The following is a 115,343-nucleotide window of genomic DNA, read 5'->3' on the forward strand; positions in this document are numbered from 1 at the left end:
AATACTCATTAACACCAATAATGCTAAAGCACCAAACTTAAACCCAATTTCTTGTACTTCTGTTGGCACCGGCTTTCCTGTTAAAAGCTCTATAAGATAATAGAGTAAGTGCCCGCCATCAAGTACCAGTCACTTGGGTAAAACGTAAAAGGTTACCCCTTTGGACCTTCTAACCCAACACACGGCTAAAGTCGTTAAATAACGCAATACTCATTAACACCAATAATGCTAAAGCACCAAACTTAAACCCAATTTCTTGTACTTCTGTTGGCACCGGCTTTCCTGTTAAAAGCTCTATAAGATAATAGAGTAAGTGCCCGCCATCAAGTACCGGCAACGGTAAAAGGTTAATTATTCCTAAATTAATACTAATTAACGCTAAAAAGCTCAAAAAGTAAACAAAACCATAACCTGCACTGTTCCCTGCGCCCTGGGCAATTGCTATTGGACCACTTAAATTTTTAACAGAGACATCACCCGTAATTAATTTACCAATCATATTAAAACTTAAGGTAACTAAATTCCATGTCCGGTTAACGCTTTCACCAATGGCAGAAAATACGCCATGGCTGATTTCAATTTTATATTCTTCTGGCCAGTTATCTGCCCTAGGCGAAACACCTAAATAGCCAATCAATTCACCATTTTGCTCTACCCCCTCAGGGGTTACCTCAACAACGTGTTGTTGCCCTTCACGCTCAATGGTCAATGCCAATGTTTCGTTTGCATAACGTTTAATTTTTTTTGAAAAATCAAGCCAGCCCGGTTCAATGGGTGCTTGGTTAATAGCAATAAGTTTATCACCAACAAGCAAGCCGCTTTTTTCGGCTGGGCTATTTTTGCCAATAGCGGCCAATTCATTATATACAGCAGGCCGGTATGGGCTTATCCCTAAACTTGTCAACGCTGATGTTTTTTCAGGGGAAAACTGCCAGTTTTTGGTTAACAAAGTATAACTACTGACATATTGGCTTTCGCTACCTTTTGTTTTTATTTCAATAGTATCCGCGCCAATCTCACCGATTAGCGCTAGGTTTACATCTTGCCAATCTTGTATCTTTTTGCCTGATATTTCAATGATTTCTGCGTTATTTGGCAGTTGTGCTTCGGCAGCGATTGAGCCTGCATTAATACTACCAATAACCGGCTTTATGCTCGGCACACCAATTAAAAACATTAGGTAGAAGGCAAATATTGCAAAGGCAAAGTTAGCCAAGGGACCTGCCGCTATAATTGCTATGCGTTGGTAAACGGTTTTCGAATTAAAGGTTTTATCTTTGTCTTGCTCCGCTACATTGTCAACGCGCTCATCTAGCATTTTAACATAGCCACCAAGTGGCAGCATTGCTATAACATATTCAGTACCATCTTTACCCACCTTTCGCCAAAGTGTTTTCCCAAAACCAACGGAAAAACGCTCTACTTTAACACCATTTTTACGCGCAACCCAAAAGTGCCCATATTCATGCACGGTCACCAAAATACCAAGGGCAACCACAAACGAGGCTGCATTCCACATAAACTCAAACATTACTCTTTTTGTTCCTTAATATCCCAGATAAATTGACCACTACCGAACAGACAAAAACCTAATATTGTCTTATGTAGTTTCGTCATACTGTACTAATAATTGTTGAGCGAATTCTCTAGCACGGGTGTCTAAGGAAATAACCTCTTTAATACTGCTTACCTGTTCTGAGACAAATTTATTCACAGAAGTTTCATTTATTTTATAAATATCATTAAATTTTATTTTTTCGGCTAAAAAAGCAGCGACAGCAATTTCGTTGGCAGCATTCAGTGCAGTACAAGCTGCTTGTCCTCTTTTACAGGCATTAATTGCTAACTTTAAGTTTGGGTACTTTTTAAAATCAACCGCTTGAAATTCAAAAGCGGCTGTATTAAAAAAGTCTAATGGTGCAACACCCGACTCTATCCGCTGTGGGTAAGCTAGTGCATGCGCTATCGGGGTACGCATGTCAGGATTACCCATTTGTGCAATCACGGAGCCGTCAACATATTGCACCATTGAATGGATAGTGCTTTGTGGGTGTAATACTACCTGAATATCGTCAGCTGCTATATTAAATAGCCATTTGGCTTCTATAAACTCTAGGCCTTTATTCATCATTGTGGCCGAATCAACCGATATTTTTCTACCCATATCCCAGTTGGGGTGCGCGCAGGCTTGCGCTGGTGTTACTGTTTTAAGCGCATCTACGGTCCAGGTACGAAATGGTCCACCAGAGCCTGTTAATAAGACCTTACTAATTCCGTTGTTATTTAATTGACAATGCCCTACTCGACTTTGCTCTTGCCACGGTAAGCTTTGAAAAATAGCATTGTGCTCGCTGTCTATTGGCAACAATTCTGCCCCAGACTTTTTAACCGCTTCAATGAAAATAGCACCAGAAGTAACCAGCGCTTCTTTATTCGCAAGTAAAACTCGTTTACCGGCTTCTACGGCCGCCAACGTGGGTATTAAGCCAGCAGCGCCCACAATAGCTGCCATTACGGTATTTGTTTCGGGTGAGTTAGCAATATCAGTCAAGGCATCACTACCTGATTTAACGACTATGTCACTTAAGTTTTCTTGCACCAAGCGTTGAGCTAAACATTTTGCATGTGGTGCTGAAACCATAACAACCGTGCGAGGACGAAATTCAAGACACTGTTCAACGATTATATCTACACTAGCGTGTGCTGATAAACTAACGACCTTAAATTTATTGGGGTGCAAACGTACGACATCTAATGTGCTTTTGCCAATAGAGCCTGTAGAACCTAAAATGCATAATTGGCGAACACCTGCATCATTAGATGACTTTCTCTTTATCACTGACATTACCAACCAAATAATACATAGCACAGCGCAAAAATAGGTGCTGTTGCTGTTAAACTATCTATTCTATCTAAAATGCCCCCATGACCGGGTAAAATAGAGCCGCTATCTTTAATGCCTGCTTGGCGTTTAAACATGCTTTCGTTGAGATCTCCCAACACCGAAACAATAGTAATTAGCACAGTTACCAGCAATGCGGTGGTGACTTGCTGCTGATTCCAGCCAAACTGATAGGCTGCAATAGCCACTAAAATACAAGCAGAGGCGATACCACCAAGAAACCCCTCTATGGTTTTACCCGGACTCACATTCGGCATTAATTTATTTTTACCCAGTTTTTTACCAACAAAATATGCTCCTATATCAGCGCTCCATACCATTAACAAGAGAAACATTAGTAATTGCGCACCGTGGTATGTATCTACTTGATACTCATTAGTACGAATAACCATAAAAGCAAGCCAGGTAGGAACCAGTGTCAGCCAACCAAACAAACCGCGGACTGAACGATGTTTAGACCAAAAAAGGCTTATGTTGGGGTAGGAAAACATGAGAAATGCAGAAAATACCCACCAAAATACTGCTAACCACAATACTGCTAATGCAGCATTATGTAACTGCATTGCACTGACCCATAAATTATCAAGAGGAACACTACGCCAAAGAGTGGCAATTAAAACAAGTGTACTAACAGTAAAGCTTATTCTTTTAGCTTTCGTGCTGAAGCCCATTAAAGGCCCCCATTCCCATGCCCCAATTCCTAATATAATGAGCAACAAAGCTGCAAAATACATTAATGGTAAATAAAAAATTGCAGCGATCGCCGCGGGTGCTAAAATTAAAGCAGTAATAATACGTTGTTTAAGCAAGTTATATCCTTTTTATTTTAGTAAGTCGATACCGTTTTTTTTATAGTTTTTACGGGCTTATTACTTTTTATTATTTTCAATTTGTTTAACTTGTTCGCCTGTTTTACCAAAACGGCGTTCTCTTTGTTTAAAAGCATCAAGCGCCTGGGCAAATTGTGCTTCGTTAAAATCTGGCCATAAAGTGTCAGTGAAATACATCTCGGCATAAGCTGCTTGCCACAATAAAAAGTTGCTAATGCGAAAATCACCACCCGTGCGAACTAATAAATCTAGGGCGGGTAAATCCGCTAAACAGGTTTGCGCATGCAATGACTTTTCCGTTATATCTTCAAGGGGCATATGATTATTTTTCACTTGCGCCGCTAGCAATTTTGCTGCGTTAACAATATCCCATCGACCACCATAATTTGCCGCAATTGATAAAGTTAAGCCATCATTTGCTGCGGTTAGTTCCTCTGATTTTTTGATACTTCTTTGTAATTTTTCAGAGAACTGGCTTAAATCGCCAATCACTCTAAAACATATGTTATTTTTATGTAGACGCTTAACTTCTTTTGTTAGCACATACATAAATAAATCCATTAACACAGAAACTTCAGGTGCGGGACGTTGCCAATTTTCACTACTAAAAGCAAATAGTGTTAATGCTTTTACGCCTGTTTTACGTGCGCCTTTAACGACGGCGCGTACTGATTCAACACCGGCTTTATGCCCAGCAACACGGCCTTTTCCTCGAGCTTGTGCCCAACGACCATTACCATCCATTATAATAGCAACATGTGCTGGTATTTTTTTATCTTCGTCTGATGATGCCATGTGCGCAGCCACTCATTATCCTTACATGAGAGAATATACCTGCTCCATTAATGAAGGTGTTTTACTTTGCCCTACTAAAAAGCCAAACACATTATATTTATTTAATCACTTATGAGGCTTATTAAATAAATAACAAAGTTGTTGGTATTTTAATCGGAATATTGGCCACCCAATTAATGCAATTGGTATTATTAATTAAGATACAAAAACGCCAGTCAGCAATCACTACTACCTGGCGTTGTTCCTAAAAATATAGATTAGATTTCCATTAATTCAGCTTCTTTTTTTACCAGCAGTTCATCAACTTGCTTAATAAAAGTATCTGTCACTTTTTGTACGCTGTCTTCTGCTTGGTGGTGCTCGTCTTCACTGATCTCTTTCTCTTTTAACAACCCCTTAAAATCTGAATTAGCATCACGACGAATATTACGAATAGCAATTTTGCCATTTTCAGCTTCACCACGGACAACTTTGACTAAATCTTTACGACGCTCTTCTGTTAATGGCGGCAACGGAATACGAATAAGCGTACCGTTTGACTGTGGGTTTAAACCTAGATCAGACTTCATAATGGCTTTTTCGATTGCAGCCACCATTCCTTTATCAAAAACTGTTATAGACAGGTTACGCGCATCAGGTACTGAAATATTACCCACTTGGTTCAATGGGCTTTCCATCCCATAATAATCAACAGTAATGTTATCGAGTAATGAAGCGTGTGCACGCCCAGTTCTAATCTTATTTAGACTACCCTTAAGAGATTCAATGCTTTTTGCCATGCGCTCTTGCGCATCTTCGATAATTTCGTTTATCACAGTGTTTCTTCCTACAATTAATTAAATAATGTTAAATTCAAAAAAATTATACCATTCGTAAACTAGGTAACTAATACGACTTATTAATGTTGGCGAGCTTACGAGTTTTTAATAACGGTTCCTTCATCATGCCCTAAAATAACCGCTTTAAGCGCACCAGGCTTGTTCATATTAAATACACGAATGGGCATATTGTGGTCACGGGCTAAAGTAAAAGCGGCGAGATCCATTACTTTTAACTCTTTATCTAAGACTTGATCAAAAGTTAGTTTGCTATAAAGTTCGGCTGCCGAATTTTTTTCTGGATCTTCTGAATAAATACCATCCACTTTTGTCGCTTTTAAGACGACGTCAGCTTCAATTTCAATTCCACGTACACAAGCGGCTGAATCTGTGGTAAAAAATGGGTTACCTGTGCCTGCTGAAAATATAACAACACGGCCAGACTTCAATAAACTGATGGCATTAGCCCAATTATAACGCTCACAAACCCCAGCTAAATCAATTGCTGACATCAAACGCGTATTTACAAATGCTCGGTGTAATGCATCGCGCATTGCTAAGCCGTTCATTACTGTTGCTAACATACCCATTTGGTCGCCAACAACACGATTCATACCCGCTTTTGCAAGCCCAGCACCACGAAATAAATTACCGCCACCAATAACGACACCGACTTGAATATCCATTTCAACCAATTCTTTGATTTCTTGCGCCATGCGGTCAAGAATCTTAGGGTCAATACCAAAGCCTTCTTCACCCATAAGCGCTTCACCACTGAGTTTAAGAAGTATACGTCGATAAGAGGGTTTTTGGGTGGTGCTCATGTGATTAAATTCCTATTTGGCTCGGTAAAAAAAGTCTAGGGTCATAAAGACCGAAAACATTTTAATACGTTTAGCTTATCCAAGAAAGCCTTAACTGACAAAACCGCTGTTATTATGCTTATTTTCTGTAAAAATTTAAAAAAATGCATAAAAAAACGTCTAACCTGCTAAATACAAGCTAAACGTTTTTTATTTTACTGGGTTTTGCAGTGTAGCGCTTCTGTAAAACAGAGTGACTATAAAGCTAACACATCAACGATAAAGTGTTGATTATGCTTTAGCTGCAGCGATTTGTGCTTCTACTTCAGCTGCAAAATCTTCTTCTTTACGCTCAATACCTTCACCAACTTCTAAACGAGTAAAAGCGGTAATAGTAATGCCTTTTTCTTTTAATACTTCACCAACGGTTTTCTTAGGCTCCATAATAAAGGCTTGTCCTGTTAACGATACTTCACCAGTAAACTTACGCATACGGCCATTAACCATTTTCTCAGCGATTTCTTGTGGCTTACCTTCGTTCATTGCGATATCAATTTGAATCGCTTTTTCTTTTTCAACAACTTCAGCAGGCACATCTTCAGGAGAAAGGTATTCAGGCTTGCTAGCAGCAACATGCATTGCGATATGCTTAAGTGATTCTTCATCACCTTCACCTGCAACAACAACACCAATAGTTGCACCGTGCTTATATGATGCTAAAGTAGCGCCTTCAACGTAAGCTACACGTCGTACATTGATGTTCTCACCAATTTTAGTCACTAGTGCGATACGTTTTTCTTCAAATTGTGCTTGTAGCTCATCAATTGAAGCTTTTGAAGCAGCAGCAGTTTCAGCAACGTCATTGGCAAATGCTAAGAAACTAGCATCTTTAGCAACGAAATCTGTTTGACAGTTAACTTCAACTAATGCACCACCTTTGATGATGATTTGGCCTTCAGCAGCAATGTTACCTGCTTTCTTAGCCGCTTTTGCTTGACCGCTTTTACGCATGTTTTCAATCGCAAGTTCCATGTCGCCGTCAGCTTCTTGTAACGCTTTTTTACAATCCATCATGCCCGCAGCTGTGCGATCACGAAGTTCTTTAACCATTGCAGCAGTAATTGCCATGAGTTAATTCCTCTGTATTCAGTTATTCCCTATTAGCTTTATCGCACAAGGCGATAAATAATAAAGATAGGGAATAAATAGTAAATTGGGTGCCATAAAAGCAGTAGCTCAATTAAATTGATGTTATGCTTTTATGGATAAACGAAATGTTGTACTTAAAATTACATTACTCTTTTATTCGAAAAAATAGTAATTATTCAGTTTCAACAAAGCCGTCTTTTTCAGCTTGAACAACGATGTTTTTCTCACGGCCAGAAATCACGGCATCAGCAACAGCGTCACAGTATAAAGTCACTGCACGGATTGCATCATCGTTACCAGGAACAATGTAGTCAATGTTATCTGGATTTGAGTTAGTATCAACCACTGAAACTACTGGGATACCAAGGTTGTTTGCTTCTTTAATAGCAATATGTTCGTGATCGGCATCGATGATAAAGATTGCATCAGGTAAACCACCCATGTTCTTAATACCACCTAAGCTTTTATCAAGCTTTTCCATTTCACGTGTACGCATTAACGCTTCTTTCTTAGTAAGTGCTTCAAAAGTACCGTCTGTGCTTTGCGATTCAAGATCTTTTAAACGCTTGATTGACTGACGAACTGTTTTCCAGTTAGTCAACATACCACCTAACCAACGGTGGTTAACGAAGAATTGATCAGATTTAATGGCTGCATCTTTGATAGCATCACTTGCTGCACGTTTAGTACCAACAAATAACACTTTACCTTTCTTAGATGAAACATTATTAATGAAAGCTAATGCTTCATTAAACATAGGAACTGTTTGTTCAAGGTTGATGATATGAACTTTATCGCGAGCACCAAAAATGAAAGGCTTCATTTTTGGGTTCCAGTAACGAGTTTTGTGACCGAAATGAACACCTGCTTTAAGCATATCGCGCATTGAAACGTTTGACATTGTATTTTCCTTTAATGGGGTTAAGCGTTCATACATCCAATACACACGACCCTTATACTGTACGCTTGTTTTAACTTTAACAAAGTAAATACAAGCACTATCACAGTGAGGCACCCCGGTATATCTTTATAGATGTATGTGAATTTATGATATAATCAAGCCGCTTTTCAGCTGACATTGACCTGTTTAATTAGCGCTAAGACTAGGGCTGCTTACTCGCCTATTACCATAGGTTTGTACCATAGGTTTGGTATAAACTTTATATTGAACTTATGATAGACAACATAGCATTGAGCGTGAACTCGCTAAGCACACAACCACTTAAATCTCAGCGCCGCACTTTATACCATAAAGCTCTCTATTTAACCAGAAAAAAATTAACTGGGATAATTGGCGCTATCACGGTAAAATTAGTAATAACTATAGTTACTCACTGTAACCACTATTTTATTATGTACTCAAATAAACAACGTTTAGGTAAACAATGACAACACAGAATGTATCTACACAGCTGTTCTTTTTATACGACAGTCACTGCCCTTGGAGCTATGTAACAACTAAACTGGTAAATGAAATTCACCAGGCGTTTCCTGCTATTACGTTAAATTTATGGCATGCGGCTTTCTTTGATGGTAAATATGATGATGCGCTAAACAACAAAATTAAAGAGCTAAAAACAGTTGAGAAAGTTGCCAATGTAAAATTTTCCGCTGACTATAAAAAGCTACTTGAAGAAAACAAAAATTCTATTTTAGCTGCAAATTTAATGACTTGGGCGCAACATAAAACACCAAACTTAGCATTGCCTTTGTTAAATGCCTTGCAACAAGCCCATTTTGAACAAGGTAACGCCCTAATTGATCAAACAAGCTTGGATAGTATTATTCAGCAATTAAAGTTATCTCCACCTGCTAAAGTATTTAAACGTGAGAAACTCAGCAAAGATGCGTTAATACAATTAGAAGATATATACTCACTGCAAGAGATTATTAACACCCAAGCAATTCCAGCCTTATTATTGGCTATTGATGATCAGTTAATTTTATTAAACCACAATTTTTATTTAACACAACCTAACGCTATTGTTGAAGCCGTACAATTAGAGTTGAATAAACACACCTAAATACAAGAAGTAAAGAGAACTCAATGACCATACAAATTAAAAGCCAAGATGAAATTGCCAAAATGCGTATCGCTGGGCAATTAGCTTGTGATGTATTAGAAATGATAGCCCCGCACGTAAAGGCCGGTATCACAACAGATGAATTAAACACCCTTTGTGCTGATTACACTGAAAATGTGCAACAAGCCATTTCAGCACCGTTAAATTATCATAATTTTCCAAAATCTATTTGCACCTCGGTTAACCATGTGGTTTGCCATGGTATTCCTGACGGTACTGTTTTAAAAGATGGTGACATTATTAATATTGATATTACTGTCATTAAAGACGGTTACCATGGAGACACCAGTAAAATGTTTTTAATTGGTAACGTATCACCTGAAGATGCTCGCCTGTGCCGTATTACGCAAGAGGCATTATATGTTGGCATGAAAAAAGTGAAGCCCGGCGCTACCTTTGGTGAGATAGGCACGGCGATACAAAAATTTATTAAAAGCAAAGGTCGATACTCTATTGTTAAAGATTATTGTGGGCATGGTATTGGTGTAGGGTTTCACGAAGAGCCACAAATTGTTCATTATAAGAATAATGACAAAACTAAAATGCTTGAAGGTATGTGTTTTACCATTGAACCTATGATTAACTTAGGTAAGGCAAATACTGTGTTAGATAAAGAAGATAACTGGACTGTTTATACCAGTGACGGTAAAAAATCTGCCCAATGGGAGCATACCTTGGTGGTAACGAAAACAGGGTGTGAAGTGTTAACACTACGAAAAGAAGAAACAATAAGCCGAATTTTGCATAATTAAACTTTTACATAATTAAACAACGGCAATTGATCAGTCACCTTTAACGATAGATAAATATATGAATAATCATCCGATAAAAAGCCACCTCATACCCACGCATTTTATCGATAGCTTAGCTATTGCACATGAGACGGCAACTGAAGACGCCGTTTCTAGTGTCGATATTTGCCAATTAACCGTTACCTTTAATGATTGGCTGATAGGCGCTTTTGCAGAGCATGATGTTAAAGACCTATTAATTGCCCGCGCTGTATTTGTTGATGCCATACTCGCTAACCTTTGGTGTCAGCATCAGCTTGATAAAGATCAAGTAAGTTTAGTAGCAGTCGGTGGTTATGGGCGCGGTGAACTACACCCTTTTTCAGATATTGATATTCTTATATTAACTCAACCTGATATCGAGCAAGACATAGCTGAAAAGATCTCAAGCTTTATCACACAGCTTTGGGACATTAAACTTGATATAGGTCACAGTGTACGCTCAATTAATGAATGCATTCAACAAGCAGTTAATGACGTTACCATTGCTACCAACTTAATGGAAATACGGCAAATAACAGGGAGTGAGGCACTTACACTACAGTTATTACCTTTATTAAATAGTGATGACTTTTGGACCTCTGAAAATTTTTTTATTGCTAAACGTAAAGAACAGAAAAAAAGGCATTTACAATACCATGGTGCAGCCTACACCTTAGAACCCAACCTAAAGGCGAACCCAGGTGGTTTGCGTGATATCCAAACCATTGCTTGGGTTGCAAAACGTCATTTTCTTGCTGACTCGCTCGAAGAGTTAGAAGAGCATAATTACCTTTATCCTAATGAATTGTCGGAGCTTATTGAAGCACAAGACTATTTATGGCGTATGCGTTTCGCTCTTCACTTTGTCGCTAAACGTAACGAAAACCGCTTGTTATTTGATCACCAAACTGATGTTGCCAAAATGATGGGATTTGGCGATGAAGGTAAGGCACCTGTAGAGCGAATGATGAAGCGCTTTTTTCGGATAATTGCCCGTGTTGGTGAATTAAATACCATTTTATTGCAGCGGTTTAAGCAAGAAATCATTCAAAACCCAAAACACGCTGTTAGTGTAAAAATCAATCAAGATTTTGAGTTAGTTGATACACTGATCAACACCACGAATGACAGAATTTTTATGCGTCCGGTGAAAATGCTTGAAATGTTTTTAATAATTGCCCAAGAGCCAAACATTAAAGGTATTCACTCCCACACATTAAGACTAATGCGTAACGCAAGACGACGCTTAGTTTCAGGGCTAATAGACTACGCCCAATGCCGACAAACTTTTATGGCTATCATCAAACACCCACGTGGTTTAGGTTTAGCATTTAATTTGATGCATCGTCACGGTATTATTGGCTCGTACCTGCCTTTGTGGCGCAATATTGTCGGCCAAATGCAATTTGATTTATTTCATGCCTATTCGGTTGATGAACATAGCTATCGTGTGGTGAAAAACCTATACCAATTTAGCCAAAAAGAGCACAATCACAAATACCCTCTGTGTAGCCAATTAATGCAAAAAATGCAAAAGCCAGAAGTACTGTATTTAGCTGGGATCTTTCATGATATAGCCAAAGGAAGAGGCGGTGACCATGCTAAATTAGGGGCAATAGATGCCTTGATGTTTTGCCAGTCTCACAAAATGAGCAAACATGATAGCAACATGGTGTCTTGGTTAGTAGAAAAACATTTAATCATGTCGATTACCGCCCAACGTCGCGATATCAATGACGAGAATGTGATTCGAACGTTTGCTGAGATAGTGCGCGATGAAGCACGCTTAGACTGTTTATACTGTTTAACCGTGGCAGACATGCGAGCCACGAATGAAAGCCTATGGAACAGCTGGAAAGCCAATCTGTTGCATGATTTATATTTTAATACGTTAAGAGCCCTACGCCATGGTTTGTCTAAACCAGTAGAAACACGGGAAAAAATCCGTGAAAATCAGCAAGAAGCAAAAGATATTTTAGCTAAAAAGCAAATTGATACCAGCCAGCTTAATGCGTTGTGGAGCGAATTTAGAGTGGATTACTTTTTACGGTATTTCCCTGAGCAAATCGCCAGACATTACCAGTGTATTATTGGTCATGACAGAGCTGAGCCTCTTGTCGTTATTAGCCCTAAACCTTATCGTGGTGGTACTGAAGTGTTCGTTTTCACGAAAGAAAAGGTCAATACCTTTGCCAGTATTGTGCAATTTTTAGGGAGTAAGAAACTCTCCATTCATGATGCAAAAATCATCACGACTAAAACAGGTTACACCGTGAATACTTTTGTTGTTTTAGATTCACGTGGCAAAGCCTTGAAAGAAAGTTACCACACCATTGAAATTGCCCAAGGACTTAGCAAAAAACTTAAACAAGATAATGTGGGTGATATTCCACTCCAACCGGCGCGCAGAGAAGTAAAACAGTTTAAATTTCCACTGAAAGCAAGTTTTATTAAAATCAGCTCTAAGAGCAAAACAATGATTGAAATTATCGCTTTAGACAGGCCTGGCTTACTGGGTAATATCGCGCAAATATTTCAACAGCTGCATATTAATATTCATTCAGCAAAAATTACGACCTATGGTGAGAAAGCCGATGATGTTTTTACTATTTCAACGTATGACAACATGCCATTAACGGCTGAACAAAAACAGCAATTAGCCGATACATTAACACAAGAAATAAGCTAGTTGTTTCGAGTGAGAATTTTTTGTGAAAATCACAACAATATAAATTAGTTAAATAACAAATAGCGAGTTACACCCATTCTCTGTTTATGGAGCTTGGTAACTCACTATTTGTTTTTATTTATTCTTACTTACCGTGCTTACTTTGCTTCTTCAGCTTTCGACTGCTCTTCAATTTTTACTTTCCAAATAGCAGGGCCGGTAACATGGGCAGATTCACCATTACTATCAACAGCTACCGTGACTGGCATATCTTCTACTTCAAACTCATAAATCGCTTCCATACCTAACTCTTCAAAAGCTACTACTTTTGCTTTTTTCACCGCTTTAGAAACTAAATACGCAGCGCCACCAACGGCCATTAAGTAAACAGACTTGTGTTGTTTAATGTTTTCAACCGTTGCTGCCCCACGCTCAGATTTACCAATAGAGCCTAAGAGCCCTGTTTGCGCAAGCATCATGTCTGAGAACTTATCCATTCGTGTTGCTGTTGTTGGGCCTGCAGGGCCTACCGCTTCATCACCAACGGCATCAACAGGGCCAACGTAATAAATAAACTTGTTGGTAAAGTCTACCGGCAGCTCTTCTCCCGCCGCTAGCATTTCTTGAATACGTTTATGTGCCGCATCACGCCCCGTTAAAATAGTACCACTAAGCAAGATAGTTTCACCGGTTTGCCATTCGCTAATGTCAGCTTTAGTTAAACTGTCAACATTAACTCGGCGAACATTGTCGCCTACTTCCCAAGTAATATCTGGCCAATCTTCTAATTTAGGGGGAGTTAAATTTGCTGGGCCTGAGCCATCTAAATGAAAATGAACATGACGGGTAGCTGCGCAATTTGGGATCATCACCACAGGTTTAGATGCTGCATGGGTTGGTACCGCATTAATTTTTACGTCAACCACAGTCGTTAAACCGCCTAAACCTTGTGCGCCAATACCTAATTTGTTCACACGTTCAAAAATTTCTAACCGTAATTCTTCTTCAGCATTTTGTGGACCACGGTCAATCAAGTCTTGTATATTGACTGGGTCCATCAAGCTTTCTTTGGCTAATACACCTGCTTTTTCTGCCGTGCCACCAACCCCTATACCCAACATACCCGGTGGACACCAACCTGCCCCCATAGACGGTAATGTTGCCACAACCCAGTCTGCAATAGAGTCTGACGGGTTTAACATCGCCATTTTTGTTTTATTTTCACTGCCACCGCCTTTGGCAGCAATCATCACTTCTACTTCATCACCTTCAACCAAGTCAATGTGCACAACTGATGGCGTGTTATCTTTGGTATTTTTTCGGGCACCGGCTGGATCGGCGACAATAGAGGCACGTAAAGGGTTATCAGGGTTCATATAGGCTCGACGTGTTCCCTCGTCTACCATTTGCTGTACCGTCAGATCTGTTTTATCCCACTGAACAGCCATACCTACTTTAACAAAGCAAGTAACGATACCGGTATCTTGACAAATTGGACGCTTACCTGTTGCTGACATACGTGAATTAATAAGGATTTGAGCAATAGCATCTTTTGCTGCTGTGCTTTGCTCTTTATGATACGCTTTTTCTAACGCTTGAATAAAATCGAGCGGATGATAATAAGAGATATATTGCAGTGCATCTTCAATGCTATCGATTAAGTCTTGTTGCTTGATAATTTTATGGGACATGTTGCTCTCAGCTTTCGTTAAAAGTGTGTATAATATTCCCTAGTATAATACCTTCCTATTGATATCGCTGCCAGTAGCCAATAGTAGATATTTACCTTATAAATTATTAGAGTGACTAGTACCTTGCATTTCAAAAACACATTTTCATTACAACCACTCATTTTATCCGTTGAAAGGTTACAACTAGACAACAATGTTACCCCTGAAGACTTATTTACGCACTTTGCCGATAAGCCTTGGTCTATTTGGTTAGATTCTGGACAAAGCGAGCATATTGATGCTTGTTTTGATATTTTAGCTTGGCACCCAGAAGTAACCTTATCGACTTATGGCGATAACACTGACATTTGTTATACAAACACTGGTAAAACAGTATGTAGTAAAGAAGATCCGCTTTATTTACTCAAAAAAACTCAACAAGAAACCCTATCCGAAGTCAAGCCTGATCAGGAGGGCTTACCTTTTATAGGGGGCGCCTTAGGGTATTTTTCTTATGATTTAGGACGTCGCTTTGAAAAGCTTCCAATACAAGCAGAGCAAGACATAACATTACCTGAAATGGCGGTAGGTATATACAGCCAAGCAGTTATTTATGATCATAAACGTCAGCAGTTCTTTTTAGTATGCCCACCAGAAAAGCGATTGACATTAGAGAAACAATTAAACGAATCTCTTGCTAATAGCAACAATAACAAATTAGGTAAGCAGCCGGACAACTTTACCTTAACCAGTGCGTGGCAAAGTAATATGGATAAAGCCACTTACACTGAAAAATTTGCGCAAGTTCAACGCTATTTATTGTCGGGTGATTGCTATCAAATTAATTTAGCGCAACGCTTTAAAGCGCAATATCAAGGAAATGAGTTCCAAGCTTATTGCGCATTAAAAGCTGAAAACAACGCGCCATTTTCAGCTTTTATACGCTTAGATAATGCCTGTATTTTAAGTGTTTCTCCTGAGCGATTTCTGCAATGCAAACAAGGCAAAGTACAAAGTAAACCCATTAAAGGCACTATGCCAAGAAGTGATGATAAAGGACAAGATCAACACAACGCTAACCTACTTGCTAACTCAACAAAAGACCGTGCTGAAAACCTAATGATTGTTGATTTACTGCGTAATGATCTATCAAAAGTATGCAAACCTGGTACTGTGGTTGTACCTAAACTATTTGATATTGAAAGCTTTCCTGCAGTTCACCACCTTGTTAGCACCGTGGAAGGTCAACTTGGCGGGCAATATAGCGCGAGTGATTTATTACGAGGGGCTTTTCCTGGCGGCTCAATCACTGGCGCGCCTAAAATTCGTGCGATGGAAATTATTGAGCAACTTGAGCCTCAAAGGCGTAGTGTATATTGTGGTAGTATTGGTTATATTTCAAGTTGCGGTACTATGGATACCAATATCACTATTCGAACATTAATATGTGATGCTAAGCGCAATAACCAAAATAAACCACGCAGCGCAACATCTTCTTCCTTAGTTAATACTATTTATTGTTGGGCTGGTGGTGGCTTAGTTGCGGATTCAAAAGCAGCCAGTGAATATCAAGAAACCTTTGATAAAGTAAACCGTATTTTGCCCGTATTAACCAAATTAGGCCAGTAGGAGCATATAAGTAATGGAGAGAGATGAATTCCTTTTTCGCTTTCATCTAAAGCAATATGATGATTCTTGCCATAACTATCAACATAATACAGCGTTAAAGTCAGCCGCAGTGCTAATAGCGTTATTTGATGACAGCCTTACGCACCTAGAAAAAGCGCCGTACGCGCCGAGCCATTTACAGGTATTATTAACCAAGAGAGCTAGTCATTTAAAGCATCATCCGTCACAGGTAAGCTTCCCCGGCGGTAAAGCCGAGTTAACCGATAAAAATTTAGTGCACACGGCTTTACGAGAAGCGCAAGAAGAAGTGGGACTAGATCCCAAAAGTGTTCATGTTATTGGCCAGCTACCGAGCTATGAAATTATCAGTGGTTATCAAGTAACCCCTATTGTCGCGATGATCAATTCAATACAAGCCTACAGAAAAGATGAAAACGAGGTGGATGAAATATTTCATGTACCATTACAGCATTTTTTACAGGATGAAAACCACCACATTATTAATGCTTATCATAATGGTCGCTACCATAATGTACATTTTTACCCTTACAAGCAATACAATATATGGGGGGCAACGGCCTCTATAATGAAAGACTTAGTTAGCAGAATAAAGTAACTCACCCCGCTTAAAAGAATAGTATCACTTTACCTCAGAGAGTAGAAATATAGTCGAATTAGGCTAATTGAGGCAATGTGTTTGCTTAATCTATGTTGCAAACACTGAAAGCTTTCAGTTATGATTACCGTAAAATATTGATCGCGATACTAGCACCTTCATCAAATTATATTCGGAATTTACTTATGATTAGTGTATTTGATATGTTTTCAATTGGTATAGGCCCATCAAGCTCTCATACGGTTGGGCCAATGAAAGCAGCAAAATTGTTTGTTGACGCACTTAAAAAACAAAGCTTACTAACGAAAACAAACCGGGTAAAATGTGAGTTGTTTGGCTCGTTAGGCCAAACGGGGATCGGACACGGGACAGGAAAAGCTGTTATTTTAGGTTTGTCTGGTGAAACTCCAGAAGGTATTCCAGTTGATTCAATAGAGCCTATACTTTTACAAGTCGTTAATAGCCAACAAGTACAACTTGACGGTACCCACTTGGTCGATTTTCCGAAAGATAATGCCATCATTTATCACCATAGAAAAAGTTTGCCTGCACATGCCAACGCCATGACACTTTATGCTTACCAAGACGACACCGTTATTTTATCACAAACCTATTACTCAATTGGCGGTGGTTTTATCGTACAAGATTGTGATTTTGAACGTGAAAAAGATAAAGCGTTATCGCTGCATACAAATATAAATAAACCGTATAAGTTTACTAATGGCGCACAATTACTGGCCCTTGCGCAAGCGCAGGGATTAAGTATTAGCACCATTATGATGGAAAATGAGAAATGCCTAAATAGTGAAAAAGAGATCCGCCGCAGGTTGCTTGAAATTTGGCAAGCAATGCGCAGTAGTGTTGAAAGAGGCATTGCAACCGAAGGTATTTTACCCGGAGGGCTCAAGGTAAACAGACGCGCACCTGCTTTATATCGCACTTTAATGGTTGAAAGCTCAAACGATCCATTAATGGCAATGGACTGGGTTAACTTATTTGCTTTAGCGGTAAATGAAGAAAATGCTGCTGGTAGTCGTGTCGTTACAGCGCCTACTAATGGCGCAGCGGGCATTTTACCCGCGGTACTGTGCTATTACGACAAATTCGTTAAACGTTTGTCGGATGATGACTGTATCCGCTATCTTCTAACCGCCGCTGCCATTGGTATTTTATATAAAACAAACGCCTCTATCTCTGGCGCTGAAGTTGGCTGTCAAGGAGAAGTCGGTGTTGCTTGCTCTATGGCTGCTGGTGCCTTAACAGAAATTATGGGTGGTAGCGCCGCACAAGTAGAAAACGCAGCTGAAATAGGTATGGAACACAATTTAGGTTTAACCTGTGACCCTGTTGGCGGTTTAGTACAAGTACCATGCATTGAACGAAATGCCATGGGCTCAGTGAAAGCGATAAATGCTTCAAGGCTAGCCCTACGCGGCACGGGTACCAATAAAGTTTCCTTAGATAAAGTTATCAAAACCATGTGGGAAACAGGTAATGATATGAAAACAAAATATAAAGAAACCTCGCGCGGCGGCTTAGCGGTTAACATTACTGAATGTTAACTATAGTTTTTGTTGCTGGTAAGTTGGCTTTACTTTATTGGTAACTCTATGTCAGCAAACATCTTGTCAACTTCAGTATTGTTTTTTAATAACATCGCTTGAGTCACCAGATGCTTATTTAAATGTGGCGCAAAACGCTCGATAAAATCAAACATATAGCCTCGTAAAAAGCTCCCTCGCCTAAAGCCTATTTTAGTCGTACTTGCATTGAATAAATGGCTAGCATCAATGGCAACCAGATCGTCGTCAATTTTAGGGTCAATAGCCATCGTTGCGATGACTCCAATACCCACACCTAAGCGAACATAGGTTTTGATCACATCAGCGTCGGTTGCTGTAAAGGCAATTTTAGGAACAGCGCCGACCTTTTCAAAAGCAGCGTCTAAATCAGAGCGCCCCGTAAAGCCAAAAACATACGTAACTAAAGCATACTTAGCAATATCTTGAATTGTTAAATCTTTTTTGCGTGCTAGGGGATGATCTTTCCCAACAATAATGCTTCGATTCCAATGATAACAAGGTAACATCACTAAATCGTTGTATAAGTGCAATGACTCTGTGGCAATCGCAAAATCTGCATCGCCTTTTGCTGCGGCATCACTAATTTGTGCAGGCGTACCTTGCGACATTTGTAATGATACTTTTGAATATTTTTTAATAAACCCTTGTATGACTTCCGGTAAGGCATAGCGCGCTTGCGTATGTGTAGTGGCAATGCGTAATTTTCCTTCATCGGGCTGAGTATGCTCGCGTGCAACCGCCTTGATACCTTCAACCTTTGATAAAATTTGCTGAGAAATATTAATAACTTCCTGGCCCGCTGGCGTTACATGAGTTAAGTGTTTACCACTACGCCCAAAGATTTGAATACCTAATTCATCTTCTAGCATGCGCACTTGCTTAGAAATACCTGGCTGAGAAGTAAAAAGCACTTCTGCCGTTGCAGAGACATTAAGATTATTATTTAGTACTTCAACGATGTAGCGCAATTGTTGCAATTTCATATATATACCAAAGTGACGAGTTTTAAGGGAACCTTATACTAAAATAGTATACTTAATTGAGTATTAATGCCACATCAAAGTGACCATTTGTCTAAAATATAACAGTTTTGGCTCAGGGAAAATTAAACTAAGTAAATTACAGGTTAATAGCAAGACAACTTTCTTAGCTTTTAGAGCCTAACCAATCAGAATAACTGTTACAGAGCCGTTTATTAAGCTATATTTAGGCTAAATATTACAATAAACTGTAACTACCCCTTTGCTAACCACAACAATTTTTGTAGACTGCTAACTATCCGTGTGAAAAATTGTTCACATTATTTAAATTAAGAGCTTTAACATGATCGCTATTATCATAGGTTTACTTATCACATTAGTTGTATTTGTTGTGGTGGTTAGTGCATTTCAACAACATAAAGAAAAACAGGAGGCTGACAGAAGAGTTAAAATGTCAAAGCAAAAGGCGATAATTGACGAAAGCCAAGAGCTCATTATCAATTTGTCAAATATCCCTTCTAGCCCAAATATAGCAAAAATTTTAAATAAAAGGTGCTTAAATGCTGCAAAAATGATGCAAACAATATCACCTGACATAAAAGGCATAAAAGACCAAGTAAGTGAACTACAGTCCCGCTTAGACGCTGCAGAAAGCCTAGCAGCAACCCAAGGCAACGAAGAAACATTTGTATTACCTGACAATGAACAGCAAGTATTAGCCATTTTACAATGCATTAAAAAGTTACGAGTGATATTAAAGTCAGAACAAACTAAAGGCGCTCTTGATCCTCAAACCTTCACAACGGAAGATCAACGCTTAGATGCGATGCAGTTAAAAATTAATATAGAAAGTTTGATCAAACGAGGAGTGCAAGCGCAAAATAAAGAAATGTTCGGCTCGGCGCGCCAATACTTTGAAAAAGCCTTACAAACTCTAGCTAACCACCCAATAAAAACAGAATACGTTAATACTAAAAACATTGAAATTACACAAAAACTAGAAGATATTACTGATTCACTAAAAGTAACTAACGCCTCTGATGCTGCCAAAAAAGCAAAAGACGAAGAAAACGAATTAGATATTTTATTTCAGCCTAAAAAGAAGTGGTAGCCGCTACCGGTTACCTGATATAAACACTTAAGGAGCGTAAAGTGGCTTGGGTATATATCTAACGTGGAAAAAGTCTACTCTATAACACTCAACTCCTTTTTACGCAGAACAATAAAGGCCTACGCTTTAAAAGCGCAAATCAGACAACTGGGTTGTGATTTAAAGCGTATTGGTCGTTCACGTCATTGGGTACTCACCGCAACTTTTGAGCAACTACAAGCTATTATTGCCTTTATCTCATTGTCTAATGAGCCAAGTTGGCAGTGGTTAAGCACCTTATTACGCCGAGAATATCAGTATTTAAGCCATGACGAGCTAGTTAAAATAGCGTTAACACTGGATGAAGTAACTGTCAGTGGCCTAATGGCGAGAAGTGATTGTACTATTACACAGGCAAGACACGTGATAGATGCACTAGAGGGATTTGAGTGATTACCCACCACCCTACTCGGGCGGGGCAAGAATCAGCAATTACCACTATACGCTGCGCGTGTTGAGTGCGCTTAGGCTCGTTAGGTTTAGCTAAAGCACTGGTCTGCTAGACTGGCCAAGCTAGGGTAAGCCGCTATGGCGACTTACCCCTTATATCCCTGCCCAGCTGGGCGAGGTTTACGAGCACATTGCTAAGTTACTTTTTTCTTTGCTGGCGTTTTCTTTTTTGCCACTTTTTTCTTCGGTTTAGGGATTTCTTCAACCCATTTACCATCAATATATTTTGCAGTCCAGCCGGTTGCTTTTGGCTTACCACCTTCGGTTGGGATTTCAGTCATAACATATTGTTCTTTTGTTTTACGACTGTAACGCACTACGGCTAAATTACCTTCATTATCCTCGGTAGGTGCATCTGCTAAATAATAAAACTTAGGCGATATTCTATCCCTAAATTGTTTGAGCTCTGCAACTTTGGGTGCTCTTGTTTCACGTGAGCGAGGGAACGTATTTGCTGCTAAAAATATTCCAGCAGCCCCGTCTCGTAAAACAAAATATGCATCAGACTTCTCACAGGCGAGCTCAGGTAGCTGCACAGGGTCTTCTTTGGGTGGCGCAGCTTCACCGTTTGCTAATAACTTGCGAGTATTTTTACACTCAGCGTTAGTGCAATCAAAATACTTACCAAATCGACCTGATTTTAGCTCCATATCAGCTTCACAACGGTCACACTCTAAAACAGGGCCGTCATAGCCTTTAATTTTAAATGTACCCTGCTCTACTTCAATACCGTCACAAATAGGGTTATTACCACAAACATGCAATTTACGTGTTTCGTCAATAAGATAGCTGTCCATGGCTGTGTTACACTTTTTACAACGATGCATTGCGCGTAACGCTTCGGTTTCTTGATTCTCAGCTAACACGCTGATTGCTTCTTCACCTGGCGTTAAGTTCATTGTTGTTGTGCAACGTTCTTTAGGGGGCAGTGCATAACCTGAACAACCTAAAAACACCCCTGTTGACGCGGTTCTAATGCCCATTTTACGACCACAGGTTGGGCAGTCAATATCAGTTAAGACAGGATCATTGTTTGGCATGCCTCCTTCTTCTGCATCCATATTCGCTAAGGCTAGTTTTTTACTAAAGCTCTGATAAAACTCATCTAGTACAGCTTTCCAGTCAAGCTCACCCGCAGCAATAGCATCAAGCTCTTGTTCCATATTCGCGGTAAAGTCATAACTCATGAGTTTTTCAAAACTAATAGAAAGACTATCCGTTATTATTTCGCCCATTTTTTCAGCATAAAAACGTTTTTTATCTAAACGTACATAACCTCGGTCTTGTATTGTTGAAATAATAGACGCATAGGTTGATGGACGACCAATGGATCGTTTTTCTAACTCTTTTACTAGCGAAGCTTCACCATAACGTGCAGGTGGCTTGGTAAAGTGCTGTGTTGCTTCTAAATTATCAAGTGTTAACACCTCGCCCACCGCTAAGTCTGGTAAGTGCTTATCATCACCTTTGGTGAGTTGAGGATGAACACGGGTCCAACCGTCAAACTGCATGACGCGACCTTTGGCTTTTAAATCAAAATTAGCAGCGCCTATAGTCAGTGTACTCACGGTATAGCGAGCTGCAGTCATTTGACAAGCGACAAATTGACGCCAGATTAGGTCATATAGTTTTTTGGCGTCGGCATCAATGCCTTCCATGAAGGCAGATTCAACCTTGACATTTGACGGGCGAATAGCTTCATGTGCCTCTTGTGCACCGGCTTTTGAACCGTAAACTTTCGGCTTTTCAGGTAAGTAATTTTCACCAAAATTTTTACTAATATAAGTACGACACATTTCAACAGCATCTTTACTTAAGTTAGTTGAGTCGGTACGCATATAAGTAATATGCCCTGCTTCATACAAGCGTTGTGCTAAACCCATGGTGCGCTTTACGCCATAACCTAATTTAGTACTTGCTGCTTGTTGTAATGTCGAAGTAATAAATGGTGCTGAAGGCGTACTTTTAGACGGCTTATCTTCACGTTTACTCACCACGTAATTTGCAGGCTTTAATAAAGTTAATGCTTTGTCTGTATCTGCTTTGTTGGTTGGTTTAAATGCTTTACCATTTTCATGGGTTACATCGAGTGTTAATGCTTCCCCCGTACTTGCATGTGTTTGGGCGGTAACATCCCAAAACTCTTTTGGATCAAAGGCTTTAATTTCACGTTCTTTTTCAACCACTAATTTAACAGCAACCGATTGTACACGCCCTGCAGATAAACCACGCGCGACTTTTTTCCATAGTAAAGGACTCACCATAAAGCCCACAACACGGTCTAGAAAACGGCGAGCTTGTTGTGCATTGACACCGGGCATACTAAGCTCGCCCGGTGTCGAAAACGCTTGTTGAATGGAGCTTTCCGTTATTTCATTGAACACAACACGGCGAAACTTATCATCGTCACCGCCAATAAGCTCTTTTAAATGCCATGCTATCGCTTCTCCCTCGCGATCCAAATCGGTTGCGAGATAAACAGTATCCGCTTTGTCTGCTAGCTTTTGTAATTCTGTTACTACTTTTTCTTTACCGGGAAGTACTTGATAATTAGCGGCCCAATTATTTTCTGGGTCTACTCCCATACGGTTGATCAAGTTTTGCTTATCACGTTTCGCTTTATATTTGGCTTTTTCGGCTGGCGCCATTTTACGTACTTCAGCCGGTGACTTAGTCGCCACCTTTTTCCCCGTACTACTATGTGGTAAATCGCGCACATGACCAACGCTTGATTTAACAATAAAGTCTTTTCCTAGATATTTATTAATCGTTTTCGCTTTGGCTGGCGATTCGACAATAACAAGTGATTTTGCCATAAAAATTCGTAATCCTGCTTATTCGACAGTTTATCTACAGATGAAGATAAATTTAATTTCTGTATTAATATTCATTTGTTATTTAAGTAGCTAAAGGTGCGAGCATGCGCTTTAACTTTACTCAACTAACGCTAAAAACTGTTTTATTAAAAAAATATAATTGCATACCTATTTATACATATATCGATAAATATACAAATTAACAAGCATTTATTTTTTCCGCTTGTTTACTCACCTATACAACTGCATGCTTTTGGCTATAATGTTTTTGTATTTCGTAACAATTCTGTACTTATTTCGCTTACTTGGCTTATTTTGATAAAATGCTTAATGCAATATTCTGCGCAATCATAATCGACTTTGCCCCAAAAAATAAGGGTTAATTCTAAAAAACACAATTTAAGCCTGAGATTAACCCTGATCAAATTCACTCACTGAGATTAATATGTCGCCATTAACAACACCATTTTTGAGCAAACAATTCAAAGAAAAAATAACACACTGTTTATGTCCGCCAGGTAATGGTGTTTTTACAGTCAATACGGCCAAAGAGCGTAAGGCGCAATTACATCAAACTATTTTTGGCCAGACGCATAATGTAGAAGATTTATGGAAGAACTCTTTAAACACGCTTTTTGACGCCCCTAGTGCGGTTATTTTAGGTATAGCATCGGATTGTGGTGGTGGAATATTGCGTGGTGCTAATTGGGGGCCGTTATTTATCCGCAACACTTTGCTAACAAGTTACCCCGAATTAAAGGCATTTGACTTAGGTGATGTACGTGTAATCCCGCACCTGCTCGCTGATAAATACTTAAATGACGCCACACTAGCAAACTGTCGAAAAGCTTTGTACCAAAATACAAAAAGCCAATACTGTGTTAGCCCATTAAGTATTACCGAAGATGTTTTGCACGATTTTTACGCCGCGTTTCCTAATAAAGGTATTTTTGGTTTAGGGGGCGATCACAGCGTAAGCTACCCGCTGACAAAAACTTATTTACAAGCGAAAAAAAAACAAGGTAAACGCGTTAGTATTATTCATTTTGACGCACACACCGACTTACTCACTGAACGCTTAGGAATTGACTTATGTTTTGGCTCATGGTGTACGCATATTTTAGCTGACCTACCTGCTCCTGAGCATTTAATTCAAGTAGGCATTCGCTCTAGTGGTAAGCCTAAAGCGCATTGGGAAAATACCTTTGGGGTAAAGCAACATTGGGCGCATGAAATTAAAGACTTAGGCATAGAAACCGTCATTCATAATATTCTCGCTCAATTAGCCCTGCAAAATGTTGATGAACTTTATGTCAGCTTTGACATTGATGCAATCGACGACAGTTACGCCAGTGCTACCGGCACCCCTGAGCCTGATGGGTTAATGCCCTCTGAAGCAATGCAAATACTGCGTGCTATTGCAACCAAGTACCCGATAACCGCTGCCGATATGATGGAAGTTGCGCCGTTTACTGACAGCTCAGGCTTAGGGATAACAAGCCAAGAGAAAACCTTACAAGTGGCAGGAGAAATTTCTGCATTTTTGCTTGGTGAGATGAATAAAGGTGCTAGTGTAATAGTGTAGAGTACAGCCATTAAAAAATGCCGCTCATCTAAAATGAACGGCATTATTATTAAAAAATAAACTTTTCATTCACTTTATTGGGGATCATCCGCAATATTTTTACTACAATCATTTAGTAAACCAAAAGGGCCTCTAGTACCTATTCCTTGAGTTGGAGGAGTAATATCTTCATCGAGTACATGGTCAGCCAAAACAGGTAAAGTAAAGATTGTTTGTGCTGAGTTTTCTGTTCCGCTAACTTTTACCGATGCAATAAGCTTAATATCAAGCCATTCAGCATAGCTTTGAGAGTAAGTTATTCTGACAACAGCACGACCATCATTATCTGTTGTTATGGAACCTGCTGCTGAGACAACATTCCCCGGTGTTAGCTCATTATCATTATTGAAATCTTCACCTGCATCAAGAATACCATCGAAATTATTATCTTCATTATCACATTGTTGCTTAGGTAAACCTACTGTTCTATCAGGCTCGAGGTCATCTGCTCCTATTGCGCTCCAACTGACAAACTCACCATTAATATCATAAGTTTTTATCCAGAAACCTTTATAATATTTATGAGGAATCGCAGAGATAGTTAACTCTTTGTTGGCAACAGGGTTCGAGTCAGCATCTGTAACGAAAACAGAATACTCCTTAACATAATCCGTAGTGCCAAGCTCCTCAACTTTATTACCCGTGCCCAATGAAATAAACAACTCACGATCAGCAACCGTTAGAGACACAATATCATTTACAGCTGGCGTATCTTTAAGCTTTGCTGTTATCTTAATCCCGTTTTGTGCTGAAGTACTACCAGAAGTGTAAACGGTTGATGCGCTACCATTACTATCGGTTACTGCGCTAGCAGGGAGAATAGTACCTCCATTATTATCAGATAAGCTAAAATCTACCGTTTTATTTTTAACTAAGTTACCATGAGCATCCTTAACTACGACAGATATGACTGAAGTTTTTCCATCAGGTCCGATGGAGTTTGGTGACGCTTGTGCTTTAATCGTTGCGGCTGTATCTGCAAAGAATTCAAACTCTATTTGGTTAGATAATTGAATAGTTTTACCATTAACATTATCAGTACCAACAAAGGTAACGAGTGCCTTACCTGCATCATTTGAGTTAACCTTTGCAGTAACCTCTCCATTAACTGTTGTTGCAGAATTAGTGATTACACCACGTGTGGTAGTGAAATTAACGCTAGTGCCATCTGCAACAGCAACACCAGAACGTAACCAAGTTAACGTAATACTTGCTTCGGTCGGTGCCAGTTTCACATCGGGTAGGTTATTACTTTCAGTAAGATCTACTGTTGTTACACCATTACTAAAGCTAGTAAATAAAAAGGAATCAGCTTGAACTGAAACATCTTGCCTGATACTTGCTCCTAGTGCCGCAGCAATAATGGTATTAGTGCCACCACTTGTGCCTTTGACAGTAACAGTTGCCTGACCGGTGTTATCAGTTACTATTGTTCTAGGTAATGTAATATCAGCGACATCTCCTGTAGGTGTTTCTGTTGACATGCCCGTTAAAGACAATGAAACACTAGTATTAGCAATGCCTACACCATCCGAGTCAAGCAACTTCACTATAAAGTTATTAGTATCATCAATGGCTAAAGAAGAAGAACCTGTTAAGGTGATACTAGTACCGACTACCTGAATTCTAATAGTGTCAGATGCACTACCACTCGTAGCTGTTACCACAATAAAGCGGTTTGCTTTATTAGCTTCCGTTTTTAATTTAACCATCGCTTTACCATCAGCTCCAGTAACCGTATTAACTTTTTCAATATCACCAGAGTTGGCAGAGAAATTTATCTTAACATTTTCAAGCAAATTATTATTAACATCTTTCGCAATCGCAATAAGGTTTATTTTTTGCGTCCCACTTGATGCAAGTTGTTGAGAATTAGTAAATAAAGCTATCTGGGCAACCTTAGGTGAATCATCGGGGTTACCATCACCTGCACTATCAAAAGTTGTTTTAGCTAGCACTTTACCTGCAAGTGACACACTAATTTCACCAGCACCAGCAGTACCACCGGCAGTTAATTTGATAGTTGCAATACCTCGGTCATTCGTACGAGCTGTTCCAGTTTGTGGAGAAAAGCTAGCTAAATCAGTATTACTTAATGCGAAGGTAACAAGTGTGTCATTAACAGGTTCACCATTTTTCATTATAGTGGCTGTAATACTCAGAGGGTTTGCCGCTGAAACAGTTCCATTGGGTGACAGCACTAACTTAGCTGACGCTTCAGCTTCACCATTACTTCCATCGCCAGCACTATCAAAGGTTGTTTTTATAAGCTCTACACCGCCAACCGATACAGTCACTTCACCAGCCCCTGCAACACTTCCGGCGATTAAAGTTATTGTTGCTACACCTTGGTTGTCTGTACGAGCTGTTCCCGTCTTAGGAGAAAAGCTCGCTAAATCACTATCACTTAGGGCAAAAGTAACCAGTGTATCAACACGCGGTTCTCCATTTTCCATAATTTTAGCAGAAATAGTTAACGGGTTATTCTCTGAAACACTTTTACTAGGTGAGAAAACTAACGTTGCAGACATACCAGTTTCACCAACTATTGCATCACCTGCACTATCAAATGTTGTTTTTGCAAGCTCCACGTCTCCAACTGATACGCTAACTTCGCCAGCACCTGCAACACTTCCGGCAATTAAAGTAATTGTTGCTACACCTTTATCGTCCGTACGAGCCGTCCCTGTTTTAGGAGAGAAGCTAGCTAAATTTGTATCGCTCAGAGCAAAAGTAACTAGTGTATCTAGGAGCGGACTTCCGTTTTTCATAACTGTAGCTGAGATAGTTAAAGGGTTATTAACTGAAACTATCTTATTAGGGGAAAGCGCTAATTTAGCGGATATTCCCCCTGTCTCCCCTGTAACTCCATCACCGGCGCTATCAAAAGCTGATTTTGCAAGTTGTACACCATCAACTGAAACGTTAACCTCACCAGCACCCGCGACACTTCCAGCAATTAAAGTGATTGTTGCTACACCTTTGTTGTCTGTGCGAGCTGTTCCTGTTTTAGGGGAAAATCTAGCTAAAGTTAAATCAGTCAAAGCAAAAGTAACCAGTGTATCTGCAAGTGGCTTTCCGTTTTCCATAACTGCAGCAGAAATAGTTAAAGGGTTACTTGCAGAAACAACTTTATCGGGCGAAAGCGTTAATTTAGCGGTTATACCTCCTGTTTCACCACCTACTGCATCACCTGCACTATCAAAAGTGGTTTTAGCAAGTTCTACACCATCAACTGAAACACTAACCTCACCGGCACCTGCAACAGTTCCAGCTGTTAAAATGATAGTTGCTACACCTTTATTGTCTGTACGAGCTGTTCCTGTTTTAGGAGAAAAGTTAGCTAAATCTTTATCTGTCAAAGCAAAAGTAACCAATGTATCTATAAGAGGCTCTCCATTTTCCGTGACTACAGCAGTAACAGTTGGAGGGTTATTTACGGAAACAGTTTTATTGGAAAGTGTTAACTTAGCAGATACCCCCTTTGTATCATCAGTTATTGCATCACCTGCACTATCAAAAGCAATAATGGCTGGGGTGGCAGTACCATGACTTGCTGTAACTTCAACTCCCCCAGCAACTGTTGTAGCTTTGACTTTAATAGTAGCGATACCTTCTGCGTTAGTTACCGCAGTTCCGACTTCAGGAGAAAATATTGCAACAGTATTGTCAGTTAATGAAAAAGTTACTAATTTACCACTTTGAACCTGTCCGTCGTACATGACGGTAGCACTTACATTAATATCATTTTCTGCAGCAAGATCACCATCAGTTTTAGAAAGAGTGATGGTTACAAGTGGCTCTTTATCGCCGCCATTATCGCCTCCTGCACCGCTACCTGTTGTAAATCCTCCTTCGCCACCGCCACATGCTGCTAATGTGGTTAGCATGAGTAATAACAGAGCAAAATTAAAGCGTCTTAGTAACTCCATAAAGGTATCCCTATTTTTTTATAATTGATTAATCATTTAGCATATTAACCGAAAAATAATCATAAAGTACAACTTAATCCCTTAATTTTAATAAAATTTTTAAACGTACTGTAACTTAAGCATAAAATTACTGTTATATCAGAGGAAAATTTGAGAAACTGCTTCTCATCAAACGGTTTATTGTTTATCTACTAAACTTAATAATATTAATAACACATTGGCTACTATGACAACTTCCGCCCCCCCTTCTACCACGCCACCTTCAGTATCTAATAATAAATACAGCCTAACAACACGCATTGTTATTGGCATGATCTCAGGCATTGCGCTAGGCTCTTTTTTACAATGGCTAATGCCTAATGGCAAAGACTTCGTATTAAACCTCTTTATCTTCGAGTTATCACTACAAAGCTTTCTTGTTGATGGCCTCTTAGAAGTGATTGGCCAAATATTTATGGCAAGTTTACGTATGCTCGTCGTGCCATTAGTATTTGTATCACTTGTTTGTGGGGTGTGCTCCTTACAAGACACCACAAAGTTAGGCCGCATTGGCGGTAAAGCGATTGGCTTGTATTTAATTACCACCGCAATCGCCATCAGTTTTGCTATTTTTGTTGCTATTCTTGTTGGTCCAGGTGAAGGGGTTGGTATGACAGCTAATACTAGCTTTACTAGTCGCGAAGCCCCTTCATTAGCACAAGTTATTATTCAAATGTTTCCAACAAATCCATTTGAAGCATTCGCTCAAGGAAAAATGCTTCAGATTATTGTTTTTGCATTGCTGTTTGGTATTGCCATCGCTTTATCTGGTAAAGCAGGTGAGCGTGTCGCACGTTTATTTGAAGATTTAAGTGAAGTGATCATGCGCTTAGTGACAATTTTAATGAATATTGCCCCCTATGGTGTATTTGCATTGCTTGCTACATTATTTACCACAGTATCTATAGAAACATTTGGTAATTTGATCGTTTACTTTTTCGTGGTATTTTTTGTGTTAATGGCTCATGCACTGCTAACTTATCCGTTAATGTTAAAGTTATTCACTGGCCTAAACCCGATTATTTTCTTGAAGAAAATGCGCGACGCTACGATTTTTGCGTTTTCAACAGCAAGCTCAAACGCGACCATTCCGGTAACTTTAGAAACAGCCACCAATAAAATGGGTGTTAAAAACTCCATTGCCTCATTTACAGTTCCTTTAGGCGCTACGATTAACATGGACGGAACGGCGATTATGCAAGGTGTTGCTACCGTCTTTATTGCTCAAGTGTTTATGCAAGATTTAGCCTTAGCAGATTATGTAACTGTGGTGTTAACAGCCACACTTGCCTCTATCGGTACAGCTGGTGTGCCTGGGGTTGGTTTAATCATGCTGGCCATGGTTTTGCAACAGGTGGGCTTACCCGTTGAAGGTATTGCTTTAATTATTGGTGTAGACAGATTGTTAGATATGACACGCACAGCGGTTAATGTTACCGGCGATAGCATGGTTAGCGTGATTGTCGCTAAATCTGAAGGGCAATTTGATCATGAAATGTACTTAGATGACAAAGCGGGAAGCATTATTGAAGATATAGACTTTAATAATTTAAAAGGCTAAACAGTTTGTACAATAAAGCCTGTCGTTAGCAAGACAGGCTTTTGTATTGTGTTTTGTGTCGTACAGCCAAGTGTTAATTCGATGTTCACACCGGTTTACTTAGTGCTAGCGCGCTATTTTTTACAATACTATAACTTGATATTTTTCTTAATTAAAGGGAAGTTCGCGTCAATAACGAACCTATTACAAGTAAATTTAACGATAAAGTCTGGAAAAATAGCTGCTAGATAAGCCTGTATTTTAGCCAAGATCAGGTTATTAACTTAAGGTATTCGGCCTCTGAAATAACTTGCACCCCTTTATCTTTTGCCGCATTGATCTTATTTTCGCCGACTTTATCCCCCGTGACAAGAAAGTCAGTTTTACCTGAAACCGATTTAGCCACTTTTGCCCCTAACTGTTTGGCCTGTTTTTCCATATCACCTCGTGCACCTTGTTCCATAGCCCCAGTGAAAACAATGAGCTTACCCGCGATAGGTGAGTCATTCGGCTGATTATCTGTTAACTTAGGGGTTATCGCCAAATTAAAGCCTAGGTTGTACACTTTAAAAAATTCTTCTCTAATATTAGCTAAACCTTCAACAATAGCCTCTGCACTTAATTGGGCAAAGCCATCTATTTTTACCATTTCTTCTGCTGTTAGCTCAAACAACTCAGCTAGTGTATGGTGCTGCAAAAGCTTTTCACAATTACCACCAGCAAGTCGACTCACACCAAAAGCCGCCAAAAAACGCCAGTCTTCTATTTCAATTTGTTGACTTGCTTTTAATTGTTCAACTAAATTGTTCGCCGTTTTGTCGCCAAAACCAAAACCTAAAAACTTATGGTGTAGCCCTTCATAAATATCATGAATGCGTTTCATTCCCTGCTCGTGCAGTTTCTCAATAACTTTAGGGCCAAAACCATCATTATTCCCAAGCGTTCTAAAAAAGTGCACTAATGTATTTTCAGTTTGGGCTGGACAGTCTGTTTTATTTGGACAAACGAGGTGATCAGACTCCCATATTAAGTGAGTATTACAACTAGGACAATTTTCCGCTAGTTGGGGCGTTACTGCTGTAATCACTTTTTCAATTTTAGGAATTACTAAGCCACTTCGCACCAATTGAACAATAGCACCAGGACCGACCCCATTGGTTTTAACCATATTATAATGATGCACAGTCGCCCGACTAATAGTCGCGCCACTTAACTTTGTTGGCTCTAATTCAGCAACCGGTGACACACGCCCTGTTCTTGAAGTTTGTGGGGTTACATTTAATACTTTTACCTGGGCAGACTCTGCATTGACTTTAAAGGCAATTTGCCAACGGTGGTGATGACGCGTAGCCCCCATATGTGTTTTGAGCGCTTCGTTGGTTACTTCTAAAATAACGCCATCAATATCATAATCGACTGCGTGCCAGATTTTTTCAACTATAGCATCAAAGTCGGCTAGCATATCGCTGTAGTGCCCGGTCCAGTGTTCCAACAATATAAAAGGATAAAACACACAAGCGCCCTCATCTATTGCCTTTTGGATCGATTTATCAACTTTTTTCTCGGCAATAATGGCTGCTTGAATATTACGTGAGTTTTCAAACTGTTGACTAAGTACTGTATCAAAATAGCTTTTTTTAATCACTATTTCCCCAGGGCCTAACCCCCTATCGCCTTTGTTTGCTACTTGTAACCCTCTATCGAAGGCACGGGTTACATCTTGCCCTTTGCTGCCATCACCACGGGTATAAAGTGTGCTGCCATCATCATAGGCGGCATAGCCGTCAAGCTTTGGCGTTACTCTTATGAGTAAATCAGCCGGTGGTAGCCCAATGTCTTTAGCCGCTTTTAATACTCTATCAAGCCATTTTTTGATTTCTTCAAACGAATAAGCTTTGTCGGTTGATAACATTTTTTTAGGTAAAGCGACTGTTTTACTGCCAACCAAAATTTCTGGCTCTATGGTAGAAAGATATGGGTGACTAGGCTCTCTCGCTTTTAACTCGGCAATATAAGCGTCGTAAGTTTTATCATTAAAAATTTCAATACCTGAACGATAAAGTGCATTTGAAATGGTTAACACCGTTAATAAGTCTGCTAATGACAGTTCATTAATAGCACTTGAAAGTATGTTATGAAAAGCGTCTATATTAATATTGGTATCGGTTTTCTCTATAAGTAATAATTGTTCATTACTTAATTTATGTGCTGACATGAAGTGTACCTATTATCTAGCGTATGATTGAATTGACAATTGGGAAATGACGATAATAATCACAAGGGTTATCGTCATTTACATTAATTACAGATAGGGGTATAAACAAGATTATAAAAGCGCTGTTGCTATGAAAATTGCCCTCCAGAACGCAAGTTCGAGGTAAGGTATAACGCAAGCGTGGCAAAACACATTGGGTTATAAAACGCTATTATCAATGGGCTTATCGTCTGCTACTCTGCACTTGCTAAGCGTTGTTGTCTATCAAACTCGCGTATTTTACTAACATAATGCTGCTCTGTTTGTTTCGTCATAACATTGCGTTTATCATCAAGTAGTTGTGCATCAAACTCTGTGGCAAGTTGTTTGGCTGCCGATAACATTTGTTCAAAAGCGGCAAATGGATCACCTGCATTGGGTAATGTCATAAACAAACTAACGCCTTGTGTAACAAAGGTTTCCATTGTTTCTAAGTCAAATGAGCCTGGATTTAGCATATTGGCTAAGCTAAAAGTTACAGGGCCATTCCCCGCATTGTCTTGGTGGCGATGAAAAATATTCATTTCACCGTATTTCATCCCTAAGGTTAATAAGCTAGGTAAAAGTGCAGCCCCCGACATTTGATGATTGGGTGGCATTACCACACTGAGAATAATCACTTGTGGCTCTAGTGTGTCAGTTTGCTGTGTTTTGTTAATTTGGCTTGGTGCTTTCTCGTCAAGCGTAGCTGCTTTTTTACTTGGCATACTTTCAGCTGCTATTGTTTTATCTGCTATCGCCTCATCCGCCACAAAGTCAATTTCCATTTGAGTACGCTTAACCTCTGCTGCTGTAACAGCTTTCACAGGGGCCCTGTTATTTGTAGATTTTGTTGGTTTTATCATTGAAGGCTTTGCTTTAGTAACAGGTTGCTGATACATAGGTTGTTCAAGCGCTACTTTATTATCAACCTCATCAACACTGGGCTTTACAGAAGAAGAACGATGATACTGTGCATCTTGTTGAGCACTTTCTAACTCGCTAATCTCTTCAAGGCTAATATTTTGCTCAAAATCTTTTTCACTATTAACATTTGGCTCGCCCGCTTTTCTCAATACCTTTACTTGCCCAATACCATCTTGATCAAAGCCGCCGGCATCAAACCCTCGAGTGACTGGTTCTACTTTATCTTTGCATGGTTTAAGTTTATAGGGGTTCTTTTGTTTTCTAATGGTCCATAAACCATGAATAAATATTGCCGCGATAATAACACCGCTAAGGATAATTAATGCGTTTCTGAAATTATCTTCCATTGTGATGCCTGTATTTAGATGCTTTTCTAAGAAAAAATGAAATTTTTATTATGGTGCTTTTTTATTTTATCTATATTACCCCAAAATTCATAATGCAGCGAGAATAATGTCATTAGAATATATGTAAAAACTGCAAAAAATCAAGATAAACTCTAACAGAAACAACATGATTTTGTAACAAGTTACCCCCGCAGGTAAAGTTTACCGTCACTATTTTTTCTGATAAAACAACCGAGGATAAACGACTCAGCTCGTAAAAATATAAGCGTTTAACGCTACCAATATATTGTGCCACGCCAAGCATCAACATTACATTATTAAAACACTACTTTGTGCTAAGACTCGCATCTGAATTGGGTTTCAGTATATAATTTGGTAATACACTACAACATGTCACATTCCGCTATGCTCCACTCTACTAAAAATAATTATGCTCGTCCTGACACCCCTATGGCTAAAAGCGGCGCTGGTTATTTATTTAAAGGTTTTGAATTAATTCGTACCAAAGGTATTCGCCGTTTTGTGCTAATACCATTAATCATCAACTTACTTCTGTTTAGTATCGCTTTCTATTTTATATTCAAAGAGCTAGACCATTATATGACGATTGCAATGGCTTGGCTGCCAGCTTGGTTAAATTGGCTCAGTACTATTTTGTGGCCATTGGCGGTATTAACAGTACTGGTGCTGTTTTCTTTTTTATTTAGTACCGCAGCCAATTGGCTGGCTGCGCCTTTTAATGGTTTGTTGTCTGAAAAAATGGAAAAGTTATTAATCGGTGAATCCATGCCCGATGACGGTATAGTAATGATAGTGAAGGATATTCCAAGAACGTTAGGTAGGGAATGGACTAAACTAGCATATTATGTGCCTCGCGCTGTTGGTTTTTTTATCTTAATGTGTATTTTACCTATCATTGGGCAGGTCATTTGGTTTCTATTTATCGCTTGGATGATGGCTGTGCAATATAAAGACTACCCCTTTGATAACCATAAAATTTCTTTTTCAGAAATGAGGCAATTATTAAAACAACACCAAGGGTTAAGTTATGGTTTTGGCATCAGCGTTACCGTATTTGCTATGCTCCCCTTAGTTAATTTGATTATTATGCCAGTCGCAATTTGTGGCGCTACCGCACTTTGGGTTGATCATTATCGTGATAATTTCTACCCTAAATGAACAAAGTTTAAAACCGTTGTTAAACACTAATTTACAGACAAGCTTTCGCCTCGCACTTTTTATAAAAACCGTATATATTAACGTCAGTAGGATTCAAAAAGTTTGATACAAAAATAACAGGAACGGATTACATGACGATAACAACCATCAGCAAGTGTATATTATTAGCAACAAGCATTGTATTTAGTTTTAATGCCGCTGCTGTTGAGGATGAGCAAAACACCAGCAAAGGGGTATCAATTACAATACCTGTGGTAGAAGACGCCCGTGTTTTTGCTAATTTAACCGACAGCACCCCCGCTGTTCTCAATTATTTTACTGCTGCAACCGAGCAAGAGGTTGTTAATTTTTACCAGCAAGCATTTGGTATTGCGATGAGTAATGAAAGAAAGCGTGAGCGTTTAACCTTAGTTTACCAAAAAGCACATCAAACAATTCGAGTGATTATTTCTGAACAAAATAACAAACGCCAAGTAGATATTATGGTGAACAGTAATTAATACAGCCAGACGCGTTGCTAGCTCAATGGTGCTCTGGTAAATGACTCAACTAATATATAAAAGCCCTATAATTCATCACGAATATAGGGCTTAATTTATTTTATTGCATTAATTTATTGCTCTGAAGATGTTGTACATCTAGCGAGTTTATTATTCTGATTGTGCTGTTTTTACTTCCATGTCATCAGCTACTGTAGCATTGCTCAGTATTGCTGAAACGGTCATTACAAATACTGCAAAAATAACCGTAGTCAGCTTTAACCCTTTAGGGGATGACTTACGCATTTTAGTTACCTAATTACCATTTAGTTATTTTTATTTCTTTTATGTTTACGACATTAAAGTGTTTACAGCATTTAATAACCATTTAACGTTATTTGCTTAAAACACTTGATTAAAAACTAAACTATTCCATTTAAAAATTCAAGCTAATTATTGATTTTTTTAATCTTTATTACACTTTTGTTAAACCCTTGCCTTCATTGTAGCAATACGAATAAACATTTATCCTTTAATTACAACTACTTTTTATATTTTTTCGTCACTTTTATTCAGCCGTAATATAGAAATTAAAACTTGTTAGTAGTTGTTTTCATTAGCTTTTTATGAAAAGTAACCTAATACAACCTAAAAAACATTGAATATTGTGTAATTAAATTTGCGATATGCCTAATGGTAGGGGAAAATACGTCTAATTCAATTACACCTTTTCAATAAAAATAGATCTGGAGCTAATATGTCATCGCGTCAAGAACTAGCGAATGCAATTCGTGTTTTAAGCATGGATAGTGTACAAAAAGCAAAATCAGGGCACCCAGGTGCCCCTATGGGAATGGCGGATATCGCTGAAGTTTTATGGCGTGATTTCTTAAAACATAACCCAAACGATCCTAATTGGGCTGATCGTGATCGATTTATATTATCTAACGGTCACGGTTCAATGCTAATTTATTCGCTATTACACTTGTCTGGCTACGATTTATCTATTGATGATTTAAAAAACTTCCGCCAATTACATTCTAAAACGCCAGGCCACCCTGAATATGGTTACACTCCTGGTGTTGAAACAACCACAGGGCCATTAGGTGCTGGTATTTCAAATGCTGTAGGAATGGCTATTGCAGAAAAAACCTTGGCCGCACAATTTAATCGTGATAAACACAATATTGTTGACCATTACACTTATTGTTTTGTTGGTGATGGTTGTTTAATGGAAGGTATTTCGCACGAAGCTTGTTCGTTGGCCGGTACATTAGGGTTAGGCAAGTTAATCACCTTTTGGGATGATAACGGTATTTCAATTGACGGTAATGTTGAAGGTTGGTTCACTGATAACACTCAACAACGCTTTGAATCATACGGTTGGCATGTTATTAGTGTTGACGGTCATGACAGCGAAGCGATTGCCGCTGCCATAGTTGAAGCAAAATCGGTCACCGATAAACCCAGCATTATTTGTTGTAAAACTGTTATTGGTTTTGGTTCACCAAATAAATCAGGAACACATCACTGTCATGGCGCGCCATTAGGGGATGATGAAATAGCGGCAACTCGCGAGTTTTTGAACTGGCCTCATGCACCATTTGAAGTGCCTGAAAATGTTTATGCACAGTGGGACCAAAAAACAAAAGGCGCTGCGAGCCAAGTGAGTTGGAATGAAAAATTCGCTGCGTACCAATCTGCTTACCCTGAGCTAGCAAGTGAATTTGAACGCCGTGTTATTAAAGGTGAATTACCACAAGACTTTGAAGAAAAAGCCAATGCCTTTATTCAACAATGTCATAACGACGGTGAAAATATTGCGTCACGTAAAGCATCACAAAACGCCATAGAAGCTTTTGGCAGTGTTTTGCCTGAAATGCTTGGTGGCTCTGCCGATTTAGCCGGTTCAAATTTAACTCTTTGGTCTGGCTCAAAAGGCATTGAAACCGACCCGGCTGGGAACTATATTTATTACGGTGTACGTGAGTTTGGCATGAGCGGCATTATGAACGGTATTTCGTTACATGGTGGTTTTATCAACTACGGCGCTACTTTCATGATGTTTATGGAGTATGCACGTAATGCGGTGCGTATGTCAGCGTTAATGGGCATTCAAAATATTTTTGTTTATACTCATGACTCGATTGGTCAAGGTGAAGATGGTCCAACGCATCAGCCGATTGAGCAATTAGCAAATTTACGTACGACACCAAACTTAACCACATGGCGCCCATGTGATGCAACAGAATCAGCCGTTGCTTGGAAAGCTGCAGTACAAAACCAAAAGGCACCTTCTGCCTTAGTTTTCTCACGCCAAGGGTTACCTGCTCTGTCACGTAACCAAGCACAAGTCAATGATATTGCTAAAGGTGGGTATATTTTACAAGACTGCGAAGGAACACCTGAAGTGATTTTGATCGCCACTGGTTCTGAAGTTTCATTGGCGGTTGATTCTGCTAAGGCCTTAACCGAGCAAGGTGTGAAAGTACGTGTGGTTTCTATGCCTTCAACTAATGTCTTTGACGCACAAACAAGTGACTACAAAGAGTCTGTTTTACCTGCCAGTGTGAGTAAACGTGTTGCAATTGAAGCAGCACATGTTGACTATTGGGCTAAATATGTTGGTTTAAGTGGTGCAGTTGTTGGTATGACTACTTTTGGTGAGTCAGCACCGGGCAATGTATTGCTAGAGCACTTCGGCTTCACCGTTGCTAACGTGGTTAACACAGTCAATTCACTTTAGTTTAGTGCTATTGATTTTACTTTTTCAGTAAAACAACTTACGTGATAATAAAAAAGTGGGCAGAATATCTGCCCACTTTCATTTTTAGATAATACGGGTACCTCCGTAACGATAATTTTATGATAAACATTGCCATTAATGGTTTTGGTCGCATCGGCCGAAGCATTGTAAGAGCGCTTTATGAAAGCGGCAGAAATAACACTTTTAATATTGTCGCGATAAATGATTTAGCGCCCGCAACAGGTATTGCTCATTTATTGAAATATGACACAACGCATGGCCGGTTTTCATTTTCTGTTGAACAAGAAAATGAAACACTGATTATTTCAAATAGTAACACGCCAAAGAATGAGCAATGGAAAAACGAAATAGCTTTACTGCATTGTGATACGATTGAGCAATTGCCTTGGCACGAACATCACATTGATATTGTGCTCGATTGTACGGGTATTTTTGGTAGCAAAGCAGATGGCTTAGCCCATATAAAACAAGGTGCTAAAAAAGTATTATTTTCGCACCCTTGTACTCAAGATATTGATGCAACTATTATTTATGGGATTAATCATCAATCTTTAACAAGTAGTGATTTGGTCGTGTCTAATGGTTCTTGTACCACTAACTGCATTGTCCCCGTAATAAAAGTACTCGATGATGCTTTTGGTATTGAAAGCGGTACTATTACGACCATTCATTCTTCAATGCATGATCAACAAGTCATTGATGCCTACCACCCTGATCTACGCCGAAGTCGTGCAGCAAGTCAGTCTATCATTCCCGTGGATACTAAATTGGCGCTGGGTGTTGAACGTATATTACCCAAATTTAAAGGCCGGTTTGAAGCGATTGCCGTTCGGGTACCTACCTTGAATGTTACTGCAATGGACTTAAGTGTCACCGTAAATGAAGACGTGAGTATTAGTGCCATTAACCAGGTAATCCAACAAGCTCAAAAAACTGCTTTAAGCGCACAAGGTTTACAAGGTATTCTCGCTTATACTGAAGAGCCGCTTGTTTCTGTAGACTTTAACCATGATATACACTCTTGTATTGTTGACGGCAATCAAACTCGTGTTAGCCATAAGCGTTTGGTTAAGATGCTAGTGTGGAGTGACAATGAATGGGGTTTTGCTAATAGAATGCTCGATACAGCTCAAGAAATGGCTGAGGTTTAGCGTTTGGAACTAAAACGTTAATCACGTCATTTTAAATACTCGCGTATAAGGGGTTTTGTGCCCATCCCCTCGAAATAGACATTAGATTTAAAAAGAAATTATTTGTAGTGGTAAACTCTGTCATGAAAAGTTTACCACTTTGATAATTAAAAATGACTTTTTGGTAAGATTTGAACCTTCGCTGAGGCCCTGTAACAAAATCTGTTACAGGGTCGTTAAATTTCAATCGAGAGATTTACATGCTTAAACTTTAGCGTTAAAGCGAACTCTTGTCTCCATTACAATATCAAGCGCGTTAAGGTGGACTTCCTCTCTGAACATGGATCTTGCATCGTAGGGTTTCATAACAACCTTTTCTTCAGTGATCCTAATTCTTTCAGCTGATCTTTTTTCAGCTTGTTCAATTACGTCCATGACATGAATTCGGCCAACAACGTCTTCTTTGGTATATAATTTATTATTTCCTGGTGCTTGTGTCTGTGTTTTATTAGTCGCTACGGCAACATTTAAAAAATCAGTGGCTTCAATCAATTTATCACTAGCGTTAAGTTTAGCTTTTAAGTAGTTGTATTCTCCTTTTGTTAGCTCATGATCAATGATGTCTATTTCATCGCCCGTGTTGGTAAAATCAAATTTTTTATTAAGTAGGTTGGGTTGCTCTTTTGCCACCTCCGCTAAAATACGCTGAGTTTCAGAGACCATGTCAGCAGCAGAGGTTTCTTTTTTTTGCCAAAAGTCAGCTATTTCTTTAAGATCTTTCTTTAAAGCTACTTTTTCATCAGCAGTAAGTTGATTTGTTTCTACTTTAATAGTTGCGGCACTTTGTTGTGATGATGTTGCTATCGTATCGTTAGAGGTGCGGAGAATACTTTGTGTCTTTGACGGGCTTACTTCCATATTATTTATTTGTTGCGCTTGTGTTGGCGAGTTCATTGAAGTAAGTATTGGAGTTGATGCTGACGTAATAGGTTTCATGTTCTTTTTCTTTTGAGCGTTATTTATAAACTTGGTTTAACAGGTTATCGGTCGTTTTTCTATGAACTTAAGCCATTTATTTTGAGTAAATAAGGAGAAAGTTAATAGAGCCGCCAGTTCCAGACATTAGTTCAGCTACTAATATATATGCTGCTGATGCCAACTTTGCCAACGATAATTTAGCTTTAAAAGCAGGAGTGAATTTTGTTTTACTCCTTTTAGGTATATGTCTTGCACCACCTAATGGAAAGTTAACGGTAATATCGACATTCGATAATTCAATATATGTGTCTGATGACATATCAACGGATGTGTTAACTTGGTCAGGTATTGAGGTAGCAGCAAAAGCTAAGGGAGTTACCAGCGCAGAGGCCAGAGTTGTAAACTTTAACGACTTTATGTCATTTCCTTGTGTATTGAGAGAGTTTAGCTACGAGCGGAAATCGAGAGAGTAAATATCTAAATTTTAGCCTGACTCCTATCAACCCTTGAATACAATATCACGCAGACTAGTAAATTGTATATGTATACATAGTGCGAGTTTCTCATCTCGTCAATGAATGTGGGTGCCACAGAAATAGCTAAAGAATTAGGGATAGGTAGATCTAGCGTTGATTCAATCATCAAAGAGGAACTACAAAAAAAAAAGCAGGCACTTATTAAGTGACTGCTTTTTTTAGCATAGAAAGCTAATAGCGAATATAAATTATAGATAAACTACACTTACACTACTTTGCTTCTTGATAAAACTTCATTAAGCTTGCAGTAGAGCAGTCATGTTTATCAGAGATATTATTACTTTCTAATTCTGCTTGTATTTCAGCCGCTAAACCTTTCCCTAGTTCAACACCCCACTGATCAAAAGAGCATATTTGTAAAATAATACCCTGAACAAATATTTTATGTTCGTAAGCCGCAATTAAACTGCCAAGTGTTCTAGGATCGATGCGTTTTAACAAAATGGTATTGGTTGGTCTATTACCTTTATGTACTTTATGCGGAGCAACCTTCTCTATATAGTCAGCAGTACGGCCTTTTGCTTTAAGATCAGCTCTAACTTGCGCTTCATCAACACCCGCCATTAACGCTTGAGTTTGTGCGAAGAAGTTAGCCATTAATGTTTCATGGTGCCCTCTTACAGGCGTAACACTTTCTACTGAGCCGATAAAGTCAGCCGGCACCACATTATTACTTTGGTGCAGGTATTGATAGAATGCATGCTGGCCATTAATACCCAGTTCACCCCAAATAGAAGGTACTGTAGCATAGCCTACTTCTTCCCCGTCCCATGAAACAGACTTACCGTTACTTTCCATTTCTGCTTGCTGTAAATAGGCAGACAACATATGTAATGTTTGATCATAAGGTAAAATAGCTTGTGAACGCGCGCCTAAGAATGTGGTGTTCCACACACTAATAAGGGCCATTATTGTAGGCATGTTATTTCTTAATGGCGCGTTAATGAAATGTTGGTCCATATCGTTAGCACCATCAAGCAATTCCATAAACTTATCAAACCCTAAATCAAGGGCAATGGCTAGACCAATAGCTGACCATAGTGAAAAACGTCCACCGACCCAATCCCACATACCAAAAATGTTTTGCTCTTCAATACCAAAACTCATCGCGTTTTCTTTATTTGCGGTTACGGCAACAAAATGTTTTGCAATGGCTTTATTATCAAACGAAGCACCGGTTAACCACTTCATCGCTGTTTTGGCGTTGGTCATGGTTTCTGTGGTTGTAAATGTTTTACTCGATACAATAAATAAAACATTCTGCGGCTCTAACGGGCGTAAAACTTCCACAATTTGTGCACCGTCAACATTCGATACATAGTGGACATTGACCGCGCCATCACTATAGTGTTTTAACGCCTCGGTCACCATTTGGGGACCAAGATTAGAGCCACCAACACCAATGTTTACAATGTCGGTTATACGCTTGCCTGAGTAGCCTAACCAGTGGCCTTCGCGTACTTTATTTACAAAGCCCTTCATTTTTTTCAGCTGGTCTTGGACCTGTGCGGTTATATTTTCACCTTCAACAATCAGTGGTTGATCACTTTGACGTCGTAACGCTGTATGCAGTACAGCTCTGTCTTCTGTTTTATTAATTTTATCACCAGAAAACATTTTATTACGCCATTCACACACTTGCGCTTCTTCTGCTAACTCTAACAGACTGTCGAGTGTTTCACAGTCTATAAGGTTTTTAGAGTAATCAAGCAACATGTTGGGTAGCTCAATAGAAAACTTCTCGAAACGTTTGCTATCATTAGCAAACAAGGTATTCATGTGTTGAGATTTTTTATTTAAAGCAAGTTCTTGGAGTTTTTTCCAGCTAGGCAATGTTTGGCGATCTGACATAATGGTTCCTGTAAATTCCTAAATTTTGAGTAATACCAAATTGGTACAACACCAAGTTAGTATTATATCAAATTGATATGATTATTATCATCGTAAACAATAATATTATTAAGCGTATTTATGACAATAATAGTGCTTTGGTAAGAAATATATGTTTTTTTAAATTTTTATGCTACCCTAATAAAAAATGACAACGCTGTCAATGCTTGTTTTGCTTCTTGTTTGTGTTTATATCATTTATAATTGAATTAAATGGAAGCGCATTATAGTGATTACTGCGTAGGTAAGGGAGCACTCCCCTATTGTTTGCTGGTAACCGTTACCTAGATAAAAAATAAGCAATTAAATAAAGGTTAAATTGATAAATGAAAACAACAATTAATGACGTTGCCAAACTTTCCGGTGTATCAATTAAAACCGTCTCAAGGGTGATGAATAACGAGCCGTCTGTACGCCAACTTACCCGTGAAAAAGTACAGGCCGCTGTAAAAGAGCTTAACTATCAACCCAATCTTGCTGCACGTAATTTAGCAGGTACTAAGTCTTTTACTATCGCTTATGTTTATGACAACCCTAATGCCTACTATATTATTGATATGCAAGAAGGTATTTTGTCTGCCTGCCGTCAGCAAGGTTTTGAGCTATTAATTAACCCTTGTGATTCTCAACAAGAAAATATTACGCAAGAAATAGTAAACACTATCAAGCAAGCCCGCGTTGCTGGCTTGGTGTTAACGCCTCCTTTTTCAGAGCAACCAGAGTTTGTTAAACGTATTACCGAACTTGACATAAAAGTAGTGCGTATTATGTCTGGAGATATCGCCCCAGACGAATTAAGCCCTTGTGTTATGGTAAACGATAGAGAAGCAGCTCAAACAATCACGCAACATTTAATTGATTTAGGGCATAAAAAAATAGCCTTTATTGCAGGTGGCGCTGAACATATGTCAACTATTGAACGTTACAAAGGTTATAGGCGCGCATTAAAAGCAAATGATATTCCCTTTAATAAGCACTTATTAATTGAGGGGGAGTATTCTTTTGAGTCAGGGGTTAATGGTGCTAAAACGTTAATGGCTGCTGGTCTTGGTAAAACTAACACCCCCACTGCTATTTTTTCCTGTAACGATGAAATTGCCGCAGGCGCTTTGTTTGCTGCTCGACTAATGAATATTAATATACCAGAGCAGTTATCCATTGCAGGTTTTGAAAACAGCCCATTCTCTCGTCAAACCTGGCCAAAGCTTACTACAGCTAACCAACCTAACAAACAAATAGCACAAGATGCTGCCAATTTATTAATTCGTCAAGTGCGTAAGCAAAACGGTGTTAAAGAATTAAGCCAATATATACCTCAGCTTGTTATTAGGGACTCTACCAGTAGCCCATTAATTTCTAACTAACGTTAGCAAGCCGGTTATTATTTAACAGCTAGAGAAATTAACTATAATTTATTAATTTCTCTAACAACAGTAAACTCTGAAGACGTTACATATTGCTCAATACCCTGGAGCTTTTTTTCAAGTGAGCTAAACTTCTCTTTAATATCATGAAAAGCCTGTTTAGGGGGTTCTCCCGACTGCCAAACACGTGTTTTTACTTTAATTGGTGTGTCTTCATATTCATCCCCCACTGAACCCGTGCTATTGAAGCTATAGGCAGAACTTTCCGTTTGGTGAAATTTTCTATTTGACTTTTTTAATGGTGTTTTGGGCTTGTCGTCTAAAATAAACCAGGCAGCAATATAACCTAAAATTAAAAAAGGGATACCAAATAAAACTCCTGAAACAACTAAAATCCTCACCAACCAAGGTTCCCAGCCGAGGTAGTCAGCAATACCCGCACAAACTCCAGCTATTTTGCCTTGTTTCGAGTTTCGGTAAAGTTCACCTCGTCTGGTCTTCATAGTTTATCTCTCCACTGTGGTGTTTCTACATCTAAAATGGCTTCTAAGGTTTTAATGCGATCAGCCATTTTGTCTGCTGTTTTTGATAACTCTGCTAACTGAATATACTCTTCTTCAGTTAGCCCCTGGTTAACTTGGCCTTTACTCCGGTAATGTAAGACTAACCAAATAGGCGCAACAATAACCAAAAAGATGATGATCGGCGCCATAATAATATCTTCCACTCTACTTCTCCTTAACTGTTCAATAGTTTTTCTGCTTTATCTCGCTGGTCTGTGCATCGTTAAGTAGCGAGCTAACATTGATATAAAAATAGGTAACTTGCGAGCTAAAGCGGCTTTCAATTTAACTTTTTAACGTCCTTTGTTAAAGATTACAATGGTTTTTGTTTCATTTTTTCTTTTAGTAAGGCTAATTCTTCATCAACTTTTTCACTGGTTTCAAGCGCAGAAATCTCATCGGCTAATGATTGGCTACCTAAGTCATAAGACTCTACTTGTGCTTCAATACCATCAATTTTGCTTTCATAACGGTCAAAGCGGCTTAAAGCATCATTAACCTTATTGCTGTTGATATTTTGTTTTACTTTTAAACGAGAGCTCACCGTTTTTTCACGTATAATTATCGCTTTTTGTCGTGCTTTCGCATCAGCTAACTTCTCTTGTAATTGTGAGATTTCATCTTGAAGCTTAGCAATATTGTCTTCAACAAGCACCAACTCTTGTTTAATTGATTGAGCTTTTTCGCTACTCTTTTTCTTTTCTATTAAAGCCGCCCGAGCCAAGTCCTCTCTGTCTTTACTTAACGCTAATTCTGCTTTTTCTTGCCATTGCTCAACTTCAGCGTCAAAACGTGCTATTTGTTTAGTTAACTGTTTTTTATCCGCTAATGTTTTCGCTGAATTAGATCGCACCTCAACTAATGTGTCTTCCATTTCTTGGATAATTAATCTAACCATTTTGGCAGGATCTTCTGCTTTATCTAATAAATTATTAATATTAGAATTAATAATATCGGCAAACCTTGAAAAAATTCCCATTACAACACCCTCTTTTCTTAAATTAAAAATTTCAGTTATACTGCTTAAATATAATAACTATTAATATATCGTTAGTATTATTCATTTTTTACGCCAATATGTCATAATAGATTAACCTTATGTTTTAGAAAGTATTTTTTATAGAGTAAAAAATACTTTTATCTTATGTGTTAATGAAATACACTATTTGTTAGTGAAATTAACTAACATCAAGTCTGGTTGCGCTATTCCTATTAAAGCCAGATGAACAGTTAACACAGCTAAACTTAATATTTTGGGTATCAATCATAGGTCAACGCATGGCACGCTTTAATAAACAAGACAATCTTCTTGGGCAATCTAATAGTTTTTTAGAAGTGTTAGAGCAAATTTCTCACATTGCACCGCTAAGTAAACCCGTATTAATTATTGGTGAGCGCGGCACAGGTAAAGAATTAGTCGCAGCGCGGTTGCATTATTTGTCAAAACGTTGGGAGCAAAGTTATTTAAAGTTAAATTGTGCCGCGCTAAATGATAATTTGCTTGAAACTGAATTATTTGGCTATGACTCAGGCGCATTCACTGGCGCTAACAAACGCCATGAAGGTCGCTTTGAGCGCGCAGATAATGGCACCTTGTTTTTAGATGAAATAGCCAATACCTCCAGCTTAATTCAAGAAAAGTTATTGCGTGTAGTAGAATATGGCGAATTCGAGCGTGTTGGTGGCTCTCGTACCCTAACAACAGATGTACGCTTGGTCGCCGCCACCAATGAAGATTTACCTAGTTTAGCTGCATCGGGGCACTTTAGAGCAGACCTACTTGACCGCCTCGCCTTTGACGTAATTACCCTACCACCACTAAGAGCACGCCGTGATGATATTGTTATGCTAGCTGAGCATTTCGCCATGGCCATGGCACGTGAATTAGAATTTGAATTCTTTAGTGGTTTTACCGAACAGGCTAAAAAGTCTATGCTTGAATACTCTTGGCCTGGTAATATTCGTGAACTAAAAAATGTTATTGAGCGAAGCGTTTATCGCTGTAATAACCCCCACTTACCAGTACATGATTTAGTTATTGACCCCTTTGAATCTCCTTTTAGACCAAGCCAGCGAATAAAAACACCCGACAACCCACTAAACGAAACCATAACAAATAGCTTCTCAACTTCCAAAAATCAGAATAAACAGGACAACACTAGTACCGAGTTTGCTCCAACAAATACCACTAGGGTAGCCCCCCCTAACCACATACCGTTTCCTCAGTCATTAAAGTCATTATCACAAAATTATGAAATTACCTTAATTAAATCGGCATTAGCTCACTGTCAATATAATCAAAAGAAAACCGCACAAGCGCTTGAATTGACCTATCATCAATTAAGAGGTTATTTAAAAAAATATAACTTACTCGATGGTAACGATGCCGATGAATAACATTAAAATTAACCTTGTTTTGTGTTTAAGCTTACTCGCTTTGTTTGGCTGCAATGACAAAGGCCCTGTGTCAATAAATGAGCGAGGCGTTCTATACTGCGCTGAAGGCTCTCCTGAAACTTTTAACCCACAACTGATCACATCAGGCACAACCCTTGATGCCACATCAAACCAGTTATATGACCGCTTACTCAACTATCAGGGGCAAGAAAATACGCTTACACCTGCGCTAGCAAAAGCTTGGCATGTTACCCAAAATGGAAAAAAAGTCACTTTTTATTTACGCAAGGATGTCGCTTTCCATCAAACAGACTACTTTACTCCAACTAGAACACTCAACGCTGATGATGTTATTTTTAGCTTTAACCGTATCCTAAATACTGAGCATCCCTATCATTTAGTCTCTGGTGGAAGCTATCCTTTTTTTCAGAATATAGGTTTTAATCAACTTGTTGAAAAAATAGAAAAAATAAATGAATACACTATCCGTTTTCATTTGTATTATGCCGACAGCTCATTTCTTGCCAATTTAGCCACTGACTACGGGGTTATTTTATCAGCTGAATATGGCGAACAACTCATGCAACAGCAGCTAAAAAATAATATAGATACACATCCAATAGGTACAGGCCCTTTTAAACTAAAAGAATATCGGGTGAGTTCATTTATTCGTTTTTATCGCCATGAACAATATTGGCGTGGACCTGCACAAGTAGAACAGTTAATTTTTGATATTACCACCAGTAATACAAGCAGGCTGACCAAACTATTAGCAAAAGAGTGTGATGTGATGTCCTACCCCATCGCACATAACAAAATAACCCAGAACAAAAATTTAACCTTAGAATCTATTACCGCCCTAAATGTTGGTTATTTGGGTTTTAATGTAACAAAACCGCCTTTTAATAATAAAATAGTTAGGCAAGCTGTGAATTATGCCATTAATAAACCTGTGTTACTTCAAGCTATTTACCAAGGTAAGGCTGAGCCTGCAAGATCCATACTACCTAAAAGCTCTTGGGCGTATGATGACAGTATTCCACTGCAAGACTTTAACCCGACATTAGCAAAAGACTTATTGAATAAGGCAGGCTTTTCTCAAGGTTTTACCATGGACTTATGGGCTATGCCAATACGAAGGCCCTATAACCCCAACGCCATCACTATGGCCAAGCTTATCCAAGCTGATTTAAACGCTATCGGCATTAAAGTGAATATTATCACTTATGAATGGAATACTTTTTTAAACCGCTTAAAACGTGGTGAGCACCAGAGTTTCTTATTAGGTTGGTCTGCCGATCACCCCGATCCAGATAATTTTTTTTCACCCATGCTAAGTTGCTCTGCAGGTGATACGGGTAGCAATACAACTTTTTGGTGTAACCAAGACTACGACGAGGTCATTCACAACGCTTTAAAAACAAATGACTTAAGTCAAAGAAAAAAATATTACACCCAAGCAATGAAAATTATAACAGAAGAAATTCCCCTGATTCCTATTGCTCACTCAAAGCGTTACCAAGCACGTAATACCAAGATAACGGGAGACATACTCACGAGATTTGGTGGTATCAATTTCTACCAAGTAAATAAACATAAGGCGCTAACAACTCATCATAACATTGACAAGCCAGAACGCCCTTTAAATATGGATGAGAATTAATTATGTTCATTTTTACTTTGCGTCGGCTTAGTTTGTTTATTTTCACCATGCTAGTATTAACATTACTGTCTTTTAGTTTAGGATTTTTATTCCCTGGTGATGCAATCATCAATATGTCTGGTGCTGTGAACGCCACCCCGACACAATTAAGCGCAATAGAAAGTGCCTATAGAGCCGACAGCAATATTTTTTGGCAATATATCGCTTACCTACAACATATTACTCAAGGGGACTTTGGCATGTCTATGTCAAGTCAATCTGACATTGGTGCTGAGATGCTCAGCTTATTGCCTGCAACGATTGAATTAAGTTTAGTTGCCTTATGTATTGCGATGTTTATTGGTATTCCTCTGGGGTTTGTTGCCGCGATAAAACATAACAAAGCAGTAGATAACATGATTTTATTTATTTCTATGTTAGGTTACTCAATACCGGTATTTTGGCTAGGGTTATTAGCAATTTTACTCTTTTCAATTAATTTAGGCTGGCTTCCTTCTGCCGGACAAATAAGCTTATTGTACGAAATAAAGTTAATCACCGGTATTCAGTTTGTTGATATTTTACTTAGCGACAACCCTTATAAATGGCAAGCGTTTTTAGATGCTACGGCACATATCATATTACCGGCATGTGTTATTGCTGTTGCCCCTACCACTATATTTATTCGTTTGTCACGAACCTCTATGATTGAAGTACTAGAAACCAGTTATATTAAAGCCGCACATGCCAAAGGCTTAACCTTTCAACAAATGATATTTCGCCACGCTATTAGAAATGCTTTAATTAAAATCATTCGCCATGTGGGGTTACAGTTTGCCAACTTGGTGACTATTGCCATGGTAACAGAAGTTATTTTCAGCTGGCCAGGCATTGGGCGTTGGCTTATTGAAAGCATTTATCAACGAGACTACACCGCTATACAAGGTGGGTTGTTGGTTTTGTCTTGTTTTATTTTTATCGTACATATTTTAACTGATTTTATTTATGCTGCGTTAAACCCACTAGCCCGAGGTAATAAGTATGGCTCGTGATAAAATATATTTAGAGGAAGTTTTTCCGTCACCCTTTATGCAGTTATGGCAAATTTTTAGAAAAACACCGGTGGCAATGGTTGGTTTAAGCTGCTTTATTTTCTTGATTATTCTCGCTGTTTTTGCCCCGCTACTTGCCCCTCATTCACCTATTGACGGCCAACTTGATATACTGCTATTACCGCCAGCATGGCATGAAGAAGGAAACATCAGCTATTTACTTGGCACCGATGAATTAGGACGAGATATGCTTTCTCGTTTAATGTACGGTACCTCATTAACCTTTGGCCTTAGTTTTATCGTTGTTATAATCTCACTTGTTATTGGTGTGGTAATTGGTTCATTATCTGCGTTAACAACAGGGATAAAATCGAGTTTTCTTAATCACTTTCTTGATGTTATATTATCAATTCCCTCACTATTATTAGCGATTATTATTGTTGCTATTTTAGGCCCTGGCATTAGTAATACCTTATGGGCTGTCGTTATTATCCTTATCCCTCAATTTATACATATAACGCGCTATGCCGTAAAAGAAGAGTCACGTAAAGATTATGTGCTTGCCTCTCGACTCGACGGTGCCAGTCCTTTTAGGCTTTTGTATTATTCTATTTTTCCAAACATTGTTGATAGGATCATGAGCCAAGCAACATTAGCGCAATCCGCTGCTATTTTAGATATTGCTACCTTAGGTTTTTTAGGCTTAGGTGCACAAATTCCCCTACCTGAATGGGGAGCAATATTAGCCAACGGTTTAGATTTATTCTACATAGCCCCATGGACGGTTTATTTACCCGGTTTAGCAATTTTATTTGCCGTGATTGCCACCAACCTTGTTGGTGAAGGTATTCGCCATGCACTGAAGTTACGCAAGGATAAATAATGAATTTACTCGACATTAGAAATTTGTCCATTGAATTAATTGGTGACACAACCAATATTTTAGCTGTTGATAAAGTAAGCTTAATCATGAAAGAAGGAGAATTTCGGGGGTTAGTAGGTGAGTCTGGCTCAGGTAAATCACTCTTAGCACAAGCGATTGTAGGGGTTTTAGACGACAAATGGAATGTGCACGCAGATAGGTTTCATTGGCGTGGTATTGATTTATTAAGTTTATCTATAGCTGAGCGCAAGGCATTAATATCCCGTGATATTGCTATGGTTTTCCAAGAGCCTATGGCTTGTTTAGATCCAACAACAACAATAAAAAATCAACTGGCCGAAGCGATTGACACCAGTGCTTTTACTGGTTTTTTTTGGCAAAAAAGAAAGCAACGACACGACGCTGCGATTAATTTGTTACTTAAGGTAGGGATTAAAAATCATAATGCTTGTCTTAAAAGTTATCCGCATCAATTAACCGACGCAATATGTCAGCGTGTGATGATTGCTATCGCTTTAGCAAGAAACCCCGTACTACTTATTGCTGATGAACCTACTGCCGCAATGGAGAATACCAACCAAGGTCAAATATTTAGGCTGTTGGCCAGTTTAAATCAGTTGAAAAACATGTCTATATTGTTGATCAGCCATGACTTAGAAAACATAGCCTATTGGACCCATAAAATAACGGTAATGTACAGCGGCCAGTTTGTTGAGGCAGGCACAACTGAACAAATATTTAAAAGCCCCCTACACCCTTATACCAAAGCATTAGTGGATAGTAGCCCCAGTGCAAATTATCATTTACCGACTAAATCAAGGCTTATGACACTGCCGGGTAGCATCCCTATTCTACAGCACTTACCCATAGGTTGCCGGCTGGGGCCTCGTTGTCCAAGAGCACAGCAAGCCTGTGTACAAGCGCCTAAAATTACTAGTTTTCATGACCACAAAGTCAGTTGTCATTTCCCTTTAACGCAATTAAAATCAAAACGTAAAGCAGTAAAAGGCACAGATTAATATGACTGTATTACTTAAAGTAGACGCATTAAGCAAGTCTTATCTACAGAGGCGGTTTTGGTTTAAAAAAACTGTAAAAACAGTATTAGCGCCAATTTCCTTTTCTATTGAGGCACATAAAACGCTCGCAATTATTGGTGAAACAGGTGCTGGTAAATCTACCCTTGCCAAATTATTAGTTGGTGCAGAGCCTGCAACAAGTGGTGACATATACTTAAATGGCCAAGTACTACTCGACAGTAGTTATAAACAGCGTTGCCAGCATATTCGGATGATATTTCAAGATTCAGGCACAACACTCAACCCTAGTTTAACGATATTACAGTTATTAGACGAACCCTTGAAACTCAATACCCCCTTTAATGAGAAAAAGCGACAAGAATTGATCAGGGCAACGTTACAAAAGGTAGGCTTGCTGGGTGATCATATGAATTTTTATCCTCATATGTTTTCAGGTGGTCAAAAACAGCGTATATCACTTGCTAGAGCAATCATTCTTCAGCCACAGGTTATTATATTAGATGAGTCATTAGCGGCACTTGACCCTTCATTACGCTCACAGATGATTAACCTATTGCTTGATCTACAACAACAAATGGGCTTAGCCTATATTTTAATTTCTCATAATTTAGGGATTATTCGTCATTTTAGCGATGACATTATGGTGTTATCACAAGGCAAGGTAGTTGAATCAGGTAAAACGCTAGACATTATGAATAAACCTCAACACAAAGTAACTCAAAAGTTACTGATGAATCAAAATTTTCAAATGAGACCTAGAAGGCTTTAATTAGCAATTACTGTAAAATAACCTGAATTCGGTTTGAGCAATGTTTCTCTAGTCATTATCTAATGCCATAACGAAAATAGCGAGTGCTATACGCAGGGTATATCACTCGCCATTTGCATTTGTTAGTTACACCTAAGTGCTAATAACTTGCCGACTCAGCGACCGTTTTTCTGGTAATTTTTGCATCTACTTTCAATGAGTCAATATAACTTTGATAAGTCGACTGCGCTAATTGAGAAGTTTGCTGTTGAGAAAGTTGTGGGTCTACTTCGCCCGCTACCAGATCAACGGCTTGCACTTCTACCAAGGCTAAGTCGCCATTGCTAAGTGCAACGGTTGAAGCAGAAATATTGCCTTGCGTTGGGTGTGGCAAAACAAATGCCTCACGAACAATGCTTTGATCAATATCGGCACTATAACGGGTCATTTTTTCTTTGTTAATAAACTCTGCCTGGTTTTCAGCAAGTTTTTCACTAATATCATCACCAGCTTTAAACTGTGCCAATAGTGCTTCAACGGTTTGTTGTGCCTTATCTGTGGCTTTTTGTGCAACTAAAGTTGCCTTAATTTGTGCTTCTACTTCAGCCAGTGGTTTCACATTAGCTTCTTGGTAAGTGTTTAAGCGTAAGACTAAAGCTGAGCTATCATTGATTTCAATAATATCTGAGTTCATATTATCTTGCAGGACCAAATCAGAAAAAGCTGCTTCAAGTACCTGGGGATTATCAAAGGGCGCTTCGTTACCCGCATGCGTTAACCAAGGTGAAGTTTCTACTTTAGCATTCACTTCGTTTGCTGCATCGTCTAAGCTGTCTGGAAACTCAAAACTAATCCGTGCCATTTCTTGAGTTAGTGTGTAGTATTTTTCTTGTGCCATGTCGTTACTAACTTTGATATATAGCTCTTCTTTAACATCGGCTAGACTTTGGATAGTTTCTGCTTTTAACTCAGTTAATTTTATTATGTGGTAACCAAAGCTCGTTTTAACTAAGTCGGTTACTTCGCCAACATTCGTTAAGGCAAAAGCAGCTTCGTCAAAAGCATCACCCATAACACCTGGTTCTATAAAGTCTAAATCACCACCGTTTTCACCACTAAAAGTATCACTAGAAAATGTTTGCGCTAACGTGGCAAAGTCTTCACCTGCAGACAAACGCGCTAGCACTGTTTCAGCTTGCGCTTTGGCTTCTGCTTCACTGGTAGCATCGTCTTCTGTAAAACCAATAAGGATATGAGATACACGGCGTTGCTCAGCTTGTGTATAGCTTGCAATGTTGTCTTGATAATACGCAGCAACATCATCATCAGAAACTTGAATATCTTTAGCGATATCTTCAACACTTAAGTAAATATAGTTTACTTTTACTTGTTCTTTGTTTTCAAAACGATTTTGATTAGCTTGATAATAATTGTTAATTTCAACATCACTTACTTCAATGCCAGCTTCAAATTGCTTCGCAGAAATAGTTGCAAAACGAATATCGCGTGTTTGATTTTGTAAATTTTGTTGTAAAGTTTCTTGGTAAGGTAAGTTAAATTCGGTTGCCACTAATGCTTGAGATAATTGACGACGTGTCATTTCTACGCGTAAATAATCACGAAAGCTTGAAGATTGATAAAAGCCTGCTTGATTAATTAAAGCAAGGTAGCGATTGTTATCAAATACGCCATCAACTTGGAATTCAGGCATGTTTCTAATGGTATCTTTTATACGCTCATCAGATACACGGATTGAAAGGTCTTGCGCGCTTTGGTCAATAAGCTTTTCATTAATTAAATTATCTAACACACCTTGGCGAAAATTTGCCATATAATTACTGTCATTTGCTAAAGTTTCAAACATTTCGCCAAACTGTTGCGCCATGCGGTTACGTTGAGCCTGATAAGCTCTATCAAATGCTTGTTGTGTTATTTTTTCACCGTTAACCGTTGCGACTGAGGTATCAACCGAATTTGTGTAGCTACCAATACCAGCAACAGCGAAGGTTAATATAATAAGGCCAAGGATGATTTTGGCTGTGTAGCCCTGCGAGCTTTCTCTAATATTCTCTAACATTTTTATCTCTTTTCTCTAAAGCTGATTTGTAACCAACCGATTATTAATACTAATAATTAATATCGATTAATAATACCGATACTTAAGCTATAAGTTTTTGTTGCTCGCGATTTTAGCAGATGCAACCCACCGCTTGAAGCGCTAGATGACTTTTATTTGCTTTTATATTTATTGGTGTCAATTAAAAAGCAAAAGACCACCTTGAGGTGGTCTTTAAATAATATAAAAAATAATTACTCAACGTAATTAATTATATTATTAGCCATTACAAGCATCTTTTAATGCTTTACCCGCTTTAAAAGATGGGATTTTAGCTGCAGCGATTTGAATAGTTGCACCCGTTTGTGGGTTACGACCAGTACGTGCAGCACGGTCACGTACAGAGAATGTACCAAAACCAACTAGAGCAACCTGCTCACCACTTTGTAATTCTTCAGTTACAGCGCCAATAAATGAATCTAATGCGCGACCCGCAGCAGCTTTTGAAATGTCAGCGCCTTCAGAAATTTTCTCGATAAGTTGAGATTTATTCACAGTGTATACCCCTTCAATTGTTATTATTGCAACGCTATTTTTACTTGTCTTTAATAAAAGCTTTCATAAAAGTTCGTCCTATAAAAATAAAATTTAGTTTGTTGTTTTATTTTTTTTGAACATCAAGCGCCGAGTTTAAAAAATGCTGTTATGTCTACTCCTTTGTTACGAATACCTACTGGCGGTAACCCTGTTAGGTATACTAAACAAGGGGTCTAGCGACAAAAGCGTAGTTAACTTACCATAGTTTCAGCGTTTGAAAAGCCTTTATTTCACTTTTCTCTTGTTTTTTCGCCTTTTTTTGCTTTTTTTTGTTATTTACCATAAAAAAGCAACTTTAAGTGGCTGAAAATTATTCTACTTGCCACTGCTCTACCGGATGCTCAAGCGCGATTGCCAGCACTTCGTCTATCCATTTTACTGGATGAATTGCTAGATCTGCCTTAACATTTTCAGGGATTTCTTTTAAGTCTCGTGCATTGTCATGAGGGATCACAACCGTTTTTATACCACCACGATGCGCAGCTAACAGTTTTTCTTTTAAACCACCAATGGCTAATACTTCACCACGCAAGGTGATCTCTCCCGTCATAGCAACATCTGCTTTTACAGGGTTTCCGGTTAAGCTAGAAACCAGTGCTGTACACATACCAATACCAGCACTAGGCCCATCTTTTGGTGTTGCTCCTTCAGGCACATGTACGTGAATATCACGCTTTTCGTAAAAATCATCATTAATGCGCAGTTTTTCAGTCCTACTACGTACTACTGTCATCGCTGCCTGAATTGACTCCTGCATAACATCACCTAACGAGCCGGTATAAGTTAGTTTACCTTTCCCTGGTACAGACGCTGTTTCAATAGTCAGAAGTTCACCACCGACTTGTGTCCATGCTAAGCCCGTCACTAAGCCAACTCTGTTTTCTTCATCAGCTTTACCGTAATCAAAACGTTGTACACCGAGGTATTCATCTAAGTTGTCTTGTTTAACCACCACTTTTTTTAGTTTTTTATCTAATAAAATAGCTTTTACCGCTTTACGACATAATTTAGAAATTTCTCGCTCTAGCCCCCGCACACCGGCTTCTCGGGTGTAGTAACGAATAATACCAATAATGGCGCTATCTTCTATTATAATTTCATTGGCTTTTAAACCATTACGTTCTATTTGTTTTTCCACAAGGTGGCTGCGGGCTATATTAAGCTTTTCGTCTTCAGTGTACCCAGACAAACGAATAACTTCCATCCGGTCAAGCAATGGGCCAGGTATATCCATACTATTTGACGTGGCAACAAACATAACATCAGATAAATCATAATCAACTTCTAGGTAATGATCATTAAAGCTTGAATTTTGCTCAGGATCTAACACCTCTAATAATGCTGATGCGGGATCGCCTCGCATATCTGACGCCATTTTATCTATTTCATCCAATAAAAATAGTGGGTTTTTCACCCCAACTTTAGATATTTTTTGGATTAACTTGCCTGGTAAAGAACCTATATAAGTACGACGGTGACCACGGATTTCCGCTTCATCTCTAACACCACCTAACGCCATTCTTACGTATTTACGCCCCGTTGATTTCGCAATAGATTGGCCTAGAGAAGTTTTACCAACCCCTGGAGGGCCAACTAAGCAAAGAATAGGGCCTTTAAGCTGGCTAACACGTTGCTGAACTGCCAAGTACTCGAGTATGCGCTCTTTCACTTTGTCTAAGCCGTAATGGTCTTTGTCTAGCACTTCTTGTGCTAATGCTAGGTTACGTTTTAATTTACTACGCTTTTTCCACGGTACATTTAGCATACAGTCAATGTAACTTCGTACCACCGTTGCCTCAGCAGACATGGGCGACATCATTTTTAGTTTTTGTAGCTCAGCTAAGGTTTTATCTTTCGCTTCTGCCGGCATTTTCGCGTCTTCTATGCGCTGAGCGATTTGCTCTAGTTCATCAACGCCTTCTTCACCTTCGTTTAACTCTTTTTGAATCGCTTTCATTTGCTCATTCAAATAGTAGTCACGTTGGCTTTTTTCCATTTGTTTTTTAACGCGCGTGCGGATTTTTTTCTCAACTTGAAGCAGATCTATTTCGCCTTCCATTAGTGCCATTAAATGCTCTAAGCGCTTCACAATATCATTTATTTCAAGCACTTTTTGCTTTTCAATTAACTTCAATGGCATATGTGCTGCCATGGTATCAGCTAGCTGCTCTGCGTCATCAATACCGGCAACCGAAGAAAGTACTTCAGGTGGTATTTTTTTATTTAGTTTTACGTAACCTTCAAATTGAGAAATAGCTGAGCGAATTAAGATTTCATTATCATCTTCTGCGCTATTTTCGATTGCTAAATAGTCAATGTTGGCACTAAAGTATTCTTCGGTTTCAACAAATTTAACAACTTTAGCACGCTGTACGCCTTCTACTAACACTTTTACAGTGCCATCTGGTAACTTCAACATTTGTAAAATGGTTGCCACCGTGCCGGTTTCATAAACATCGCTCGCTTGAGGATCATCTACTGCTGCGTCTTTTTGTGCCACTAGAAATACCTGCTTGTCATTTTCCATCGCAAGGTCTAAGCAACGAATAGATTTTTCTCGGCCTACAAATAACGGTATAACCATTTGCGGATAAACAACAACATCTCTTAAGGCAAGAACGGGGATTTCAACTACACTCGATAATTCTTCGGTCATGTGTGTCTCTTTGAAAATATTATAATTACTGATAGAAAGTATATGGGGATAGATCGAAAACTTACAAGCACTAGCATCAATAAATAGAAAACAAAAAAGAGCCTAAAAGACTCTTTTTATATGAATACTGTGTTTGTCGCAGTAAAATTTACTCTGACGCAGCTTGCTCTGGCTGGTTGTCGTAAATAACTAAAGGCTTAGATTCACCTTTAATGGTAGTTTCATCAACCACAATCTTACTCACCCCTTTCATTGAAGGTAGATCATACATAGTGTCGAGTAGTACCCCTTCTACAATTGAACGTAAACCACGTGCACCAGTTTTTCTGTCCATAGCTTTTCTAGCAATGGCATTAAGTGCATCTTCCCTAAACTCTAGTTCAACGTTTTCCATATCAAACAAGGCAGCAAATTGCTTAGTTAACGCATTTTTAGGCTCTTGTAAAATTTGAATCAATGCTGATTCATCCAGTTCACGTAAAGTGGCGACCACTGGCAAACGGCCAATAAATTCAGGAATTAATCCATATTTTACTAAATCTTCTGGCTCAACGTCTTCGAGTATTTGGGTCAGGGTTATTTCTTCATCTTTGCCTCGAACTTCGGCGCCAAAGCCAATTCCTGTCCCAGTATGGCTGCGCTGTTCAATCACTTTATCAAGACCTGCAAAGGCACCACCACAAATAAATAAAATTTTAGACGTGTCTACTTGTAAAAATTCTTGCTGAGGGTGTTTACGGCCACCTTGTGGCGGCACAGAAGCAATAGTGCCTTCAATAAGCTTTAAAAGTGCCTGTTGAACCCCTTCACCCGATACATCACGGGTTATTGACGGATTATCTGATTTACGAGAGATTTTATCTATTTCATCAATATATACAATACCACGTTGTGCTTTTTCAACGTCATAGTCACACTTTTGTAAAAGTTTTTGAATAATATTTTCAACATCTTCGCCAACATAACCAGCTTCAGTTAATGTTGTCGCATCTGCCATCGTAAAAGGTACATCAAGTAAACGCGCTAACGTTTGTGCTAATAATGTTTTACCTGAACCTGTTGGGCCAATTAATAAAATATTACTTTTACCTAGCTCTACGCCGTTATGTGTATCACCATTACGCAAACGTTTATAGTGATTATAAACCGCTACTGCCAGTACTTTTTTCGCATGGCTTTGGCCAATCACATAATCATCTAAACTTTCACGTATTTCAACCGGAGAAGGTAGTGCCTCTTTTTCTTCCTTAGGAGAGATTTCTTTTATTTCCTCACGAATAATGTCATTACATAACTCAACACATTCATCACATACAAATACTGACGGGCCAGCAATTAGTTTACGTACTTCATGTTGGCTTTTGCCACAAAATGAACAGTAAAGTAATTTACCATTATCACCGTCACCACTTTTAATATCGGTCATGCCCTACCTCAATTCTTTAATTCCGTTAATAACTACTCTATTTATAGTGACACTATAACATAGCAGCCATTTAATCATTTTTTAAGTATTATTTAATCGTTAAAATTCACTTTACAACGAATGTTAAAAAATAAATTAACTACCTCTTTGTTCTAATATGGAGTCAACTAGGCCATATTCAACTGCGCTCTGTGCACTTAAGAAATTATCACGGTCTGTATCGTGAGAAACTTTCTCGAGCGATTGACCAGTATGCTCTGCCATTAAACGGTTTAACTTTTCTTTAATATATAATATTTCTTTGGCATGAATCTCAATATCAGACGCTTGACCTTGAAAACCACCTAAAGGTTGATGGATCATTACACGAGCATTAGGTAAACAATAACGCTTGCCTTTTTCGCCGCCTGAAAGTAAAAATGCGCCCATACTTGCAGCTTGACCAATACAAACAGTAGAAATATTAGGTTTAATAAATTTCATCGTATCATAAATAGCCATACCAGCCGTAACAGAGCCACCAGGCGAATTAATGTAGAGAAAAATATCTTTATCTGGACTTTCAGACTCTAAGAATAATAATTGAGCAACAATTAAGTTGGCCATGTGATCTTCAACTGGACCACATAAAAATATCACGCGCTCTTTTAGTAATCTTGAGTAAATATCATAAGAACGTTCACCTTTAGCAGTTTGTTCGACTACCATAGGCACTAAGGCATTTTCAGGGCTAGTCGCTGAATTTTGAGAGTTTTCTTGGGAATTGAATTGAGAATTAAACAAGTGAGTTCCGTCCTTAAATATAAAAACTTAATGCGTAATTAAGCCATAATAAATCAAATAAAAATGGCTTGTATGAAAATGTTCATACAAGCCATTAAATTTAAGCGATCGTTAACCTTTTTTCAATGAAAAAAGCGATATTACTTACCTTCTGGGTTCATAATATCTTTAAAACTTGCTTTTTTGTTTTTAACTGCCGCTTTTTCAACTAAAAGCTCAACTGCTTGCTCTTCTAATGCAACATTTTGCATCTGCTGCATTAACTCTTTGTTATTAGCGTAGTATTCAATAACTTCATTTGGATCTTCGTAGGCTGAAGCAGCTGTTGCGATTAATTCATCAACTTTAGCATTATCAACTTTTAGTTCATTAACTTTAATGACTTCACCTAATAATAAACCAATTTTAACACGACGTTCTGCTTGTTCTTTAAACATTTCGCTTGGTAATTCAGGCATGTTTTTAGGGTCCATTTGACCTTGGAAACGTTGCATTGCTTGTTGACGTAGTACATCAATTTCTTGGGCAACTAATGCTGAAGGTAAACCAACTTCATGGCCAGCAAGTAAACCGTCAATCACTTGCTCTTTAACTTTAGCTTTAACCGCTTGGGTTAATTCACGTGACATATTTTTTTTGACTTCTTCACGTAAAGCTTCTACACCGCCTTCTTCAACACCAAAAAGTTTAGCAAATTCTTCATCAACGTCAGGTAATACTGGGCCTTCTGTTTTATGAACAACAATATCAAACTCTGCTTCTTTACCTTTTAGATTTTCTGCATGATAGTCTTCTGGAAAAGTAACTTTGATTGTTTTTTCTTCTCCTACCTTCATGCCTGTTATTTCAGTTTCAAAACCTGGGATCATACGACCAGCGCCAAGCTCAAGTTCAAAACCTTCAGCTTTACCGCCTTCAAATTCTTCACCATCAACACGGCCAGTGAAATCAAGTGTTAACTTGTCACCTTTTTTAGATTTACGCTTATTTTCTTTCCATGTTTGATGTTGTTTTTGCAATGTTTCAAACATTTCATCTAAATCAGCGTCTGTTACTTCAACTTCTGGGCGTTCTACCGCTATTTTATCTAAATCTTTTAATTCAACTTCAGGATAAACTTCAAAAGTTGCTTCAAATTCTAACTCTTTTCCATCTTCATTGCTTTTAGCGACAAACGAAGGACGACCCGCTGGGTTAATTTTTTCAGCGACAATGGCATCAACGAAGCTACGTTGCATGATTTCACCAGCAACTTCTTGACGTACAGATTTACCGTAACGCTTTTGAATAACTGATGGTGGAACTTTACCCGGGCGGAAACCGTTAATACGTTGGGTTTTACTTACTTGACGAAGTCGATTTTTAACTTCTACATCTACTGTTTCGGCTGGAACAGAAATAGTCAAACGACGTTCCAAACCCTGTGTAGTCTCAACTGAAACTTGCATTTATATACCTCAAAACTTAGCGTGTTACGCTTTCTTATTTGCATCGATTTTATCTGCTATTGCTTGACCCGCTAACGACAGTAAAAAGTGCCTTGCTCATACGAACGGTTAAAATTTATGACGCGGAATTATAGCGAGACACAAAAGAAGTTGCAAGAATAAGTTTAATCACAAAAAAGTGAATAAATTAACAGGAAACATTCACTATAGCTGGGCAAGTACTGGGTAATAGGTACTAGGTACTAGGTAATAGGTACTAGGTACTAGGTACTAGGTACTAGGTACTAGGTAATAGGTAATAGGTACTAGGTAATTTTCAATAAGGAATTAAGGAATAAGGAATTGGCTAGTGTTGTAAGGATTTAATGTACAAATGAGCCTTGTGACACCCAAACCAATATTTGGTTAGATATACATCGACTTTTTGAAAAGTTGAAAAGTGGTCGGTGATGCAAGATTCGAACTTGCGACCCCTTGGACCCAAACCAAGTGCGCTACCAAGCTGCGCTAATCACCGATATTCTTAACTTATGTTAAACTTTACTCTGTAGAGAAATATTAAAGTAAAAATGGGGTGGCTAAAGGGACTTGAACCCTCGACAACCGGAATCACAATCCGGGGCTCTACCAACTGAGCTATAGCCACCATTGTCTACATTAATTCATACTTACTATATTGTATATTAAGTATGGCACGCCCTGCAGGATTCGAACCTGCGACCCACGCCTTAGAAGGGCGTTGCTCTATCCAGCTGAGCTAAGGGCGCACATTAACAACCTACAAAGCTTTTCTCTTTAGATTAACTCTTTAGAGAAAACTGGTCGGTGAAACAAAATTCAAACTTACGACTGAACTTGATGACACCCAAACCAACACTTGCCTTGTTAGTACTCTATCAAGCAAGAAAAGTGGTCGGTGATGCAAGATTCAAACTTACGATTGAACTTGATGACACCCAAACCAACACTTGCCTTGTTAGTACTCTATCAAGAAAAGTGGTCGGTGATGCAAGATTCAAACTTACGACTGAACTTGATGACACCCAAACCAACACTTGCCTTGTTAGTACTCTATCAAGAAAAGTGGTCGGTGATGCAAGATTCGAACTTGCGACCCCTTGGACCCAAACCAAGTGCGCTACCAAGCTGCGCTAATCACCGACATTGCTAAAAACAAATTTTTAAATTAGCTGCTTTCAACGGGAGCGGATATTACCGAGTTGCGCTGACCCAGTCAAACGTTTTTTTGAAATAAATACTCGTTCGCTTACTTTTAGCTCAACTTGCTCGTTTTGTATCACAAGCGCTATATTTATTTGCACAATGCAATAAGGGTACTGCAGCCAAATGAAATATTGCTATTTCAGTATTTATCTAAAAAAGTAACAGTCTTAACTATATCTAGCGTAGGCTTTGTGGCAAAATACTCCCAATTTTATAGCTCATTTATTTCATTAATTTATTTAAGGTTACAGTTAAGTATTATGACGGCATCATTGATTGACGGCAAAGCAATTGCCAAGAGTCTTCGCGATTCTATTAAAGAAAAAGTGAATTTGCGTATTAGTAATGGTCAAAGAGCCCCCGGACTTGCAGTAATATTAGTCGGTTGCGACGCTGCTTCTCAAGTTTATGTTGGCAGTAAACGTAAAGCCTGTGAAGAGGTAGGTTTTGTTTCACGTTCTTATGATTTAGCAGCAACAACAACACAAGATGAATTGTACCAATTAATTAGTGAATTAAATAACGACGACACTATTGATGGTATTTTAGTGCAACTCCCCTTACCTGATGGGCTAGATGCCAATTTAATAATTGAACATATACACCCTGAAAAAGATGTTGATGGTTTCCACCCTTTTAATGTTGGTAAGCTTGCTTTACGCCAACCAGGTTTGCGACCTTGTACCCCCAAAGGCATTATGGAGTTAATCGCGTCAACAGGTGTAAAAACGCACGGTTTAGACGCGCTAGTTGTTGGTGCGTCAAATATTGTTGGCCGACCCATGACACTAGAGCTCTTACTTGCAGGTTGTACGGTAACCACCACCCACCGGTTTACTAAAGATCTTGAAAACAAAGTAAGAAACGCTGATTTAATTGTAGTAGCTGTAGGTAAGCCCGCTTTTATCCCAGGGGAGTGGATTAAATACGGTGCTATTGTTATTGATGTGGGTATTAACCGATTAGACTCAGGAAAACTTGTGGGTGATGTAGGGTTTAAAGTTGCTCAAGAAAAAGCAAGCTTTATCACCCCAGTGCCAGGTGGCGTAGGCCCAATGACAGTTGCATGTTTAATTGAAAATACATTTCTTGCTTGTGAGAAGTTTGGTAAATAAAGTTTTCATCACTTTTTTAGTAATAAATAAAAAGGTGATGGGCGATGAAAAATAGCAAAAAATAGCATTAGTTACGAAAGCACCTAGCATGGCTGTTTTCGTAACTAATAAACGCCTCTTCGCTCTTTGTAGCTAAAGATTTAGCTGTTTTTACGCCAAGTAGTTTTGCCCGCACTGTCTTCTAAAACCACATTTAGTGCTTTTAGCTTATCTCGTGCTTCGTCAGCAAGTGCCCAGTCTTTATCTAGGCGCGCTTGATTACGCTGTACAATTAGCGCTTCAATAACAGCCACTTCATCATCCGCAATTTTCCCTTGTAAAAAACTTTCTGGTTTTAATTGTAACAGGCCAATAACACCACCTAAGGTGACTAAGGTAGCCGCTAAACTTTCAGCTTTATCCTTAACTTTTGCATCAAAAGTTTGCTCTTTTACTACATTAAGCTCTTTGGCTAGTTCAAATAAAACGGCTAATGCTTGTGGTGTATTAAAGTCATCGTCCATGGCTTGACAAAATTGCTGTACATAAATAGATGATTTATCTAACACAAAGTTTTCACTAACATTAACTCCCCTTAATGCGGTATAAATACGCTCTAATGAGGCTCTTGCTTGATTTAAGTTATCCGTTGAATAGTTTAACTGGCTACGATAATGTCCGGTTGTTAAGAAAAAACGCACCGTTTCCGCGTCATATTGCGCAAGCACATCTCGGATAGTAAAAAAGTTACCTAAAGATTTAGACATTTTTTCTTGATCAACTTGTACCATACCTGTATGCATCCAGTAATTTACATACGGTGTGTCAAGTGCACAGCAACTTTGTGCTATTTCGTTTTCATGGTGTGGAAATTGTAAATCTGAGCCGCCGCCATGAATATCAAAATGATGGCCTAATTCTTTTGCATTCATTGCTGAACATTCAATATGCCAACCTGGACGCCCTTCCCCCCATGGTGATGGCCAACTAGGCTCACCTGGTTTGGCTGATTTCCATAAAACAAAGTCTAAAGGATTGTTTTTTGATTGATCAACATCAACTCTTGATCCTGATTGCAATTGCGCTAAATTTTGACCACTGAGCTTGCCGTAATCAACATAACTAGCTACGTTGAATAAAACATCCCCCTTACCTGTAGTGCTTTCATCATTGTTAGCACTGGCAACATAAGCATGTTTTTTCTCCACCAAGGTTTCAATCATAGAAACGATTTCATCCATATGCGCAGTGACACGAGGCTCTGAATCAGGACGCGCTATATTTAATGCGTCAAAGTCTTCGTGCATATAAGCAATAGTGCGTTCGGTTAGTGCTTCGGGCGTTTCATTGTTTTGTGCTGCGCGATTAATTATTTTATCTTCAACATCGGTAATGTTACGTACATAATTAACCTCATAACCAGAAAAGCGCAAATAACGCGTAATGTTATCAAAGCTAATATAAGTACGCCCATGCCCAATGTGGCATAAATCGTAAACAGTACAACCACAAACATACAACCCTACTTTACCTGGAGTTATTGGGGTAAAGGCTTCCTTTTTACGAGTTAAAGTATTGTATATCTGCAACATGAGGGTTTACGTCTCCAGTGAATAAAATGTTATTTTTTTACATTAAAAACGGATTGTACCGCAACAATGCCTTTGAATCACCCTAGCTGAAGCACTTTATCTCAATTAATGACTAACAAAGCGGCAGTATTTAAAATATATTACAAACGCTGTTTTTAATTCACTTAGGGATAGCGTACAATTCTGCTAAATTTTTTCTTACAGATGAGTTCCTATGATTATTTTTAAAACAACCCTTGGCGATATAAAAATTGAGTTAAACTTTGATAAAGCCCCTATTACTGCTAAAAACTTCCAACAATATGTTGAAGAAGGTCACTACAATGGCACTATTTTTCATCGTGTAATTAAAGGCTTTATGGCCCAAGGTGGCGGTTTTGGCCCAGGCTTAGCAGAAAAAGAAACGCGTGCTAGCATTCAGAATGAAGCCAATAATGGTTTAGGTAACAAACGTGGCACATTAGCTATGGCCCGTACCCAAGAGCCTCATTCAGCGTCAGCACAATTTTTTATTAATTTAAATGACAATGACTTTTTAGACTTTAAAAATGAGTCTGTGCAGGGTTGGGGTTACTGTGTCTTTGGTGAAGTAGTCGAAGGCATGGACGTAGTTGACAAAATGACGTTAATTGAAACGGGTAACTTACACGGACATGGTGATGTGCCAAAAGACGATATCGTCATTGAGTCTGCTATTGTTGAGTAAGCATTGGCGCCAAGTATAGGCGTAATTATTAAAAGTAAATAGTCGCAATTAACACGCACAATAAGCACTAGAAGCCGTTAACCATGCCAAGTACCAATGAACCCATTACCTATTTTATTGCTGATTTACACTTAGCACAAAACAGACCTGATATTACCACCTGTTTTTTACGCTTTTTGAAAAATGAGGCAACAAAAGCACAAACTCTGTATATCCTTGGCGACTTATTTGAGGTTTGGGTAGGTGACGACGATGACAGTGCTTATTTAGCGACTATCGCCAAAGCTTTAACAACTTTGTCAAACCTTGGCACTACTATCTATTACATTCATGGCAACAGAGACTTTTTATTAGGCGAGCGCTTTGCTAAAAAGTCGGCCATGAACTTATTACCTGAGGTAGATGTAATTGATTTGTATGGGCAAAGCGTTGTTATTATGCACGGTGACACCCTTTGTACGCGTGATATTGCTTATCAAAAGTTTCGTAAAAAATCCCGCGCTTGGTGGTGGCAAACCATGATAAAAAGCTTACCACTTTTTATCCGTAAAAAAATAGCCGCTGACTATCGTAAAAAAAGCGCTGCTGCCACATCAATGAAAGCGCAAGAAATTATGGATGTAACCCTATCAGAAGTAGTAAAATGTCTTGAAACGCACCAAAGCCAGCTATTAATTCATGGTCATACGCACAGACCAGCAGTACATGAATTAACGGCTAACAATATGCCAGCAAAAAGGATTGTTTTAGGCGACTGGTACGAGCAAGGGGCTTGGTTAAAAGTAACCCCTACAAGCATGAAACTGCTAAATTATCCGCTTATAAGCCCCACTGGTAAAGAATAGTTAAATTTAAGAGGGTGTGCCTGAATGGAACTTAAAGTCTGGATCTACTGACTGAATAAGTTCAGCTTCAATATTGCCAAACAAAGTAATTCTATCGGTTATGTCTACAGTAGAAATTTGTTCTGCTAGTGCTAAGTAATCTTGATAATGACGCGCTTCAGAGCGAAGTAACGATAAATAAAATTTACCAATTTTTGCGTCTAAATACGGCGCTATTTTAGCGAATCGTTCACAAGACCTTGCTTCTATATAAGCGCCAATAATTAATTTATCAATTAACGCCTCAGGCTCATAAGTACGCACATTTTTAAGCATCCCCTTTGCGTATCGTGAGGCAGGGATTGGATCGTAAGAGATATTATTTTCTTCAATAATTTCTAATACCTGATAAAAGTGATGTAACTCTTCTCGTATTAATAAAACCATTTTATCGACCATATCTTGCCCATATGAACAATCAGGTTTCGCTTTGATCGACTTAGCTAAAACATTTTTACCCTTGAGTGTTTCAGTATTACCAATGCGTTTATAAGCAAAATCTTCATAAGGCTTTATCAACGCTGTTAGCTGAGTTACGCCCTGCGCTGTTAGCGCATAACGTTTCAGTAAGAACATGGCACTTTGCGCTGCTTTTAATTCACATAACAAATGATCGCGAAGCAGTATCGGTAAATTTTCTGATTTTTTAGCTTTATCAACCCAAGACTCAGGTGTAGTACATTTTAAAAAGGCGCTAATTGGTGCTAATAATTCTTCGTACATACTGCTTACTGTTCTCTTGTTAAGGTGCTAATGTGTTAAAGGTTAAATTAATTTTAACACGAAAACTGCTAAGTGAGACTACTAAGTGCAGCTAAATATAGTATGCTGACATTAAGCCATGCTAAATCAACAATATTGGCTATACTTCGGGAGAAAGTTGAAACAATACTGCTGTAAACTTACTCAATGGCGCTTTACTAACTGGGCTTCAATAATGTTTAAATTTATTTCTGCAAAAATGCTTATATTAGTCATGGGCTATTACTTATCTTCAACAGCCTATGCTCAACCGCTCAATATTAAAATTATTGATAAAAATTCAAGCCTGGCAGATGAACTACTCTTCAAGCAGTATTGTACGTCATGCCATTCCTTAGGCTTAATTACAAAAAGCGCAGGTTATAGCGCGGATGATTGGCGATCATTAACAAAAACCATGCTAGATCTTTCTGCCCGACCTCACGTTGAAAAAAAGCTTATGAGCTATCTTGCCACTCATTACCCACCTAACACACGCCGTACACCGACACTTATCTCGGGCGACATTAAAATATCTTTTACCGAGTGGCAACCCCCGACTCTTGGACAACGACCTCGTGACCCTGTTGAAGCACCTGACGGTTCTATTTGGTGGGCAGGACAACGTAAAAACCTCATTGGTCGAATTGATGTCAAAACAGGGCAAATAGACGAGTATGTATTACCCCAAAACGCCATGCCTCACACGGTTACAACCGATAACTCAGGCAACATTTGGTATACTGGCAATAAAAATGGCACCGTTGGTAAGTTATCTGTTAAGTCTAAAGAAATCAGCGAATATAAAATGCCGAATCGACAAGCGAAAGATCCACACAGCGCTATATTTGATGAGAAAGGCACTCTTTGGTTTACCCTTCAACACAGTAATATGATTGGCCGACTTAACCCTGTGACCAGTGAAATAAAACTCGTCTCGATGAGCAAACCGCGCTCTAAACCTTATGGTATTAAAATAGATGCTGATGGTACGCCTTGGGTTGCCTGCAACGGCCGAAACTGCTTAGTTAAAGTTGATCCAAACACGATGGAACTGACAGAAATAACTCTTCCGGATGAAGCAACTAGAGTACGTCGCCTTGATATTTCAACTGATGGTATGATTTGGTATGTCAATTCGTCACAAGGACGATTAGGCATGTTTAACCCTAAAAGTGGTAAAATTAAAGAATGGCCATCACCCAGTGGTAAACATTCACACCCCTATGCTATCGCCATTATTGATAATATTGTTTGGTATAATGAATCAGGTATGAGACCAGACACCTTAGTGAGGTTTGACCCTAGCACTGAAAAATTTCAAAGCTGGGTTATTCCCTCGGGTAATATCTATGCTGGTATCATTAGACATATGCGCGCAACTCTTAATGGCGATTTATTAATTCATCAAAGTAGCACTAATAAAATTATTCGCGTTAATATTGAATAAATGGCAACGATACGCTCACTCATTTAGCATAAAGGAGTGAGCGCTTTCTTATACTAATTAGTCTTATAACAGCTTATATCATGTATATTACTCGATGTTGTAAGCGCATCTAATTGTAATAGTACTTTAAAAGTCCGCTATCAATTGCGATACTAGCTACCTCAAATGCCACTGACTTTTATCAACCCATGACAAAATTTTCTGAAGATATTTCCCCTACGAATACAGCAGCAAAGCAATTAATTAAACAACATAAAAAGCTGGTTCACACTGAAAATATTAGTGTGGTGTCACATGTGCAGCGCGAAGTTGATGATTGGTTTTTAAACACACTGATGCTGGCAGATCTAAATGTGCCTTTCAAATATAAGCGTAAAAAACTGTATAAATCCTTAAAAGGACAACAAGTGAATATAACCTATTATCCCGACAATGAAAAAGTTGCAGGTTTCGATATTGAAATAATGAGAATTGTTCGACTAAAAATTGCTTAATTTTATATTATTTACTCCATGACAAAAGTGAAAATAAAAATAGTAAGGGGGATATTTTACTTTTTTCTTATCTAAGCATTTATACGAATACACACTAATCAAAGTAAATTTAAGTCGTATTTGTTATAAAAAGCACTTATTTGCGGTATTTGTTGCTTATTTAGCAGTCAACCCTTGACGAATGCCTCAGCTTCTTACATAAATAGAGTATCGACAATATAAAAATATGAATGTCGAACGTTTATTTAGCGAACAATAATAAGATTACCCGAACACAGCTAAATAATTTACTGGGGACTGCAGGAGGAATTTATTATGATATTAAATCATATTTGGGGTTTATATACTCACCCAAAAAACGAATGGCAAACGATAGAAAAACGTAGTGAAAGTTTGACCTACAGTATGGTACATATTTTAGTAGTATCGTTAATTCCAGCCATTTGTGGTTATTATGCGGCGGCACATATAGGTTGGACAATAGGCGTTGGTGAGCCGATAAAAATAGCGCAAGGCAGTGCACAATTAATGGCTGTAGCCTTATATTGCGCGCTAATTTTTGGGGTACTAGCCTTAGCTTATTTAATTCAATGGATGGCGAAAACATTTGATGCCAAACCAAGTTTTATTCAGTCATTAGAGCTAGCTGCGTATACCGCAACACCTATGCTAATGGTTGGTATTGCCGCTTTATATCCTGTACTTTGGTTTCTTGCATTAGCAGGACTTGCCGCTGTGTGTTACTCAATATATTTACTCTATTCTGGTGTGCCAATTATGATGAATATTCCAGAAGAAAAAGGCTTTATTTACTCAAGCTCTGTGGTTACTGCAGGTTTGGTACTGCTGGTTGCAATTATGGCTTTTAGTGCAATCATGTGGACTATGGGATTTGGACCTGAATATTTGTCTTAATTAGTGTTGCTCCCTTCTTTTATCTGGCACTGAAGCGGCTTACTACCTTTATTTATCAAGGGTAAGTGAGTAGAACTATAAGCTAAGAACGATAGGTTGACGAGTAGCGGGTGATAGAAAAAACCGCTACTCGCTACGTTAAAGTAATACCGCTTTGAACAACTTGCTTAACTAAGCACCTTCGTTATACATATCAATAACAGAGTCTGCATTTTTATCTACGGCTTCTTTACTACTGTTATTTCGTAGCGCATCAAGTTTCTCTAAGTAGATATTGTCAATGTCATTAGTAACATAAACACCATCAAACACTGATGTATCAAAAGTCTCTACTTCTGGGTTACCCACTTTTACTGCGTCGACTAAATCATCTAGTGATTGAAAAATAAGCTTGTCAGCGCCAATTAAGTCACAAACATCATTTACATCACGGCCATGGGCAATTAATTCATTTGCACTGGGCATGTCTATACCATACACATTAGGGAAACGTACTGCAGGTGCGGCCGAGGCAAAGTAAACTTTCTTTGCGCCAGAGGCTCGAGCCATTTCAATGATTTGCTCAGAGGTAGTGCCACGAACGACAGAGTCGTCAACTAATAGAACATTTTTGCCTTTAAACTCTACACTAATCGCGTTCAGCTTTTGACGAACAGACTTTTTACGCTGCTCTTGTCCTGGCATAATAAACGTACGACCAATATAACGGTTTTTTACAAAACCTTGACGATAAGGTAAATTTAGCTGCTGTGCAATTTGTAAGGCAGTATCACATGAGGTTTCTGGAATAGGAATAACCACATCGATATCAACATCATCCCACTCTCTCGCAATTTTTTCACCCAGTTTGGTCCCCATTTCGACGCGTGAGCCATAAACAGAAATTTTATCCATGATTGAATCTGGTCTTGCAAAGTAAACAAACTCAAATATACAAGGGTTATAAGCAGGATTTTCTGCACACTGTTGGCTATGAATTTGACCATTTTCAGAAAAGTAAATGGCTTCACCTGGAGCTATATCACGAACAAATTCAAACGAACAAGCATCAAGCGCCACCGATTCAGACGCTACCATGTATTCAATACCCTTTTCAGTTTCACGCTTACCAAACACTAAAGGACGAATACCATTAGGGTCACGAAAAGCAACCATGCCATAACCAATAATTAAGGCAACGGTCGCATATGCCCCACGCACACGTTTATGTACATTGGCAATAGCGCTAAAGATATTGTCTGGCTGTAAAGCCACTTCTGCACTTTGTTGTAATTCATGACTTAAAATATTAAGTAACAATTCAGAGTCTGATGTGGTATTAACATGGCGACGCGCTTGCGTGTTTAACCAGATTTTCAACTCTTCTGCATTGGTTAAATTACCATTATGCGCTAAAGAGATACCATAAGGTGAGTTAGTATAAAAAGGTTGTGCTTCTGACGAGCTAGAGGTGCCAGCTGTAGGGTAGCGAACATGGCCAATACCAATATTCCCCTGTAGCCTTAGCATGTGACGTGTATGAAATACGTCTTTTACTAAACCGTTCGCTTTTCTTAGGCGAAACGTATTGTCATGAATAGTAACAATACCGGCAGCATCTTGACCACGATGCTGCAATACGGTCAGACCGTCATATAAATATTGGTTTACTGGGGTTTTACCGACAATACCAACAATACCACACATGTATTTTTCTCCGCTTAAAAGTTAGTAAATAGCGTTAATAATTATCATTAAGCTAGAAAACTTGATGATTGTTTGAGGTATTGAAAAAACCACTCAATCACTAAAGTAAACTCAGGTATTAACTGAGAGTTATTCCACCAATCAGTTGACTTAACCCCTGTAAAGGCGTCCATAAAAAATAATATTGCTGCAACAATGAGTACACCACGTAATGCACCAAACACAAGCCCTAAAATGCGGTCTGTGCCCGTCAAACCTGTTTTACTCACTAACTGCCCTATCAGGTAATTAATGAGTGCCCCCAGAATCAACGTGGTAATAAATAAAATGGCGATTGCTGCAGCATTTCGTAAAAATTGATCAGTAATATTGGTGAGTAAGTTGGCAAGGTTGGCATAAAAGGAACTCGCGATAAAAAAAGCACTGATCCAAATAATTAGCGACACGGCTTCTTTTGCAAAACCACGAACCAAACTTACTAAGGTTGATAACCCAATAACAACCAAAATTGCGTAATCTACCCAAACCATCATTTAAGTTTCTCGTTAAACATAAATCTATCTTGAAGAAATTAGTCGCCAATAAAAAATAGATGTTTTTGTCATGCCCTCACTCGTTCTAAAATAACAACGATGGAACACCATGAATATAATGGCGCGCATTCTAGCAGAATCAACCGATAAATGCCCAACATTTTTTGGTTGCTATGCACTTATTCGCTCGGATGAAACCGAGCAACCTTACCTTTAACATTGGTTAGCTTTTCTAATGCTGGAATTTTTTTAGCTAATGATGCTTTAATTAACTCAGGCCCTACAAACACTTTGGTTAATGTTCCTTTTTTGGTTTGAACAGGTTGAGTAAAGACTGTGTAGCCATTAGCTTTCAATTTGTTGACTAAATCATCAACATTGCTTTTATGTCTAAAGCTACCTAACTGGATCGCCCATGCTTTGTTATTTACTGCTTTATTCGGCTGTTGCCCTAATGGAATTTTTTCAATTGTTTTTGCTTTAGTTGCCGGTGTTACTTTAGTGCGAATTGCCTTGGTTTGGTCTTCACTACTATCCTCCACGGGCGCTACAGTGGCTGCTATCTTGTTGGTATCGCTTTGATTATTTGTTATTAATGCGTCATCTTTCGCTTCTTCATTGAAAACGACTGGCTTTTCTTTTACTACTAAATCGTCATCAGGGAAAGCTTGGTTAGTCACTTTTCCAGTGAAGGTTGGCGCTTGTGAAATAGCATCGAAGTCAGCTTGATTCGACTGTTTTTTACCATCAAGTATATCTGGTAGAAAAATAACAATGGCGGCAGCAACAATAATAGTGCCAACTAGGCGGTTTTGAAACGGTGTAGACAAACGATACTCCAAGTAACTAAAACGATAAATTAAACCAATTCACTTGTTAAACGAACCGCTGTACTAAAAGCGGTCTGATCTCAGCAACCGTGAAAAAAGAGCCAAAAACCAGTATTAAGTCATCCGGCTCAGCTTGTAAATTAGCCATTTTAAATGCCTGAGTTATATTGTCAAAGCAATTAATAGCATTAGTAAAGTGAGCTAACTCTGTTGCCATTTGCGCCGAAGTAGCTGCCCTTGGTACAGATAACGGGGCAACATACCAATTATCAATAACCTTATTAAAGGCTATTAAGGTATTGCTGATATCTTTATCTGACAACATAGCAACAACTGCAATAATACGTGAATATTGCTGGCCTGTTTTCAATTGTCTTAACTTTTCAGCTAAGTATCGCCCTGCATGCGGATTATGACCCACATCAAGCATAACATCACAGTGCTGCTTAAAAAAACTACTTGTTGTAGTACTGTTAGCTCCGTTAGCATCGTTAATGTGCTCATAGGGTTTATTATACTTAAATAATTCCGTTCTACCTGCCACCTGTGTTTGTTTAATTAATTCGTTTACTTTTGTGGTTGTTAGCTTTACCCCGATCTGCTTTAACACCATTAATGCAGTAGCAACATTATCTTGAGGGATATGGGGGGCCACAAGGTTATTCACATAACATTGAGATTTTATGTTGTTTTGCCCACTGCCAATATAGGAAAATTGCCAGCTTTTATCTTTGACTGTGTCCTTGTGAGCATTGTCAGTGTCGTTAATAGCAAAAAAGTCTTTGTTGCGTATTTTTATTTTATTATACGCTTGCGCGCGAAGTTCAGGTGTTAGCGTTTCATTAATTTTTTTCGCGTAAGTTATTACTGACGCTGGTGCATTCGGATCACCTATAATAATATGCTGATCGGCTCGCATAATGCCTGCTTTTTCAAAACCAATCGTTTCTCTGTCATCGCCAAGAAATGCTTGGTGGTCAAGGTCAACCGTGGTGATCACTGCAACATCAGCATCAATAATATTGGTGGCGTCAAGTCGGCCACCTAAGCCAACTTCTAAAATAATAATATCTGGCTTAATCACCATTAATACTAATAAAGCAGCCAAAGTAGTGTATTCATAATAACTTAGCGATATTTCACCACGGGTTGATTCTATTTTTTCAAAAGCCTGTATCAGCGATTGATCGTCAACATCACTTTTATTGATGCGAAGTCGCTCGTTAAATTTTTTAATATGGGGTGATGAGTAAACCGCTACTGATTGTTGGCGCGTATATTCTTTGGCGTTATTATGTGTTTCGCTAGCGCTAGTATTTGCCACCTCATTAATGGTTTCACCAAGCAATGCATTTTCTAAAAATGCGCATGTTGTTCCTTTACCATTAGTTCCGGCGACCGTAATTACTTGGGCAAAGCTAAGATCAATGTGGAGTCGGTTTGCCACTTGGTTAATACGAGTAAGCCCAAGATCAATTTCACTGCTATGAAGGGTCTCTAAATAACAAAGCCACTCAGTAAGGTGAGTAAAACATTTAGTGTGGCTTTTATTCTTTTTTAACATAACTTAATAAACTTATGCATTTTAGCTAATTTAAGATACAACTATAATGGACTAACTTGCCCTGTAAATTTAGCTAGCACCCGTGCTAATGTTGCACGCATGTCACGACGATCAACAATCATATCAATCGCCCCCTTCTCTAAAAGAAACTCACTACGTTGAAAACCTTCTGGTAGTTTTTCACGTACTGTTTGCTCTATAACACGGGGACCGGCAAAGCCAATGAGCGCTTTGGGCTCGGCAACGTTAATATCGCCTAACATCGCTAAACTCGCAGAAACGCCTCCCATCGTAGGGTCTGTTAATACCGAAACATAAGGCAAACCTTTTTCACTCATTTTAGCCAAGGCTGCACTCGTTTTGGCCATTTGCATTAATGAAAATAAAGCTTCTTGCATGCGAGCCCCGCCACTGGCAGAAAAACAAATCAGCGGCACATTGTGCTCTAAGCAATATTCAACACCTTTAACGAAACGAGAGCCTACAACCGAAGCCATAGAGCCACCTAAAAACGAAAATTCAAAGGCAGCAGCAACCACAGGCATACCATGAAGCTCACCTTTCATAACCACAAGAGCATCTTTTTCACCGGTGTTTTTACGTGCAGCACTAAGCCTGTCTTTATAACGCTTTGAGTCTTTAAATTTTAATATATCTTGTGCTTCAAACTCTTCACCTAATTCTTGACGGTTATCTTGGTCAAGAAAACCATCAATACGCTTACGTGCAGTAATACGCATATGGTGATCACATTTTGGACAAACAGACATTTGTCGGTCAAGTTCAACTTTATATAATACCGCACTACAAGAAGTACACTTACTCCAAACACCTTCGGGAATATTGCGCTTTTGGGTAGATTTTGCTTTGGGGAGAATTTTTTCAATCCAGCTCATAATTTATTTTTGCCTATTGCAACGAATATAAGTTAACTTTTTTGCTAAAAACCTTGATAAAAAAGTTAAATAGAATGTGATAACAAACATAACCCATAATTAAAACATATTTTACGCTATGTTTTATATAAAAAACTGGTCTGTTTTGTTTATTAATGACCATAATTATACTATTAATTTTAATAGTTTAAAAACAATGGACCAAATGGCCTTTTGGGCAAATTAAATTGCTCAGGGTAATCAACTTCTACAAAGTATAAACCTTCTGGTGGTGCAGTTATACCTGCCATGCACCGATTTTTCAACTCTAGTACTTCTTTGATCCACATGGGGCTTTCTTTTGCTTGGCCAACACGCAGTAAACTGCCAACAATATTTCGTACCATATGATGTAAAAATGCATTTGCTTTAACCTCAACAATAACATATTTTCCTTGGCGTGTTACTTGGCAGTGATCAATGGTGCGCACAGGTGAATGGGATTGACAGTGCACAGTACGAAATGAAGTAAAGTCATGTTTACCAACAAGGTGCTGTGCTCCTTGTTGCATTAACTTTTCATCAAGGGGATAGTGATGGTGGCTAATGCCATGGCTTAAAATTGCAGAGCGTAACCTATCATTATAAATAATATAACGATAACGCCTAGCAGTAGCGCTAAAGCGTGCATGAAAATCTTCGCTAACGGCTTTCACCCAAGTAACCGCTATATCTGTTGGTAAGTGGGTATTAACACCTAGTGTCCAAGAAACATCTTTACGCGCTTGAGTGGTATCAAAGTGAATCACTTGATTCGTTGCATTCACACCAGTATCTGTACGCCCAGCACAAACAACTTCAATTGGTTCATTGGCTATTTTAGACAATGCTTGCTCTACTTTTTGTTGTACGCTCACCACGCTTTTTTGTCGTTGCCAACCACAATAATTTTTCCCGTCGTACTCAATACCTAGCGCATAACGCATGAAAACCTCTTGAGCTATTTCTTAAGCTATTAAAGTGGCGCATTATCTTATATTTTACTGCGCTATGCCAACATTCTTTAATACCAAGAAATCGTGCCCAAGGTATTATCATATTGCTATAAAAATGGGTTAACGCTCATTTAATAGCTTCTGGGCTGCCTCTTGTTGTTGTAAAGTACCGAGTTTAATAACCTCTTGTAAAATAATTTGCGCGTTCTCTTCATCACCTATTTCAAGGTAAACTTTGGCTAAATCAAGCTTGGCTGCAATACCGTTGTCATCAATATCAACATCAATAGGCTTAGCATCACGCGTAAATTCGGGAAATTCATTTAAACCAACCTCTATGTTTGCTTTTTCATAGGGTTCTTTGTTACTTATTTCACTTTGGCTGTCAGAAAGCAATGAGTCTACTGAAACAAAGTTATCTTCGTTGTTATGGTTTTCACTGGTGCTAGTAGCAGTGCTGTCGGGAGTAATATTATCAAAATCATCCAGTGAAATGTCAGTACTGTTACTTAGACTGCTTGCTAAGGTTGTATTTAAATCAGCCGTCTGACTCTGACTCTGACTCTGACTCTGACTATCAAGACTAGTATCCTCTTCAATAGTTGCTAGAAGCTCATCAAAATTTGCATCGTCTAGCTCTTGAATGTCATGAACTTCACTTGTTGGCAAGACTTCATTATCACTTTCATCCTCATCGTTAAGTAAATCCGTGAGTATGCTTTTATCTAAGAAGTCAGGAGATTGCTCTATGGGGCTGTCCTCTTCACTATCGGCTAATAATGTTTTTAGCGCTTCTTCGTCAAAGGCTTCTGTAAGTAGGTCATCCCCAATATCTAAAGGCTCTTCAGCTATACTATTAGCTAAGTCTTCGTCTGGTGCTATTGTCTTTGCATTTATTTCATTAATATCTGAACCATCATCGTTTGTTGAACCGTCACTTGACGGTGTGGAAGCTGGCTCGGTAAATGTTTCGTCTGCATCAGTATCTTTAGAGGTAATATCACTAAAGTCTGCGGCTAATAATGGGGCGACATATTCTGGTGTTAAGCTTTCAATTTTTGCCTGGTTGTCACTGAGTTGTTCATTCTCAATATCGTCTGGGTCGGTTATTTCTGCTTGCGCATCTTCATCTGTCGCGTCAACTTGTGCATCAACTTGCTCTGTTGGCGCTGCGGCTTCAGTCTCACTGGAGTCACTGGGCGTTTCACTCATTGACTCTAACAGCGCATCAATGTCGTCTGGGTCAGTTATTTCTGCTTGCGCGTCTGCTTGTGCGACTTCATCTGTCGCGTCAACTTGTGCATCTACTTGCTCTGTTGGCGCAGCGGCTTCAGTCTCACTGGAATCACTGGGCGTTTCACTCATTGACTCTAACAGCGCATCAATGTCGTCTGGGTCAGTTATTTCTGCTTGCGCGTCTGCTTGTGCGACTTCGTCTGTCGCGTCAACTTGCTCTGTTGGCGCAGCGGCTTCAGTCTCACTGGAACCACTGGGCGTTTCACTCATTGACTCTAACAGCGCATCAATGTCGTCTGGATCAGTTATTTCTGCTTGCGCGTCTGCTTGTGCGACTTCATCTGTCGCGTCAACTTGTGCATCTACTTGCTCTGTTGGCGCAGCGGCTTCAGTCTCACTGGAATCACTGGGCGTTTCACTCATTGACTCTAACAGCGCATCAATGTCGTCTGGGTCAGTTATTTCTGCTTGCGCGTCTGCTTGTGCGACTTCGTCTGTCGCGTCAACTTGCTCTGTTGGCGCAACGGCTTCAGTCTCACTGGAACCACTGGGCGTTTCACTCATTGACTCTAACAGCGCATCAATATCGTCTGGGTCAGTTATTTCTGCTTGCGCGTCTTCATCTGTCGCGTCAACTTGTGCATCAACTTGCTCTGTTGGCGCAACGGCCTCAGTCTCACTGGAACCACTGGGCGTTTCACTCATTGACTCTAACAGCGCATCAATGTCGTCTGGGTCAGTTATTTCTGCTTGCGCGTCTTCATCTGTCGCGTCAACTTGTGCATCAACTTGCTCTGTTGGCGTAGCGGCTTCAGTGCCACTGGGTGCTTGATCAGAGGCTTTATCCTGTGAATTTAACAAATCATCTAGCGCACTTTGGCTTAATTCGTTATTCTCAAAGGCTTCAGCTGACTCATCTTCTGACTTATCTTCTGACTTATCTTCTGACTTATCTTCTGACTTATCTATTGTAGCGTCTGCATCATCTGCTGAGCCGAGCAGATCATCCAAATCACTTTGACTCAATTCATTACTTTCTAATGCTTCACTTTCTGCATCGTCATCTGACTCTACCAACAAAGCATCTAACTCACTTTGATCTAACTCACCATCGGCTAGTAATGATAAGTCATCAACATCATCTTCAATTGAAAGGTCGTCTAAATCATCTAAATCACCTAAATCGTCTAAATCGTCTAGGGTGTCGTCATCTAAATGTATTACGTCGCTTTCATCTTCTGCAAGAAGTTCTGCAGATAACTCATCATCTAACGATAATTCATCATCTAATGATAATTCATCATCTAACGATAATTCGTCATCTAATGACAATTCGTCATCTACGGAAAGTTCATCAGGCGTTGGTGCGTTAGCTGTTACATTTTCTTGTTTATCTTCATCTTTCGCGGCTTTCTTTGTTTTTGCTGGAGGGCTCACTGGCTTTTTGTCTGATTGGCGACGTTTGAGGACAAAAGCGGCCGCAAGAAGAATTAAAACCGCGGGTAATATGGCCATCAACACAATAAACCAAGTATTCGTAAAGATATTATTTTTCGTTAGTTTTAATTGTTCTTTTTCTAATAGTAACTCTTGCTCTCTCGCTTGGGCTTTAGCAAGTAGGGCCTGCTGTAATTGGATCATATCATCCATTTGCAACTTAACTTCTTTACTTTTAGCAACCTCTTCTTGCATTTTATCTAATTGATTGTTAAAAGATGATAAACGTTGACGCAATGCTTCATTTTCTTTTAAAAGCGCTTGCAAACCACCGATAGAGTCCAAAATATCACTTTGAATATTTTCTAAGCGTCTTTGTTGTTCAGTGTCTATTTTTGCTAATTTATCGTTTATTTCAACTTTGACTGTGTCTAGATCTTGCTTATTAACTTTTTGGTTAGTGTATTTCGACTGTTTACCTTTGCTGCCAGTTTGGTTGCTTTGCCATGCTTTGTCATCAGCATTTGACTTTTGCTTTGCTTCGTTGGCATCTACTAACATCATTTGTTTAAAGGAAGGAATTGTTAGATATTGGCCGTCAACTAAGTGATTTAAATTTCCGTCGACAAACGCATTTGGATTGAGTTGATACAGTGCTTGCATGACCTGATACACACTCAAACGGTTATCAGGTCTAACTTTCAACGCTATATTCCACAAGGTGTCGCGCTTAGTGATAGGGCCATAACGTTCATACCGATACTCGTCTGAGCCTTTAGGGCCAAGCATACGAACACCACTTTGTTCTGCTTGGGCAGCCTTTACAGCTAAAGGAAAACCTATATATAACACACTAGCCATCATACTAGCGCCTAATAAACTGGTTATGGATATACTAAGAACAACCTGCCTAAGGCGCAGGCTTATTAATTTTGGCATCAAAGTTTTCCTAGTTATTGTTTTTACAAAGTGGTTATTGGTCAGAAATTTGACAATAACCACAGTAAAGTTATCGCCAACCTTTAAAACGAAGCAAAATTTGTTCCACTTTAATGTTGGAAATTATTATTTATAACATTAATTAACAGTGGGGTTAAGTAATGTAGCTTACGTTTATACCAAAGACGTCATACAATATATTAACAATCATACCAAATTCAAAAGAAATATCTCATTATTTTAAGGAGATAAAACAAAAAACTCGCCATTAACAGATTATATAAAATGTTAACAGCGAGTTTTATTTTCTCATTACTCTTATAACGACCTAAACTTAATATAGAGTGAAATCACTGTAAATTAAGTCGGCTAGGTTAAGCCAGCTAGGTATTACGAACTGAGGTGCTCTTTCACGAGTAATTCAGCTATTTGCACACTATTGGTGGCAGCACCTTTACGAGTATTATCTGCTACAACCCATAAGTTTATGCCATTTGGGTGTGTGATATCTTCACGAATACGACCAACATAAGTATCATCTTTGCCGCTTGCATTGCCTATTTGTGTTGGGAAATCTTCGTCATTTTCACATAAAACAATACCAGCAGCATCTTTTAGTAGCGCTTTAACTTCTTCAACAGAAATTTGACTGCGTGTTTCAATGTGTAACGCTTCGGCATGGCCATAAAATACTGGGACACGAACAGCAGTAGGGTTTACCAACACCTGGTCGTCGCCAAATATTTTTGTTGTTTCCCACACCATTTTCATTTCTTCTTTAGTGTAGCCATTATCAAGAAACACATCAATTTGAGGAATAACATTAAAGGCAATTTGACGTGAAAAGTTTTTCGGTTCAGCCGGCTTACCTTGTAACAAATCAGCTGTTTGTTTGGCTAATTCGTCCATTGATTCTTTACCACCACCAGACACTGATTGATAAGTACACACGTTGATACGGTCAATACCTACCGCATCTTGAATAGGCTTTAACGCTACTAACATTTGAATTGTTGAACAGTTAGGGTTAGCAATAATGTTACGGTTTCTGTATTCAGCTAAGGCATGTGGGTTTACTTCTGGAATCACTAAGGGAATATCGTTGTCGTAGCGAAACTCAGAGGTATTATCAATAACAATACAGCCTGCTTCACCCGCAAGTGGCGCAAACTTAGCTGACGTTGCACCACCAGCTGAGAAAAAGCCTATTTGTGCTAAGCTCCAGTCAAAGTTATCTGCGTCAAGCACTTCAATACTTTCACCATTAAATTCAATAAACTCACCTGCAGACCGAGCACTGGCTAATGGGTATAGTTTATTAATTGGAAAATCTCTTTGCTCTAAAATTTCCATAATGGTTTTACCAACTAGCCCTGTTGCGCCAAGTATGCATACGTCAAATTTCTGTGCCATCTTCTCTCTCTTTATTCGTTAATTTAGCTAGACTAAATGCTAGTTATTTTGTGTTAAACCCTAAACGATGTGGCACATCGCTTGGGGTGTCAGATAACAAGGCGACTTGAACAGCTGAAAACTCCCGTCTTATCGGGTAGTTTTTTCTTAAGTTATCAAAACCTTGACTTGATAATTGTTGACGAAATATTGCATCATCTCGTCTCACATCGTAAACCAGTTTAACTAATTGGTTTAGCGAAATCGCATTAAACGCTTGGTTTAATGTTACCGCTGAAATATTAGCCGAAGGTAAAAAATCAGCTAACTGGTGTTTACATTCAACACGACTGTTTTTATGCCGGTTAATATGTTGACATAATGCCTGATAAAGCATTTCTGTGCCACGAGCTTTTCCTTCTAAGCTATAACCCGCTATATGCGCAGTTGCTATTTCAGTATACGCAATAAGCGGTGTTAGTATGTCAGGCTCACCTTCCCACACATCGAGTACAAGCTTCACCCCATGACCACGTTTTTTCAATGATAACAGTGCGTTATTGTCAATAACTTCACCACGACAAGTACTGATTAAAATTTGCTTGTCTGTTAATTGACTTAAACGTTCTTCGTTAAGTAGGTGATAGGTAGGGTAATCCCCTTCTATCACCTTAGGTACATGTAAAGAAATAATATCACAACTAAGCACTTCTGCTAATGAAGAGAACTGCCTTTTATCTGCTTTATTTTGTGCTAATAGCGGATCATGAATTTTATATGACATTCCTAATGCTGTGAGTTTTTCACTGAGTCGTGTACCTGTGTTACCACCGCCAACAATACCCACAGTAAGTTGGCTTAAGTCTAACAAGTAACGCTCGGCTAAAACAACTAAGCTACTAATAACATACTCAGCAACAGAGATAGCATTACAGCCGGGAGCCGCATGAAAAGTAATGTTTCGTTTGTCCAGATAATTGTGATCAATATGATCGGTACCTATGGTGGCCGTACCAACAAAACTGAGGTTTTTATTGGCTTTTAACAGTGTTTCATTGACCTGGGTAATAGAGCGCACTAGCAACACATCAGCATCGGCTACTTCTTTAGCTTGCAAATCTCGTCCTGAAAAAGGAATTAAATCACCTGCTTGGCAAAAATCACTAAAAAATTCTTTTGCGTAAGGCATGTTTTCATCAAAAAATATTTTCATTAAGTTTACATCAATAAAATCAGGATATTAGCAGTATTATTAAGCGTTACTTTTGTGCACACTGGTGACTTTGGTCGTTATAAAATAACATGCTGTGGTGAGGATAGTGATCAAAAGTCATATTAGATAAAGTACCTAATATGACTCAATTTAAAACACTAAACGGTTATTACTTTTGATATTTTTTCATTACTAAGGTGGCGTTAGTACCACCAAAACCAAAGCTATTTGACATCACTAAGTTAAGCTCAGCATCACGCTTTTCTGTCACTATATCTAAACCTTTCGCTTGCTCGTCTAGGTTATCAACATTGATAGACGGGGCAACAAAGTTATTTTCCATCATTAAAATTGAGTATATTGCCTCATGAACTCCAGCCGCACCGAGTGCATGTCCCGTCATAGCTTTTGTTGCGCTGATCGCTGGTGATTTTTCACCAAATAGCGTTTGAATAGCACCTAACTCTTTTACATCACCCACTGGGGTTGAGGTACCATGAGTATTTAAGTAATCAATATTACCCTCAACACCTTGCATGGCTTGTTCCATACAACGCACTGCACCTTCACCACTTGGGGCTACCATGTCATAACCGTCTGATGTTGCGCCATAGCCAACTATTTCTGCATAAATATGGGCACCACGAGCCAATGCATGCTCTAATTCCTCAACGACAACCATACCGCCGCCGCCAGAAATAACAAAACCATCACGGTCAGCATCATAAGTACGTGAAGCCAATTCAGGCGTGTCATTGCGCCCTGCTGATAAAGCCCCCATACCATCAAACATCATTGCTAATGACCAATCTACTTCTTCACCACCGCCTGCAAATACAATGTCTTGTTTGCCTAATTGAATCAGTTCCATTGCATGACCAATACAATGTGCACTCGTTGCACAAGCTGAGCTAATAGAATAGTTAACACCTTTAATTTTAAAAGGAGTTGCTAAACAAGCTGAAACTGTACTACTCATGGTTTTAGGCACAGCGTATGGACCTACACGACGAATACCACGGTTACGTAAAGTGTCACTTGAGGCCACAATATTTGCTGACGAAGCACCACCGCTTCCAGCAACGATACCCGTTCTAAAATCAGAGACTTGCTCATCAGTTAATTTAGCATCTTTAATCGCTTGATCCATCGAAATATAAGCATAGCCTGCTGCATCACCCATAAAACGTAATGCTTTACGGTCAATATGATCTTTAATATCAATATTTGGTTTACCCCAAACATTACTTTTTAAACCTTGCTCAGCAAAACTCTCTGAATGAGTGATCCCTGATTTACCTGACTTTAAAGAGGCTAAAACCTCATCAACATTATTACCAATGCTAGATACAATACCGATACCGGTGATGACGACACGTTTCATTTAAATAACCATTTGTTTTATTAAAATTAAAGATAAATTGGGACAATTCAGAGCTTATACAGAATACTGGCTGTTTTTAACCTACTCACTGGTACAAGGAGTTAGCTAAGATAAAATCAACCAGCGTACACTTGTACGCCATAATATAATGTTAGCGATAGAATATCTACGTTATTACTTAATAAAAATATAATAATACTGATCTAAAACAAAAATTGACGTAAAATACAGCAAACTAGCACAACACATTTATAACGTTTATTTTGAAAAAATTTGTAAAACCAGCCCCTGAATTAACCTTTCAACAAGACGGCACTCCTTATTCCAAGCAATTTAATGACATTTATTTTGATAGTGAATCTGGCTACCAGCAAAGCGAACAAGTTTTTTTACACGCTAATGATATCGGTAATAGATTAAAAGCGGCAACAAGCCCTTTTTGCATTATGGAAACGGGTTTTGGTACCGGTCTTAATTTTCTATTGACCTTACAGGTGTACCATAATTTACGTCAACAAACTCCTACACTAACACTGCCTAAATTATCATTTGTCAGTATTGAAAAATATCCACTTAGCAAACAACAATTAACTAAGGCGTTACAAGCATTACCCCAGTTAAGCTATTTCGCTAACCTGCTTTTAGAGCAATATCCCGCACTATTTTGTGAAGATAAAAATCTAACCGAATTCTCCTGTAATTTTTTCAATCAACAAGTATCACTTAAAGTACTTGTTGATGATGCAAGCAAAGGTTTATCCGGCATTAACTCACCCAAAAATGGTTTAGTTGATGCTTGGTACTTAGACGGCTTTTCTCCTGCCAAAAACCCAGATATGTGGAGTGAAGCATTATTTAACCAAATAAGTCGCTTATCTAAGCCAGAAGCGAGTATTGCGACTTTTACAGTTGCGGGATTTGTGCGGCGCCATATGAAAAAAGCGGGTTTTCGTATACAAAAGATAAATAGCCTGGGTAGTAAGCGTGAAATATTAACCGGTATTTTTCAACAAAACCCTAATTCAACAAAAGCTTACCAACTGCGCCCTGTTAATGCTAAGCCGCAACATGTCAGTATTATTGGTGGAGGTATTGCTTCCGCTTGTGCGGCATTGGCACTCACCGAGCGGGGTATAAAAGTCACCTTATATTGTAAAGATAATAGCTTAGCCGAAGGGGCTTCAAGCAATGCTATTGGGGCTTTATACCCCTTACTTTATCAACAAGCTGATGATGTTGGCTTGTTTTATCAACAAGCTTTTTGGCGAGCTAAGGCAGTTTATAATGGCGTTATTGCACAGGGCTTTAATTTTCCGCATCAGTGGTGTGGTTTATTAGAGCTCGCCTATAATGAACCGCTTATTAAGCGCCAGCAGAAACTTGATAAACTAAAAACATGGCCAACAGCACTTATACATGGTGTTGATGCGGCAAAAGCAAGTGAACTAGCCAATATTCGCTTGCCCTATGGTGGCTTGTTTATGCCTCACGCAGGCTGGCTATCTCCGCAAGATGCGGTAAAGCAAATAATCAATGCTGCAAAAAGTACAAATCGTCTAAAAGTTGTCAATAATTGTTTAGTGAAGAAGATTACAAGAATAAATATATCAGTAGCTAAAAGTACGGATAAAAAAAATTGGCTATTAAGTACCAGCCAAGGTGACTTTAAAACCAATACTGTTATTTTTTGCGGTGGTGGAGAAATGGTTGATTTTAAATGGTTAAACCAATTACCTTTTCGTATTGTGCAAGGGCAAGTCACAAATATGAAAACCAATGCTAATATTAGCGAGCTAGCTACGGTGATTTGTCATAAAGGTTACCTTACCCCTAAGCATAACCAAATCCACTGTATTGGCGCAACTTTTAATATTAACCACACACATACAAGTGCTAGGCCAGAAGAAGATCAATTTAATTTGTCAATGTTATCAAATTGCTTACCAGCCCTTGCACAAAAAATAGCTTGGCAAACAAAAGATATTGCCAGTAGCAAGTCAAGACTACGCTGCATGTCTCCAGATCACCTCCCTTTAGTTGGCCCAATGCCAGATATACAGAAACATATTACTGCTTACCCACACCTAGCTAAAGACAAAAATTGGCCGTATAGACAAACTGCACCTGTTATTGAAAATATGTATGTCATGATGGGATTTGGTGCTCGTGGTCTATGTTCAGCACCATTAGCTGCTGATATTTTAGCAGCAGACTTATGTGGCACTCCCTACCCTGTTGATAACAAAATGCTGTTTAACCTAAGCCCCAATCGCTTTGTTATTCGAGATATCATCAGACAAACGCTGCCACACTCAGATTAGTTGCTAATAACCTGCTGTAATCTTAACCAAAAGTTTTGCACTATGGCATGGTCTTGCGGGCTAAGCTCAGATTTTGCGCGGGTTAATCTTTGTGAAACATTATCAATTAAAGCCGCGGAAATTAGCTGTTGCTCGTCGCCACTGTCTGTGCCAGCTAATGAAATAAAGCCACGTAGATAACCACTGGCAAATAAAGTATCGCCATCAATATCTTGTTCAAATAAACTATCTAAATATTGGTAAAGTTCACTTAATGTATTAATTTTTTTTAACATACCTGTATTCTATCTTTATATAAACTGTTTACTGTAAAAATTGAATGATAATACTATACAAGTTGAACTAAGAAACAAGATGAATTACGAAAACTCATTAGAATAAAGCGTGCTATTGCTAGCGCCTTTACCTTTGTCTTGATCAGCAATACCTAAAATATCCCCCCTCAATCTACCGACAAGCTTAATACTACGCTATTTACTTTTATGCTTCTCTGCTACATTAAGCCAACAGTATGCAATAAATAATGGCAAGGCTAAATACTAGGAATATACTATGTTAAATAAAGAGAACACGGGGTTAATTGTAGTTGATATACAAGGAAAACTTGCGCGCTTGGTGCATAATAGTGACGCATTAATTGCCAATTGCGCGAAGCTGATAAAAGGTGCAAAGGCGCTTAACTTACCTATTGTTTTACTGGAACAAAACCCTGAAAAACTGGGTGCGACTGTTAACGAGCTAAACGCACACCTTGAAGAGCTGCCTGCTATTACTAAATTTACCTTTAATGCTTGCGCTGAGCCTGATTTTATTGAGGCAATTAATAATGAACATGTTGATACCTGGCTTATCTGTGGTATTGAAGCACATATTTGTGTTTATCAAACAGCGTTACACTTACACCAATTTGGTTTCAAAGTACAACTGGTTACTGACTGTATCTCGTCACGCACCCAAGAAAATAAAAACTTAGCAATAGAAAAGTTACGCCATCATGGGGTTGATATTACTGGGCTAGAGATGTGCCTATATGAACTAGTAAAAGATTGTCGAGACACAGAGTTTAAAGAAATACTGAGTTTGATCAAGTAAACGAAACGCTTAATCAATAACCAAGCAACGAACAGTCAAGTTTCTCTTAACTTGGCGGATCAACATTATTGGCAATACTGTTATTTAAGCGAAACCAGCCGGCAATAGAGTAACGGTCACGTTTTGCCGGTAGTACCTCATGCAAAAACTCTTCACTTAAAAACACCACTATCGTACCAAAACTAGGCACAACGGTAATTTTTTTGTATTCAACATCCCCTGTGCTTAAGAGTTGTTTATCGTATATCACCAGTTCACCGCCATCAGTCGCAGACCAGTCTTGATTAAGGTAAACCACCACAGATAACACACGGTTCCCTTCACCTTTAAAAGCGTCTTTGTGTTTTTTATAAAAATCACCCGCTGTGTAACGAGCAAAGTGACTTTCAAACGAGAATAAACCGAGAAATAAACGGCTATTCAAATAGTTTTTTAAGGCCGCTACCCAAGTAATCCAAGCAGCACCAGCATCTGTGTGTTTGTTTATCCAGCAAATTTCATCGGTACGTACATGGTCATTAATCTTATGATTTTTAGCACGGCCAATACCTGCCCGCTTAAAGTTTGATTCGGGTAATTCGCGCATATGATGTAATAACATATGGCTTAACCCTTCAGGTAACATGTTCAAACGAATGCTGTAACCTGTTTCAATTATATCATTTACTATAGACTCAAAGAGTGCTTCACAAACAGGCTCAGGTAATAATGCATTATCATTATCATCAGAAGTATTTACATTAACTAAGGTCATTGGTTATTTGACAGAGTCACCGGGTAAGGATCCCCCTGGTTAACAAGGGAGATGCAGTGAGGGAAATTCCCATTTGATGAATAGTGACACGCTGTTAATAAAACACCGAGAAACTCAAAACAGGAAATAGACTTTACCAGCTGCTTTGATCATTCACCTTAAGATTAAGTTATATACTAATACTGTACTTTTAGCTATCTTTACTTTTTAAACAACAAGCCTGATACAATAAATGCTTGTGATGCTCTCAAGAAGCTGTTTCTCTATGCCTGACAAAAATATTATTAAATTATCCGCTAGTACTAACAACCGCCATTACCAAAAAAAAGCACTTGGTTTACAGCTTGGCGTATACAACAACAGTGAGAAGCTTAACCGGATAAATACCGCTGATGGGGATAAATTTATCGCTATCATTAATGGAACGGCCCACATTAAAAACAAGCAAAGCGGCACAGTAGAACCAATTGTTGCCGGGCAAAGCGTTATTATTCCACAACATCTCGATTGCCAATGGCAAGCAAACAGTACAGTACACAACTTTTATGTTGTTTATCAACCGCCCGAAAACGTAGCGCCTGCGCAATCACTTTTTGTTTACAGTGAATATTCATCCCTAATTCATATTAATGAAAACAATACAGACCCTTGGCAAAAGACGTCTGACGGTTTTAATAAAAAATTACAATATCAAAGCCAGGATAAAAAACTAACGGCAGGCGTGTGGCAAGGCAATGCCTTTAAAACCGGCACAATTACTTTTCCTTATCATGAGTTTATTTTAGTAAAATCTGGCTGTCTTATTTGCACTGACTTACTAGAGAATGAATATAAAATATCCCCAGGAGAGGCATTATTTGTGCCCAAAGGGGTTTCTTGTTCTTGGTACTCTAAAGCAGAAATAAGCCTGGAGTTTGTTCAACTCATATAAAGCGCATATTTTTTCTCATAGTTTTGCTGCTTGGCTAAACACTAAAAGTTAATTTACACTCAGTAAGCACTACCCCTGCGCTCTAAATGCCTCAGCCGTTAAATGGTGACGATTGAGGAGTTTGTAAAATTCTGTACGGTTGCGCTGCGCTATTCTAGCCGCCTGAGATACATTTCCAGCGGTCAATTTTAGTAACTTCGCTAAGTAATCGCGTTCAAACTCATCTTTTGCTTGCTGAAATGATGGTAGTGCACTGGTTTCATCTCTTAATGCATTTTTCACTAAGCTTGCCACAATAATATTTTCTCTTGATAAAGCAACACTTTGTTCAACCACGTTTTGTAGCTGCCGAATGTTGCCTGGCCAAGGCGCTGCTATTAATATTTCCATTGCTTCTTGTGAGAAGCCATTAATATCCAGTGTCGTGTGTTGTTTGCTGTGCTTAAGAAAATGTTGCGCCAGTAAAGGAATATCTTCACGACGCTCTACCAGCGGAGGTAGTGCCAACTCAACCACATTTAAGCGGTAGTATAAATCTTCTCTAAAGGTTTTTTCTTCAATGGCTTGCTGCAAATTTTTATGGGTAGCCGATATTATTCGCACATCTATTTTTACTGCTTGTGCGCTACCTACTGGCCTAACTTCTTTTTCTTGTAATGCCCTTAACAACTTAACCTGAAAACCCATTGGCATGTCACCTATTTCATCTAAAAATAATGTGCCACCATCGCTGGCTTGAAATAGCCCTTGATAACTTTTATCAGCACCAGTGAACGCGCCTTTAACATGACCAAATAACTCTGACTCTAATAGCTGCTCAGGGATGGCTGCACAGTTAATGGCAGTAAAGGGCATTTTTGCTCTATGGCTAGCTTGATGAATAGCTTGTGCTAATAGCTCTTTACCTGTACCACTTTCACTATGAATAAGTAAACTAAAATCACTCATCGCCACTTGCTTAGTTTGCTGTAATAATGACTCCATTATGGCGCTTCGACTGATAATTTTTTCCCGCCAACTGGCTTGTTTTTCTGTATTACTCGCGTTTGAGGGTTGTAAACGTATAGCCTGTGCCACTGTTTCCAGCAATTGTTGGCTTTCAAAGGGTTTCGTTAAAAAGCTAAAAACCCCCTGTTTAGTGGCATTAATGGCATCAGGAATCGTACCGTGTGCTGTCATAATAATAACGGGGATATTAGGTGACTGTTGCCGTATTTGCTCAAAAAGAGCCATACCGTCCATTGCTTCCATGCGTAAATCACTGATCACCAATTGAGGATGAAAGCTCTTGAGTATACCTAGCGCAATTTTCGCATTTGCGGCCGACTCGACTTGATAGCCAGCCGCAGATAAACGAATGCCTAACAGGCGCAATAAGCTCGGGTCGTCATCGACAATTAATATTTTGCTTTGCTCATTACTAGCCATAGATTGTGTTAACGGTGACTTTAATGGTTTCATGATTTATTGCCCATGCTCACTGATAGTTTGTTCAATTTTTTTAAGTTGTGTAATTTGTTTGGTTAATTGCTTTACCGTTAATTCTAGTGCGGCAATTTTATTACGTTGTTTTTTCTCCTGAACCCGATAGTTTGCTTCTTTTTTGTCGTGTGCAAGATCTTGATTAATTAACTTTTGAAATAAAAATAGCTGTTGATTAAGTTGATCTTTGAGTAAACGAATAAAAGCCTGATCGGCCTCACTAAAATAATAAGTTTGATGCCTATTTAACTGTTTATTTAACTGTTCATTTAATTGTGACTTTGCCGTATAGACATTATGCTCCGGTGAGTTAGGTAAGCTATACAACAAAATTAAATTAATTTCTGCTTCAATATTACCTTCACGTTTTTTTAATTTTTGTTGTGCTATTTCTTGTTGCAACTCCGTTGCTGATAAATTCTTTAAAGCCAAATAATATTGGCCGAAATTTGCCGTATTAACAGGCGGCATTTTATTCACTGAACTCACGTTATTTTGACATGCGAACGTGGATAAGCAGAGCAAAAAAGTGATCACAACCTTATATAACCTGGTCTGGCTTTTTGGACTCAAGCAAGCAGTTTTTTGCTGCCGTACATAGTGCCTCTTATAGCGTTTAGGTAACACTAAACTCATACATTTTCTCCCTTTACAACATGCTTAAGTGTAATTTTCATTGTTGTACCGCTCGGCGGCTCTATTTGGCTAACCAGGGATATTTCTCCATTTAATCTCATCAATAATTCTTTCACTATCGTTAAACCTAACCCGCTACTTTTTATATTATAATCTTTCGGCGCTCGCCCCTGATAAAAAGCATCAAACACTTTACTTTGCTCTGCTGCTGTTATGCCATCACCTTCATCACTTATTGACAAGGTCAGTTGCTGCTTATCAAGCGCTGCTTCAATGCTAATAACACCATTTTCCGGCGAATATTTAATTGCATTAGACAACAAGTTATCAATGATAACAGTTAACTGTTTTGTGTTACTTTCAAAAACAATATTGCAGAGAGTAATGTTGATATTGATATTTTTACGCTTAATGTCTAATGCTCTGTCTTTTAACACTTGGTTAACGAGCTCAGGCAGGTTAACAATTTCCTTATCTTGTAAGCTGGTTGAGTCTAAAACAATATTAAAATCAAGTAGCTCTTCAATTAATCTCTGTAAACGATTAGTGCTATTACGAATAATTTTAGCGATTTCTTGTTGATCATCATTGAGTGCACCAACACTGTTATCATACAATAACTCAGTACCTTCTCTAATGGCCGCAAGAGGTGTTTTTAATTCATGCGAAATATGCCGAATAAAGCTCGACTTTTGTAACGCTAATGCATGTAACCGAGTTCGCATACTGTTTAATGCATCATTAATTTCTTTAATTTCAAGAAAACCAGCAACTTGCGGCTCTTTTGCACCATCTTCTTGCTCAAAATTTCCTTGTTGTAACAAGCCTATTTTTATAATTAACCGCCTAAGTGGCTGCGTTATTAGCATAATAAATATACCCGCAATCAATAAAGTAACCGGAATAATAAATAAACTGGTTAATAAAGTATGGCTGACTTTCGCTGTAGCATATTGAATTTTTTGCGCTTGTTGATTAATAAACTCACGACTGCGCACGGTGATTTTTTCATTTATATTGATCAATTGTTTAAATTGTTTTTGTAACGCCTCTAAAGAAGTAAATACAACAACCGGTGTTGGCTCTGCTAATGCTGACTCAGGTGCAGTTGGTTGTGTTTGTGCAGATATTATGTTTTTTGATGTGGCTGGCTCTGTTGCTATTTTTAACTTTCCTATACTTGAGATGGTTGAACCAGATACCGTTGAACCAGATGTGAATTTGTCGTTTTCTGACCCGGCTGACAAACCTAGCGTTGGCGTTAATATACTCTGGTGTACTTGCTTTATTGCCTGTAAAAATTGTTTAGTTAACTGCTTTATTTCGTCATCGTTATATTGCAATAGCTGCTGACTAGTTACCAATAATAATTTTTGCTCAATAATATAGTTATCTTTTAACTCACTGTCTTTTAAAACTAAATACTGGCTAGCATAACGCTCCATTTTTTTTAACGTACTATTAATTTGTTGATTAGTATTAATTAACTCAGCCACGGTGAAAATAGCATCAGCCCCTTTTTTAGACAGCTCGTTAACTTGATTAGCGCTATATAAAAGTGCCAACACTAACGGTAGTGCGACCAAGGTAAACCCCAAGAAAGTTAGTGTCTTTATTGATAGCGGTTTTATTCGAGCCATTTTATTGATTACCTTCATTACCAACCTATTTACCCCGTGCACATACAAATAATGCTTAGACCTAAATAGCACATATTATTTATTCCGTGCCTTTTTATGCCATTTTAATAAAAAATACAATGGTGTCTCTAATCGGAGACAAGAGCAGAAGGTAAAAACCATAACTATAAATCATTGATATAATTAGCATTTATTGACATAAACTATATTTAACAAGCTAAATATTTATAGAATTAAATAACCTGTTGCTATATGGCGACAGCCTCACCACAGTAAAAACAGATTATTCATTATAAATCAATAACTTAAAATAATGGCATAGTGTGTGCTTCATTACCTTTGACAACATAACATTGCACAACAGATTTAATGTTAATGAATACACTAAATGCCTTAAGCGAAGTTATGTGTTTTATAGTAAATAACTATCGAGGTTTGCTCGATAACCAAAATAAAGGATCTAAAAATGAAAAATATTAGTTTATTTAAAGTTACTGCTATAGTGATTACCGCGGCTTTTGCTTCTAGTTTTGTCAGTGCTGATGATGCACTTACTGACGTGGTAGAAAAGCCTCAAGTTGACCAAATACACACGGAAGCGCCTGTCTCATTTTCTACATTAATTGCTGAGCTAGACAGTGATAATAATGGTACGTTGAGTCAAGCAGAAGTTGCTACTAGCCAGCATACATTGTTGCAAGAAGAGTTCAACGCTATTGATGTAAATCAAGATGAAGAAATTAATGAAGCAGAATTTAATCGTTACCTTGCAAAAGCGAAAGATAACGCAATACAAATAGTTAATAGTGACGACTAGTTTTACTACTTCCTTTTTATATTAAATGTTGAATCGCTTTATATTTAATATAAAATTGATTGCACGAGTTAACCCCTTTTTTTAGCCGGCTACTCCCCAACTTTATAGCCGGCTTTTTTGATTATTAACCATTAACTACATGGACGTCTATTAAGCTATTGTAAAGGTACAACACCATGAGTGAAATGATAAACCGTCGTATTCAAATAGGTAACTGGGTTTTTGAAGTGAAAATGGTAAGAGCCTTACGAGTAAAGCAGTACGGCCAACCCTATAGCGCCATTGCTAATATTTGTTTCAATGGTAACAGTGCTTACGTAGACGGAATAATGCAAAAAGATTTAACCCAGACAAGCCATACTGACCTTGCTGTTATTAAACAGTTTTGTCAACAAATGTCGATTGAAGAAGTGATAGTCGACTCCATCAACGTCAATTCAAAAAAAGATTTTTTAACCGCTGCTCTTTAAAGTAACGTTTAAACAAGGCCAGTTTACTTAAGAGCTTATATTACTAGTTTATCAAGCACATTTTTAACCGTGTTTTACTGCCACAACCGCGCTGATAACTTTATCAGAGTATCAACCTTAAAAACCCCATCAAAAATACTTTTCTTGTTGTTTATAGTATAGCTAGCTATTGTTTTAAATAAATATTTTTATGTTAAGATAAAATCCCACTAACCCGACAAAAAATCGTATTTCACCGCGTGTTTTGCCATCATGTAAAAAGAAGGTTTTATGCCACTAGTCAAGCAATACTCATTGTCGTTTAAATACGCTGCCATTTTCTGCTTATTTACTTATTTACCTGTAAACGCCAAGCAGGAGAACATAAGCCCAACAAGCGATGTAAAACAACCTGTCATAGCCAGTTATTACTTCGAAAACGCCAACCCCAGTGCCGTTAGTAACTTACCTGCTGAGAAACTTAGTCACGTGCTGTACGCCTTTGTTGCTCTGTGTGGAGACAACAGTGGCGCCAACAAGGCGGTACAAAAAAATATTAAGGTCGCTTGCAAAGACAAACCCCCTTATTCAGTAGTTTTTTATAATGAACAAGCAGCATTAGCTGAATTAGCTGCATTTAAAAAATTAAAAGCACAACACCCACACTTGCAACTTTTACCTTCCTTTGGTGGCTGGACACTTTCGAATCCTTTTCATGGTATGGCCAAGAGCGAATCTACTCGTAAGGTTTTTGTAGCGTCGGCGGTTGACTTTATAGCAAAACATGATGTTTTTGACGGCATTGACATTGATTGGGAATATCCAGGTGGTGGCGGTAACCATCAAGCAACTTTACAAGGCGCAGCAGCAGAAAATGAAAAACAAGTATTCGCCCTGATGATGCAAGAATTACGTGCACAACTGAATCAACTTAAAGCCCGCACTGGTAGAAACTACCAGTTAACAGCGGCAGTAAGTGGAAGCAAAGCCAAAACTCAAGCAATTAATTGGCAAAAAGCAGCTCCTGCCATGGATTACATATTTGCGATGACTTACGACTTTGCCGTGGGCGATGGTCAGGCAGGCCACCATGCAAACTTATTCCCCGTTAATATAAATACATTAAGCGCTGCAGGTATGATCAATAACCTGATTACTGCAGGCATTCCCGCAAAGAAACTAGTGTTAGGTGTCGCATTTTATAGCCGAGGCTGGACCAACAGTGGCTGGCAAGGTGATAATACAAAAGGTAAACGCTTTAATGATAATAGCCAATCTATTGCAACAAAAGGTTATTCCTACAAGGACTTAATAGCCACACCTCCATTAGGGTATCAATATGGTTATGACAAACAAGCTGAAGCAGCCTACTTATTTCATCCTAACACACAAGGTTTCATTTCTTTTGATGATAAACGTTCGACGCTAGCAAAAGCCACCTGGGCTAAAGATAACGGTTTAGCGGGGGTCTTTTCATGGCAAATATTACAAGACAATGGTGATTTAATCGATAGCATGCGTACCGGGATGGATGTGGAGTAAAGACTAGGTACTAGATACTAGGTACTAGGTACTAGGTACTAGATACTAGATACTAGGTACTAGGTAAAGCATAAATAAAAATGCCCGATATACATTCAGGCATTTTGGGCGGCAAGCAAATAACTTTAACGGTGCAGCATTTCATTATGACCTTTAAAATTTAATGCGCACCGGCGAATAAAATCTTGCAAGCCGTCCATTTCTTGATGGTGCATCGAATAGTCAGCCGTTTTATCTGCATTGGCTTTTGGAAACACACCGTAACCAGCAAGTAAACAAGCCCACGACTTAGGTTGATAACTGCCAAACAACTTATATTTAACCATATTGCCAGCAAAGTCATTGCTATTTTGCCAAAGATGTAAAATATTCTTTAATGTATCTGATATATTATTATTAGCAGCATTATCTCGCCAGTAAGCTGTATCATTACGCTGATTCGCTTTATAGTGACACACAACATAGTTTCTAATACCATCAAACCTCGCGTTTATATCTTGATTAAAAGCCATTTCAAATTTATTACTACCCTGACCTTCTTTAAAATACTGCATAAATTGTGCGATAGTATTAAATGAAAGCGCAATAGCGGTGGCTTCTAAGGGCTCAATAAAACCTTGCGATAAACCAACAGCAAGGCAGTTTTTATACCAATGTTTTTCAACACGCCCTACTTTCATTTTTAAATGTCTGGCCTGAGTATCGCTGTCTAATAAGCCTAAGTGCTGCCTAAGCTCAGTTTCGGCCTGATCTGAATTAATATAATCACTGCTATAAACATAACCGTTACCAAAACGATTGGTTAGCGGTATTTGCCAAGCCCAACCATGCGTAAGCGCGGTAGACTTTGTATCAACTGGCAGTTTTGTTGTTACCTCACTGGGCATAACAACTGCTGAATCATTGAACAAATCATCTTTAAAGCTTACATACTCTACCTGCAACTTTTTTTGCAGCAGTAAAGCTCTAAAACCAGTACAATCTATAAAAATATCGGCCTCTAGAACGCTACCATCACTAAGCTTGACGCCCTTTATACCACCGTCGTTTTGAACGAAAACATCGCTAACGGTACCGTATAATCTTTTTACGCCAAAGCTTTGTGCTTTCTCTGCTAAAAACTGCCCTAAAAGTGCTGAGTCAAAGTGGTATCCGTAAGCAACCCCAAAAGGAAAACATTCATCAGGCAAAGGGCCTAACTTATTTTTTGATAAATAAGAGGCTAAAAAGTATTCATCTGGGTGTGCATTAACGTCATAGCCTTGCATACGCGCGTCAATATTTTTAAAAAACACAGGTGAGGTGAATACATCATCGGTTTGAGCAGCAAATGGGTGAAAGTAGGATTCAAACCCTTTAACCCTTGACCAATTTTCAAAGGTAATACCGTTTTTATAGGTTGCATTACACCGTGGCATCCATTCTGAATCGGCAATACCGACGGTGTCAAAAAACAATTTTAAATGCGGCGTACTCCCTTCACCAACACCAATAATACCAATGTCTTTTGACTCAACTAAACAAACTTCCGTTTCTTTCCATTTTACCGCTAATAAGTTGGCCGCTATCCATGCCGCGGTTCCACCACCAACAATTAAAATTTTCTTCGGAGTACCATCGTTATTTAACATTGTTACTTACTCATAGTTAAAGATAAATCTTTCATTTATGTTACTTACTTACGCTTGCGTTGGCCTTATCTAACTTAATTACCTGTCTTTAACTTTACTGGCCCAGCTTGTTAGCAAAGTGTGTTTTAATCGCATCAATATACTCAGCCGACATTTCACCTAATATATGCTGCTGGTGTTCAGGAATATAAGCGCTAGGATCAACACCTTGTCTGAATAAATAGTGATCAAACATACACCGCCACGCATCACGTTGTTTTGGGCTTAACGAGCGCATGGCCAGTAACGCAATATTTAAACTATCAATTGGGCTAGGCGGCATTGCATCCGGAGCTGAAGAGCCATTCCACCAGTAATTCATCAGTGCGTTCACTTTCTCTAATGACTCAACATGGTGCCACCAGAGCATGGGAATAAAAATAGCATCACCTGGACCTAACTCTACACTGTAAGCTTCTGCCAGGGCTAGCTTATACAAAGGATAGCGTTTAAAATCTGGGTTGTTAAAGTCAACCAAGCTGGTCGGCGCGCCTGCTGGCGTAAAATTGAGAGATCCAGGATATAGATTAGCCGTTTGCTCTGGCGGGAAAAGCACAAAACGTCTCCGTCCCGCGACTACACAAGCAACATTGTCAGAGCCATCATAATGAGCGCTAACAATTCCCTCATTGCCTACCCATAAACGTGGCACTATATTAGGAAAAAGCGCCGAGTAATTTTCCTCGGTTAATCCTGGTAAAATATCATTTATACGGGCATTTTGCATTGAGATAGCAGGATAAACCTTTCTGTCAATTAACGCTAAAAGCCGACCTAAAAATAAATCAACACGCTCTTCCCCACTTAAATAATTTACGTCTGTCATCTGATCGTTATAATAAAAACGCTTGTTCGCAGCAGGAGGCGCGACCACCATATTGGCTTTTTTGCCGGTATAAAACTTATTCAGGTGGTTCACAAAATCCTGAGGTGTCTTTTTAGCAGACGCGACTAATGGCCAGTGTTTAGCAAAGTTACGAATTACCACCGGCTTTTGAGTAGGCGCAATTTTTTCAAAAAATGTCGCTTTACTTAGCGTTGAGTCATTGCCGTTGTACTCTGGAATACTTTTATATAACGTCATATATTTTTATGTAATTATTTACACACCTGTGTGATGAACCATGTTTAGTTAGTGTTAGCGCGACAGTGCGCCTGAATATAGTCAGCATGGTTTGGCATTTTTAGTACTATAGTTTGAATACTTTTAACATTGTTATTTAGGGTGTTCGCTAAATCTTCACGATGAAAGGCATCAAGTAAGGGATGATACTTTTTCGGACGCACTTTCATTCCCTCTAAAATTGAGCACCAGCTATCACGGGTGAAAAACTGTCCCGCTTTATGCTCAAGCTGCCCTCTTTCACGAAATAAACGTATTTTCTCACTTAAGGACTCTGGTACTGGTATTGTTTGTCGCCAGCGCCAAAAGTCACTGTCATTACGCTTTGAAGTACAATAATGTAAAATAATAAAGTCGCGAATTTCTTCGTAATCATTATCTATGTTTTGATTAAACGCTTGTTCATTATCAGCGTTAAAATCACGGTCTGGAAAATATTTTATAAAATGGACTAAAGTTTTATATACCAAATGTATCGCTGTAGACTCTAATGGTTCTAAAAACCCGCCCGCAAGCCCTAACGCTAAACAGTTATTATGCAGTATTTTTTTTCGTTTACCGGTAACAAATGGGATGACTCTTGGTTCATTTAGCAACTTGCCGCTAATGTTATTAAGTAACGTTTCTTTTGCCTTTTCATCGCTACAAAACTGACTTGCAAAAACATAACCATTACCTGTTCTATGCTGCAGGGGAATTTTCCAAGACCAACCAGACGCCTGTGCCGTTGCTATTGTGTAAGGTAATGGACTACTTACCTGTTCCGTTTGAACGGCCACAGCGCGATCACAAGGTAAATAATGTGACCAATTATCAAAACCTACCTGCATCGACTTTTCTATTAACAAGCCGCGAAAGCCTGTGCAATCAATAAAAAAGTCATTATTTATCATGTCACCATTATCTAATGCCAGGCCTTTGATAAATGCTGTGTTTTTATCTAACACAACATCTTTTACGGTTGCCTCTATTCTTGTCACTCCGCGTTTAAAGCAAAGTGCACGTAAATAACTAGCGACTTTCACTGCATCTAAGTGAAGCGCTTGCGCATAACTTGATAATACCCAGTTCTGAGCATCACTATTGTTCGCTAAATTTGGCCGTAACATAAAGCGTTCATTTTCAGCCATAATTGCGCCGGGAGAATGGTCAAGCCAACGTGTGTTGTGGCCATCAGCAAGTGACTTTAACCAAACTTGATAAAAATCAAAACCATTTACAGGCTTGCCGACTGCACCAAAGGGGTGAAAATAATGCTGCTGCGGTGTTACCCAGTCGTCAAAACGAATACCCAATTTAAACGTTGCTGAGGTTGCTTGTATAAATTCTTTAAGATCAATCTGACAGGCTTGTAGAAAGTCCATGATTGACGGCACGGTTGATTCACCCACACCTATGGTGGCAATATCAGGCGACTCGACTACTGTAATGTTAATATTACTTCCTCTTAAAACACTCGAAAGTAATGTTGCCGCCATCCAACCTGCTGTGCCACCACCAACAATACAAAGTGATTTTATAGAATTTTGCATATTTAATAGCCGCTTTAAGTGAATCTGGTTTTATCATCATGGTTTCATACTGAAACGACATAACACTATTTATCTGTAACCCAATAGTAATAAAGTAAGCAGCGTAGTATTAAAACTACACTGCCTTATTAATCCAAACAAATTAATTAATCCAAACAAATTAATTAATCCGTTTGGCTCTACTTTTTGCGATATTACTGCTAGAAAGTAGCACGAACAGTTAATGCATAACGACGGTCTGTTGTGAACGAAAATGCATCCGTTAATCTTCCTTCCTGATTTTGTTGATATTGAGTGTGTGTATCCGTACCTAATACATTACTCACTTGTAAACCCATTTTAACATTGTCGTTAATCGTGTAGAAGAAACTCGCATCCATCATACCTTGGGCTTTTGAATAAGCAGGTACAAATTCTTCAGACTCACGTAAGGTTAACAAATACTCTGAACGCCAGGTATAAGCGATACGCACAGAAACATCATCCTTTTCATACATACCAACAATATTGTAGTTTTGATCAGAGTAACCTTGCAGTGGTAAACCTGTAAACTGACGGAAACTGTTACGGTTATCGGTAATTGGTACACCAGCACCGTTGAACTCAAGCTTTGTCGTGGGATTAGTATTAGGGTCTTCTAAACCATTTTGATCAATATAAGTATAGTTAAGTTGTAAACCTAAACCACTCCATATCCCTGGCAACATATCGTAAAACTGGCTGTAAGACAGCTCAAAACCACGAATAGTACCTGAACCTGTATTAGCAGGGCCATAAGCTGACACAGGGTAGGTATTACCATCAACGTCAAGTTCTGTAGAAAACTGTTTATTACGAATAATATTTGACATTTTCTTATGAAATAGACCAAAAGTTAACGAGCTTACCGGTGCAAAATACCATTCGGCTGTTAAATCAAGGTTAACCGACTCTTCAGGCTCTAAGAAAGCATTACGCGCATTCGCACTAATTTCAATATTCTCTAGATCCACCGTCGGGTTCGTCTCTTCATCTTTACCTTCTGCTGGGTTTTGATAAATTTCTTGATAATCTAAACTAACCACCATTTTATTAGCTGAATCCACTAAGCTTGGGTAATAAAGTCCTTTAGAAGCACCAAATCTAACAACAAAATCATCGGTTAAACCAAAGCTAAGGTTTAAGCTCGGTAAAACTGTCGAATAATCTGTACCATCTATGGTACTAGTGATTGACTGACCTGACGCTAAATCAAATATACTAGGGTATTGATTTTGCATAACTTGATAAAGCGAGTCTTCTTCATTGGTACCGCGTCTAGACGCTGAAGGTAAGTTAATGCCGCCAGTCGATTGCAACTGGTAGTCAACATAACGCAAGCCAAAGTTACCTTTGATTAAAATATCATTTTGCTCAATGTCAAAATCAGCGCGAACATAAAACTCAGTTCGCTCTGTTTTGCTTGAGCTAATATGACGAGGAGCAAAATGGCTAAAAGAACGATCAGCTAAATCAGCGTATGGCGCAGCACAACCACCACTACCATCCATCGCATTATTTTGTGCACTCCATGTGCCACAGCCATCACGCAAGGTTTGTCCATAGTTTTGTGCTAGGTCCATACGTGGAAACAAAAAGCTGTTATTAGCGCCTATCAGAGTATTGCCATTATAGTGGTCGGCAAAACTGACACGATCATACAACTCAGGAACAACTTGTGGTGACGCATTATAAGAAGCTTCAGCATTCCACGGTGTACCAAGTGCTTGCCAACCTTCATAAGCCGTATCACGAACAGTTAACTCTTTTTCGGAATAATAAAGTCCTGCTTTTATCGCAGTAAAAGCACCGTCAAGCTCGTACTTAAAGTCTACTTTATAACTGTCTGAGGTTGCTTCATTGTGCTCTTCTTGTTGCATACCTGACGCTAAGCGTAAAATGGGATGCGTGTATACCGTTGGATTTTCTTCATCTGCTACTGTCGGCGCAGCTACGTCTGGTGGCGTAGAAGTATTTGAGTTTAAAAATTCAAGTGTTGGTGTAGAGCCACGTAAATCTAAGAAAAATGGCGCGTGTTCATGGGTTTGATTACCGTTAATGCGCGAAGTTAATGAATTATTATGTACAATTTGTTCTGAATCAACCCGTTGGTAATCTAAGGCGACCGTTACACGGTCTATGGGTTTTAGTATTAAATTTAACGACGTATCTTTTACCGTATTTTCGTTATAATTGTAGCGCGAGCGAAATTGCAGTGGTAACTCTGGATGGTTTGAACGCCCAACACCTGAGGTGACATAGCCGTTAGCATCTACAGTTAACGGGTGGCTGCTATCATTTTCATCGAGCCCATCAAACCACTGAATTGCATTAGGTGCGTAGGGTAAGAAGCCGCGGTCGCCTGAAGCTATAACATTCTCTCGCCACTCTAAAGACGCTTTTGAGCTGATGTGCTCTAACGTTGCTGTAATTCTTTCATCATTACTCTGCCACTGCAAAGAAGCAGTTAAACCTTGACGTTTTCTATCATTTTCTGCTGACGTCATGGTGTAACTAGCTGGTGCATACCATGTTGTCCCCTCAGGTTGCCCTTCAAGCTCTTCAGCTTCAAATGGCGGTGTATAGTTTGCTTGATCGCTATCGGTATATTGCACTGTGTCTTCAAAACCTTCTCCACAAGCGCGCCAGTCTGTTGCCCCCGGAATGCAAGGGTTAGAGTATTGCCCTGAGTTTATACCCGGACTTGGTGTGCCCCACTCATCATACGAAAAGGTGTCTGCTGGCCCACGGCTATGAAAGTTTCCTAAACCAAAACCATCACCTCGTGTTTGAAACTCAGACTTAGAGGCCGCAACCAAAACACCAAATTTTCCAGAGTCAGTATCCCAATTATCAGAAAAAAGCGCACTAAACGACGGTGTTGTTTCTTTGCGGTAATCAGCATAATTCGCTGCTGCGCTCACCGATATTAACCGTTCATCTGAGTCAAAAGACTTACGCGTTACTAAGTTAACCGTACCAGCAATACCACCCGATATAAGATCGGCAGTTTGATTTTTTACAACCTCTACTGCACCTAATAACTCAGCAGGGAAATCTTCATAACTTAAGCCGCCATAAGGGTTAGCACTAAAAGAATCACGCCCGTTAATTTCACTGCGCACGCGATCTAAACCACGCACCAGCACGCTAGTCCCTTCATCAGCATAATGCTTAGGATCACTTGATGAAGCAAAACGTTCAATCGTTACTCCCGGTACACGCTGAAGAGCTTCGGTTACCGAGCTGTCTGGTAATGCACCAATGTCTGTTGAAGTGATCACATCTTTGACTGTATCGGCATATTTTTTCAGTAATTGTGCACTTTGTATACTTTGTCGCATACCACGGACTTCAATAACTTCCGTTGCATCTTCTGTCGTTTCGGCTTCATTAACCGCTGGTATTGCTTGCTCTTGCTTTATTTGAGTTTCTACTTGTTGTGCTATTGCTAATGCAGGTAGAGAACACGAAATAGCGGCTGATATTGCCATTACTAAACGTTTTTTTTGAAATTGATTAGACATGTTTTAACCCTCTTTTTACTTTTATAATTTTGGTTTTATCGGTATTAATATGTTCTTTTAATGTTGTATCTTGTTTTCAGTATTTTGCGTTAATGTCTTAGTGTGGCGTTTATGCTAACTGCGTTTTTTTACTCCTCCCCCCAATTACCCGCATTATGACAGCGTTATCAAAAATACTGACAGCGTTGTCATTAATGGTTAACATTAGAACATAACTTTTGCAAAAACAAGTTTACCTCCTCTGTAATATTTACCCTACATTAACAACATATAAAAAATTTACTGGCAAACAAACATCAGCTAACCATTAATCTGTTATTAGATGGTTATCAAACGTGAGTTTTCATCCTGTATAGCCTCTATATCCTTACTAATCCCTCACTTTAAGCGCAATTATGGTCATTTGTCATTCCATCAAAGTTATAAACTAACAAAAGAAATATATTGAACTTGTTACTTTTTAACATTAGTATGCATACTAAATCAACAACTATTTATAATTATGTGCTTTTAAAAATAGTTGTAACAGCAACGATTGAGCGAAAGCTAATTTATTTTACGCAATAAACTAGGTGATTTGATGCCGGTTAATCCAACAGCAAATATTGATAATATGAAGACTAAGAAAGCAACAACTTCTAGCACTATTAAAATTACGACAGAACAAGCCTCCTTTGAAAAAGGTAGTGGCTGTTTAGCTACATTAAAAAATACCGGATGGAATTTACTTGCTGAGGAAGTGAGTTTCCCTATCGCTGTTATTAATGAAGCTCACTTAATCAACAATGCTAAATGGATGCAAGAATTTAGTGACAAGTCGGCGGTAAAGCTTGCGCCACATGGCAAAACATCTATGGCACCTGAACTATTTCAAGTGCAATTAAATCATGGCTGCTGGGGCATAAGTTTAGCAACCGTTCCACAAGTGATTAATGCGGCTAATCATGGTGTTGAACGTATTATATTAGCTAACCAACTGGTGGGTTTATATCACATGCAAATAATTGCTGATTTATTAGCAACAACCTCCACCGAATTTTATTGCTTTGTTGACTCATTAGAAAATATTCACGCCCTCGGTAAATATTTTTCTACCAGAGATATTCAGTTAAACCTTCTGATAGAAATAGGCGTAGCACAAGGCAGATGTGGTTGGCGTGACACCGAAAATATTACACCGCTGTTAGCTACTATCGCACAGTATCCCTGTTTATCTTTATGCGGAATCAGCTTTTATGAAGGCGTTATTCATGGAGCAGCTGCAGAAGAAAAAATTCAAAGCTTTATTTCAAGTGTTAACGCTTTAATAAGTAAGATGCATATCGCAAACAAGTTTGACACAGATAATATTATTATTACCGGTGCTGGCTCTGCTTGGTATGATGTTGTTGCTAAAGCGTTGACGACAGACAATGTATTACTACAGATTAATTATACTGCCATTATTCGTCCTGGTTGCTATTTAATACACGATACGGGTATTTACCAAACAGCACAAAATAATATTCTTAACCGCAGTCAATTAGCCTGCGATATTTCAGGCGATCTTATTTCTAGTTTGTCATTGTGGGCGTATATTCATTCAGTGCCTGAGTCAGGGCTTGCCATAATAGGGTTAGGCAAAAGAGATGTTGCTTTTGATGCAGGTTTACCTACACCTGAATATATCTATCGTCCTGGCACAGAAAAACCCACTAAAATTCAAGGCAGTAGCAAAGTAACCAATATAATGGATCAACATTGCATGATGACTTTTGATCAAAACACCTCGCCACAACCGGGTGATTTAGTTTGTTTTTCAACTTCACACCCCTGCTTAACCATTGATAAATGGCGTTATATTGGTTTGATCAACGACAATTTTATTGTCACTAAAACCATGGAAACATTTTTTTAAAAAGAGCTTTCATTATTAAATTTCATTAACGCCACATTACTACCACAGAGCAGAACTAATGGATATTGTTAACAGTATAAAAGAGGGCTTAGGACATTTTAGCCCGTCAGAAGAGAAAGTTGCGCGATTTATTTTAAGTGATTTAAATTTTGCCGCCACTTCAGCCATTAATGAATTAGCTGAAAAGGCACAAGTGAGTCATGCAACCATAACCCGTTTAGCAAAAACCTTAAAATGCGCCAATGTTCGAGATTTTAAGTTAAAAATTGCACAGTCTGCTGCCGTAGGCGAACGTTTTACGAATGAAGATACTGTTGATAAGCATGACATTTCACACGTTTACCAGTCTATTCACGATATTTTGTCTCTGAACTCAGGTTTGATCAAAGATGACGTTGTCCAAGCAGCAAGTGCAAAGATTTGTGCAGCAAAACATTGTTTAGTGTTTGGTGTTGGTGGCGGTAGTAGTTTAATGGCAAGTGAATGCCAAAATCGTTTTTTTCGCCTAGGCATCCATAGTAATGCACATGCGGATCCGATGATGATGAGAATGACAGCAGCAACGGTTGATAAAGGTGATGTGGTTATTTGCTTGTCGCTCAGTGGCATTAGCCCTGACGTTTATAGCGCCGCTACTATTGCAAAAGAATATGGCGCAACCATTGTTGCAATATGTCCTGATAGTAAGATTGCTGAATTTGCACACTTTCATTTACCCATTAAAACACAAGAAAGTGATTATATTTTTAAACCCAGTGCCGCTAGGTATGTCATGTTAGCGGCCATCGATATTTTGTCGAGCGAATTAGCAATTACTAATCAAAGAAAATCTCGAGAGAAATTACGCCGTTTGAAAGTGCAACTGGATACACATAGAGAAGAAAATCAAGTTCCCCCTCAACCCAACCGCTTGCCACTTGGAGACTAATACGTGAATAATGATGCAGCAACACTTAACAATAAAACTGAAGAAGTCGATTTTTTAATTATCAACAGTCACGTTTTCGACGGAAGTGGTAAGGCTGCATCAGTGCAAGATATTGCTATTAAAGACGATAAAATTGTTGCTATTGGTGACTTAAAATCACAAAAATCTAAAAAAGTGGTTGATGCGACAGGACTGTCATTAGCACCAGGATTTATCGACGTACATACCCATGATGACTTAGAACTGCTGCGTAACCCACAAATGCTTAACAAAATTAGCCAAGGTGTTACCAGCGTTGTCATTGGTAACTGTGGTATTAGTGGTAGCCCTTATCATTCAACTAACCTTCCCCCTGACCCAATTAACTTGCTAGGTAAAAATAATGAGTTTTCATACTCGACCTTACAGCAATATATTAACCAGTTTAATAAGGTGCGCCCTAGCATTAACGCCGCTGCGTTAGTTGGCCATACGAGTTTACGGGCGCAAGTAATGGATAACCTAGCACGGCCAGCAACTGACGCTGAAATAAAAAGTATGGTTAAGCTATTAAAACTTGCCTTGGTTCACGGTGCTAAGGGCCTAAGCACAGGGCTTGCTTACAAAAATGCTCAAATGGCTTCAAAAGCTGAAGTAAGCGCATTAGTGAAAGAACTTAAAAGTTTTAACGCAATTTATTGTACCCACATTAGAACGGAATTTGACGGCATTATTGATGCTTTAGATGAAGCTTTTTTAGTAGCAAAACAAAGCGAAGTACCTGTGGTTATTTCTCACTTAAAGTGCGCTGGAAAAAACAATTGGGGTCGTGCAAATGAGATCACTAAACATATAACAACACAACAAAAGCACCAAAAAATTAGTTGTGACTGTTATCCGTACCACGCCAGCTCTAGCACCTTAGATTTACAACAAGTCACTGAAGACTTTGATATTTTTATCACTTGGTCAGCCCCCCACCCTGACAAGGCCAAACAAACTTTAAGTGCTATAGCCGAACAATGGCAAGTTTCCTTACAAGTTGCCGCACAACGATTACAACCTGCTGGAGCGGTCTATCATAATATGAGCGAAGACGATGTACGTCAGTTTTTAACCCTGCCTTTTAGTATGATTGGCTCAGACGGCTTACCTTGTGACCCACATCCACACCCACGTTTATGGGGCACGTTTCCGCGTATGTTAGGCCATTATTGTCGCGACGAAAAATTATTAAGCTTAGCTAAAGCGGTCCACAAAATGACTGGCCTTTCAGCAACCGAATTTCAATTACATGAACGAGGTTTTATCCGTGAGGGCTATTATGCAGACCTCGTGCTTTTTAACGCTGACACTATTACCGACATGGCTGATTTTTCCACTCCATTTGCGATTTCTAAAGGCATAGAGCATGTTTGGGTCAATGGACAGTTAAGCTACCAAGCAGCGACCGACAATGCAAAATTTGTTCTTAATAGCCAAGGTGCGGGCACCTTTTTACAACATGCATAAAACAAATAAGCTCTTATACAGCAATGAAATCTTTAATAAAAACAGGAGAAAATAAATGACAATTACACGTTATGGTATTGAAGGTGGTCAAGGCACTGGCGGACAACACTTGCCTTTTGCCCGTGCCGTTGAAGCGGGCGGTTGGTTAAAAGTGTCGGGACAAACCCCAATGCGCCAAGGTGAAGTCATTGAAGGTGGTATTATTGAGCAGTCGCGTATTGCAATTGAGAACTGTATAGCCATTATGTCCGAAGCAGGTTTTGCTCTTAAACATGTTGTTCACGTAACTGTTGTATTAACCGATGCACGCTATTTTCAATCCTTTAATAAAGTATTTAAAGAATTCTTTGGTGCACACCCTCCTGCACGCATCTGTATGGTGGCCGATCTCGTGGTAGATTGTAAAGTGGAAGTTGACGTTAGTTGCTATAAAGCGCCAGCCAACCAATAAACATAAAAGTATAAATACACCCGGCATAAAAACAATGTTTATTTGAGGATAAAACGCTCATGAATCACCTCTTTATTATTGCCTTTATTCTTTACATTTTGGCGATGATCGCCGTTGGCTGGTTTGTTTCTCGGCAACAAAAAACTGGCGATGACTTTTTGCTTGCAGGGCGCAATGTGCCCTTTGTTTTATCATTAGGGACGACTGTTGCAACCATGGTGGGTACTGGCTCTTCTATGGGCGCAGTAGGTTTTGCCTATAACAATGGTTGGGCTGGCGCTTTATACGGCGTTGGTGGTTCTATTGGTGTTTTATTATTAGCCTGGATTTTTGCGCCCGTAAGGCATTTAAAATTTACCACCATGAGCGAAGAGCTTGCTTATTATGTTGATGATAATCCTTATGTCAAAAATACCTTAGCATTTATTATTTATGGCGCAAGCATTGGCTGGTTGGGCGCACATATAATTGGTGGTGGCTTATATTTATCTTGGCTAACAGGGCTTGAAATTACGTGGGCAAAATTGATTATCGCCTTAAGCTTTACCATTTATGTCGTTATTGGTGGCTATACCGCTGTGGTATGGACCGACTCAATTCAAGCATTAATTCTATTTATCGGCTTTATTTTAATGGCCTATTTTTCGATGGACTATGTCGGTGGTTGGGACACTATGTTGGCCGCACAACCGTTAGAAAACATCAGTTTTTTTGCCTTAGATAACCTTGGCATATTACCTGCCATTTCATTAGCTTTAGCAATTTTAGTCGGTGTTTTAGCAACACCTTCTTTTCGCCAGCGCATATATTCAGGTAAAAATGTTGCCGGTATTAGAAAGTCATTTTTATATTCTGGTGGGCTTTATTTAGCCTTCTCAATTATTCCAGCCATTATTGGTATGAGTGCTTACGCTATAACCAATGATCTAGTCAACCCAGCCTTTGCCTTTCCTCATATCGCCTTAACAGTAATGCCTGTTGCTTTAGGGGTATTAATTATTATTGCCGGGATCTCAGCAACCTTATCAAGCGCAAGCTCTGATGCGATAGCAGGTGTGAGTATTTTATTAACCGATATTTACCGTGTAGTTTTCAAAAAACCACCCACGCCAAATAAAGTAGTTAAATTGTCTAGACTGGGCTTAATACTCACCATTGGTATTGCTTTACTGCTGGCACTTATCTCTAACAATATTATTAGCTACATTACACAAATGATAGCAGTGCTAATGTCTGGTATGTGTGTTTGCGGTTTGTTAGGCCGTTTATGGCCTGCTTTTACTTGGCAAGGAGCAATGGCAAGCTTATTAGTTGGTATGTTCACCGCTTTAGCCGTTAGTAGTTACCCACCTTGGCTAGATTATTTAGGCAATTCAATTATACCGGCTGTTATTAGCGCTGCTTTAGCTGGCGTTGTTGTAACCTTTCTTACTCAAGGGCCGAAATTGTTAAGAGTCAGTGTTAATGGTTAATGGTTAATGGTTAATGGTTAATGGTTAATGGTTAATGGTTAATGGTTAAGCAATAATAAATACATTATTACAAATAATTAAGGTAAATAGTCGTGTTATATAAATTGGTAATTAAACCTCTCTTTTCGGGGCTGTGCTTGGTACTCCCCTCTTTTGGCATAGCAGCTAAAGCGGTTAATGATACTTGCTTACTTCAACTAATGCCCTGTCCGCAAAGTATAAGCGTAACTACTGGCTATTATCAGTTAAAGCCAAAACTCAATATTTATATTGAAGGCATGAGTAATGAAAGACAACAAGCAACAGTAACACGCTTACAAAAGCAACTTAAACAATTAACTCACCTTAACTTTAGCCACTTAAATACCGTGCAGCGCATAAGTCAAGCCGACATTCTCGTTATTGTCGGTACTGATAGCTTAATTGACGACGCTAGCCATAACCCGTTTAAGCAAAACTACAAGTTACCCAGGTTAGGTGACGATGAAAGTTACCAATTAAACATCAATCACACAGCTGTTTTTATTGAAGCAAACAGTGATTTTGGTGCTATACACGCACTCACCACCTTAGTACAGCTAATTTCTGCTGTTGATCACACACACAGTAATGCTGACATTGCCCTTCAAAAGCCAGTGCAACAGACATTGCCAACACTACTGTTACCTCAGTTAAAAATTACGGATAATCCTAGGTTTAAATGGCGCGGTTTATTAATTGACAGTGTTCGCCACTTTATCCCCTTGCACGATATTAAACGCCAACTTAATGGTATGGCTGCCGCTAAACTTAACGTTTTGCATTGGCACTTAACTGATGACCAAGGTTGGAGAATAGAGTCAAAACGCTACCCTAAGTTGCATCAACTTGCTGCAGATAACTTATACTACACCCAGCAAGAAATAAAAGATCTTGTCGCTTATGCCAGCCTGTTAGGTATTCGCGTGGTTCCTGAATTTGACATACCCGGTCATGCTTCTGCAATTGCAGTTGCCTACCCAGCGTTATTAACAGAACAAAAAAACTATACTATGGAAAGACACTGGGGTGTATTTGAACCTGTACTTGATATAAGTAATGAAAAAACGTATCAATTTATCGACGCCATAGTTGCTGAAATTACCACATTGTTTCCTGACAATTACCTGCATATTGGCGGTGATGAAGTTAATCCTAAACAATGGCTTAACAACGACAACATTAAGCAATTAATGCAAGAAAAAAACCTGCAAACAAGCAATGACATACAACATTTCTTTAATGTTAAAGCACAAGAAATATTGGCAAAACATCAGCGTAAAATGATGGGTTGGGACGAGATTTATCACCCCGATTTACCCAAAGATATTGTTATTCAGTCTTGGCGCGGTTTAGCATCACTAAGCCAGTTTACAAGCTATGGTTATCAAGGGATATTATCAACAGGGTTTTATATTGATCAACCCCAATATAGCGCATACCATTATCGCAACGATCCAATGTCAAGCATTGAGTTTTATCAAGCAATTTCCGAGCAAAAAAAGCCTACAACTACCCTATTTAACAAAAACGATATTCTTCATATTTGGCAATTAAGCATTCCAAGGTTGAAAGGGACAAATGTGACTGGCACTTTTATTTTAACAACCAATAAAAACAGCCAAAAAACACCCTATTCAACGGGGTATTTACAACTCAATAATAAGGCTTTTCAAAAGGTTAACTTGTTAAAATCTACCACAACAGAAAACGCGGCCCAAACGCACGCTAGCAACACCTTAGTGTTTTCAACAGACAGTTGGATGGGGCCGCTAAAATTTGAGTTGAACTTAAAACAAGCAGAAACACTACCAGAAATCTTATCAACCAACACGGCTAATAGCCGTGTATTTATCGGTAATGCTTATTACCCTCTCATTGTAAAAAACAAAACCGTATCAACAGCAAGTGACAAAGGCGCCCCCAAGTTAGCGCCTGTAAACCATGTTACTGCCAAACAAGTACATAATATATTAGGGGCAGAGGCAACTCTTTGGGGTGAAATAGTCACAAAAAATAATATTGACCTACGTACCTGGCCACGCCTGTTTGTTATCGCTGAGCGACTTTGGTCAGCGCAACAATTAACCAGTATTGATAATATGTACCAACGTTTATTTTTTATAGACAAGTATTCAGACAATATTATCGGCCTAAAACACAACAAACAAATGTTAAATGGCCTGTCAGCGTATCTTGGTGAAGCCAGTACAAAACAAAATATGAATCTGTTAATGCGCTTAACCGAATTAATTGAGCCAGCACATTATTACACTCGCCATCATATAAAGTATCAACAAAATAAATACCACCAACTAGCTCCGTTGAATAGCTTAGTTGATTTTCTCCCTGTAGAAAGTTATGCACTTATAAAACTTAATAAGTTAATCAACACATACACAGCAGAAGACAATACTGCTTTCTCCGATATTAAAAGTATATTAAAGTCATGGCAAGATACTGAAAAACAACTTAACAAATTTATAGCTAAGAACCGTGGTTTTAGCGGCTTAGTCGGCTTAGCCACTGAACTAAACACATTAAACAAACTCGCAAATAATGTTATTAACCTGTGTGAAGCTCAAAGTCCTTTAACTCAACAACATTTACAGGCTAAAAATCCAGTAAACCCAGCAGATAAACTTATACGGCAACTAAACACATTACAAAACAAGCAGCAAGAGATTGTGCTTGCTGCTATTAAACCATTGCAACAACTACTGGCTATTTGCCAAAATAACAAAAACTTATATTAACTATTACTAAAGTAAGCCTCTATTTTCCTACTAGGTGCTAATTTTACCTTAAGCAGAGAAGTTTTATTATGAAAAAATTATTACCAACGGCTATAGCTACTTGTTTTTTAGCTGGCTGTAGTGCCATTATAATTGACTCGCACCACCAACAAGCTGTATATCAGAGTGTAGACTGGGTAACAGACAATACATTTACTCAGGGAGTAGAAGGCCCTGCAGTTGGAGCAGATGGTAACCTTTATGTAGTTAACTATAAACAAAACGGTACTATTGGGCGCGTAACAGGGCAAAATGAAGTTTCCTTACTTACCTTATTACCTAACAACTCAATTGGTAATGGCATACGTTTTGACCAGCAAGGGAATATGTATATTGCCGACTATGTTAATCATAATATTTTAATGATTAACAACCAGTCGCTATCAAAACAATTAGCTTTTAACGTAAGCGATAATAATACTAGCGAAGCAGCATTAGAGTTAAATACTGAGCTAGCCCCTCACTTAAGGGCAGAATTTGCGGCAGAGTTTACAAATAATGTTAATGTTTACGCGCATTCTTCTTTAATGAATCAACCTAACGATATTGCTATAAACCACCAAGGTATTATTTTTGCGAGCGATCCAAACTGGGCTGCTAATGACGGTAATTTATGGCGCATAGGGCATGATCGCCAAGTCGTATTATTAGAAAGCGGTATGGGTACAACCAATGGTATTGCGCTAAGCCCAGACAACAATATTTTGTATGTTAACGAAAGTGTGCAGCGTAATGTTTGGCAGTATCAATTAGACAGCAAGGGTAATATCAGCAATAAACAATTACTAATTAATTTTTCTGACCATGGTTTAGACGGTATGAGAGCAGACCTACAAGGAAATTTATATATAGCCCGTTACGGCAAAGGCGTTATTGCCGTTGTTTCTCCCCAAGGTAAGTTATTACGTGAAATAAAGCTTAAAGGGCAATTTCCAACCAATGTTGCCTTTGGCGGCGAAAATGGTAAGCAAGTTTTTGTTACTATGCAAAAACGTGGCGCTATTGAATCCTTCTTCATTGAGTAGCCTATATTAACGTACAAGCCTGTTATTAAAAAGCTACAGGCTTTTTTGTTATATGCCAAGCAAACGTATCACAATCTCATCTATCTATTGTCTTTCAGTGCAACAGGAAACAATTCCGTGGCTTTTTCACCCTGAAAGCTGAGCCAATTATTCCAGCCAAAACTAGTACAAATGAGCCACATAAAGTAATCAATTAACAGCAATTAATAACAACCCTGTTGGTGAAAAAATAGCCACACCAATGACGGATAAGAGCTACCATCAAAAACAAAGCCTTGTGGAATAACAACTCTGTTGTTAGGTAAAACATAATGCCAGTCTTCTAGTAGTTGCCATTGCCTTTTTCTAAAAAGTAATCGCCATAACTTGGCATATAATGAAAAGTGTTGTGTTTTAATTGCAAAAGGCTGTAACTTTGGCATGTCCATCACGTTTTTTACTTTATTAATAATATGATAAGTTGATTCTATCGCGAAAGGTTAATTAAACTAAAACGCAAAATTTAACTTAGCTTAATCCAAAGTTTTTATTAAACACCCGCCCTATTAGGAAATGTAATGTCATTAGAGTTATTAC

General features: G+C 38.7%; 90 protein-coding genes and 4 tRNA genes (1 of these 94 only partly in view). 41 read left to right on the forward strand and 53 right to left on the reverse strand.

The features are described from left to right. Positions 1–169: 169 nt before the first annotated feature. The 8 genes from rseP to rpsB all read right to left on the reverse strand — a co-directional run bounded on the left by rseP (position 170) and on the right by rpsB (position 8,198). Positions 170–1,531 carry a sigma E protease regulator RseP gene (rseP, locus tag AC0UA9_RS03350; protein WP_475657030.1) on the reverse strand — a complete coding sequence of 454 codons (1,362 nt, stop codon included), beginning with the start codon at positions 1,529–1,531 and terminating at the stop codon, positions 170–172. Positions 1,532–1,600: 69 nt separating this feature from the next. Then, positions 1,601–2,845, reverse strand: coding sequence for a 1-deoxy-D-xylulose-5-phosphate reductoisomerase (gene ispC / locus AC0UA9_RS03355; RefSeq protein WP_475657033.1), 1,245 nt, complete (start codon positions 2,843–2,845; stop codon positions 1,601–1,603). Continuing rightward, entirely contained in the window at positions 2,845–3,711 is an 867-nt protein-coding gene (locus AC0UA9_RS03360; protein WP_475657036.1) for a phosphatidate cytidylyltransferase, read from the reverse strand. The genes ispC and AC0UA9_RS03360 overlap by 1 nt, the downstream gene beginning before the upstream one ends. Before the next feature lie 60 nt (positions 3,712–3,771). After that, positions 3,772–4,527, reverse strand: a complete 756-nt coding sequence (gene uppS, locus AC0UA9_RS03365; RefSeq protein ID WP_475657039.1) for a polyprenyl diphosphate synthase — start codon at positions 4,525–4,527, stop codon at positions 3,772–3,774. A gap of 257 nt (positions 4,528–4,784) precedes the next feature. Then, on the reverse strand, positions 4,785–5,342 hold the full coding sequence (gene frr, locus AC0UA9_RS03370) for a ribosome recycling factor (RefSeq protein ID WP_475657041.1): 558 nt from the start codon (positions 5,340–5,342) through the stop codon (positions 4,785–4,787). A 98-nt stretch (positions 5,343–5,440) separates the two neighbouring features. Next, positions 5,441–6,169: a UMP kinase gene (gene pyrH / locus AC0UA9_RS03375; RefSeq protein ID WP_475657043.1), complete on the reverse strand. Its 729-nt coding sequence runs from the start codon at positions 6,167–6,169 to the stop codon at positions 5,441–5,443. Positions 6,170–6,439: 270 nt separating this feature from the next. After that, the gene (gene tsf / locus AC0UA9_RS03380) at positions 6,440–7,276 is read right to left on the reverse strand and encodes a translation elongation factor Ts (protein WP_475657044.1); all 837 of its coding nucleotides are present in this window, start codon (positions 7,274–7,276) and stop codon (positions 6,440–6,442) included. Positions 7,277–7,469: 193 nt separating this feature from the next. Beyond that, positions 7,470–8,198 carry a 30S ribosomal protein S2 gene (rpsB, locus tag AC0UA9_RS03385; RefSeq protein WP_475657046.1) on the reverse strand — a complete coding sequence of 243 codons (729 nt, stop codon included), beginning with the start codon at positions 8,196–8,198 and terminating at the stop codon, positions 7,470–7,472. 484 nt (positions 8,199–8,682) lie between these two features. On the opposite strand from rpsB, the gene AC0UA9_RS03390 reads away from it, so the two are divergent. The 3 genes from AC0UA9_RS03390 to glnD are packed head-to-tail and all read left to right on the forward strand — an operon-like array spanning position 8,683 to position 12,843. Next, the gene (locus AC0UA9_RS03390; RefSeq protein WP_475657051.1) at positions 8,683–9,321 is read left to right on the forward strand and encodes a DsbA family protein; all 639 of its coding nucleotides are present in this window, start codon (positions 8,683–8,685) and stop codon (positions 9,319–9,321) included. 23 nt (positions 9,322–9,344) lie between these two features. Then, entirely contained in the window at positions 9,345–10,133 is a 789-nt protein-coding gene (map, locus tag AC0UA9_RS03395) for a type I methionyl aminopeptidase (protein ID WP_475657053.1), read from the forward strand. 58 nt (positions 10,134–10,191) lie between these two features. Continuing rightward, the gene (gene glnD, locus AC0UA9_RS03400; RefSeq protein WP_475657056.1) at positions 10,192–12,843 is read left to right on the forward strand and encodes a [protein-PII] uridylyltransferase; all 2,652 of its coding nucleotides are present in this window, start codon (positions 10,192–10,194) and stop codon (positions 12,841–12,843) included. Positions 12,844–12,980: 137 nt separating this feature from the next. Here glnD and AC0UA9_RS03405 read toward each other — a convergent pair whose 3' ends face one another. Further along, a complete protein-coding gene (locus tag AC0UA9_RS03405; protein ID WP_475657059.1) occupies positions 12,981–14,513 on the reverse strand; it encodes a fumarate hydratase in 1,533 nt (510 codons plus the stop codon). 159 nt (positions 14,514–14,672) lie between these two features. Here AC0UA9_RS03405 and pabB point away from each other — a divergent pair, with 159 nt between their 5' ends. From pabB to AC0UA9_RS03420, 3 genes are all read left to right on the forward strand, one after another. After that, the gene (gene pabB / locus AC0UA9_RS03410; protein ID WP_475657565.1) at positions 14,673–16,121 is read left to right on the forward strand and encodes an aminodeoxychorismate synthase component I; all 1,449 of its coding nucleotides are present in this window, start codon (positions 14,673–14,675) and stop codon (positions 16,119–16,121) included. A gap of 13 nt (positions 16,122–16,134) precedes the next feature. Then, positions 16,135–16,737, forward strand: a complete 603-nt coding sequence (locus tag AC0UA9_RS03415; protein WP_475657062.1) for a CoA pyrophosphatase — start codon at positions 16,135–16,137, stop codon at positions 16,735–16,737. Between the two features lie 185 nt (positions 16,738–16,922). Continuing rightward, the gene (locus AC0UA9_RS03420) at positions 16,923–18,299 is read left to right on the forward strand and encodes an L-serine ammonia-lyase (RefSeq protein WP_475657065.1); all 1,377 of its coding nucleotides are present in this window, start codon (positions 16,923–16,925) and stop codon (positions 18,297–18,299) included. Between the two features lie 29 nt (positions 18,300–18,328). Here AC0UA9_RS03420 and cysB read toward each other — a convergent pair whose 3' ends face one another. After that, a complete protein-coding gene (cysB, locus tag AC0UA9_RS03425) occupies positions 18,329–19,303 on the reverse strand; it encodes an HTH-type transcriptional regulator CysB (protein WP_475657069.1) in 975 nt (324 codons plus the stop codon). A 340-nt stretch (positions 19,304–19,643) separates the two neighbouring features. Between cysB and AC0UA9_RS03430 the strand changes: the two genes are divergently transcribed. Both AC0UA9_RS03430 and AC0UA9_RS03435 read left to right on the forward strand, forming a co-directional pair. After that, positions 19,644–20,411 carry a hypothetical protein gene (locus AC0UA9_RS03430; protein WP_475657072.1) on the forward strand — a complete coding sequence of 256 codons (768 nt, stop codon included), beginning with the start codon at positions 19,644–19,646 and terminating at the stop codon, positions 20,409–20,411. 63 nt (positions 20,412–20,474) lie between these two features. Beyond that, positions 20,475–20,843 carry a ribosome recycling factor family protein gene (locus AC0UA9_RS03435; RefSeq protein ID WP_475657076.1) on the forward strand — a complete coding sequence of 123 codons (369 nt, stop codon included), beginning with the start codon at positions 20,475–20,477 and terminating at the stop codon, positions 20,841–20,843. Positions 20,844–21,034: 191 nt separating this feature from the next. On the opposite strand, the gene topA is transcribed toward AC0UA9_RS03435, so the two are convergent. Continuing rightward, complete coding sequence (gene topA, locus AC0UA9_RS03440; RefSeq protein WP_475657079.1) at positions 21,035–23,716, reverse strand: type I DNA topoisomerase; 2,682 nt, start codon at positions 23,714–23,716, stop codon at positions 21,035–21,037. Positions 23,717–24,161: 445 nt separating this feature from the next. On the opposite strand from topA, the gene AC0UA9_RS03445 reads away from it, so the two are divergent. Then, positions 24,162–25,301 carry an arginase family protein gene (locus AC0UA9_RS03445; protein ID WP_475657084.1) on the forward strand — a complete coding sequence of 380 codons (1,140 nt, stop codon included), beginning with the start codon at positions 24,162–24,164 and terminating at the stop codon, positions 25,299–25,301. Positions 25,302–25,375: 74 nt separating this feature from the next. Here AC0UA9_RS03445 and AC0UA9_RS03450 read toward each other — a convergent pair whose 3' ends face one another. Beyond that, positions 25,376–29,272 (reverse strand): Ig-like domain-containing protein, encoded by a 3,897-nt coding sequence (locus tag AC0UA9_RS03450; RefSeq protein ID WP_475657087.1) that lies wholly within the window; start codon positions 29,270–29,272, stop codon positions 25,376–25,378. A 226-nt stretch (positions 29,273–29,498) separates the two neighbouring features. Between AC0UA9_RS03450 and AC0UA9_RS03455 the strand changes: the two genes are divergently transcribed. Further along, positions 29,499–30,872, forward strand: a complete 1,374-nt coding sequence (locus AC0UA9_RS03455; protein WP_475657091.1) for a dicarboxylate/amino acid:cation symporter — start codon at positions 29,499–29,501, stop codon at positions 30,870–30,872. A 250-nt stretch (positions 30,873–31,122) separates the two neighbouring features. Here AC0UA9_RS03455 and AC0UA9_RS03460 read toward each other — a convergent pair whose 3' ends face one another. Both AC0UA9_RS03460 and zipA read right to left on the reverse strand, forming a co-directional pair. Further along, on the reverse strand, positions 31,123–33,066 hold the full coding sequence (locus tag AC0UA9_RS03460; protein ID WP_475657093.1) for a BRCT domain-containing protein: 1,944 nt from the start codon (positions 33,064–33,066) through the stop codon (positions 31,123–31,125). Between the two features lie 233 nt (positions 33,067–33,299). Continuing rightward, on the reverse strand, positions 33,300–34,358 hold the full coding sequence (gene zipA, locus AC0UA9_RS03465; protein ID WP_475657096.1) for a cell division protein ZipA: 1,059 nt from the start codon (positions 34,356–34,358) through the stop codon (positions 33,300–33,302). Positions 34,359–34,808: 450 nt separating this feature from the next. On the opposite strand from zipA, the gene cysZ reads away from it, so the two are divergent. Continuing rightward, positions 34,809–35,537, forward strand: coding sequence for a sulfate transporter CysZ (cysZ, locus tag AC0UA9_RS03470; RefSeq protein WP_475657567.1), 729 nt, complete (start codon positions 34,809–34,811; stop codon positions 35,535–35,537). 131 nt (positions 35,538–35,668) lie between these two features. Then, positions 35,669–36,037, forward strand: a complete 369-nt coding sequence (locus AC0UA9_RS03475) for a hypothetical protein (protein WP_475657100.1) — start codon at positions 35,669–35,671, stop codon at positions 36,035–36,037. A 150-nt stretch (positions 36,038–36,187) separates the two neighbouring features. On the opposite strand, the gene AC0UA9_RS03480 is transcribed toward AC0UA9_RS03475, so the two are convergent. Continuing rightward, entirely contained in the window at positions 36,188–36,322 is a 135-nt protein-coding gene (locus AC0UA9_RS03480) for a hypothetical protein (protein WP_475657103.1), read from the reverse strand. Positions 36,323–36,773: 451 nt separating this feature from the next. Here AC0UA9_RS03480 and tkt point away from each other — a divergent pair, with 451 nt between their 5' ends. Beyond that, positions 36,774–38,762, forward strand: coding sequence for a transketolase (gene tkt / locus AC0UA9_RS03485; RefSeq protein ID WP_475657107.1), 1,989 nt, complete (start codon positions 36,774–36,776; stop codon positions 38,760–38,762). Between the two features lie 119 nt (positions 38,763–38,881). Next, positions 38,882–39,934 carry an erythrose-4-phosphate dehydrogenase gene (gene epd, locus AC0UA9_RS03490; RefSeq protein ID WP_475657111.1) on the forward strand — a complete coding sequence of 351 codons (1,053 nt, stop codon included), beginning with the start codon at positions 38,882–38,884 and terminating at the stop codon, positions 39,932–39,934. A gap of 243 nt (positions 39,935–40,177) precedes the next feature. Here epd and AC0UA9_RS03495 read toward each other — a convergent pair whose 3' ends face one another. The 3 genes from AC0UA9_RS03495 to pgi form a co-directional block, all read right to left on the reverse strand. Next, complete coding sequence (locus AC0UA9_RS03495) at positions 40,178–40,909, reverse strand: hypothetical protein (RefSeq protein ID WP_475657113.1); 732 nt, start codon at positions 40,907–40,909, stop codon at positions 40,178–40,180. 76 nt (positions 40,910–40,985) lie between these two features. Beyond that, the gene (locus tag AC0UA9_RS03500) at positions 40,986–41,210 is read right to left on the reverse strand and encodes a hypothetical protein (RefSeq protein WP_475657115.1); all 225 of its coding nucleotides are present in this window, start codon (positions 41,208–41,210) and stop codon (positions 40,986–40,988) included. A 427-nt stretch (positions 41,211–41,637) separates the two neighbouring features. Continuing rightward, positions 41,638–43,278: a glucose-6-phosphate isomerase gene (pgi, locus tag AC0UA9_RS03505; RefSeq protein WP_475657117.1), complete on the reverse strand. Its 1,641-nt coding sequence runs from the start codon at positions 43,276–43,278 to the stop codon at positions 41,638–41,640. 365 nt (positions 43,279–43,643) lie between these two features. Here pgi and AC0UA9_RS03510 point away from each other — a divergent pair, with 365 nt between their 5' ends. Further along, complete coding sequence (locus AC0UA9_RS03510) at positions 43,644–44,681, forward strand: LacI family DNA-binding transcriptional regulator (RefSeq protein WP_475657119.1); 1,038 nt, start codon at positions 43,644–43,646, stop codon at positions 44,679–44,681. 41 nt (positions 44,682–44,722) lie between these two features. Here the strand turns inward: AC0UA9_RS03510 and pspC are convergent, their stop codons facing one another. From pspC to pspA, 3 genes are all read right to left on the reverse strand, one after another. Beyond that, positions 44,723–45,184, reverse strand: coding sequence for an envelope stress response membrane protein PspC (pspC, locus tag AC0UA9_RS03515; protein WP_475657122.1), 462 nt, complete (start codon positions 45,182–45,184; stop codon positions 44,723–44,725). Further along, positions 45,181–45,393, reverse strand: coding sequence for an envelope stress response membrane protein PspB (gene pspB / locus AC0UA9_RS03520; RefSeq protein ID WP_475657569.1), 213 nt, complete (start codon positions 45,391–45,393; stop codon positions 45,181–45,183). Before pspB ends, pspC begins: the two co-directional genes overlap by 4 nt. A 164-nt stretch (positions 45,394–45,557) precedes the next feature. Beyond that, positions 45,558–46,223, reverse strand: a complete 666-nt coding sequence (pspA, locus tag AC0UA9_RS03525; RefSeq protein WP_475657125.1) for a phage shock protein PspA — start codon at positions 46,221–46,223, stop codon at positions 45,558–45,560. 299 nt (positions 46,224–46,522) lie between these two features. Here pspA and pspF point away from each other — a divergent pair, with 299 nt between their 5' ends. Genes pspF through AC0UA9_RS03555 form a run of 6 tightly spaced genes read left to right on the forward strand, consistent with a single transcriptional unit; the run spans position 46,523 to position 53,027 of the window. Then, complete coding sequence (pspF, locus tag AC0UA9_RS03530; protein WP_475657127.1) at positions 46,523–47,641, forward strand: phage shock protein operon transcriptional activator; 1,119 nt, start codon at positions 46,523–46,525, stop codon at positions 47,639–47,641. Beyond that, a complete protein-coding gene (locus AC0UA9_RS03535; protein ID WP_475657131.1) occupies positions 47,634–49,304 on the forward strand; it encodes an ABC transporter substrate-binding protein in 1,671 nt (556 codons plus the stop codon). The genes pspF and AC0UA9_RS03535 overlap by 8 nt, the downstream gene beginning before the upstream one ends. Before the next feature lie 2 nt (positions 49,305–49,306). Then, the gene (locus AC0UA9_RS03540) at positions 49,307–50,335 is read left to right on the forward strand and encodes an ABC transporter permease (RefSeq protein ID WP_475657133.1); all 1,029 of its coding nucleotides are present in this window, start codon (positions 49,307–49,309) and stop codon (positions 50,333–50,335) included. After that, entirely contained in the window at positions 50,325–51,218 is an 894-nt protein-coding gene (locus tag AC0UA9_RS03545) for an ABC transporter permease subunit (RefSeq protein WP_475657135.1), read from the forward strand. The genes AC0UA9_RS03540 and AC0UA9_RS03545 overlap by 11 nt, the downstream gene beginning before the upstream one ends. Further along, positions 51,218–52,237, forward strand: coding sequence for a peptide ABC transporter ATP-binding protein (locus AC0UA9_RS03550; protein ID WP_475657138.1), 1,020 nt, complete (start codon positions 51,218–51,220; stop codon positions 52,235–52,237). Before AC0UA9_RS03545 ends, AC0UA9_RS03550 begins: the two co-directional genes overlap by 1 nt. A 1-nt stretch (position 52,238) precedes the next feature. Continuing rightward, on the forward strand, positions 52,239–53,027 hold the full coding sequence (locus tag AC0UA9_RS03555; protein WP_475657140.1) for a peptide ABC transporter ATP-binding protein: 789 nt from the start codon (positions 52,239–52,241) through the stop codon (positions 53,025–53,027). A gap of 139 nt (positions 53,028–53,166) precedes the next feature. On the opposite strand, the gene AC0UA9_RS03560 is transcribed toward AC0UA9_RS03555, so the two are convergent. The 10 genes from AC0UA9_RS03560 to AC0UA9_RS03605 all read right to left on the reverse strand — a co-directional run bounded on the left by AC0UA9_RS03560 (position 53,167) and on the right by AC0UA9_RS03605 (position 63,133). Beyond that, positions 53,167–55,083 (reverse strand): SurA N-terminal domain-containing protein, encoded by a 1,917-nt coding sequence (locus tag AC0UA9_RS03560; protein ID WP_475657143.1) that lies wholly within the window; start codon positions 55,081–55,083, stop codon positions 53,167–53,169. 258 nt (positions 55,084–55,341) lie between these two features. Beyond that, entirely contained in the window at positions 55,342–55,617 is a 276-nt protein-coding gene (gene hupB, locus AC0UA9_RS03565) for a nucleoid-associated protein HU-beta (protein WP_475657147.1), read from the reverse strand. 352 nt (positions 55,618–55,969) lie between these two features. Beyond that, positions 55,970–58,315, reverse strand: a complete 2,346-nt coding sequence (gene lon, locus AC0UA9_RS03570; protein WP_475657150.1) for an endopeptidase La — start codon at positions 58,313–58,315, stop codon at positions 55,970–55,972. Between the two features lie 148 nt (positions 58,316–58,463). Continuing rightward, positions 58,464–59,741 (reverse strand): ATP-dependent protease ATP-binding subunit ClpX, encoded by a 1,278-nt coding sequence (clpX, locus tag AC0UA9_RS03575; protein WP_475657153.1) that lies wholly within the window; start codon positions 59,739–59,741, stop codon positions 58,464–58,466. 135 nt (positions 59,742–59,876) lie between these two features. Next, a complete protein-coding gene (gene clpP / locus AC0UA9_RS03580; RefSeq protein ID WP_475657156.1) occupies positions 59,877–60,524 on the reverse strand; it encodes an ATP-dependent Clp endopeptidase proteolytic subunit ClpP in 648 nt (215 codons plus the stop codon). A gap of 140 nt (positions 60,525–60,664) precedes the next feature. Next, positions 60,665–61,972: a trigger factor gene (gene tig, locus AC0UA9_RS03585; RefSeq protein ID WP_475657159.1), complete on the reverse strand. Its 1,308-nt coding sequence runs from the start codon at positions 61,970–61,972 to the stop codon at positions 60,665–60,667. 440 nt (positions 61,973–62,412) lie between these two features. Further along, positions 62,413–62,489, reverse strand: a tRNA-Pro gene (locus AC0UA9_RS03590). Between the two features lie 53 nt (positions 62,490–62,542). After that, positions 62,543–62,618: transfer RNA gene (locus AC0UA9_RS03595), tRNA-His, on the reverse strand. Between the two features lie 44 nt (positions 62,619–62,662). Then, a tRNA-Arg gene (locus AC0UA9_RS03600) sits at positions 62,663–62,739 on the reverse strand. Between the two features lie 317 nt (positions 62,740–63,056). Further along, positions 63,057–63,133 (reverse strand) — tRNA-Pro (locus AC0UA9_RS03605). 323 nt (positions 63,134–63,456) lie between these two features. Between AC0UA9_RS03605 and folD the strand changes: the two genes are divergently transcribed. Further along, the gene (gene folD / locus AC0UA9_RS03610; protein WP_475657162.1) at positions 63,457–64,311 is read left to right on the forward strand and encodes a bifunctional methylenetetrahydrofolate dehydrogenase/methenyltetrahydrofolate cyclohydrolase FolD; all 855 of its coding nucleotides are present in this window, start codon (positions 63,457–63,459) and stop codon (positions 64,309–64,311) included. A gap of 140 nt (positions 64,312–64,451) precedes the next feature. Here the strand turns inward: folD and cysS are convergent, their stop codons facing one another. Further along, positions 64,452–65,882 carry a cysteine--tRNA ligase gene (gene cysS, locus AC0UA9_RS03615; RefSeq protein ID WP_475657165.1) on the reverse strand — a complete coding sequence of 477 codons (1,431 nt, stop codon included), beginning with the start codon at positions 65,880–65,882 and terminating at the stop codon, positions 64,452–64,454. Between the two features lie 214 nt (positions 65,883–66,096). Here cysS and AC0UA9_RS03620 point away from each other — a divergent pair, with 214 nt between their 5' ends. Next, positions 66,097–66,588, forward strand: a complete 492-nt coding sequence (locus AC0UA9_RS03620; protein ID WP_475657167.1) for a peptidylprolyl isomerase — start codon at positions 66,097–66,099, stop codon at positions 66,586–66,588. An 83-nt stretch (positions 66,589–66,671) separates the two neighbouring features. Next, positions 66,672–67,433 (forward strand): UDP-2,3-diacylglucosamine diphosphatase, encoded by a 762-nt coding sequence (locus tag AC0UA9_RS03625; RefSeq protein ID WP_475657170.1) that lies wholly within the window; start codon positions 66,672–66,674, stop codon positions 67,431–67,433. 6 nt (positions 67,434–67,439) lie between these two features. Here the strand turns inward: AC0UA9_RS03625 and miaE are convergent, their stop codons facing one another. Continuing rightward, entirely contained in the window at positions 67,440–68,195 is a 756-nt protein-coding gene (miaE, locus tag AC0UA9_RS03630; protein WP_475657173.1) for a tRNA isopentenyl-2-thiomethyl-A-37 hydroxylase MiaE, read from the reverse strand. 214 nt (positions 68,196–68,409) lie between these two features. Between miaE and AC0UA9_RS03635 the strand changes: the two genes are divergently transcribed. The 3 genes from AC0UA9_RS03635 (at position 68,410) to AC0UA9_RS03645 (ending at position 71,072) form a co-directional block, all read left to right on the forward strand. After that, complete coding sequence (locus AC0UA9_RS03635) at positions 68,410–69,663, forward strand: Vgb family protein (RefSeq protein WP_475657176.1); 1,254 nt, start codon at positions 68,410–68,412, stop codon at positions 69,661–69,663. Between the two features lie 188 nt (positions 69,664–69,851). Continuing rightward, positions 69,852–70,157, forward strand: coding sequence for a hypothetical protein (locus AC0UA9_RS03640; protein ID WP_475657180.1), 306 nt, complete (start codon positions 69,852–69,854; stop codon positions 70,155–70,157). Between the two features lie 315 nt (positions 70,158–70,472). Then, a complete protein-coding gene (locus AC0UA9_RS03645; RefSeq protein WP_475657182.1) occupies positions 70,473–71,072 on the forward strand; it encodes a Yip1 family protein in 600 nt (199 codons plus the stop codon). 171 nt (positions 71,073–71,243) lie between these two features. Here AC0UA9_RS03645 and purF read toward each other — a convergent pair whose 3' ends face one another. From purF to fabB, 10 genes are all read right to left on the reverse strand, one after another. Continuing rightward, positions 71,244–72,758, reverse strand: coding sequence for an amidophosphoribosyltransferase (gene purF / locus AC0UA9_RS03650; RefSeq protein WP_475657184.1), 1,515 nt, complete (start codon positions 72,756–72,758; stop codon positions 71,244–71,246). A gap of 47 nt (positions 72,759–72,805) precedes the next feature. Next, entirely contained in the window at positions 72,806–73,288 is a 483-nt protein-coding gene (locus tag AC0UA9_RS03655; protein WP_475657573.1) for a CvpA family protein, read from the reverse strand. Between the two features lie 182 nt (positions 73,289–73,470). Next, positions 73,471–74,121 (reverse strand): SPOR domain-containing protein, encoded by a 651-nt coding sequence (locus AC0UA9_RS03660; protein ID WP_475657186.1) that lies wholly within the window; start codon positions 74,119–74,121, stop codon positions 73,471–73,473. 46 nt (positions 74,122–74,167) lie between these two features. Continuing rightward, positions 74,168–75,685, reverse strand: a complete 1,518-nt coding sequence (gene folC, locus AC0UA9_RS03665; protein WP_475657188.1) for a bifunctional tetrahydrofolate synthase/dihydrofolate synthase — start codon at positions 75,683–75,685, stop codon at positions 74,168–74,170. Positions 75,686–75,726: 41 nt separating this feature from the next. Then, complete coding sequence (gene accD, locus AC0UA9_RS03670) at positions 75,727–76,581, reverse strand: acetyl-CoA carboxylase, carboxyltransferase subunit beta (RefSeq protein ID WP_475657191.1); 855 nt, start codon at positions 76,579–76,581, stop codon at positions 75,727–75,729. Between the two features lie 179 nt (positions 76,582–76,760). Beyond that, a complete protein-coding gene (truA, locus tag AC0UA9_RS03675) occupies positions 76,761–77,546 on the reverse strand; it encodes a tRNA pseudouridine(38-40) synthase TruA (protein ID WP_475657193.1) in 786 nt (261 codons plus the stop codon). 129 nt (positions 77,547–77,675) lie between these two features. After that, complete coding sequence (locus AC0UA9_RS03680) at positions 77,676–81,167, reverse strand: FimV/HubP family polar landmark protein (RefSeq protein WP_475657194.1); 3,492 nt, start codon at positions 81,165–81,167, stop codon at positions 77,676–77,678. A 390-nt stretch (positions 81,168–81,557) separates the two neighbouring features. Next, the gene (locus tag AC0UA9_RS03685) at positions 81,558–82,580 is read right to left on the reverse strand and encodes an aspartate-semialdehyde dehydrogenase (protein ID WP_475657198.1); all 1,023 of its coding nucleotides are present in this window, start codon (positions 82,578–82,580) and stop codon (positions 81,558–81,560) included. Between the two features lie 43 nt (positions 82,581–82,623). Beyond that, positions 82,624–83,772, reverse strand: coding sequence for a 4-phosphoerythronate dehydrogenase (locus AC0UA9_RS03690; protein ID WP_475657200.1), 1,149 nt, complete (start codon positions 83,770–83,772; stop codon positions 82,624–82,626). A 169-nt stretch (positions 83,773–83,941) separates the two neighbouring features. After that, on the reverse strand, positions 83,942–85,156 hold the full coding sequence (gene fabB, locus AC0UA9_RS03695) for a beta-ketoacyl-ACP synthase I (RefSeq protein ID WP_475657204.1): 1,215 nt from the start codon (positions 85,154–85,156) through the stop codon (positions 83,942–83,944). 263 nt (positions 85,157–85,419) lie between these two features. Between fabB and mnmC the strand changes: the two genes are divergently transcribed. Further along, entirely contained in the window at positions 85,420–87,477 is a 2,058-nt protein-coding gene (gene mnmC, locus AC0UA9_RS03700; RefSeq protein ID WP_475657207.1) for a bifunctional tRNA (5-methylaminomethyl-2-thiouridine)(34)-methyltransferase MnmC2/FAD-dependent 5-carboxymethylaminomethyl-2-thiouridine(34) oxidoreductase MnmC1, read from the forward strand. Here mnmC and AC0UA9_RS03705 read toward each other — a convergent pair. Beyond that, complete coding sequence (locus tag AC0UA9_RS03705) at positions 87,474–87,752, reverse strand: YfcL family protein (RefSeq protein ID WP_475657210.1); 279 nt, start codon at positions 87,750–87,752, stop codon at positions 87,474–87,476. The two genes, mnmC and AC0UA9_RS03705, sit on opposite strands and share 4 nt — an antisense overlap. Before the next feature lie 277 nt (positions 87,753–88,029). Here AC0UA9_RS03705 and AC0UA9_RS03710 point away from each other — a divergent pair, with 277 nt between their 5' ends. Beyond that, positions 88,030–88,569 (forward strand): hydrolase, encoded by a 540-nt coding sequence (locus AC0UA9_RS03710; protein ID WP_475657213.1) that lies wholly within the window; start codon positions 88,030–88,032, stop codon positions 88,567–88,569. Positions 88,570–88,615: 46 nt separating this feature from the next. On the opposite strand, the gene AC0UA9_RS03715 is transcribed toward AC0UA9_RS03710, so the two are convergent. Beyond that, positions 88,616–89,323, reverse strand: coding sequence for a 2OG-Fe(II) oxygenase (locus AC0UA9_RS03715; RefSeq protein WP_475657215.1), 708 nt, complete (start codon positions 89,321–89,323; stop codon positions 88,616–88,618). Between the two features lie 265 nt (positions 89,324–89,588). Between AC0UA9_RS03715 and AC0UA9_RS03720 the strand changes: the two genes are divergently transcribed. Next, on the forward strand, positions 89,589–90,254 hold the full coding sequence (locus tag AC0UA9_RS03720) for a hypothetical protein (protein WP_475657218.1): 666 nt from the start codon (positions 89,589–89,591) through the stop codon (positions 90,252–90,254). A gap of 69 nt (positions 90,255–90,323) precedes the next feature. Here the strand turns inward: AC0UA9_RS03720 and AC0UA9_RS03725 are convergent, their stop codons facing one another. The 3 genes from AC0UA9_RS03725 to AC0UA9_RS03735 form a co-directional block, all read right to left on the reverse strand. Then, positions 90,324–91,715: a sigma 54-interacting transcriptional regulator gene (locus AC0UA9_RS03725; protein ID WP_475657222.1), complete on the reverse strand. Its 1,392-nt coding sequence runs from the start codon at positions 91,713–91,715 to the stop codon at positions 90,324–90,326. 3 nt (positions 91,716–91,718) lie between these two features. Further along, positions 91,719–92,216: a hypothetical protein gene (locus AC0UA9_RS03730; RefSeq protein ID WP_475657225.1), complete on the reverse strand. Its 498-nt coding sequence runs from the start codon at positions 92,214–92,216 to the stop codon at positions 91,719–91,721. Positions 92,217–92,368: 152 nt separating this feature from the next. After that, on the reverse strand, positions 92,369–94,012 hold the full coding sequence (locus AC0UA9_RS03735; protein ID WP_475657229.1) for a HAMP domain-containing sensor histidine kinase: 1,644 nt from the start codon (positions 94,010–94,012) through the stop codon (positions 92,369–92,371). A 466-nt stretch (positions 94,013–94,478) separates the two neighbouring features. On the opposite strand from AC0UA9_RS03735, the gene AC0UA9_RS03740 reads away from it, so the two are divergent. The 3 genes from AC0UA9_RS03740 to AC0UA9_RS03750 all read left to right on the forward strand — a co-directional run bounded on the left by AC0UA9_RS03740 (position 94,479) and on the right by AC0UA9_RS03750 (position 96,820). Next, positions 94,479–94,829, forward strand: coding sequence for an EF-hand domain-containing protein (locus AC0UA9_RS03740; RefSeq protein ID WP_475657233.1), 351 nt, complete (start codon positions 94,479–94,481; stop codon positions 94,827–94,829). 176 nt (positions 94,830–95,005) lie between these two features. Next, positions 95,006–95,299 carry a hypothetical protein gene (locus AC0UA9_RS03745; protein ID WP_475657238.1) on the forward strand — a complete coding sequence of 98 codons (294 nt, stop codon included), beginning with the start codon at positions 95,006–95,008 and terminating at the stop codon, positions 95,297–95,299. A gap of 270 nt (positions 95,300–95,569) precedes the next feature. Then, the gene (locus AC0UA9_RS03750; protein ID WP_475657242.1) at positions 95,570–96,820 is read left to right on the forward strand and encodes a glycoside hydrolase family 18 protein; all 1,251 of its coding nucleotides are present in this window, start codon (positions 95,570–95,572) and stop codon (positions 96,818–96,820) included. Between the two features lie 125 nt (positions 96,821–96,945). On the opposite strand, the gene AC0UA9_RS03755 is transcribed toward AC0UA9_RS03750, so the two are convergent. The 4 genes from AC0UA9_RS03755 to AC0UA9_RS03770 all read right to left on the reverse strand — a co-directional run bounded on the left by AC0UA9_RS03755 (position 96,946) and on the right by AC0UA9_RS03770 (position 104,690). Further along, the gene (locus AC0UA9_RS03755; protein ID WP_475657243.1) at positions 96,946–98,451 is read right to left on the reverse strand and encodes a tryptophan halogenase family protein; all 1,506 of its coding nucleotides are present in this window, start codon (positions 98,449–98,451) and stop codon (positions 96,946–96,948) included. A 94-nt stretch (positions 98,452–98,545) separates the two neighbouring features. Next, entirely contained in the window at positions 98,546–99,574 is a 1,029-nt protein-coding gene (locus AC0UA9_RS03760; RefSeq protein WP_475657245.1) for a cupin-like domain-containing protein, read from the reverse strand. Between the two features lie 44 nt (positions 99,575–99,618). Beyond that, positions 99,619–101,145, reverse strand: a complete 1,527-nt coding sequence (locus tag AC0UA9_RS03765; RefSeq protein WP_475657248.1) for a tryptophan halogenase family protein — start codon at positions 101,143–101,145, stop codon at positions 99,619–99,621. A gap of 200 nt (positions 101,146–101,345) precedes the next feature. Beyond that, positions 101,346–104,690, reverse strand: a complete 3,345-nt coding sequence (locus AC0UA9_RS03770) for a TonB-dependent receptor (protein WP_475657252.1) — start codon at positions 104,688–104,690, stop codon at positions 101,346–101,348. A 580-nt stretch (positions 104,691–105,270) separates the two neighbouring features. Between AC0UA9_RS03770 and AC0UA9_RS03775 the strand changes: the two genes are divergently transcribed. The 7 genes from AC0UA9_RS03775 (at position 105,271) to AC0UA9_RS03805 (ending at position 114,767) form a co-directional block, all read left to right on the forward strand. Beyond that, positions 105,271–106,587: an alanine racemase gene (locus tag AC0UA9_RS03775; RefSeq protein ID WP_475657256.1), complete on the forward strand. Its 1,317-nt coding sequence runs from the start codon at positions 105,271–105,273 to the stop codon at positions 106,585–106,587. A 58-nt stretch (positions 106,588–106,645) separates the two neighbouring features. Beyond that, positions 106,646–107,515 (forward strand): MurR/RpiR family transcriptional regulator, encoded by an 870-nt coding sequence (locus AC0UA9_RS03780; RefSeq protein ID WP_475657261.1) that lies wholly within the window; start codon positions 106,646–106,648, stop codon positions 107,513–107,515. A gap of 3 nt (positions 107,516–107,518) precedes the next feature. Next, positions 107,519–109,006 (forward strand): N-acyl-D-amino-acid deacylase family protein, encoded by a 1,488-nt coding sequence (locus AC0UA9_RS03785; protein ID WP_475657265.1) that lies wholly within the window; start codon positions 107,519–107,521, stop codon positions 109,004–109,006. A 55-nt stretch (positions 109,007–109,061) separates the two neighbouring features. Then, a complete protein-coding gene (locus tag AC0UA9_RS03790) occupies positions 109,062–109,457 on the forward strand; it encodes a RidA family protein (protein ID WP_475657268.1) in 396 nt (131 codons plus the stop codon). A 59-nt stretch (positions 109,458–109,516) separates the two neighbouring features. Continuing rightward, complete coding sequence (locus tag AC0UA9_RS03795) at positions 109,517–110,929, forward strand: sodium:solute symporter family protein (protein ID WP_475657272.1); 1,413 nt, start codon at positions 109,517–109,519, stop codon at positions 110,927–110,929. Positions 110,930–111,066: 137 nt separating this feature from the next. Then, positions 111,067–113,703 carry a family 20 glycosylhydrolase gene (locus AC0UA9_RS03800; RefSeq protein WP_475657276.1) on the forward strand — a complete coding sequence of 879 codons (2,637 nt, stop codon included), beginning with the start codon at positions 111,067–111,069 and terminating at the stop codon, positions 113,701–113,703. Positions 113,704–113,771: 68 nt separating this feature from the next. Beyond that, on the forward strand, positions 113,772–114,767 hold the full coding sequence (locus AC0UA9_RS03805; RefSeq protein ID WP_475657279.1) for an SMP-30/gluconolactonase/LRE family protein: 996 nt from the start codon (positions 113,772–113,774) through the stop codon (positions 114,765–114,767). A gap of 203 nt (positions 114,768–114,970) precedes the next feature. Here the strand turns inward: AC0UA9_RS03805 and AC0UA9_RS03810 are convergent, their stop codons facing one another. Then, a complete protein-coding gene (locus AC0UA9_RS03810) occupies positions 114,971–115,189 on the reverse strand; it encodes a DUF1353 domain-containing protein (protein WP_475657281.1) in 219 nt (72 codons plus the stop codon). Between the two features lie 135 nt (positions 115,190–115,324). Between AC0UA9_RS03810 and AC0UA9_RS03815 the strand changes: the two genes are divergently transcribed. Continuing rightward, positions 115,325–115,343, forward strand: the 5' end (the start) of a protein-coding gene (locus tag AC0UA9_RS03815) for a magnesium transporter (protein WP_475657283.1). The gene runs 1,328 nt beyond the window's last position; the window shows 19 of its 1,347 coding nt (coding positions 1–19); the start codon lies at positions 115,325–115,327; the stop codon falls past the right edge of the window.

Source organism: Colwellia sp. F1 (assembly GCF_056238625.1).

What these genes read in the sequence shown, in the direction of transcription:
- uppS (WP_475657039.1), bottom strand. Translation starts at nt 4,527, where the DNA reads ATGGCATCATCAGACGAAGATAAAAAAATACCAGCACATGTTGCTATT.
- AC0UA9_RS03735 (WP_475657229.1), bottom strand. Translation starts at nt 94,012, where the DNA reads ATGGCTCGAATAAAACCGCTATCAATAAAGACACTAACTTTCTTGGGG.
- AC0UA9_RS03420 (WP_475657065.1), top strand. Translation starts at nt 16,923, where the DNA reads ATGATTAGTGTATTTGATATGTTTTCAATTGGTATAGGCCCATCAAGC.
- pyrH (WP_475657043.1), bottom strand. Translation starts at nt 6,169, where the DNA reads ATGAGCACCACCCAAAAACCCTCTTATCGACGTATACTTCTTAAACTC.
- AC0UA9_RS03655 (WP_475657573.1), bottom strand. Translation starts at nt 73,288, where the DNA reads ATGGTTTGGGTAGATTACGCAATTTTGGTTGTTATTGGGTTATCAACC.
- AC0UA9_RS03720 (WP_475657218.1), top strand. Translation starts at nt 89,589, where the DNA reads ATGCCTGACAAAAATATTATTAAATTATCCGCTAGTACTAACAACCGC.
- epd (WP_475657111.1), top strand. Translation starts at nt 38,882, where the DNA reads ATGATAAACATTGCCATTAATGGTTTTGGTCGCATCGGCCGAAGCATT.
- AC0UA9_RS03620 (WP_475657167.1), top strand. Translation starts at nt 66,097, where the DNA reads ATGATTATTTTTAAAACAACCCTTGGCGATATAAAAATTGAGTTAAAC.
- AC0UA9_RS03390 (WP_475657051.1), top strand. Translation starts at nt 8,683, where the DNA reads ATGACAACACAGAATGTATCTACACAGCTGTTCTTTTTATACGACAGT.
- AC0UA9_RS03755 (WP_475657243.1), bottom strand. Translation starts at nt 98,451, where the DNA reads ATGTTAAATAACGATGGTACTCCGAAGAAAATTTTAATTGTTGGTGGT.
- accD (WP_475657191.1), bottom strand. Translation starts at nt 76,581, where the DNA reads ATGAGCTGGATTGAAAAAATTCTCCCCAAAGCAAAATCTACCCAAAAG.
- AC0UA9_RS03475 (WP_475657100.1), top strand. Translation starts at nt 35,669, where the DNA reads ATGACGATAACAACCATCAGCAAGTGTATATTATTAGCAACAAGCATT.
- AC0UA9_RS03705 (WP_475657210.1), bottom strand. Translation starts at nt 87,752, where the DNA reads ATGTTAAAAAAAATTAATACATTAAGTGAACTTTACCAATATTTAGAT.
- AC0UA9_RS03725 (WP_475657222.1), bottom strand. Translation starts at nt 91,715, where the DNA reads ATGAAACCATTAAAGTCACCGTTAACACAATCTATGGCTAGTAATGAG.
- AC0UA9_RS03745 (WP_475657238.1), top strand. Translation starts at nt 95,006, where the DNA reads ATGAGTGAAATGATAAACCGTCGTATTCAAATAGGTAACTGGGTTTTT.
- lon (WP_475657150.1), bottom strand. Translation starts at nt 58,315, where the DNA reads ATGACCGAAGAATTATCGAGTGTAGTTGAAATCCCCGTTCTTGCCTTA.
- AC0UA9_RS03690 (WP_475657200.1), bottom strand. Translation starts at nt 83,772, where the DNA reads ATGAAAATATTTTTTGATGAAAACATGCCTTACGCAAAAGAATTTTTT.
- pspA (WP_475657125.1), bottom strand. Translation starts at nt 46,223, where the DNA reads ATGGGAATTTTTTCAAGGTTTGCCGATATTATTAATTCTAATATTAAT.
- zipA (WP_475657096.1), bottom strand. Translation starts at nt 34,358, where the DNA reads ATGGAAGATAATTTCAGAAACGCATTAATTATCCTTAGCGGTGTTATT.
- AC0UA9_RS03540 (WP_475657133.1), top strand. Translation starts at nt 49,307, where the DNA reads ATGTTCATTTTTACTTTGCGTCGGCTTAGTTTGTTTATTTTCACCATG.
- AC0UA9_RS03685 (WP_475657198.1), bottom strand. Translation starts at nt 82,580, where the DNA reads ATGGCACAGAAATTTGACGTATGCATACTTGGCGCAACAGGGCTAGTT.
- AC0UA9_RS03455 (WP_475657091.1), top strand. Translation starts at nt 29,499, where the DNA reads ATGACAACTTCCGCCCCCCCTTCTACCACGCCACCTTCAGTATCTAAT.
- fabB (WP_475657204.1), bottom strand. Translation starts at nt 85,156, where the DNA reads ATGAAACGTGTCGTCATCACCGGTATCGGTATTGTATCTAGCATTGGT.
- AC0UA9_RS03635 (WP_475657176.1), top strand. Translation starts at nt 68,410, where the DNA reads ATGTTTAAATTTATTTCTGCAAAAATGCTTATATTAGTCATGGGCTAT.
- AC0UA9_RS03480 (WP_475657103.1), bottom strand. Translation starts at nt 36,322, where the DNA reads ATGCGTAAGTCATCCCCTAAAGGGTTAAAGCTGACTACGGTTATTTTT.
- folC (WP_475657188.1), bottom strand. Translation starts at nt 75,685, where the DNA reads ATGTTAAAAAAGAATAAAAGCCACACTAAATGTTTTACTCACCTTACT.
- AC0UA9_RS03535 (WP_475657131.1), top strand. Translation starts at nt 47,634, where the DNA reads ATGAATAACATTAAAATTAACCTTGTTTTGTGTTTAAGCTTACTCGCT.
- cysZ (WP_475657567.1), top strand. Translation starts at nt 34,809, where the DNA reads ATGGCTAAAAGCGGCGCTGGTTATTTATTTAAAGGTTTTGAATTAATT.
- AC0UA9_RS03710 (WP_475657213.1), top strand. Translation starts at nt 88,030, where the DNA reads ATGTTAAATAAAGAGAACACGGGGTTAATTGTAGTTGATATACAAGGA.
- AC0UA9_RS03810 (WP_475657281.1), bottom strand. Translation starts at nt 115,189, where the DNA reads ATGCCAAAGTTACAGCCTTTTGCAATTAAAACACAACACTTTTCATTA.
- AC0UA9_RS03775 (WP_475657256.1), top strand. Translation starts at nt 105,271, where the DNA reads ATGCCGGTTAATCCAACAGCAAATATTGATAATATGAAGACTAAGAAA.
- pspF (WP_475657127.1), top strand. Translation starts at nt 46,523, where the DNA reads ATGGCACGCTTTAATAAACAAGACAATCTTCTTGGGCAATCTAATAGT.
- AC0UA9_RS03545 (WP_475657135.1), top strand. Translation starts at nt 50,325, where the DNA reads ATGGCTCGTGATAAAATATATTTAGAGGAAGTTTTTCCGTCACCCTTT.
- AC0UA9_RS03430 (WP_475657072.1), top strand. Translation starts at nt 19,644, where the DNA reads ATGATCGCTATTATCATAGGTTTACTTATCACATTAGTTGTATTTGTT.
- miaE (WP_475657173.1), bottom strand. Translation starts at nt 68,195, where the DNA reads ATGTACGAAGAATTATTAGCACCAATTAGCGCCTTTTTAAAATGTACT.
- AC0UA9_RS03415 (WP_475657062.1), top strand. Translation starts at nt 16,135, where the DNA reads ATGGAGAGAGATGAATTCCTTTTTCGCTTTCATCTAAAGCAATATGAT.
- AC0UA9_RS03550 (WP_475657138.1), top strand. Translation starts at nt 51,218, where the DNA reads ATGAATTTACTCGACATTAGAAATTTGTCCATTGAATTAATTGGTGAC.
- ispC (WP_475657033.1), bottom strand. Translation starts at nt 2,845, where the DNA reads ATGTCAGTGATAAAGAGAAAGTCATCTAATGATGCAGGTGTTCGCCAA.
- AC0UA9_RS03450 (WP_475657087.1), bottom strand. Translation starts at nt 29,272, where the DNA reads ATGGAGTTACTAAGACGCTTTAATTTTGCTCTGTTATTACTCATGCTA.
- pgi (WP_475657117.1), bottom strand. Translation starts at nt 43,278, where the DNA reads ATGTCAGATCGCCAAACATTGCCTAGCTGGAAAAAACTCCAAGAACTT.
- tsf (WP_475657044.1), bottom strand. Translation starts at nt 7,276, where the DNA reads ATGGCAATTACTGCTGCAATGGTTAAAGAACTTCGTGATCGCACAGCT.
- pspB (WP_475657569.1), bottom strand. Translation starts at nt 45,393, where the DNA reads ATGGCGCCGATCATCATCTTTTTGGTTATTGTTGCGCCTATTTGGTTA.
- tig (WP_475657159.1), bottom strand. Translation starts at nt 61,972, where the DNA reads ATGCAAGTTTCAGTTGAGACTACACAGGGTTTGGAACGTCGTTTGACT.
- AC0UA9_RS03500 (WP_475657115.1), bottom strand. Translation starts at nt 41,210, where the DNA reads ATGTCATCAGACACATATATTGAATTATCGAATGTCGATATTACCGTT.
- AC0UA9_RS03780 (WP_475657261.1), top strand. Translation starts at nt 106,646, where the DNA reads ATGGATATTGTTAACAGTATAAAAGAGGGCTTAGGACATTTTAGCCCG.
- AC0UA9_RS03640 (WP_475657180.1), top strand. Translation starts at nt 69,852, where the DNA reads ATGACAAAATTTTCTGAAGATATTTCCCCTACGAATACAGCAGCAAAG.
- AC0UA9_RS03680 (WP_475657194.1), bottom strand. Translation starts at nt 81,167, where the DNA reads ATGCCAAAATTAATAAGCCTGCGCCTTAGGCAGGTTGTTCTTAGTATA.
- AC0UA9_RS03770 (WP_475657252.1), bottom strand. Translation starts at nt 104,690, where the DNA reads ATGTCTAATCAATTTCAAAAAAAACGTTTAGTAATGGCAATATCAGCC.
- rpsB (WP_475657046.1), bottom strand. Translation starts at nt 8,198, where the DNA reads ATGTCAAACGTTTCAATGCGCGATATGCTTAAAGCAGGTGTTCATTTC.
- clpX (WP_475657153.1), bottom strand. Translation starts at nt 59,741, where the DNA reads ATGACCGATATTAAAAGTGGTGACGGTGATAATGGTAAATTACTTTAC.
- cysB (WP_475657069.1), bottom strand. Translation starts at nt 19,303, where the DNA reads ATGAAATTGCAACAATTGCGCTACATCGTTGAAGTACTAAATAATAAT.
- AC0UA9_RS03790 (WP_475657268.1), top strand. Translation starts at nt 109,062, where the DNA reads ATGACAATTACACGTTATGGTATTGAAGGTGGTCAAGGCACTGGCGGA.
- map (WP_475657053.1), top strand. Translation starts at nt 9,345, where the DNA reads ATGACCATACAAATTAAAAGCCAAGATGAAATTGCCAAAATGCGTATC.
- AC0UA9_RS03760 (WP_475657245.1), bottom strand. Translation starts at nt 99,574, where the DNA reads ATGACGTTATATAAAAGTATTCCAGAGTACAACGGCAATGACTCAACG.
- truA (WP_475657193.1), bottom strand. Translation starts at nt 77,546, where the DNA reads ATGCGTTATGCGCTAGGTATTGAGTACGACGGGAAAAATTATTGTGGT.
- AC0UA9_RS03510 (WP_475657119.1), top strand. Translation starts at nt 43,644, where the DNA reads ATGAAAACAACAATTAATGACGTTGCCAAACTTTCCGGTGTATCAATT.
- AC0UA9_RS03445 (WP_475657084.1), top strand. Translation starts at nt 24,162, where the DNA reads ATGTCGCCATTAACAACACCATTTTTGAGCAAACAATTCAAAGAAAAA.
- AC0UA9_RS03460 (WP_475657093.1), bottom strand. Translation starts at nt 33,066, where the DNA reads ATGTCAGCACATAAATTAAGTAATGAACAATTATTACTTATAGAGAAA.
- cysS (WP_475657165.1), bottom strand. Translation starts at nt 65,882, where the DNA reads ATGTTGCAGATATACAATACTTTAACTCGTAAAAAGGAAGCCTTTACC.
- AC0UA9_RS03405 (WP_475657059.1), bottom strand. Translation starts at nt 14,513, where the DNA reads ATGTCCCATAAAATTATCAAGCAACAAGACTTAATCGATAGCATTGAA.
- AC0UA9_RS03625 (WP_475657170.1), top strand. Translation starts at nt 66,672, where the DNA reads ATGCCAAGTACCAATGAACCCATTACCTATTTTATTGCTGATTTACAC.
- tkt (WP_475657107.1), top strand. Translation starts at nt 36,774, where the DNA reads ATGTCATCGCGTCAAGAACTAGCGAATGCAATTCGTGTTTTAAGCATG.
- topA (WP_475657079.1), bottom strand. Translation starts at nt 23,716, where the DNA reads ATGGCAAAATCACTTGTTATTGTCGAATCGCCAGCCAAAGCGAAAACG.
- glnD (WP_475657056.1), top strand. Translation starts at nt 10,192, where the DNA reads ATGAATAATCATCCGATAAAAAGCCACCTCATACCCACGCATTTTATC.
- folD (WP_475657162.1), top strand. Translation starts at nt 63,457, where the DNA reads ATGACGGCATCATTGATTGACGGCAAAGCAATTGCCAAGAGTCTTCGC.
- AC0UA9_RS03715 (WP_475657215.1), bottom strand. Translation starts at nt 89,323, where the DNA reads ATGACCTTAGTTAATGTAAATACTTCTGATGATAATGATAATGCATTA.
- AC0UA9_RS03495 (WP_475657113.1), bottom strand. Translation starts at nt 40,909, where the DNA reads ATGAAACCTATTACGTCAGCATCAACTCCAATACTTACTTCAATGAAC.
- AC0UA9_RS03750 (WP_475657242.1), top strand. Translation starts at nt 95,570, where the DNA reads ATGCCACTAGTCAAGCAATACTCATTGTCGTTTAAATACGCTGCCATT.
- AC0UA9_RS03740 (WP_475657233.1), top strand. Translation starts at nt 94,479, where the DNA reads ATGAAAAATATTAGTTTATTTAAAGTTACTGCTATAGTGATTACCGCG.
- AC0UA9_RS03765 (WP_475657248.1), bottom strand. Translation starts at nt 101,145, where the DNA reads ATGCAAAATTCTATAAAATCACTTTGTATTGTTGGTGGTGGCACAGCA.
- AC0UA9_RS03645 (WP_475657182.1), top strand. Translation starts at nt 70,473, where the DNA reads ATGATATTAAATCATATTTGGGGTTTATATACTCACCCAAAAAACGAA.
- AC0UA9_RS03560 (WP_475657143.1), bottom strand. Translation starts at nt 55,083, where the DNA reads ATGTTAGAGAATATTAGAGAAAGCTCGCAGGGCTACACAGCCAAAATC.
- AC0UA9_RS03805 (WP_475657279.1), top strand. Translation starts at nt 113,772, where the DNA reads ATGAAAAAATTATTACCAACGGCTATAGCTACTTGTTTTTTAGCTGGC.
- rseP (WP_475657030.1), bottom strand. Translation starts at nt 1,531, where the DNA reads ATGTTTGAGTTTATGTGGAATGCAGCCTCGTTTGTGGTTGCCCTTGGT.
- AC0UA9_RS03795 (WP_475657272.1), top strand. Translation starts at nt 109,517, where the DNA reads ATGAATCACCTCTTTATTATTGCCTTTATTCTTTACATTTTGGCGATG.
- pspC (WP_475657122.1), bottom strand. Translation starts at nt 45,184, where the DNA reads ATGAAGACCAGACGAGGTGAACTTTACCGAAACTCGAAACAAGGCAAA.
- AC0UA9_RS03555 (WP_475657140.1), top strand. Translation starts at nt 52,239, where the DNA reads ATGACTGTATTACTTAAAGTAGACGCATTAAGCAAGTCTTATCTACAG.
- purF (WP_475657184.1), bottom strand. Translation starts at nt 72,758, where the DNA reads ATGTGTGGTATTGTTGGTATTGTCGGTAAAACCCCAGTAAACCAATAT.